The organism is Caldicellulosiruptor obsidiansis OB47 (assembly GCF_000145215.1).
GTDB lineage: Bacteria > Bacillota > Thermoanaerobacteria > Caldicellulosiruptorales > Caldicellulosiruptoraceae > Caldicellulosiruptor > Caldicellulosiruptor obsidiansis.
Map to the genome: position 1 here is coordinate 1865073 of NC_014392.1, position 115343 is coordinate 1980415.

Sequence of the window (115343 nt, forward strand, 5' to 3'; positions counted from 1 at the left end):
CATCATACATTGTGCTCATATTTCTCACCCTTTTACTTTTTGCAAAATTAAATTTCCCTCTGAAATGTTACACCAAATTATAAAATTTGTCTATTGAAAAATTACACACTTTTTTAATAATTGAGAAACAAAAAACCTAAATAAATGAGGTATTATAAAGAGTAGAAGAAAAAATTTACAAGGAGGTAAGTAAAAAATGAAAAGAAAATTGATAAGCTTAATTTTAGTTTTCATCTTTACTTTTCTCTTATTAGTACCGGTATATGCTGACCAAGATGCATCAACTACTTCATCTTCTCAAACTGTGACAAGCTCAACTTACGACACAACCCAGGCACAAACTTATCAAACAACACAAAATACAACCTACTCTCAGACCTACAACACTCAAAATTCGACAACCACAACCACAACATATTCTTCGACATATAGTACAAATTCAACCACCGAAGTGATTCCACCTATTTCAAATGACAGTGTTAATATTCAACAGCCGCAGAAGCTTACAAAAGAGCAGAAAAAGACTATTAACAACCTCTTTTTGCAAATAAATCAGCTAAAGGCAAAGTTTAACAAGATTAATGCTGAGGTAAATCATCTTAGGGCAAAGATAAATGCTTACATCCAAGCTGCAAAAAGATATGATAAGAATTTCTTCACTCAGGAAATGAACAAAATAATTAACGAGGTGAACAAGACTATATCCCAACTTCAAAAGGAACTTCACAAAAAGAACTACTCATCTTCAAAGGTGGCAGAGCTCAACAATCAACTAAACCAAAAACTCAACGAACTAAAAGTATATGAAGAAGTCTATAAAAACCAGCAGCAACAAGCAGTTGACCAAGCTGTATACCAAATAAAACAGTATATGGACCAGATACAACCAACAGTAAGTCAAAAGGTGTATCAGATAAATACTATCGAGAAGCAGATAAAAATCAAACTCTATGAATATCATCAAACAATTAAAACTGGCGATTATAACAAAATGGTAAGCATATTGAATGAAGTTGTAAGTTTGTATCAAGCAAAAGTCAATATTATCTCTGAAATAAAAAATCTGTACACGGATATTCTTTCTAAGATAGAAAATATTGTAAAAAACTCTCTCAACATGCACAAAAAGTATATTCAGCCAACACCAGAAAAGAAAATCACAATCCCTGGCAAAGGTAACTCTAAAATAGAAATAGAAAGAAAAAAGATTCCTCAGCAGCCTCACAAAGGAAAGAAGAAATAAAATTTTAAACTTATGCTCAAAACAAAAAGGTGTACATCCGAAAAAGAAGGATGTACACCTAATTTTTTTCTACAAGATACTTCCAGTATTTTTTAGGCATGTTTTGTTGCTGAAGTTTCAAATTTTTCCGTTCTTCAATTGCCACTGCTTTAAAATAATTCTTCCACAGCATCTGAAACATCTCATCTTGATGAGTCACTTTCAATTTTAGGTTGTCACAAGTTAAAAACTGAACTTTTTTTCTATCGTAAATAGCAACTTTGTTTCGCTTCACATCATGGATAGCCCAGTAAAATTCATTCAGTCTATTTTTAAAAAAATATGCAATTGGTTTTATAATGTCGTTTTTGGGTTCAAACTTGGCGTAAAGAAACCCTTTATCTGTCTCACAAAACCTCATAAGCCCCATGTACTTTCCTATTTCCCTGCTAACGTTTTTTGCCATCTTTTCAACTGCATTTACTAAATCATCACTGTAAAGATACTTTATCCTTTTGCCATGCTCGAATACAAAAAATAGATATCTCAAAATATAACCCTCTTTGTCCTTAGTATCTGATAAAAATGCATAGTAAATCTTTTTGAAAACACTGCTATCAGCTTTTTCAATTATGCCCTTCCTCATTGCCAAAAACGTTTTTAAATCATTTTGAACCTCTCTTATACTATCTACGAACATTGGTTGGTACTCATTTTTTGAAACAATTATAGCCCTATCTTTATCTATACCTTCAGAAATTATGTGAAATGCCACACACATAAAACCTTCGAATGTTCCGTCATACAAAAATATTTTGTCCACCTTTTAAATCTCCCCTGTTATCACAGATGTAAATACTTCCCTATCAAAAAAGGAAAGCTGCTGAGGTCTTTGTAAAGAATTTTTATCTGTGAGTTTTTGCTTTATTTTCTCAGGTTCTAAATCAATCAAAAACCTTTCAAATGTCTTGCCGTTGCATGTTATAAAATATTTTGCTCTTTTTAGAACAACACCCATCTTTTTTAAATCCTCAAACTCCAGAGAATGAAATACCCTGTTTTTTATTATCCTCCTTGCACTTTTTATACCGATTCCCGGCACTCTTATGAGTTCTTCATAGCTTGCTCTGTTCACCTCTACAGGAAACCTATCAAGATTTCTGAGCGCCCACATCACTTTCGGGTCAACTTCAAGGTCCAGGTTTTCATCCTTGCTTTTAAAAAGCTCATCAGCAGAAAAGTTATAAACCCTTATCAGCCAGTCTGCCTGATAGAGTCTGTGTTCACGCAAAAGCGGTGGACTCTCCACTTTCAATATTCTTGGGTCGTGATTTACAGGCGTGTATGCAGAATAGTATACCCTTTTGAGCTTAAACTTCTTGTAAAGGTGCTGGCTTAAGTTGATTATTTTATAATCACTGTCATCTGTTGCACCAATGATCATCTGAGTGCTCTGACCGGCCGATACAAAATTTTTCTCTTCTTCAGCTACTTTTGTTATAAACTCCATGGGCTTTAATATACTCTCTTTTGTTTTATTGGGACAGAGAAGCCTTAAGCTTTTTTCAGATGGAAGTTCAATATTGACGCTCATTCTGTCAGCCAAAAATCCGGTTTTTTTTATTAAATCAAGCGATGCATAGGGAATAGCTTTAACATGAATATATCCATTGAACTGGTATTTATATCTCAAAAGCCAGACTGTTCGAAAAAGCATCTCCATTGTCCAGTCAGGAGAATTTTTGATGGCAGAGCTCAAAAAAAGACCCTCTATATAGTTTCGCTTATAAAAGTTTATGGTCAGCTCAGCAATTTCCTGAGGCGTAAATGTTGCCCTTTTTATATCATTGCTTCTTCTGTTAATACAGTAAGCACAGTCAAAAATACATTCATTTGTAAATAGAACTTTCAAAAGGGAGATACAACGCCCATCATCTGTCCAGCTGTGGCAAATACCTGCAGAAAATGTTGAGCCAAATCCAAAATGCTTTTCCCTTTTGCTTCCACTTGACGCGCACGAAACATCATACTTTGCAGCAGCACCAAGCACCTCAAGTTTTTCAAGTATATCCATACAAATCACTTCTTTTTTTAAAGACTATTTGTAGTTAATTTATACCTATATAATAACCGAATATATATTCTATTTCAAGAGAAAATTAAGAGACCCCTTTCTACAGGTATGAAGAGAAAAGGGCCTCTTACTATTCTTTTGTGGATTCAACACCAGAATACTTTGGCGACATTCTGTACTGCCACCTCTATTGTAGTTATCAGGGGGTAGTATCTGCGGTTTTTTAACCTTTTAATCTTCTTAGTATCATAACCTCTTTGGATGCAAGAGTAGCTTTTCCGCCCAAAACCTTCTGTGTTATCAACTCATAATACTCATCTTTAAGCTCAATATTTACATCATAACCATTGAAATTCAAAAGAAACACATATTCATTCCCATTTTTTTCTCTTTTTGTTACTTCAACACCTTCTGGCACAGGTAATATTGGTTGTACACCAGCCTTTTCAGCGTAGAACTTAACAAGACCTTCTATAAACCTTTGCTCTGGTCTTGTTCCAATATAAATTGCCTTTCCATTTCCATAATCATTTTCAACAACTGCCGGCATTTTGCTGTAATAATCCTGTTCATAGTGAGCAAGCGCCCTTGCACCTTCAAGGTGAATAACGTCGCAGATAAAATCACATTCGTATTTTCCGTCAAGCATACCTATAGGTTTTTCAAGTATAATAGCATTTTTCATATCAGGGAAAAGCGCATCAATCTCCTCAACCCAGATACCACAGAGTTTCCTAAACCAACCCGGATAGCCGCCAAGAATTACTCTGTCATTTTCATCAACAAGTCCTGATAGATATGTTGTAATAAATATTCCGCCGTTTTTTACATAGTTTTCTATGTTCTTTGCACTTTCTTCGTCAAGAAGATACAAAAGTGGTGCAACAACAAGCTTGTACCTTGTTAAATCTTCTTTCGGGTCAACAACATCCACATTTGTTTTCAACTTATATAGAGCTCTGTAGTACGCATCTACATGTTCAAGGTAAGATATATCATTTCTAAATCCCATACTCTCTTCAAGCGCCCACCAGTTTTCCCAGTCAAATAAAAGTGCAACCTCGCTCTTAGTTGTTGACTCCAAAATCTCATCAAGAAGCAAAAGTTCGTCGCCAATCTTTTTAAGCTCCTTGCTCACCCTCGTCTCAAGATGCCCAACATGCGGAACCATTGCAGAGTGAAACTTTTCACACGAAGCAACCGACTGTCTCCACTGGAAATACAGCACAGAATCAGCTCCGTGTGCAATTGCATGATAGCTCAAAAGCCTTATCATACCAGGTCTTTTTGCGGAGTTGTACCACTGCCAGTTTGTCTGGCTTGGTGTTTGTTCCATTAATATAAAAGACTGGTCTCTTTTGAGCCCCCTCATAAGGTCATGTTTGAATGCAACAGAGCTTGGTGCATCTTTTATCGAAGGGTAATTGTCCCATGATACAATGTCCATATGTTTTGCCCATTTGTGATAGTCAAGAGGTTTGAACGGTCCCATCAAGTTTGTTGTAACAGGGACATCTGGCATGTATTTTTTGATAATCTCAACTTCCATTTTATAAAGATTTAGAAGGCTGTCTGACATAAACCTCTTGTAATCAAGCGAAAGTCCCTGGAATGAGCTTTTCTGTCTTCCAGGCAAATATTCATATTCCTCGTTCAGATACGATGGAACTTCTATCTCATCCCAATCATAAAATGTATGTCCCCAGAAAGCTGTGTTCCATCTCTTGTTAAGCTCATCCAATGTTTTATATCTATCTTTTAGCCACTGTCTAAAGGCTTTCGCACAGTTTTCACAGTAGCAGTAAGGACCATATTCGTTACTGATATGCCACATTATAACTGCAGGATGGTCTTTATACCTTTTTGCCATCTCTTCAACAATTCTTCTCACTGCATTTTTGAAGTTTGGACTGTTGGGACAGTAGTTCTGCCTTGCTCCATGTTTTCTTTTTCTCCCATGAATGTCAACAGGCAACACGTCAGGATACTTTTTAGAGAGCCATGCTGGCTGAGAAGCTGTAGGTGTTGCCAAGATGACATGTATCCCATTTGAATAGAGCTTATTGATTATTTTATCAAGCCATTCAAATGTAAATTCATCTTCATTTGGCTGAAGCTGTGCCCATGAAAATATTGGCATAGAAACTGCATTTACGTTATAGTATTTCATAAATTCAATGTCCTTTTCCCACACATCCTCTGTCCACTGGTCAGGATTGTAGTCTCCACCGTGCAAAAATTTTTTCAGCTTGATTTTGCCCATTATAAAAGCCTCCTTTTAAAATATAATGTCTGCTTACCCTTACTCAATCGGAAAACCAATAACGCTCAAAAGCGCCATATTGCCAAGTCTTGTGTCAAGACGTGACATTTGAACAACAATCTCTTTGTCACTCTCAACAACAAGAGAATATGGAACTTCTTTTGGAATAATTAGACCTCCTATCAACTCCGGCTTATTTAACCATGCATGAATTGTTCTTCGGGCTTTCACAATAAAATAGTCACTTTCAATTGGTTCTCTGTCTTCAAAAAACACAGTAAGCTTTACTTTTGCATCGCTATCCCCTGTGTTTACTATACACAAACACTCATGACCAGGAATTGACATTGAACCTTCTGATGGAATGTAACCATCTGGTATCACCCAAACTTTTTTCCCCAGATGTTTCAAATTAATTACCTCCTCGCATTTGAAGATTTTACAAATTTTTTGTTATGTACTCCAAAGCATCTTTTTGCATATTTAAATTAAATTCATGCCCATTTGGATAAAATTTGTATTCAAATTGGTTACCACAATCAAAATTTACAAAGTAACTTTTTATCCTCTCTACAGCAGACTGCATTGCATCTTTTGGAAAGAGACTATCATACTCACACTGCATAATAAAAAGTTTTCTTGGAGCAATCAAAGCTGCAACATCAGGCAGGTCAAGAACCCTTGTAAAACCTGGAATATGAACCATAAAAGTATGTCTTGCAGTTTTGCCAAGCATTTTTCTAAATTCAGACATAAAGGCAATAATGATGCTACATTTTATTTCATTTCTGAGGCTGCTCAAAAAAAGTGTCCTAAAGCCCCCTAAGGAAAATCCCATGCAACCAATTCTTTTCTTCTCTACATCCTCTCTTTGCAAGAGATAGTTAAGCCATGCCAAATCTTCATTTAACAAAATGCTTGGCCAGTTTGTTCCATAAAGATTGATATTCTTAAACATTATAGGTTCAAGTTGAGAGGATATTTTATTGAAAATTCTTATGTACTCATCTAAACCTTCTTGATAATTCAAAAGCTCATTTATTGAATTGTCATCTGTTAAAAGCTCAATTAACTCAGCAGAAAGCCTTCTTTTCCCAAAATAAAATGCATCGGGAGAAAATACAGCAAACCCGTTTTTTACAAACTCTAACGCCCACGGCAATGATGAGTAAAATTTTTTCTGGTATTCATTGACAAAAGTCTGGGTATTGTCTTGCCTGTATATTCTTTCTTTACCATAGTAGTAAAATCCACCATGGTCATGCAAAACAACCACCACAGGATAAGGTGGATTCAAATCCCTTGGTTTTAAAAGCACAGCTTCTGAGTGAATACCATTTAAATTTCCAGCTATAATCTCTTCTTTAAATTCACCATGGTCAATCTCAAATTTTTTATCTTCCCTGAATATTAGGCTTAAATTCAGGTAAAGAAGCGACACCAATTTATCTACAATTTTTCTTTGCTCTTCAAAAGTTTTCTGATTTGAAACTACTTCTCCCCACTTGGTGCTTTCAGAGAAACTGTTGTGTTTTCCAAAGTATTTCTCAAAAATTTCTGACATCATTATCCCTTCAGATATCATTTTTTTATGCCTTGTTAATTGCATTAACGTTGAACTTGTTCTTATTATACTACAACTTTTCTTTGGATTGAATGATTTTGGTGTTTTGCAAATTAAGATTAATATCAATATTTTAAGATATTTAAAAAGGTTGCAAATTCATTGATTTGATTTTATAATTTAAATTGGTGTTATAAAAGACATGCGCCCGTAGCTCAGAGGATAGAGCGTAGGACTTCGAATCCTGTGGTCGGGGGTTCGACTCCCCCCGGGCGTGCCAAGTAGGATTTATCAAGGATTGAAGATGGTAGTAAAAGTTGAAAATTGGGATTAAAAAGCAGTAAGTCCTGTGGAGAATGTATACCACTGTAAATGTCAATATCATTAAAATGAACAAAAAATCGAAAATAAAAATGTACAAAAAATAAACTTAGCTTTGCTGGTTTGAGTTGCTAAAATATGCTGTTTTTGACTGCAATCTGTATGAAGGTCCTTTTATAAAAATCACGTAAGAATGATGGAACAGCTTATCTAAAATTGCATTTGCTATTGTTGTTCCACCAAATATCTCTCCCCATTCTTAAAATACAACATTGGTTGTTATTATTGTGTTGCTTTTTTCATATCTGCTCAATATAAGTTGAAAAAATAAATTCGCTCCATCATTGTTCTTTGGGTAAACAACTTATCTCATCTATTATTAAAACTCTATATTTTGAAAAATGTTTAAGCCTGTATTCTAATCTGTTTTCTAACAGTGCCTTTTTTAGCTGGGCTATTAACTCTTAAAGACCAGTTAAAATAAAATTTTATTCACTGTAGAAATAATCATCAAACTGAGCTACTTAAAATAAATAAAAACGAAATTGTTGAAACTGCTAAAAACATGGCAAAAGAAGCAAGTACTAAATATGTATTGCTTCCTGTGATAATCCTAAGCGCCCAGACCTACAACTACAAAAGTAAAACTTGCTCGATTAAGAAAGGTAAAAAGACATTTTCGCCATATACGCTTTCTTCGTTAAAGAAAATAAGGCTTACCCGGATGAAAGTTTTTGATAATTCAATTACAAGATCAATAATTAGAAATAACACGCACCAGATAAATTTTTATAACTACGAAATTTGAAGAAAACGAAAGGTATTTGAGAAAATCAAAGGTATGTTGAGAGAGATGGAAATTCATGTAACATTTTTATTATCCTTAATCTCAAAGGATGTCCAACCGCTCTAAGTAATTTAGCGCTCAGTTCATCTTTATTCATGAAATATCACCTTTTTGTAGATTTTGTCAAAACTCATTTTTAGCTTTCATTTCTTGGTCTTGAATAAGATATTAAAGCTCCAATAAAACTTATCAAAGCAGCAATGTAATAAACTTTACTGCTGCTTGTTAAAAATCTAACGGCATAAATGCCCTTTTGTTGGTTCATAAATACACTAAATAAAGCTGTGGAAAAAGAAATACCAATAACCATCCCCAAGTTTTTTATAAGTTGAGTTATACCATTAGCAATACCAAGTTTTTGTTTTGGAACGCTTCCCATAATACAACTATTATTAGGAGATTGAAAAAGTCCCAATGACAACCCCATTAGTGAATGTGCAAATATTACTAAAACCAAAGGTGTAGTCATTTTCACATTTGCAAGAAGTATTAAAGCAATTCCATTTATAACTAAACCAGATGTTGCCAACAAGTAAGAGCCAATTTTATCTGATAATTTACCACTAAAAGGCGATATTATAGCCATTGCTATTGGAAAAGCCATCATATATAAACCGGCTTTTTGAACAGGTAAATCTATAACTCGTTGATAATAAAAAGGAAGAAGTACTGTAGGGGTATACATAGTGAAAAATGAAAGCAGTGAAGCAGTTACCGCTGTTGAAAAACTTTTAATTTTAAATAATCCTAAATCTACAACTGGATTATCACATTTTCTTTCTCTATAGATAAATAAAACAAGTGCTAAAGCAAACAATAACATGCTTATAGTAAAATTATAATCGTTCAGCTTAATTTTGTTAATAGAAGATATAGCATAAATAAAACTTACTATTACTATTACAAGTAAAAAAGAACCAATAAAATCAAATTGAGAAAACTTAAATTTGTGTTCTTTCTTATCTCTGGGAATAGTAAAATATGATAAAACAAATCCCAAAAATGATACTATAAAAGTTAGTATGAATGCGCTTCGCCAACCCCACAATGAAGTTATAGCACCACCTACTGGTGGACCGAAAACACTTCCAAGCGCCATTGTACTCGCTAATATTCCTATATTTTTACCTCTTTCACTTGCTGGCAGATTTTCGGTCACTATAGCCAATCCGTTCGCCATAACCATTGCACCGCCTATTCCTTGCAATACGCGCATAACAAGTAACATCTCAAAATTCACTGACAAACCACAAAATAGAGTAAATATTGAAATAACGAAATAACCTAAGTTATAAATTTTTCTTCTCCCTATTGAATCGGCTACTGAACCTAAAATAGGCAAAAGTGCCGACATTGTAAGAAGATAAATTGATGCCACCCACTGAATTATGTTAATATCCTTACTAAACTCTTTTGCAATTACAGGTAATACAACATTGACAATCCCGCTATCAAACATAGAAAAAAATGCTCCAACCATCACTGTAAACAAAATAAGATCATTTCTTCTTTTCTCATTTGGCATTAAACTCAAGCCTCCTCAATACAGTAATTAGCAAATGCTAAATTTATGCTTATGATTATATTCGATTATTCGAATATTGTCAAGTTTTTTTAAAATCATTTTTACAAAAAATTAGGTAATTATAATTCTTCGTTATGTCCTCTAAAAATATAATCTCATTGCATCAATTCTTCTATACCTTTTATATTGACAAGAAAATATCAATCTTGTATGATATATGAGTGTAGTTGAATATAATCATAGAATGAAGGGGGTAATTATGAACTTAGCCGAAATTTTAAAAATTCTTGGGGACGAGTGTAGATTGCGAATAATAAATCTGCTTTTGCAGCAAAGTCTTTGTGTTTGTGATATAGAAAAAATACTTGGCACAACACAATCCAATACTTCAAGACACCTAAACAAATTAAAAGTAGCTGGTATTTTATCAGCTTCAAAAAAATCACAATGGATATATTACAGTATAAACAAATTATTTTTACAAGAAAATGAAAAGTTAATTGAATTTTTAAGAGAAAAGTTTTCTCAGCAAGAGATTTTTAAAAATGATTTAATTCGGCTTAAAGAATTGAAAGAAAAATACAAAGAATGTGAACATACTTTTAAAAAAGTGCAAAGGAGTGATATTTAAAATGAAACCAAGAGTTGCTTTTGTTTGTGTTGGTAATTCATGTCGAAGCCAGATGGCAGAAGGTTTTGCAAAACACTACGGCAAAGATTTGATTGAAGTGTACAGTGCAGGAACAGATATTGCAAAGGAGGTAAATCCTCTTGCCATTGAAGTCATGAGAGAGGTTGGAATTGATATATCTTCACATTTTCCAAAGACAATATTTGATATTCCAAAAGAAGTTGATTTTTTAATCACTATGGGTTGTGGTGTTGAATGTCCATTTATCCCATGTAAGGTAAAAGAGGATTGGGGACTACCTGACCCTGTAGAAAAACCTATTGAAGAATTTAGAAAAGTAAGAGACGAGATAGAAAAAAAGGTCTTAGAGCTTATTATTGAAAGAATTAAAAAAGAATACTATAGGGAGGGAAAATAAAAATGCAACAGAAAAAAGGCTTGTCGTTTTTAGATAGATTTTTGACAGTCTGGATTTTGCTTGCTATGATTGTAGGTGTTTTGATAGGATATTTTTTCCCAAACTTTGCAAACGTGCTAAATAAGCTTAGCATTGGAACAACATCAATTCCAATTGCTATTGGATTAATTTTGATGATGTACCCCCCTCTTGCAAAAGTTAGATATGAAGAAATAGGAAAGACAAAAGCAGGCAAAAAACCTTTTGGAATTGCAATCTTATATAACTGGTTTATAGGACCTGTTGTCATGTTTTTGCTTGCCATATTGCTTTTGAGGGATTATCCACATTATATGATAGGAGTAATACTGGTAGGATTGGCTCGATGCATTGCGATGGTTCTTGTATGGAATGACCTTGCAGATGGTGACAGGGATTTTGTTGCAGGGCTTGTTGCTCTCAATGCAATCTGGCAAGTTCTCACCTATTCAGTATTAGCATATATATTTATAAAGTTACTTCCTCCACTTTTTGGAATTAGCACATCTTCAATAGCATTGAATATTTCTATGAAAGAAATAGCTATATCGGTATTTATTTACCTCGGCATTCCTTTTATAGCTGGAGTATTGACAAGAATCTTTCTGGTCAGTAAAAAAGGTAGAGAATGGTATGAAAAAAATTTTGTACCTAAGATAAGCCCAATAACTTTAATAGCATTACTCTTTACAGTCATTGTGATGTTTTCTCTAAAAGGAAAGTACATTGTTACTTTACCACTTCATGTATTGAGGATTGCAATACCACTTTCGTTGTATTTTGTTATAATGTTTTTAATAACATTTTTCACAGCATACAAAAGAAAATATGGTTATCCTGAAAGTGCAACTGTTGGTCTTACAGCTGCAAGTAACGATTTTGAACTTGCAATAGCAGTGGCTGTTGCAACTTTTGGTTTAGCTTCAGGCGAAGCATTTGCAACAGTTATTGGTCCATTGATTGAAGTTCCTGTCATGCTTCTTTTAGTAAATGTTGCTCTGTATTTAAAGAAGAAGCTTTATAGCTCTCAAGATGAAAAAAGTTACAAAGAAAATTCCTTCAAGCAGAATTAGATAAGAAAAGGGCTATCCTCGTCGAGACTATAAGTAATTTTGTGTAAAGTATAAGGACCTCCTTCTTGGTAAGAATCAGAATATAAACAAAAATATCCAAGAAGGAGGTTTTTTGTTATGGAAAATGTTTTAACAAAAGAGCAGCTCTTAGAGTTTATAAGAAAAAACAATATTCAGAGTGTGAGTGATATTTACGAAAGCTTAAAAGACTTGTTTAAGAGTGTACTTCAAAGCTTTTTAGAAGCAGAGATTGAAGAAACTCTGGGTTATGAAAAGTATGACGTTAAGAACAAACAAACTACTAACTCTCGAAACGGATATACTCAGAAGACTGTAAAAACAAAATTTGGAGAGATGGAAATTGATATACCAAGAGACAGAGAAGGTGAATTTGAACCCAAGATAATTCCCAAATATAAAAGAGATATCTCTGAAATTGAAGATAAAATAATAGCTTTATATTCCAGAGGAATGACAACACGAGACATTCATGAGCAAATAAAAGATATTTATGGTATTGAAGTATCTGCTGAGATGGTAAGCAAAATTACAGAAAAAATAATACCAGAGATAAGAGAATGGCAAAACAGACCGTTAGAAAAGATATATCCGTTTATCTTTATGGATGCAATTCATTACAAGATAAAAGATGAAGGCAGGATTGTAAACAAAGCTGCTTACGTTGTTTTAGGAATTAACATTGAGGGATATAAGGATGTTTTAGGGATATGGATTGGAGAAAGTGAAAGCTCTAAATTCTGGTTGGGTGTTTTGAATGACCTGAAAACAAGAGGAGTAGAAGAGGTATTACTGTTTTGTGTTGATGGCCTTACTGGTTTAAAAGAGGCAATAGAAGCAGTGTTCCCAAAAAGCGATATTCAAAGGTGTATTATTCATCAGTCAAGTCAATTCATTCAAATATGTTTCATACAAGCATATAAAAGAATTTTCAAAGGATTTTAAAAAAGTATATCAGGCAACTAATGAAGAAGAAGCACTGGAAAATTTTTATCAGGTAAAAGAAAAATGGGGGAAACAGTATCCTTATGCGTTCAGGAGTTGGGAAAGCAATTGGGAGCTACTGACTTCGTTTTTAAGTTTCCCCCAGAAATAAGGAAGATAATTTATACAACAAACATCATAGAAGGAGTTCACAGACAATTTAGAAAAGTGACAAAAGCAAAATCAGTATTTCCAAACGATACAGCGTTAGAGAAGATGCTTTATCTTGCAACAAAAAATGTTGTAAGAAAGTGGACACAGAGGTACAGAAATTGGGATATAATATTAAATCAGCTTTTGATAATGTATCCAGAACGTTTAAGTGGATATATAAATTAATAACAAACTTCAGTTCGCTTTTAGATTGCTTCCATGGAAGCAATCTAAAACAAATTAAATTAGAATCAGAAAAATCAGAGCAATATATCCCAGTATCAAATTTTGTCCAGCTTTTAAAAAATTTATGCATAAAATTTTTTAAAATGGTAATACTAAAAAATAGAAGGTAGACAGGATTATCCTGAATGATTTCTTACCAAGAGGGATGGTTCAATTTAAATACACAAAATTATTTACAGACCCTCCTCGTCTCTTTGTGGATAGCCGCTTGAAAATATTTTATTTATGCTCTTCAACAGCCTTTTTAATTGCCTCAATAGCTTGTTGCGTATCCATATTTCTGATTTCAACACCTATATGCTTTTCTTTCGGAAAGCCTACTGCTTCAAAAGCATCACGGTACATCTTCTTTTGCATTGTTGGATCACAACCTGCTACATAAAGCTGATCTATCTCTGCCCCTCTGAGAAGTTCTTTCAAATATTTGTCACCATCATCAGAGCAAAGTTGAGGATGCAATCCAACCCAATCAAATATTCCTTCTCTTCTTAAACTATTCAGTACTTCAAAAATATCCATTTTGTGAAATGAAGGACATGTCCCTTGGCAAACGCATAACAACAAACCTCTTTTCATTATTTTTCACCTCTCCTCTCCAAAATACTTTATTGCTTCATTAGGACAAATCTTCTGACATCCTCTGCAAAACTCAACACAGTTATCAGGATTTTTTACATTGGGATATCCATCCTGCCCTACCTCATACACATCGTGAGGACAAAAGTTTACACACTGATAACACTGCATACACTTTTCTTTATCTATTATAGGATACCAGTTTTTAGCCAACATTATCACCTCCCTTCGAAAACTTAAAATTATCTAAAACTTTAAAATATATTAATTATTTATTGATATATTCGAATAATCAAATGTTTTTGCTAAAAAAATTATTTAATTTTTATTCAAAACTTTTTCTTAACAACCTGAATTAAATCCAAACTCTCTCTATCTTTTAAATTGTAAAAAACTCTATTGCCTTCTCGTCTGTCTTCAACTATTTCCATATTTCTTAAAATAGTTAAGTGACGAGAAATATGAGATTGATCAAGGTTTAATATCTCCATCATTTCACATACACATCTTTCTTTTTCTGCTACTAACTCTATTATCCTTATTCGCGTTGGGTGAGAAAGTGCTTTGAAATACTCTGCCATTTTTTTATAACTCTTTTCTAACATACCAAAACCCCTTTCGTATAGATTATATTCGATTATTCGAATAATGTCAAGAGCTGTTTTTTAAAAGTGGATGTGCTACAATGTAACAAAATATAGCAAATGTTTAATGGAGGTGCAATATTTAAATGAACAGAAGCGAACTTGCTAAAGAAAAATTTTTAAATGGATTTACATGCTCTCAAGCAGTCTTTTCTACTTACAGCACCGATTTTGGCTTGGATGAAAAAAGTGCAGCAAAAATTGCTTGTCCATTTGGTGGAGGTCTAGGAAGCTTAGGTTATGTATGTGGAGCAGTTACAGGAGCTTTAATGCTGATTGGTTTAAAATATGGAAGTTCAGAACTTCAAGACAAAGAATCAAAAGCAAATGCTTACTCAAAGGTTAGAGAGTTTGTTAAAAAGTTTGAAGAAAAAAATAAAACTATAATATGTAAGGAACTGTTAAACTGTGATATCAGCACACCCGATGGAAGAAAATACGCCGAGGAAAATGGACTGTTTAAAAATGTTTGCCCAAAATTTGTAAAAGATGCTGCTGAGATAATTGAAGAAATGTTATTTTCGAAAGAATGATTATAGGGGCTATCCAAAAAGATACCTGGATAGCCCCTTCCTTGCATTATACAGTTTTTAGCTCATTTGGTTTTACTATAAATCGGCAAAATACAATCTTAAAATCTTGCTTTTAAATAACCTCAGTTATTTTCTATATTATTGAATTAATTCTTCAGACTTTTAGGTAAAATCCTGTGCGCTCAAAAAATTCCCCAGATATTTTTTTCAAAACATCTTCGTCTACACCTTCACTTAATTTTATTTTTACCTCTCTTGTAGTTGGATAAATACTGGGGTTTTTTTGAATTTCTATATTGTATTTTGATAAAATTTCATTCAATATATTAATCATTTCAACTTGATTTATGGTCTGAGAAACTCTTATATCCCATCCGGTCTTTTCCGAAAGTTGAACAAGCTTGTCTTTATATTTTTCACCTACAAAAGGTGTTACAAAGGAAAGTTCAATGTATTTTCCACCTTCCTTAATACTTTTTTTGTAAATCTTATCTTTTTCATTTTCAAAATAAAGGTCAATCAAAAGTAGAGCTTTATTTTGTTCCATCTTATTCTTTTGCAAAGTTATATTTTCTTCTTGTTTATTTTCCTCAACATCAAATATCAAATTAACCCCAGTTTCTTCCAAAAACTTTTCAGATAAATTTTTCATTTGTTCAAACTTTTCCTTTATTCTTATTACTATAGCATTTATCACAGGATTATATGAAAATTTTAACAATTTAACATTATAATCTTTAAGAAAATTCTTAACATACTCTGAAGCATACGTCAGGTTAATATTTGGATTTATATCAACTTTCCAGAGTGTCAATTTTTCAAATTCCTTAAATTGCTCTTCAAGCCTTTTTGCAACCTGTGGGAAATGAAAATAAAATGTAACTACCTTGTTTTCAATGTCCATACCGACCTTGTACAATCCATATTCATTAAACATTTCAAATGCTAATTCTCTCATCCTATTCTGCTCCATAGGTTTTGGCTTTAACCTTTCTTCCACCTCTTGGGCAGATAAAATCCTAAACAGGTATGGTTTTTTTGGATTTTGTTCAAAATAAACAGATTTTTTTAAAAGTTCAAATACTCTGTTTATCTCATCTTTTTCTATAAACTTCTTGCCATTCCAAATCAGAATAGCATGTTCAGCTGTTATATGATTGGATTCCTGCTTGTTTTCCACAAGGTACTGCCACAAAAGCTTCAGATTCTCTTCATTTAAAAGTTCTTGATTGTTCAGCGTTTTGACATTAAAAAATGATAATTGTTTTCTTGGTCTTTCAATTGATATTATATTAACTTCACCATTTTGTGGAACAACTATGTTTGCATCAAGCTCTTTTACTGCCATATCCGAAATTTGCGAAATTGCTTCTTCACTGCCATGTGCAAAAATGACAGTTCTTGGCCTTAGTGTTGATAAAAATCCAAGAATCTTATCTCTGTCACTGTGTGCCGAAAGCCCGTACTTTTCTACCCTGCACTTCACTTCATATTCCTTGCCATTTAGATCAATCTTTTTTTCACTTTCTGAAAGTTCAGCAAGCTCTAAAAGTTTTCTTCCAGGTGCTTCTTCATCCTGATACCCTGTTATTGCAATCAGAGCATTTGGACTTTGCACAATTTTTTCAGCATAAAACACAGAAGGTCCCCCTGTAAGCATACCGGAACTTGAGATTATTACACATGGGTCTGAAGAAGAAATTATCTCCTCTCTTTGTTTTTTGTCAGAGACCACATTTATATTATCAGCTAAGAATATCTCCTCACCTTTTAGTACCCTTTTATAGTACCGCGATGACAGATAAGTAGGATTGTTCCTGTAAACTTTTATAACCTCTCTTACCATTCCGTCTATGAATATATTAAAACTAACCTTTCTTTTTTTCATATAATTTCTCAAAATAAGAATAACCTCTTGTGCCCTTCCTATTGCAAATGCAGGAATTAAAACTTTACCTCCCTGTGATATAACTTCATAAATAGTATTAAATAGTCTTTCTTCTTCAAAACTTCTGTTTGTGTGAAGTCTGTCACCATAAGTTGATTCGCATATAACAATATCAGGTCTGATTTTGGGAACTGAAGCCTTGTCAACAGTAAGCTGCTTGTCTGCTGAAAAATCACCCGTGTAAAGAATGCTACCTTCCTGAGTCTGAATAAATATCATGGAAGCACCAAGGATATGACCCGCCGGGAAAAAGGTCACCCTGATTCCTTCAACAGGTTCAAATGTGTAGTTAAATCCGTAGGTAAGAGTTCTATCAAGCAAATCTTCTACATTCTTCTCAGCATATATAGGTATTTCATCTTCTGCAATCTCCATAATCCTCAAACTATCATATAAAAGCACCTTTATTAAATCTTTTGTAGGTTGGTTTGTATAAAAGAAAATATGAGGATATTCTCGTGCAATAAGAGGAAGGCTTCCTATATGGTCAAGGTGCGCATGTGAAATAAGGCAAACATCAACACCGCCAAGCTCGCGAAGAACCTGTAAGTTAGGAAGTTTATCCTCTTTCATTCTTATTCCAGAATCAATCAAGATATTCTTGCCACCAGCTTTAATTAAAACACAAGAAGCACCAACCTCTTTTGCACCACCCAAGAAAACTATCTCCATTTTTCAGCTCAACTCCATATTAAGTTTTTCCACCAAAGTTTAATTCGGCTATAACCATTCCAATTAAAATTAAACCACATCCAGCATAAGAAATCAAAGACAAAATTTCAGTTGTATTGTTAGGTCCAGATGGTATTATGGCAGAAAAAAATGCACCAAAAACTGGCTCGGCAGAAAAAATGAGTGCTGTATGAGTAGGGGTTGTATATTTCTGTACAAAAACTTGAGCAGTAAATGCTAATGCTGTCCCTAAAATCCCTGTTACTAAAATAGTAATAATGCTTGTTAGATTAAACTTAATATTTATGAGATTAATATCAAAAACAATTGAGGTCATAATATATAAAAATGCTGCACTCATTAGCTGAAAAATTGCAATATTTACTGTGTTTATATTATCTTTTGCCGTGAATATGTCAATAGAGATAATCTGAAACACAAAACAAAGGTCAGCAAGAAGAGTTAAAAAATCACCAAAATTAAAGTTTGAAAACCTCGCACCACTCAAAAGCCAAAGCCCAATAAAAGCCAAAACTACACCAACCATTACATTTATTTTGGGTACTTTTCTTTCAATCAGAGCTACAAATACAGGAACCAAGATGACAGTAAGACCAGTTATAAAAGCTGATTTTGAAGCATATGTATATTTTAACCCTATAACCTGAAGAAGCATCCCTGCAAATAGAAAAAATCCAATGATGCTGCCATAAAGAACTTCCCTTAATTTCAACCCTCTTAGATTTTTCCAGAATATTATTAAAACTATCAGCCAGGCAAGTATAAATCTGACAGCTAAAAATGCCACTGGGTTCATATCTAAAACTGTATTTTTCATAAGTACAAATGAACTTCCCCATACCATTGTAACAAAAAGCAAAATAACATCTGCTAAAATCTTTCGTTTTTCACTCAAGTTTTTTCTTCCTTTCTGTGTAAAAATCTTTTCTGGCAGCTAAAAAGGGCTGCCATTAAAACCTAAAAGACAGCCCTCTTATGCTTTCTCTCAAATATACATTTTTTAATCTTACCACAATCACAATATCTTTTGCAAAAACTGTCTTGTTCTCTCTTGCTTGGGATTTGTGAATATCTCTTCAGGTAATCCTTCTTCCACAATCTTTCCCTTGTCCATAAAAACAATTCTGTTTGCAACTTCTCTTGCAAATCCCATCTCATGAGTCACAACAAGCATTGTCATACCTTCCCTTGCCAGCTCTTTCATTACATTTAAAACTTCACCCACAAGTTCAGGGTCAAGTGCAGATGTTGGTTCATCAAACAGCATCACTTTGGGTTTCATAGCCAAAGCTCTGGCAATTGCAACTCTTTGCTGCTGTCCACCAGAAAGCTGAGAAGGATAAAAGCCTGCCTTGTCTCTGAGCCCCACTTTCTCAAGAAGTTTCATTCCAAGCTCCACTGCTTCTTCTTTTTTCATCTTATTTACAACAACAGGTCCAACTATAACATTCTCAAGCGCTGTCATGTGAGGAAAGAGATTGAATCTTTGAAATACCATACCTATCTGTGAACAAAATCTTGCTATCTCTTTTGAGCTGTGTTTTTTATGCTTTTCATTCAATACTTTATCTTCAATAACAAATCCATCAATTTCAATATACCCTGAATTGATTCTCTCTAAATGATTAAGACAGCGTAGGAAAGTGCTTTTGCCAGATCCAGACGGACCTATTATAACCACAACTTCTCCCCTGTCTACCTCTAAAGACACCCTGTCCAGTACAAGATTGTGTCCAAAATATTTGACAATGTCCTTTGTAATTATCATTTTTTTGTTTTTTTCTCCATTAATGCTGCTCATACTTTCCCAGCCTCTTTTCAAGCCAATTAAATATTGTAGTAAAAATCGTAGTAAGCGCTAAATATATTACAAGTGCGGCCAAATAAATCTCTGCATCTCTTCCAGTTTGAGATGCCTTTAATTGTGCTGCGCGCATAAGTTCAACCATGCCAATTGTAGAAACAAGTGAAGAATCTTTCAAAAGCGCAATAAACTCATTGCCAATTGGTGGTATCAACCTCTTGTAAGTCTGCGGTATAATTACATATCTCATTGTTTGAATATATGTCATACCAAGTGCTTTAGCAGCTTCATACTGCCCCCTGTCTATTGATAAAATTGCTGCTCTTATAATCTCTGCGGTATATGCTCCTGAGTTGATAATAAGAGCAATTGCCCCTGCTAAAAATGCTGGCAGTGTCAGAGCAGGAACAATTTTAGGAAGACCATAGTAGATAAAAAATATCTGCAAAAGCAGCGGTGTTCCTCTAAACAGCCATACATAAAAGCTGCCAATATAATTTAAAAGTTTTATTTTTGAAATTCTAAAAAGAGCAGCAACAAGCCCAAATATAAGTCCAATCGTAACTGCAATCGCAGTAAGTTCAATTGTAACAACGCTTGCTTTCAAAAGAACAGGAAAGTATTTTATTATGATACTGTCTGTCAACTTATGCCACCTCTATTTTAATCTGTAATGTCTTCTCCAAACCATTTTTCAGATATTTTTGCAATAGTCCCGTCCTTCTTTAACTGGTCTAAAATCTTCTGAATTTCATTGTAAAGTTCTTTGTCCTCTTTTCTTAAAGCTATTCCCACAGGTTCTTTTTCAAGCTCAGCAGGTGCTATGTCAAACTTTTCAGGGTTCTGCTTTTTATAGTAATAAGCAACAACACTGTCTATCACAACTGCTTTTATTCTTCCAATGTCAAGGTCGTTAAAAGCATCAGTTATCCTTTCATATCGTGTGACATCCTTTTCATAGTTTATAAACTTCATCTTTTGAACGGCACTGTCACCTGTCGTGTTTGCCTGAACACCTATCTTAATCCCTTTTAAATCTTCAAAACTTTTGATGGAGCTGTCACCCCTTTTCACAGCAATAACCTGACGAATGTAAAGATATGGTCCTGCTAAATTGAAAGCTTTCTTTCTCTCATCTGTTATACTAAAGCATGAAATAATAGCATCAAATTTTTTAGACTTTAAAGCACTCTGGATTCCGCTCCAGTCAACAGTAACAATCTTTAATTTTGCTCCCAGCTTTTTAGCTATTTCATTTGCTAAATCCACATCAAAACCAACAGTGTTATTATTATCATCTGCAAACTCCATCGGTGGAAACGTGTTATCCATTCCCACTGCAAATTCTTTTGTCTTTTTTATTTTCTCTAAGGTTGTCATGTTTTGGTTATTTGATGAACATCCGCTTAATAAAGGAATAAAAAATGCTACTAGTAAAACCAACACAACAAACTTTTTATACATATAAATAGCCCCTTTCACTGATTTAATCTATAAACACACCTCAATAATTATACACTCATTTTAAAATTTATCAATATCAATTTTAAGCAAAACTCGGTATTCCTATTTGAAAATTGTCTTGCTAAAAATATATGCTATCCACTCTCTTGTTGCAAAACTGTTCAATTTTAAATCTTTTATTTCTTCAGTACTTATAAGTTGATTGTCTACAAAAGCATTTATATACTGGTTTGCCCATGACTTATAATCATTTTTTGAGACAGACTTAAGCTTAAGATATCTTGCTAAAATTGCAATTGCCTGTTCATAAGTAATCCCATCGTTTGGCCTAAAAAGAAGCCTATTTTGTTTATCTTTTATACCTGTGATAATTCCCATCTTATAAAGGGTTTCTATCTCAGATTTTGCCCAGCAGTTTTGAATATCTGAAAAAGAATATTTTTTGTCATTCTTCTCTACTTTTATATTAAACATATTAACAAAAAACTTCACAAATTCTTGACGTGTAACAGTATTCTTTGGTTTGAAAGTACCGTCCTTATATCCATCAACTTTCCCAATACTTGCAAGAAATAAAATGTGATCTTTGTATGGTGAATTTTTAATGTCTTTAAACAGCAAAGAACCATCTGAGGGCATTAAAATTACTCTTACTGGTAAAAGAAACATGCTCTGAGGAATTAAAACCGAATTTGACTCAGATGAAAAAGTTTTCTTCTCAGAAAAATAAACAGTAACCTGTCTATCCGAGTCTCTTGTAAATCCTTTTACATAGTAGCTCTTGTTCGTCTTTGAATACAATATAACTCGCATATTATTCGTACCATTAAAGTAATATTCAATCTTGCAAAACACATCTGCTGCAAAAACCTTTACCTGCCAAAATAAAGCTACTACTAATATCAAGCAAATAAAAGTTCTTAGAAACCATTTCATCTTGTCTTGTCACCTTCTTGCTTCTTGCATTTTTTTACATACTTGAAACAACATGATAGAAAAATGCTAAAACATATTCTCTTGTTGCTGTCTCTTTAGGATTGAACGTAACATGGTCAAACAGCCAACCCATTTTGTACGCCTTTTTCAATGACAAAAGGTATTTGTCGTCGGCAGAAAGTTTTGTCCATGTAACATTATCTGCTGAAATTTCATTACCAGTGTAAATTTCATAAAACTTTACCATCATATCTACAGCAGCTTCTTTTGTGAGAATAGAATTGTCCTGGGTATTTTCAATTAGCCCTGCCTTGTATGCTTTTTTAACATAATCGTCAATTATCTCAAACCTGTAGAGTCTTTTCTTCTCTGCAAAATATACTAAAAAAGATGCTAGTTCCTGTTTTGACACAGCATTTTTTATTCCTATTGTATCACTTGTATCGTCGCTGGGAAAGTTTTTAAAAAGATTGTAAAGCTTTGTTGCATAACTACTTGAAATTATATCTTTATAAAAGCTTTTTCTTACAATTACAATTGCCTGAGGCGTTTGCAAATTAAACGTCACACTTTTATTATCACTTGAAAACTCAAAACTATCTGGTTCTTTCCAAGAAAGAGAGGTCAAATCAAAAACATATGGTATTGCGACTGACCATGGTTCTCTGTTTACAAGTGAAATTTTAATTGGCATTGGAAAATATGATATTCCAATCTGCTTTGTCGAGCTTGAAGCTGTGTATCTGATATCATAAATTTCTGAAATAGCATCACTTACATTATATTTGTCAGATGCTTTTATAAATGTAAGTTCAATATATACATTTGAGGGTGATACACCACTCATTGTCAGTTTATTTATGTCCTCATTATCTATGGCAGCAAAATTGAACTGCGAAGATGCACCGTCTAACATGACAATACAGTCTTTATTGAGCTTTACAAGTGCCTTTAAAACATCATACCTTATTTTTATCACAAACTGGTAAATAGATTGGTTTGTTCTTTTTGTAAAGTCAATCAAAACAGGTTTTGAATCCAAAGATTCGTTTACATACCTGTAAGTAATCTCTACTATCATTTTCCCAGCAGAAGGATCTTCTATGGTTATAACAGGCTGAGTTGTGTCTTGAATTGAATCAAATACGCCTGTATATTCACTTACATCCTTTTTTGTAACAAAAGATATAATTTCTGTTGACTGAGAAAGCTGCCCGTCAGAAGCTAAAGCAAACAGTCTTGCCCAATATCTTGTATTAGGTTTCAAGCCTGATACCTTGTATTCAGTAGCATCTGTATCTGTGGTATATTTCTTAGAATTATAAAACGAAATATTATCAGCTATCTCAACAACATATTTTCTACCTGTTTCAGCAATCTCCCAAACAAAAATGACATATTCCTTTCCATATTCTTTTATACCAAAAGCAATTGGTATTTTGGGAGGTGGTACCTTCTGTGTCCTGCCAAAAACAGGACTGCAAAATTCCGAATATATTTTTTGATTATCTTTAATGATATATGCCCTTACTCTGAAATAATAAAGAGTATCAGGTTTCAGGTTCTGAACTGTGAAATAACAAAGTCCGGTGGTATAATCAACTTCTTTTATGGATGGTTTAAAACTATCTGACACAATCTGCCACGCATTTGCGTTTTTTATATCTTCCGAAACTTGAACTTCAAAATATACATTCTCTATATAGCTCCATGAAAGCAAAGCAGAGTTATATGTTGTTGTAACAACACTCAAGTTTTCAACAATCGGAACTGAAGAAGGTAGCGGTATTTCATACTTTATTAAAGTTGTTGCTATCACTATATTTGATGGTAGTGAATAATAAACGTTATTATCAATTTTTCTGACTGCTCTTACAAAAAATACATACCTTGTGTTTGAGGAAAGATTACTTACTCTAAATAAAACCTTGCCTGATGAATCCAGCTGATAGTCAGAAAGTATTATCTTCTGAAAGCTTGCTGTATCAAGATTTTCTGGATTAGTTATATTCATTCCATATTGGTACACTGCAAAGTTTACCTCATAAAAGATGCTTCTGTCCACAGTTGGTGGCTGAACACCTGCAATAGTTATAGGCTGCCATGATAAAAGCACAGAATCGTAAGTTGTATAAACAACAGATAAAAGGGTTGGACTGGTAGGTGGTGTTATATCTCCTGATAGAGTATAAGATATTGTAAAAGCGGGAGTTGATTCCTTGTAAATATATGTTCCCTGTTCATAATCGAAAAACCTCTTTTTCACAACAATCTTCAAAACATAAACACTATTTTTTTCAAGTCCTGTAATGTCAAATCTATAGTATCCTGTCGGAAGATTATTCTCATCTTTTTCTTCATCAGAAGGTTTCATCTGGTAATTTGATATATAAAGCATGAAGTCTGCATTTGTATCAGAATATTTTTTGTAATAAAAATCATACACAACCTCTTTATCTGTTGGTATTTTGAATCGCAGAGAAATAGTATCCTGAGATTTTGGAAAAGCTGTTAAATTTTCTACTGCAGGCGGCGCAAAAGGCAGTGTGTATGGATGAACATAAAGGTCTTTTGATCTGATAGAAACTTTTCTTCCGAAACTATCAAAAACATCAACCTGTATTCTGAAAAACACATCGTCTGTTATGCTCACAACAGCAAAAAACTCGTTTGCCGAAACTGTACCAACCAAAGTGGGTATCTGGTCTTTGCTACCTTTGTAAATTTCATATTCATTTTCAGCAATTGATACCTTTGCCCACCTGAGCCACACAACATTGTCAGCAATTCTCTGAGCCTCTGCCTGAATGTATGTTGCCGCCTCACCAATTACATTTATATTAGGCGGTGTGTATGTCTGCGGGTCACGCCAGATTACCTCTTGCGGCAAATTTCTAGGCAAAACTTTTACATAGTAAAGACTGCTCGGTGAAAGTCCTGCGGCTGTGTATTTGAGTTTCCTGCCAGGCAGAATTTCAACCCTTCCACCCGGTTTTTGGCTTTGAAGAAGGGTTATCCTTTCACCATCAATCTGATACTTTGTTGGCGTTGTAAAGCTTATATCCTTTGACACATATATGTCATAATCTATTCTTTTGCCAGAATAGTAAACATCGTCCCACACTATATCAATGGCATCTTCAGCATTTGTATAACATCCAACAAAGATAGGTGTTAAAAACACAATAGTGTTTGAATATGAAGAGTAATAAACAACACTTCCTGTTTGCTCCTGCAAAACTCTTACACTTCTTATCTTAGCATAAAAAATAGTTCCGTTCGGAATCTTTTGTCCATTTGGCAAGCTTTGAACTTTGTAAGTATAATTCCCATTTGAAACTGTAAGGTTTGGGTCGTTTTTGTATATAGTATATCCATAGGGAAATCTGGTCGGGTCATCACCAAGATACAGCTCAAAATAGTCAAAGTCAGAGTAAGAATACTGCCACGAAAAATAAAGGGTTATAGTTCCGTCCTGATCTACTTCCATCCTTGGAAGATTATTTAAAAGGGTTATATTCAACTTTTCAGGTGCAGGAAGAACAATCGTAGGCTGTGCTATTATATTTTGGGGTACCAAAACAATCAAAAAAGATATTAAAAGGAAAATCGAAATTATTCTGATTGTAATAGATTTCATCTTTCTTCTCACCCATTTTTTAATATTTTAAAATCTTTTCAAGATTGACAATATAGTGAACAAATTCATCAACCTTTATTGCTTCATAAGGGTCCAAATCACTATCAACAACCCCGATTGACATCATACCAAGGATATACTTTTTATACCTTTCATCGGGTATAAAACTTGTTGACTTTGTAATAACAATATTGTCAATCGAAGATGATATTTTCTGTTCATATACTCTTGCTAAAATATATATAGCTTCTTGTCTTGTCAGATTACCGTTTTTGACTTTTTCAGCATCAATACCAAACACTTTTGTTATAAGCATGGCTGCATAATCCTGAGAAAGACCTTTACTAAAGTCACTGTATAGAGCATTTAAGTTAAATTTTTGAGAAATATAAACTATATCATCTTTGTACTTGCTAAGAGTGTAATTTGATATAGCCTGAGTTTTCAGCACACCAAATGTGCCAGGCTTTTCAACATTAAAGGTTGCACTGTTTGAAAGACTGTCAAGAGAAAAATTGGTTACAAAGCTGCTGTTCGAAAAGTCATATACAGCCCTTGTTTGGTTTGCCTGACCAGCCAAGCTTGCAAGCTTCAACGTAATGTTCACAGGTTTTGTAAAGCTTGACACAGCCATTTCATCATTTAGATAATACCTGGCAGTTACCTTCATTGTTATCACATCAGAGTCAATATCATAACCATATGAAGGTGGCAAAGCATAAGCTGAGGAAAGTTCTATTAATATCATCACCAATCCTTTGTCAATTCCATATCTTTTTGAAATATTCTCAACCTCAGAAACATTCAAAGCACCCGGTGGAAGCTTTAATATACTATTTTTGTATTTCAAAACAAAACTCTTCTGAAGCTTCTCAAGTGCATCTGCTACCCTGTAAGAAAACAAAACCTGACCTTTGGCAGAAGAATAAAGTGCTTTTGTAAAGTCTATAACAAACTCATTCGAATTTGTACGTTGGATTTCATCTTGAGCGTTTTGGTCATTGACGTAAATATAATACCTATCAGAGCTATTTTCAAGAACTATAGTAACCTGTTTCTGATTCTGGATTTCCCTTATTCTGTTTTGCTCTTCCTCTTTGAGCTTTTGCTGCTGATTTTCAAAATCGCTCTGGTTAAAAATGGTTCGTGCTAAAACCTCTGCAAAAATTGAAACCTTCCCAGTCGGGATATGAATGCTTCTTACTCTGATGTAGTACAAGGTATTTGAACTTAAATTCCCAATGTAATATTTATATACAGCAACTTTTGACGACACTACAGAAGCAGGTGAAATTGAACCTGAATATACCAAAGTATACACAGTGCTATTTTCTTGCCTTACAAAAATCTGATAGCCGTAATTTGGATTGCCGTTCCACTGGATTGTAAGTCCATGTCCGCTTGAATCTCTTGAAATTACCATTAAATTTTCAGGCTTTTCAATTGACGCAGTTGTAACTGCAATGCTTCCCCAAAGCGATTCTCTGTTATTTTCTATTGCTTTTATAGAAAAATAATACAGAGTATTAGGGGCAAGGTTCTTAAATGTCACAGGAGGTGTGACTCCAATATATATCCGTGCACCAACAGGAGCATTTGGAGAATATATATCATATACAACCTGCTGCACCACAAAAGTTGAATCAGATACCTGTCTGTAGATCTCAACTTTTTGTTTAAGTGTCTTTACAAAATAATCTCTTGTTTCTTCAACAGTGAGCTTATTGTCTTCAAGTGGCCTTAAAGTTTGCAAAATTATATATGACTGAACCGGCTTTGTATCCCATACAAGCTTTACAGATGTTTGTGTTAGTGCATCATCTTCAGGCGCAACCATAAAATTCTTGGGTATCTCTGGCTGTGAAATAACCGGTGGTATTTGTTGGGGTTTTGTCACAACAACATATGCCTTGCTAAATTCTGAAAGATAGTCTTTGTCAAGATAAACTCTTACTTTAAACCTGATATAATAAGGAGTATTGCTTTTGAGGTTTGATATATCAATGTAATTTGAAATACTCTCTGATGGAAGTTCAAAGCAAATTTTTACATTCTTTTCATCCCAAGATGACTCACAAACATATACCTGATAGTATACCTTTTCAGAAACTGTCAAGTTGCCAGAAAAGTAAACTGATTGTGATACATAATCTAATATCGCCTGATGTATCTTTGAAAGCAAATCCTCTTGATAAACATAGATTCTAAAACTTGTCTCAGAAGGTTGAATTTGCCTTACAAAATTGTCATCTACAGGCGGTATGTTCAAAACAGCAACAGGTTTTGTAGTACCAACAAATACAAGCGAAAAGTCAGATTTTTTCTGGTTTGCCGTGTTTATAATTCTAATCTTGAAATAATAAACAGTGTTTGGTTCAAGGTTTGATATCTTGTATTTATACCTTGAACCATCTAATGTCAAATCACCTGGTAAAAAGCCGTCTATGTTAGGATCATAAGTAGAACTACTATAAACAAGTTTGTATACTGTGGGATTTCCCTCTGAATCAAGAACATCTTTGTATTCTTTTGAAATCCAAATCTGATATACATAACTTGAGTCATTTAAAACAGGTTTATCAAATGACACCTCTATTTCTGTCTGCGAAATAGTTTGGGCTTGGCAGTTTTTAGGTGTTGGTGGGATATCACCAAGCTCTGTCACAGAAACCTTTATAAGCGCTGAAGGAATCTTGGTACCATCTGCAAAAACGGCTTCTACTCTTATGTAATAGTACTTTGTCGTCATAGAAAGGCCGGGAATGTATGCTTCGTTCTGGTTATATGAGGTTGTTGCAAAGATGTTTTGTGGTGGTAGATTATCTCTTGGAAGTTCATTCGCGCTTGTTGCGTAATAAGCCCTATACTTTATCTCATCCTGCTTATAGTTTCCAGGGTCAACACCACGCCATTGCACTCTCACCAAAGCTAAAGTCTTCCCATCTTTTTCAATCTCACCTATTTTTGCAGCACTGACCTGCATAAGCGTGGGACATGCAATGTTTGTAAGAGGCTTATAAATCACTTCTGTACTATCCATCTTCGGGTTCATAAGAATGTAATACATTGTACCTGGCACAAGCTCAAATGTGTCAATTCCATCATACTTGTCATACACTGTCACACTTACTGTTTGGTTGATTTCCTGCGCAAGCTGCTGAACACCGTCTTTATAAAGCTTTATAGGAACTGTGATATTGTTTTCCTTTTGATACTTGTAAATCTCATATGTACTACTATCAACATAATACTGATTAGCATCTGAGGCCGTTTGACTTTTTCCTACAAAAATATTATAACCCCTAAAACCAATATCTGTCTGAAAATCATCTGATACGTTGATCTTATTAAAAGTAATTAACAACTTTGGATGTTCACCGCCAGTGCCAAGTGGAATATCTTCATCTTTTGCAGGATCAGGTTCCGGCTGGGCATAAAGTTTAAACTCTGTTATAACATATATTGATTGCGAAGTCAATATTTGGTCATCTTCGCTCTTAGCATTGACAGTTATTTTGTACGCTGTTGCTCCTTTGAGCCCTGTTATATCGCAGTATGTATTCTGGGTTACCGTTTGAAAATCTATCTGGGAACTTGAAGATGCTGCATAGACTTCATAAGATACTGCATCTTCAATGGCATTCCATCTTATAGAAATAGAATTTTTTGTTATTCTGTAAACTCCATTACTATCTCTTTGCACAGCCACATTCAAAGAGGTTGAAAGGGTTTGTGAAAATGATTGAAGGTTAAAATTGGAAAATAAAAATGAAATCAAAATTACAATGGAAGCTATTCTTTTTAAGTTTTTAAACATTTAATCTCACCTCAAAATGCACTTAAAATTTGGGTTTTTCAAAGTAATAATCGGCAACAACCCGGCATTTTTAAAGCACTTTTTTTCACACGTACATATCGCTCCCACGAAACTCATCAGGCTCTTTGCTGCTTTCCCCAAAATGATATAGAAGCGCCTCTTTTATTCTCCTTGAAGCCTCTCCATCACCATATGGGTTCACAGCCCTTGCCATCTTAAAATACTCTTTTTCATCTGTTAAAAGGCTTGTAACAATCTTAACTATGTTTTCTTTTTGAGTTCCTGCAAGAACAACTGTTTTTGCTAAAACAGCTTCTGGTCTTTCTGTTGTATCGCGCAGAACAACTACGGGTTTTCCCAAAGACGGTGCTTCTTCCTGAAGCCCACCAGAGTCTGTTAAAACCAAATAGCTTCTTGCGATGAGGTTGTGCATATCATCAACATCAATTGGATTTATCAGTTTTATCCTTGGATGGTCTTTTAAAATCCTGTACGCAACATCCTTGACATTTGGATTTAGATGTACAGGGTATACAAAAACTACATCGTCAAACTCATTTGCAATCTTCAGGACAGCCTCAAAAATATTTTCGAGCGGTTTTCCAAAGTTTTCTCTCCTGTGAGCAGTGAGAAGAATTACTCTCTTTGAAAAATCCACATTGTTTAGATTATCTTCTTTGAAAATATAATTTTTCTTAATAGTAAATTTAAGTGCATCAATAACAGTGTTACCTGTTACAAAGATGGTTTCTTCCTTTACACCTTCTGCCATCAAATTCAACTTTGCCCTTTTTGTAGGTGCAAAATGAAGATCACAAAGAGCTGCTGTCAGTTTTCTATTCATCTCTTCAGGAAAAGGTGAATATTTGTTGTATGTTCTTAAGCCTGCCTCAACATGTCCAATCTTCGTTTTAAAATAAAAACTCGAGAGTGCTGCCGCAAATGTGGTTGTTGTATCGCCATGCACAAGCACAATATCCGGTCTTTCTTTCACCAAAACCTTTTCAAATCTCAAAAGCACATCAGCAGTTATAGAAAATAAGCTCTGGTTGTATTTCATTATGTCAAGGTCATAATCAGGTTTAATATAAAAAATCTCAAGTACCTGGTCAAGCATCTGTCTGTGCTGTGCTGTAACACATATTTTAACATCAAAGCGCAAGTCTTCTTGTAACTCCTTTACAAGCGGTGCCATTTTTATTGCCTCAGGTCTTGTCCCAAATACAATGAGTGTTTTTATCATTATATAAAGCTCATCCTCTCTTGTAATTTTAAATACCTTCTAAATCAAAATCAGGCGTATATCTGTCTGTTGCTGACTCTTTGTCTTGAATGTATCCATAATCAAGACCATTTTCAATAACAAAGTTTACAACCTTCTGATATTCTCTTACTGTAATCTTCCTTGAAATTTCTTTAAATTCCTTTGCTCTGTACATAGGATAATACTGGCTCATAAGACTCAGCATAACTTTTCCTTTTAAATTATCTCTTATCCAGCTCAAAATCTTTATAGAATCATTTGTGTGCATTGGAAGTACCAAATGGCGAATTATAACACCTTTTTTCATTATACCATTTTCTATAACAACATCACCAACAAGTTCAACCATCTTTAATATTGACTTTGAAGCAAATTCGAAATATCGTGGAGCATTAGAATATTTTTTTGCAATTTCATCGTCAAAATATTTAAGATCTGGTAAAAATATGTCCACATATCCTCTCAAAAGTTCTAAGGTTTCTGGTTTTTCATATGAAGATGTGTTGTACACAATGGGAATTCTAAGACCCTTTTCCCTTGCAATGTCAATTGCCTCAATTATATATGGAACATAAATGGTTGGTGTCACAAGGTTTATATTGTGAGCACCTTTTGACTGAAGGTTCAAAAAGATAGTAGCAAGTTTATTTACATCTATGAACACACCAAATCTCATCTGGCTTATTTCATAATTTTGGCAAAACACACAGCCCATATTGCACCCAGAAAAAAATACTGTACCAGAACCGTTTTTTCCAGAGATACATGGTTCTTCCCAGAAATGCAAAAAGGCTTTTGCAACCTTAACGCCCCCTGCAATTTTGCAAAAACCCATTTCTCCTTCTATTCTATTTACTCCACACTCGCGCGGACATATCCTGCAATTTCTCAAAACCTCCTGAGAAAACAAAAATTTAATTCCCCCCTCTTCAAATCTCAATATTCATCATTCTTGAAATATAGAGCTTTATATCAGCAGGATTAAAAACTCTTTCTATTTTATCTCCTTCGTAGACAAATTTTGACACAGCTTTTGCACCACAAGCATAGATATTGTGTTTTTCCTGCATTATCATCACATTGTAAAGCCCTTCAAATCCTCTTTTGCAATATCCAACATTTTCAAAGTTCCCTATCATATTTTTCTGTCTATACATGTAGTATGGAACGTAGCCACGTTCCTCTAAGATAGATTGTGTCCAATCAAGAAGTTCATTTACAGTTTCTTCATTCATAAATTTATATTCATCCCATCTAAACCTTAAAAGGCTTGCCCTTTTTATGGAAAGTGTGTGAATGGTAATTGAAGCAGGAGAAAGTTTTAAAACATCCTCAATTGTCTTTCTATAATCATTCTCATCTTCGCCAGGAAGCCCTAATATTACATCACTGTTTATATTTTTAAAACCATATTCGTAAGCTTGCGCAAATGCCCTTTTTATATCTTCAAATGTGTGGTTTCTACCTATTATTTTCAAAGTGTTGTCGTTCGAAGTTTGAGGGTTTATACAAAACCTGACATTCAAATCTTGGTTGATCTCTACTAGATACTGCAAAAGTTCTTCATCAATTGTATCAGGCCTTCCTGCCTCAAATGTAATCTCTCGAATATGGTCTTTTTCAAGATTCTCAAATAGACTTGTGAAAATCTTTTTTATATTCTCTATGCCTATTACTGCAGGACAACCACCACCAAAATAGACTGCAACAATTCTGTTTTTGTTTTCCTCTATCTTTTGATATGTCTTTTCAAGTTCACAAATGAGGCTATCTGTATACATTCCTATTAAACTTTTTACCTGCCTTGTCATCTCGTGGCAGGAAAAAGAACAGTAAAGACACCTGGTCGGGCATATTGGAATACCTATGTACAAACAAGCCGAAGAAGGCTCAAGTTTACTTAAAATATTCATTTCATTCTTTGCAACCTTTAAAAGAAGTTTTGATTTTTTATCAGAAATATAATATCCTTCTTGTAGGAACTTGTATATCTCTTCGTCTTTCAGACCCTGCTCCAACAAAGGGTATACAATCTTTGTGGGTCTTATTCCTGTTAAAATCCCCCATGGAAGCTCTCTTTTTGTTTCTTGTTTTAAAAGGTCATAAAGGTTTCTTCCAAATATCCTTTTTGACTCATGTTCATCATCTACAAGAATAAAATCTTTTTGAATAGTTTTATCCTGCACCTGCAGTTTTAAAAATACCTTCATCCCTTCAAAATGTGCCTCAAAATGAATGTCTCCACCATGACCAAACTTTACCTCCGCACCAGGATAAAATGCCCTTATTATATGCTGAAAATCATACAAAAACCTTTGGCTGTTAGAAAAATACGTTATTCTCAAATTGTGTTCTACCCCTTTTGCAAAAAATGATTTTTCGCACAATATTAGCACAATAAAAATAAAAAACTTATAGCATTATTTTGTGCTATAAGTCAGCAATGTATTTATTAAAAGTTTTTAAGCTCATCACCAATGGTAGTTGGCACACCATGCCCTGGATAAACTTTTGTTGTTTTTGGAAGTACCAAAAGCTTCTCCTTTATAGACTTAAAAATCTGACTTTCATCACCAAGTGGTAGGTCACACCTGCCAAAAGAATCCTTAAACAACGTGTCGCCCGAAAACAAGATGTTATCATACAAAAAACAGCTCGAACCAGGTGTATGCCCTGGTGTGTGCAATACTTTCAATGAAAAATCAGCAAATTCAAATACATCTCCATCTTCAAAGTAGCCATCACAGTTTATCTTTATTTTTGAACCAATTAGATACGACAGGTTGTATGCTGGATTTGATAAGATCTCCTTTTCGGCCCTGTGCGCATAAACTGGCAGTTTAAATCTCTGTCTTAGATAACAGCAGCCCAAAAAATGGTCAAAATGTCCGTGCGTCAAAAGTATGGCTCTTGGAATAAGATCATTTTCCACAATAATGCTCTCAATTTTTGTTGCATCATCTCCCGGGTCAATAATGACAACCTCTTTTTTTCCAAACACATAACAGTTTGTCACAACATCCCCAACTTCAATGCATTTAAAAAACATCAAATTCTTTACCCCCTCTACTTTCTTGAAAAAACAACTCAGAAAACCTTCTTACTATCAAGCAAAACTGTCACAGGTCCGTCATTTAAAATAGCTACCTCCATACGCGCCTGAAAAACTCCACATTCAACCTTTTGCACTTTCTGTTTAAGCTTTTCAACAAAGTAGTTATACAGCCTTTCTGCCTTTTCCTTTTCTGCTGCAAACATGAAGTTTGGTCTTCTTCCTTTTCTTGCATCTCCCATCACTGTAAAATTTGAGATAGCCAAAACTTCACCGCCTACGTTCATCAAAGAAAGGTTGAACTTTGAGTTCTCATCCTCAAATATTCTAAGGTTTACAACCTTTTCACAAAGATAATCAGCATCCTCTTCTGTATCATCCTGTGCAACCCCAACAAGCAAACAAAGACCTTTTTGGATTCTTCCAACCTCTTTGCCATCAACCAAAACATAAGCTTCTTTTACTCTTTGAACAACAGCTCTCAAATTCTTTAGCCTCCTTTTACACGCTGAACCTCAAATACACTGTCAATTTTTCTAAGTTTTCTTATAATCTTTTCAAGCTGTTCTGTTGAGCTTATTTCAACAGTAAGATTTATATTGGCAATTCTGTCTCGCGTAGTCCTACCCTGTATAGCCTTTACCGAAATCTTATTCTCACCAAGCAAGTTTGTTATGTCCATCAGTATTCCTGTCCTGTCATTTGCAAGAACGTTGATTGTAGCGTCAAACTTTGCATCTTTTGTCACATTCCATTCAGCCTCAACAATCCTCTCTGGCTCTTTTAAATACTGTTCAACATTTGGACAATCACGCCTGTGGATTGAAACACCTCTTCCCCGCGTGATGTATCCTATCACTTCATCACCAGGTACCGGGTTGCAACATTTTGCAAATCTCACAAGAACATTTTCAACACCTTTTACAAGTATTCCGTTATTTGAAGAAGCCTTCGCAGGCTTTGGTTTTTCAAGCTGAAGTTCTTTTTCACCGTCTTCTTTGATGTATTTCTTTATCTCCTCTTTTATCCTCAGAGCCACCTTAGTTGGTGTAATACCACCATACCCAAGTGCAGCAAACATGTCTTCAGGTGTTCTGTAGCCATATCTTTGCGAAACTGTCTGCAGCACATCCTCTTTTAGAGCAAATTGTAAGGGTAGATTTAGTTTTTTGAGCTCTTTTTCCAATATATCTTTGCCTTTTTGAATATTCTCTTCTTTTCTCTCTTTTTTAAACCATGCGTTTATCTTGCTCTTTGCTTGAGGACTCTTGACAATCTTAAGCCAGTCCTGGCTTGGACCATGGACGTTCGGCGATGTAATAATCTCGACAATATCACCATTTTTGAGCTCATAATCAATGGGGACAAGCTTGCCGTTTACCTTAGCACCTGCCATCTTATTACCTATCTCACTGTGAATTGCATATGCAAAATCTATCGGTGTCGAACCCTGTGGCAGGTTTATAACATCGCCTTTTGGAGTAAAAACAAAAACCTCGTCAGAAAAGAGGTTTATTTTTAATGACTCCATAAACTCTTTTGCGTCTTTCAGCTCTTTCTGCCACTCCAAAAGTTCTCTCAACCATGCAAACTTTTCATCCTCATCAGTTGACTTTATCCTTCCCTCTTTGTACTTCCAGTGTGCGGCAATACCATACTCGGCTGTCCTGTGCATATCAAATGTTCTTATCTGCACCTCAAATGGCTCACCTTCAGGTCCTATTACAGTTGTGTGAAGTGATTGGTACATGTTTGGTTTTGGCATTGCAATGTAGTCTTTAAACCTGCCTGGCATAGGCTTGAACAGAGTATGAATTATTCCCAAAACTCCATAACAATCTTTTACAGAATTTACAATAATTCTGATAGCAAAAAGGTCATAAATCTCTTCCAAAGTTTTCCCCTGTTCCTTCATCTTACGATAGATACTGTAAAAGTGCTTTGGTCGTCCATCTATCTGACCAACTTCAATGTTTGCCTCTTTTAGTTTCTCTGAAATAAGAGAAATAATCCTTTTGATATACTCTTCCCTTTCTACCCTCTTTTTTGCAATCTTTTCAACAAGGTCATAATATCCTTCAGGGTCAAGATAGCGCAGTGACAAGTCTTCAAGCTCCCATTTTATCTTTGAAATTCCAAGTCTATGGACAAGCGGAGCATATATGTCAATTGTTTCCTGAGCCTTTTGTCTTTGCTTCTCAGGTGGAAGATATTTTAAAGTTCTCATATTATGGAGCCTATCTGCAAGTTTAATTAAAATGACCCTTATATCTTTTGCCATTGCGATGAGCATTTTGCGATAGTTTTCTGCCTGTCTTTCAAGCTTGCTGGTAAATTCAAGCTTGCCAAGTTTTGTGACTCCATCTACAAGCTCAGCTATCTCTTTACCAAATTCCCTTTCTATATCCTCTAAAGACGCAGAAGTATCCTCTACAACATCATGCAGAAGACCTGCAACAATTGATGCAATATCAAGCTCTAAATCTGCCAAAATCAGCGCAACCTCAAGAGGATGCACTATGTATGGCTCACCAGAACTCCTTGCCTGTCCTTCGTGATACTTTTGGGCAAATTCAAATGCTTTTTTAATAAGATCTATATCTTCCTCTGACGCATACCTTTTTACTCTCTCTATCAGCTCATTTAACCTGTCAATCAAATCTAATTTCACCTCGATGGACCTTTTGCAGGTCCACTTGTTTTTATATCAAAGAAGACTCAAATTGAACAACAGATCTGACATCATATCCTTTTAAATTTTCTCTTCCGTTGAGGTATGTGAGTTCAACAAGGTATGCAATCCCTACAACCTCACCGCCAAGCTTTTCAACAAGTTTTATGTTTGAAAGTGTTGTACCCCCTGTTGCTAAAAGGTCGTCGATTATCACAATCTTTTGACCAGGTTTTATAGCATCAATATGCATCTCAAGCACATCTTTTCCATATTCAAGCTCATATTCAACTGAAACTGTCTTGTAAGGAAGCTTACCTTTTTTTCTGACAAGAACAAGCCCTTTGTTCAGTACGTATGCAACAGGTGCACCAAATATAAACCCTCTTGATTCTGGTCCAACAATAAGTTCAAAGTCAAGATCTTTGACTAAATCCACAAGAGAATCTATAGCATATTTGAATGCATCCTTGTCCTGCAAAACTGTTGTTATATCAATAAAATCTATACCCTCTTTTGGAAAGTTCAAAACATGTCTGAATTTCTCTTTTAAGTTCATTAAATCTTCCTCCTATTACTTAAAATTTTTAATTTATTACGTTATTAAGTATATCAAAAAAAACTATCATTTTTAAATACTCTAAATGCTAAAAAAAATAAAAGCTCTTTCAGCAAGCTTACAAAAAGCTTTGCTAAAAGAGCATTTCAACGCCTCATTAATACCTTGTTTTAACCCTATATGCTTCTGAAAATACGTTTAAACCATGCCTCTTTATAAAATTTTGTTTTCAAAATCTCATATATCTTGAGTCTTAACTTTACAGGCATACTATCCATGCTACCATAACTTGTTGCAATCAAATATTCTTTCTTTGAAAGTGAACTTTTGAGTTCTTCCCTTGCTTCAGCTGGAAGTTCCAGCTTTGCTTCATCCACTATACAAAGCGGCGGAAATATAACACACCACCAGTTTTTACCTTTACCATCACCTATTAAAACCTTAACACAGTCATATATACCTGATGGAAAAAGAAAATTGTTATAAACTCTGTTTGGAAATAAATCTCTTTGAATAGTTATTCTTACCTTGTAATTCTTTCCTTTTTCCAGTAAAGCCTGTTTGATATAATTTTCAATTTGATATCTTCTTTTATCGATATCTTTTAAGACTTGATATTTACCCTTAGAAAAATCTATATTATTTGATAAAAACTCTATAATCTTATCTCTAACAAATAGTTTTAACTCTTGGTCCTCCTTTGAATTACTATTTGCTATAACATGAAGTCTAACAACCGATGCAGATAAGTCTTTTTGCAGAGACTCTACCTTTTGGAAATTTAAAAACTCATAAATCAAAATAAAACTCAAAAATGATAAAACTGATGCTAAAATGTATGCTCTTGAAACTCGAATTTTCTGTATCATCCCTCTTTTTTCCTCTCAAACAAAAATTATTTCTATTTTTAGCATTCACTCAGAAAACAAAATTTATACATAAAAATCTTTAATAAATTGTTCCGCTTCGTCTTAGCCTTACATCTGGTATAACCTCTATATCTATTTTCTTAAACTCAACATCCCAGTTTTTTTTGAGCTTTTCCCAATCTTTTGCCCTCCTCTTTGAAATTAAATCCCCTATTCCCAAAACATCAGCATTATATTTATACTTTAACAGATAGATAAGATCTTCTGCTCTTGTTTTTAAAATTTTGTTTAGCTCATTTTGAATATACCTCCTCATAGGATCATCTAAAACTTTGTACCCACTTTTGAATACAAACTCAATAACTTCACCTTCTATCCTTAGATTGTAAACAATCTTTAGTCTTCCTTTTTCATTTTTAATTTTCTTTTTAGTTTGAATCTCTGTAGTAACAAATGGAATATACGTTGATTTGTACTTCAAATCGTCAATAAACGTGTGCTTTGCCTTGCCCATGAGAAGCTTATAGATTTGTAGCTGCTTTTCATTCATCCAGCCAACAAACCTGAAATTTTTAAATACAGCAGCACCAGCTACTTTTAACGTCTCAATTCCAGGTTCAACCCTCGATATAACCGCACAGTTCGAATTTATAAAGCTATTTACAACTTGACTTAAAGGTGTATCAATTACCCTTCCATAAATTGATGCATTTTTTGATATCTCAAAGAGATGAATACCAGTTACAGGCTGAACAAGTGGCATTGTGTTCAGAACATCTCTTGCTGTTGTTTCAGAAACAAGCAAAAATGTGTTTTGAGGAATATCACTCTCTCTACTTAGCCCATCTAAAACTTCTTTCATATACCCTGGCTCTTCTACTAAATCTCTTCCCAGCACAATAACTTTTAAATATCCATAATATAGTCTTTTATTTATTTCTCTTTCAAGGTAATTTCTTATACCTATTACATCATTGGCAGGTCTTACAAACAAAAATCTCATCTGCTCATCTGGTTTAGAATCTTTTCCAATGGTTCTGAGGTTTGGGAAAAGCACTGTTATCGCAAACTTATATTCATTTTTGCTGTTTGGAAGGGGGGGTTTTACCTTTCTTTTTGTTTGTGGATCAATTCCTTTCTGGTCTGTTTTAATATCGGGCTTTTTCTGTTCAGGAGAAAATTTCTGAGTTCTTCTGTCAAGATCAATATACTCACTGCTTTCATATTTGTTCAAATCGCTCGGGTCATACTTGTCAACACCAAGTGCAAGAACATAACCCCTGTCTTCTATTTCGACTCTATCCCAGCAACCTGACAAGAAAAAGGTAAGAAAAATCATCAAAATTGCTAAAGCTGCTTCTTTTTTTATCCTCACGTTTTTTTCACCTTCCTTTTGACAAAAAGGACAGTGTATGTGACAAGTGGCAAAAATAAAACAAGAAAGGTTGCAAAAAAGTAACTAAAATAGTCCATAAACTTCTGTGTTTCAGATATATTTTGAGGAATTAAAGAAAGAATATAAATAAATGGTAGTTGTAAAAATACAAAAAAGTTGTGTTCCTTGGTATTAAAAATTCTTGCCAAAATCAAACCTGTTGTCATTAAGAAAATAATCTCTGTTGTATATGTGGTTATCATCCATAGAGCAACTACTATGCTTTCTGGTCTTTCTATAACAATTTCCAAAACTGTAACATCTCTAAAAAGATTTAATGTTGGCCATATCATGGTCTGCATCTCTTTTGCTCCAAAATCAGCTGTTGCAAATATAATTATTATTTCATAGAGCAAAACTGTGACCAAAAAACCGAAAAAAGCACTTTTGATGAGCTTGTCTTTCCTTCTTATATAGGGCATGAAAAACAAAAATACCTCAAATCCCAAAAAACTAAATATTGTTGTTCCAATCCCCTTGAGAAGTTTTGAAAATGAAATATTTAAAACAGGAAGTAGATTTGAAAAATCCAGTCTTTGATAGACAAAAAAGCTTAATATAACAATTATTAGAACAATTCCCGGCATAAGCACTTCGCACATTCGTGCAATTACTTCTATCCCATACCTTGAGAGATAGGCACATGAAAGAAGAAATGTAATTATCAAAACTTCATTGGGTGTCAGTGTAAACAAAAATTCTTTTGCTGTTTCAGCTATAAGCCTTGTTTCAAAAGATGAAAAAATTATAAAATATATGACATACATAATCGAAAAAACAGTTCCAACTATTTTCCCAAATGCATTTGTTAGAAGTTCAATTACAGTTACGTCTGGGTCTAACATAGTAAGTTTAAAAATTAAAAGAAAAGCCAGAAATGATAGCATTCCGCCAAGTAACACAACGAACCATCCATTTTGTTCAACAGTTTTTGCAACAGATGAAGGCATAAACATTATCCCAATTCCTATCATTACAGATACAAACAATACAAAACACTGAAAACTGGAAATTTTATCGTTATCATTTATTATCATTTTTTATTTTCACCTGCCGATGCGGGTATTGAACTTCTTTCATGCAGCATTCTGATTTTCTGATGGGTTGAAGCAAATATAGGTCTTGCCCACAGATATCTTGTTGGAAGTCTTATAATAGAATCTTTGTAATCCATTATCTCAAATGAAACAAATGGAGACAAATACGGCACACCAAAGCTTTTAGTTTTTACAAGATTCCCAAGTATTATAAGACTGAGAAGGATAAATCCGTAAATTCCCAAAGCTGCGCAAACAATAATATATACAAATTTCAATAATCTTAATGAGATAGAAAAATTATATGCAGGTATGGCAAACGAAGCAATTGCCGTTGTTGCCACAAGTATAACCATAATAGGTGATATTATACCTGCTTGAACTGCAGCCTGTCCTATTATAAGTCCACCAACAATACCAATTGTCTGCCCAATTGGACCAGGAAGACGTAACCCCGCCTCTCTTAAAAGCTCAAGCATAAACTCTAAAAACAGTGCTTCAACAAATACTGGAATTGGCACACCTTCTCTTGTCGCTGCTATAAAAAGTCCAAGATCAGGTGGAATCATGCTTGGTGTAAATGACGATATAGAGATATAAAAACCTTGAAGGGTCATAGCAATGACAGCTGCTATCACCCTCAAAATTCTTATAACAGTTGCTATATGCCATCTTTCATAGTAATCTTCTGAGTGTTGAATAAATGTTGAAAATGTAGCAGGAACTATCAAAGCAAGGTTGGTATTATCACATAAAATAGCAACTCTGCCTTCATAAATTGCCGCAACCACTGTGTCAACCCTTTCAGTATGCTGTATTGTTGGAAACACACAAAATATATCGTCTTCGATAAACTGTTCTACCATACCAGACTCCATTATTGCATCAATATCTATTTTTGAAAGTCTTTGTTTTACTTCATTTAAAACATCTTTATCAACAATATCATCTATATAAACAATATATATATCTGTTTGAGAACGTCTTCCTAATTTTATATTCTTAACCTTAAGTCTTGTATCTCTTACTCTTCTTCTAATAAGTGCTGTCGAAAACCTTACAACTTCATTAAAACTGTCGCGCGGACCTCTTACAGCATTTTCTGAGATTGGCTGTTGAATACCTCTGTTTGGAAAACTTCTTGTAGAAACTCTTATTATCCTGTCAGCCCCGTCCACAAATAGAAGTGTCTCTCCACAGAGAAGGTCTAAAATAGCATCTTTAAAACTTGTAACCTCTTTTATATCAGATGTTGCAAGGAGAGTATTAAGAATTTTGTTATATGCATCTTTTGGAGAAATCTCTTCTTTAAACAGTTGTACTTCTACCATGAGATGTTTTATTACATCTCTGTCAATTATCTCTCTGTTCACAAGCCCGTCAACAAAGATGGTTGCACATCTTATATTACCTGCTAAAAAGTTTCTTATTACAATGTCGTCGTTGTCAACAAGCAATTCTGTTATATATTTTATGTTTTCATCAATAGACGAAAAGATTTTCTCTTGAGCTTCAACAAATGCTTTTGTTTCTCTCTGCTGAAAATTTTTTTTCCTTTCTTTTTTACGTTTTATTATTTCAATAAACCCCATTGTTCTCCACCTCATTGAGACTAATACTAGTTGTGTTTTATATAAAAAGTTTTACGATACACATTAAGATGCCAACACATACAAGAAAAATACCAGTTATCTTCGCAAGTCTCATTTCTCTTCGCAAATTTTTAGATTTCAGTTCTTTTATATCCAACAAAAATATCAAAATACCACTCAAAATAAACATCAGTATACTGTACTTTGTTATGATATCCGAAAGTTTTATCATCTGAAGCCAAATTCTCCTTTCTACCACTTAATATGCAATATAAATATTATTTTTATACTTGAATTTTTTAAAAACATATGCTAAAATCCATTCCATAAAGACATTTGTCTTTTATAGGTGAACAATAAATATGCTAAAGAAAGATGCCACATATTATATAGTTGAAGAAAGTGTATTGCCTGAAGTATTTTTGAAAGTTGTCAAAGCAAAAGAGCTGTTAGAAAAGGGTGAAGTGAAAGCTGTAAATGAAGCTGTAAAGATGGTGGGGATTTCAAGAAGTGCTTTTTACAAATATAAAGATTGTATATTCCCTTTTTTTGAAAGTTCTCGTGGCAAGATTATAACTCTTGCTCTTGTTTTAAAAGACATCCCTGGAATTTTGTCAAAGATATTAAACATTATTTCTGACACAAATGCAAACATTCTTACAATTAATCAAAACATTCCTCTTGGCGGAATTGCAACTGTGTCAATTTCTATCAGAACATCTGGGATGACAAAGTCTGTTAAAGATTTAATTCTCGAGATTGAAAAGGTTGATGGTGTTAAAAAGATTGAGATTTTGGGAAGAGAAGAGTATTAAAAAGGTTTTGAAAAAGGAGGGAAATAGAAGTGGCAAAGGTTGCAATAATGGGTTTTGGAGTTGTCGGTTCAGGTGTATGGGAAGTTTTGACAAAAAATGCATCATCAATTGCAAAAAGAGCAGGGGAAGAAATATCGGTAAAATACATTCTTGACATTCGCGATTTTCCTGACCATCCTGCAAAAGATTTGATGATAAAAGACTTTGATGTGATACTCAACGACCCCGAAGTTTCAATTGTTGTTGAGACAATAGGTGGGCTTGAACCTGCATACACTTATACAAAAAAACTTCTTTTAAATCGAAAACATGTCGTAACATCCAACAAGGAACTTGTTGCAAAACATGGTCCTGAACTTTTAAAGATTGCTAAAGAAAATAACATAAATTACCTCTTTGAAGCAAGTGTTGGTGGAGGAATTCCTATTATAAGACCTCTTCAAAACTGCCTTGCAGGAAATCAAATTACAGAGATCGCTGGAATTTTAAATGGTACAACAAATTATATTCTAACCCAGATGAAAAAATATTCTCTTTCGTTTGAAGACGCTCTAAAAGAAGCCCAGGAAAAAGGATACGCAGAAAGAAATCCAAGCAATGACATTGAAGGTCATGACGCATGCAGAAAAATTGCAATCCTCTCATCTATTGCATATTCTCATTATGTAAACTATGAAAATATTTATACAGAAGGTATATCCAAGATAACAAAAGAGGATATGGAGTATGCCGAAGAGCTTGGGTGCACAATAAAACTTATTGCAATGAGCAAAAAGTTGGACAATAAAAGAGTATTTGCAAGAGTCTCACCACTTATGATATCTTACAAAAGTCCTTTTGCAAATGTGGATGATGTATTCAATGCAATTTTAGTAAAAGGCGATGCAATTGGTGATGTAATGTTTTATGGTCAAGGTGCCGGGAAGCTTCCAACAGCAAGTGCTGTTGTTGGCGATATAATAGACATTGTTAAACATATTGATAAGTCTTATGTCTACACATGGGCAATATCTGGTGACATTGAAGTTGTTGACATTGAAAACACATCCTGCAGGTTTTTTGTAAGAGTCAAGTATAAAGACTACACAAAGGCAAAAGATGCTGTGTCTCTCATCTTTAATGACTGCATGATAGTAAACACACATAAACCAATAGGTACAAATGAATTTGCTTTTGTCACTCATGAGATGAAAGAAAGTGAGTTTAAAGAAAAAATCTCTCAGCTTGAAAAGATTCCTGTTGTGGAAAAGGTTTTGTCTATTATAAGATACGATGAAAATATATAAGTAAAAATGTCTGGAGGTAAGCTGAAAAAATGATTTCTGTGAAGGTTCCGGCATCATCGGCAAACCTCGGTGCCGGATTTGACTGTATGGGCGTTGCTTTAAAACTTTATAATATTATTGAAGTTGAAGAGATTGAAAAAGGACTTATAATTACTTCATCCCCGGATGACCCATCAATAGCAAAAGACGAAAATAATCTCGTGTTTAAAGCAATGAAAACTGTATTTGATGAGGTTGGCTGGTATCCAAGAGGGCTTAGGATAAACCTTATAAACGAAATCCCTCTGACGCGCGGGCTTGGTTCTTCTGCTGCATGTATCTCAGGTGGAATATATGCTGCAAATCTTCTGTGTGGCGGAAAACTATCTGAAGAAGAGATGATTTACTTAGCTGCAAAAATGGAAGGACATCCAGACAATTCAACACCCGCAATGATTGGTGGGCTTGTGTTTGCGGTGCTGGAAGACAAAAAAGTAAATTATATAAAATTTGTTGTACCGTCAAGACTCAAGTTTGCAGTGTTTATTCCTGATTTTCAGCTATCAACAGAATATGCAAGAAATATTTTGCCAAAATACATTGAGTTTAAAGATGCTGTGTTTAACATTGGCAGAGCGGCGCTTTTTGCAAGCGCAATTACAACAGGAAACTATGAGCTTTTGCCCGCAGCAACACAGGATAGGCTTCACCAGCCTTACAGAAAAAAACTTATCCCCGACTTTGATAAAATTGTTAATCTGGCTTTAGAAGCTGGAGCAAAAGGAGCATTTTTGTCTGGTGCAGGGCCTTCTATAATTGCTCTTGTTGATGAAAATTATGAAATTTTTGAACAGAATGTCAAAAACGTACTTGCAAGTATTGAACTTTCGGCTAATTGGGACTTTATGATTTTAGAAGCCGACAATAGCGGCGCAACAGTTTTTTCTGTTCAGAGCACAAGTTTAAAAAGATAAAGTCAATCATTTAAAAGTGTAATATAATATTATCAAAGTAGTTTTATAAAACTTTTAGCCTATTGATATTACTTACATGGGAGGGAAAAATCTTGGGAATAGTTGTGCAAAAGTATGGTGGAACATCTGTTGCAGACAAAGAAAGAATATTTCGAGCAGCAAGGCGGGCAATTAGCGAGTACGAGAAAGGAAACAAGGTTGTAGTTGTTGTTTCAGCTCAAGGTGACACAACAGACGAGCTTATTGAAAAGGCAAAAGAGATAAATGAAAATCCTTCAAAAAGAGAAATGGATATGCTCCTTTCCACAGGTGAGCAAATTTCAATTGCACTTATGGCAATGGCAATTGAAAAGCTGGGGTATCCTGTTATATCGCTCACTGGCTGGCAAGCAGGAATAAAAACAGACAGCCACTATTCAAATGCGAGAATTGTTGAAATTGATACAGAAAGGCTCCAAAGAGAACTTGATAAGAGAAACATAGTTGTTGTTGCAGGTTTTCAAGGAATAAACAAGTACGATGATATAACCACGCTGGGGCGTGGCGGTTCTGATACCACAGCTGTAGCTTTGGCTGCCGCATTGAAAGCTGATAAATGCGAAATATATACAGACGTGGACGGGGTTTATACAGCAGACCCAAGAATTGTCCCAAATGCTTCAAAGCTCAAAGAAATCTCTTATGATGAGATGTTGGAGCTTGCTACACTTGGGGCAAAGGTTTTGCATAACAGGTCTGTAGAACTTGCAAAAAAATATAATATTCCTCTTGTTGTAAGATCATCTTTTAATGATAATGAAGGAACAATTGTAAAGGAGGTAAATTCGGTGGAAAAGCTTTTAGTATCCGGCGTTGCGTGCGATAAGGATATTGCAAGGGTTGCAGTGATTGGAGTTGAAAATGTTCCAGGCAAGGCATTTCAGATATTTTCACTTTTGGCAAAAGAAAATATAAATGTTGACATAATTTTGCAGTCAATTGGAAGAGAAAAGACAAAGGATATATCCTTTACAGTATCAAAGAGCAACTTAAAACAGACACTTGATGTTTTGACAAAGAATTTGCACGTAATTGGTGCAAAGGATATAACATATGCTGATAATGTCGCAAAGGTATCTATTGTAGGTGCTGGAATGGTCAACAATCCAGGCGTTGCTGCAATGATGTTTGAAGCACTCTATGATGCAGGTATCAACATTGAAATGATTTCAACATCAGAAATCAAGATTTCAGTTTTAATTGATGAAAAGGATGCAGACAAAGCTGTCAGAGCTATACATGACAAGTTTAAACTTCACCTTCTGAACAGTAATGGGAAATAAAAATAAGCAAGAGGGGCTGAGCAAAGTTGTAAATTATCAGCCCCTCTTCTTTTTATTTTATTATCTTCTTGATTCTATTAATAAACTCCAAAAACACAATTCCCGGCTCTTCAAGATCAGAAAACCATCTTTTTACCCATTCAAAAGAAATATAACCGCTGTAGCCTTGCTGCAAAAGAAGATCTATGGCCTTTTCAATAGGCACATCACCCTCGCCTATCATCTTAAATACAAGCTTGCCATTTTCAATCTTTGAGTCTTTTATATGAACATGCTTTATATATCCTTTCAAATTGCTAAAAGTTTCTTCAATATTCTCCTTAAAAAACCTGAAAGGATGGTGAATATCCCACACAACACCAACATTCTCATATGGTACATCTTCAAGCAATTCAGCAAGCCTTTTTGACTCTGCCCACACGCCATTTGTTTCAATCAAAATGTCAACATCATACTCTTTTGCCATGTCGCACAGCTTGCAAAGCATCTCTTTTACAAATTCCTCATCGATATTTTCTCCAGGTGTTATCCACCTATCACCTAAAACCCTTATGTATTTGCAAGAAAGCTCTTTAGCAAGTTCAATATGCGCTTTTGCAGACTTTAATATGTTTTCTTGGTAAGATTTTTCAAATATATAACATGATGTTGCCAAACATGAAATCTCCAAATTCAGTTCTTTTAACCTCTTTTTTGTCAGTGGCAAGTTTTCAGGAGCAAAAGGTTCTGCTTTATATACTTCAAGTTCATCTCCAAGTCCTCTCAGTTCAATACCGTCATATCCAAAGTCTTTGGCAGCAGCTAAGATCTCATCCCAGGTAAAGTTAGGACATCCTACTGTTGAAAAGCCAATCTTCATTAAATTGTATTTCCTCCTTCGCAAAAATGCTGTTTTTAATATTTTACTACTTTGTTTTTGTTATGAAAAGCCATTTGTAAAATTCTATTGACATTTGATTTTGAAGAAATTTATAATTAAACTAAAGTTGTTTTTTTAGGAGTGAAAGATGTTGAAGGATATCTTTATAGACGATTTTCAATATGTTGTCGATGAACTTTTGATACGAAACAAAAGTATACTTGATAGCCTTACAAAGTTTTCTGAATCGGCAGCACGTGTCAACAGAAGCATAATAAAATCGGTCACAAACTGTGGATGCATAAGAATAAATGCTAAAAAACAGGAGATTCCTATAGATGTGAGCTTGAAAGAAGCAAAAAAGTACCTCAAAACACATGTTGAAGGACAGCTTTGTGAAAATTGTAGAGATCTGATTGAAAAAGAGATTGGAAGCACATTATTTTATTTAGCTTCAATCTGCAACACTTTAGATTTGAACCTGTATGATATCATAATCAAAGAAATTGAGAGAATGAAGACACTGGGAGAATTTAACTTAAGGTAAGATGCCAGTTTTTAAAACGGACAAAAATATACAAGCCGCCATATTTACAAACACCATATGGCGGCTTTAAAAGTAAAAAAGGAGTGGAAAAAGATGGCTGATGAGTTCAACGAAATACATACCCTTGCCCAAAACAAGCTCATAATCTTATTTTTCTTAAGTAAGATAAACATTCCCATTCCTATCCAGCAGCTTGACGAGTTTGTCCTCTCAACAAAGTACATGAACTTTTTTGAATACCAGCAGTATCTCAAAGAACTGGAAGCTCAAAAGCTAATTCATAAATATGATGATGAGATCAGAACGTATATTGAGATATCACAAACTGGTAGAGATGTCCTAAACATTCTTTTGGATTTGCTTCCAAAAGCTATAGTCGAGGAAGTAGAAGAATACATAAAAAAGAATTATAGAAAGATTAAACTCAATACAGAAATCTATTCTGATTATAAAATTCTCAGCCCGACCGAATACATAGTTATATGTTCTCTTCGTGAGGGAAACAGTGTCTTATTTGAAATAAAAGTAAATGTACCACATGTTGAGATTGCAAAAAGGATTTGTAAAAATTGGAATAAAAATGCTGAAACAGTATATAGATTACTTTTTGAAAACCTAGCACGAAATCATGAAGAGCCTGAAAAAGAATAGTAGAATATATAAAAAACAAAAAAGCAAGTCTTTTTAAAGACTTGCTTTTATTTTTAAAATTGGTGGGCCCTTAGGGATTCGAACCCCAGACCAACCGGTTATGAGCCGGCCGCTCTACCAGCTGAGCTAAAGGCCCTTAATAAAATTGGCTCCCCGGGTAGGATTCGAACCTACGACCCTCCGGTTAACAGCCGGATGCTCCACCGCTGAGCTACCGAGGAACCTCTCTTTCTTTTTGTCTTCGGCGTCTTCTGTTTCCCGCCGTCGACATTATTTATTATACTTATAAAAGATTTTTTGTCAATATCCTTTTTAAAAAATTTTTGTTGTAATATTTTGGAAAGCATTCCCTACAAAACTCTTATTTTTCTTTCTTTCTTCTTCAAAAACGGGTATAATTAAATAACAAACGTAACAAAGCATTTAAAAAAGATTTGTTATTTCAGCAAGGTGAGTCGTATGATAAGATGTGCAAAGTTTTCTGACCTTCCCCAGATAGCACAAATTTTCAGAGAAGCTTTTTCTGATAGCATTGAGTTCTACTTTGAGAATAGAATCAAAAACTCTGCCATAGAAGACATATTCAAAGTTGTGCTCATTGCAGAACCTCATGGTTTCTTGGTCTATGAAGATGAAGAAAATAAAAAGATTGCAGGGTATATATGTGTTGTCAGAGACATCAAAAAGGTATGGATAGCTGCAATCTTGACCCTTTCGTTTTTAAAGTGGACTATCAAATGGCTTTTGGGCCTGTACGGTTTTGGCATAAGAGCTATATGGAAAATACTTTCTAACAAGCTTGACTTTTTCAGATTTCAAACACGATATGCAAGCGAAGTCTCTGCACAAATTCTTTCTATTGGAACGCTAAAAAGCTACAGAGGAAAAAGTATTGGAACAAAACTTGTTGAAGCAGGACTTGAATTTTTAAAATCAAAAGGAGTAAAAGAAGTAAAATTAGAGGTGCGACCAGATAATCTACCTGCTATAAAACTATACAAAAAATTTGGATTCTATCAAATTGGAATGTCTCAAGACCCTCAAGGTAAATGGATTGTTATGAAAAAAAATTTCTAAAAATCAAAAAGGGCAGCCTTTTAAAACTGCAGGTCTGCCCTTTAAACAAAGGTTCTTACATCGAGACCATCTGGATATTGCTCTGAATTGTTTGAACATCCCTTTGTGCCTTTGTAATATCTTCTTGTTTTGCCATCTCAACAGGGTACCAGCCCTTTTGCGAGAGGAAATCAAAAATCTGTTTTTGATGGTCAAATACCCTGTTTAAAACTGACATAGCTTCTCTTCTGAGGGCATTGTTTGTGCTCTCTAAAACTAAGTTTGTCAAAGCTGTTGCCTGAAGCTTTAAAGAGTTCAAAAGTGAAAAAGCAATATCTCTGTCTGAAAGTGTCTTCATGGCTATCACCCCTTTTTTAGGTTATTGAATGCTTGGATTTTCAATAAATCTTGACAGGATGTTTATGTCACTTTTGTAGTGGTTTACACACTGCTGGCATAGGTTCTTTAAAGATACATCTGTAATCTGATCAGAAACTCCTGCAATAAAGTTGATAGAATTTTGCATCATCTTGATATTGTCTTCTAAAAACATGAGCTCTTTTGAGGTAATGTTAGCCACTTTCTTCAAACCTCCCTTTTTTGAAGTTTTAATCTTGGTGTTTCAAAAGCTACACAAATTATTTTTTTATTTTTAAACTGCTTTTATTCAAATAAATAAAAACCCATTTTTCTTAGCAAATATGGTGTAATCTTGTTGGTTACAGGAAGCTTATTTTTCTTCTGGTATAAATTTACTGCATATTCAAGTGCTGCTCCATACTTGCCATCGATGCTCCCTGAATAAAATCCGAGTTTTTTGAGCCTTCTTTGAACTGCCATAACATCCTCTCCAGTATCACCCGGGTAGATTGTTCTAAAACCATTTCTAAACTCTCCATATATGCCTTCTGAAATTACTACTGTAGTTCCAACAGAAATATATGAAAACAGTTCTTTCACATCCTTGTTGAGCATTCTAACACAGCCTTTGCTCACATGAGCCCCTATATAATTTTCATATATCGTTCCATGAATGCCATATTTGCCATATACAACATTTAGCCCCATCCACCTTCCTCCAAACCCTTCACCCCAGTAGTCTTTTGATATTATCTTAAATGTGCCAACTGGAGTAGGAGTTGAAGGCTTGCCTGGTGAAATTGGATATGACTTGTATAAAATCCCTTCTTTAAATACATATAGCCTACTGTCATCAATTGAGACATATATAAGATACGAATTCTTGTTGTGGTTTGATATACCCGAGATGGCTATTAAAGGTATTAAAATAACAAAAATTGAGAGTACAACCTTGAGTGGACTTTTTCTTTTCATTTTTACAATTTAAATCTTAGCACTTCAATAGATATAGTTTATGCAAAAGACAGAAATTTTATTAAAAAATTGAAGGCGGGGATTGAAAATCTGCTTTTCCCCACCTCTGAAATTCAAAATTAATTAACAAATACATTCAGATTGCTCTTCTTTATCCGAAAGTCTTACAATCCTGTTTTCATCATCCACAAACACAATCTTTGGCTTGTGATTATAATACTCTTCCATGGTGAGAAGACAGTATGCCATTATAATTATCTTATCGCCCACCTGCACAAGACGTGCTGCTGCTCCGTTTAGGCAAATAGTTCCGCTGCCTTTTTCACCCTTTATTACATAAGTTTCAAATCTCTCGCCGTTGTTTATATTCACAACTTGCACCTTTTCATTTTCATATATTCCGGCTGCTTTCATCAACTCCTCATCAATCGTGATGCTACCAACATAGTTTAGATTTGCCTCTGTAACGGTTGCTCTGTGAATCTTAGACTTTAAAACCTCAATGAACATCTTTGCTATTTCGCCTCCACCACAATGTTGTCTATAAGTCTTGCTTTTCCAACAAAAACAGCAAGAGCTATGAGAACCTTTCCTTCAACCTTTGAGATTACTTCAAAATTATCACTATTTACAAATTCAATGTAATCAATCTTTGTATATTTTTCTCTTAAAATCATCTCTTCCATTGCCTTTTTTATAACTGATACCTCTTTTTCTCCTTTTTCAATCATCTCTTTTGCCAAATTCAAAGCCCTGTACAAAACGGTTGCAGATTTTCTTTCCTCTTCAGAAAGATATACATTTCTCGAGCTCATTGCAAGCCCATCTTGCTCACGGACAATCGGACAGGGAACTATCTCAACGTCAAGATTTAGGTCTTTTACCATCTGCTTTATGACAGCAAGCTGCTGAGCATCCTTTTGCCCAAAGTAAGCTCTGTCCGGATTTACAATGTTAAACAGCTTTAATACGACTGTTGCAACACCATCAAAATGACCCGGCCTTGATTTGCCGCACATCATTTCTGTTATCTTCTTCACTGACACAACTGTTTTAAAATCTTCGGGATACATCTCTTCTACCGACGGATAAAATATATAGTCAACACCCTCTTTTCCGGCAAGGGTTTTGTCCCTCTCAAAGTCGCGCGGGTATCTCTCATAATCCTCATTGGGTCCAAATTGAATAGGATTTACAAATATGCTCATAATGGTAATATCGTTTTGCTGTTTAGAAAGCCTTACCAAGCTCAAATGTCCTTCATGCAGATACCCCATTGTTGGAACAAAACCAATTGATTTGCCTTCTTTTTTAAGTCTTTTTACAATATCTTTCATCTCCTGAATCCTCTCCACAACAACCATCAGTAACTGTGCTCCTTTCCTGGAAATTCTCCTTTTTTAACCTCTTCAATGTACCTTGTCACAGCATCTTTGATTATATTCCCTACTTCAGCATATCTTTTTACAAACTTTGGCTTGAAATCTTCATACATGCCAAGCATGTCATAACACACAAGCACCTGACCATCACAGTATGGTCCTGCACCTATCCCAATTACAGGTACTTTTACACTCTCTTGAACCTGTTTTGCAACATTAGCTGGCACTTTTTCAAGCACAATTGCAAATACCCCAGCTTTCTCAAGTTTTTTAGCATCTTCCACAAGTTTTTTTGCTTCAGCTTCCTCCTTTGCGCGAAGGTCATAGCCTCCAAAGATGTTGACAGACTGGGGTGTAAGCCCCAAATGTCCCATAACAGGTATCTGGGCTTTGATAACAGCCTCTATCTTATCATATACATCGTCGCAGCCTTCCATCTTGACCGCATAAGCACCTGCACGAATTAACCTTCCTGCGTTTTTCACAGCATCTTCTATTGTAGTGTGGTATGACAAAAACGGCATGTCAGCGACAACCATTGAATACTTTGCACCTCGGCTAACAGCTCTGACATGGTGCTCCATATCATCCATTGTGACCGGAATTGTAGAGTCATAGCCAAGGATCACCATACCAAGCGAATCGCCAACAAGCAGGATATCTACAGAGCAGCTGTCAAATATCTTTGCAAAGGTGTAGTCGTAAGCAGTAAGCATGGTTATTTTCTCGCCTTTTTGTTTTTTTTCAAACAGCGTCTTGGTTGTCACCTTGTTCATTTTTTTCACCACCTTACAGAATTTATAAATTGTTGAAGTTTTTCATAGACATCCTTATCGCTCTTCTCAAATATTAGATCTGCCGCAAGTTTTAAAAGTTCTAAAAAAGCAGTCTTCTTTTCATCCGGCAAAGCATTGTAGTGTTTTTGAAGTGTCAAAACATCGCCTCTTGCGGCAGGTCCTGTCAAACAGTTAAGCCTATCCTTTAAAAAATTTTCAAGTGATGCAGAAGAAAGAGGCTTTATTATGGAAAAAATAACCTCATCTTCAAGTCCGATTTTTTTATAAAGCAAATACGAAAAGTTCAAAAGAGCTACAAGGTAATTTGAAGCAACTGTTGCTGCAAGATGATAAACTACTTTGTCCTCTTTTTTGAGCTCTATATATTTATTCCCTATTTTCTGCAAAATTATCTTGGCAATCTTTTTACCTTCATCATCGCCTTCTAAAGAAAACACCGCCTTTTTTAAAATCTGGACATCTTCAGGCTGCCCTCTCAGAGTCTGAATAGGATGAAGAGAAAATTTTCCTCTGCATTCGGTTTTAATAGCATCAGACGTCAGCGCACCTGACAAGTGTCCGAGCACCTTTTGGGACAAATGTGGCGAATAAAGATTTTTAGAAACTTCTTCTATAAATGTATCAGAAATGGCTATAAAAAGCACATCAGAAGCCTCTACGAGTTTTTCAGGACTCTTAAATGCATGCGTTTTTGTCATGGAAGAAGCTTTTATGGCTTTTTCATATGTTCTGTTATAAAACCCTGTAATCTCAAGCCCATGCTCTTTAAAATAAAGCGCAAGAGAAATTCCGGCTTTAGATGCCCCATAAAAGCCTATTTTCACTTCAATATACCTCCATATAAAAACTAAAAAAGGCAGAACAGAGTCTGCCTTTTCTTTGCTTGAAAAAATTCTGTTTTCCAAGCTCATATGCAGTCCCTGTTCTTCAAAAATCAGGGCAGCGTTTTAATATTTTCAGTTTTAAATTTTTAAATATTAAGAATCTTAAAAGTATGGCTCGACAATCTTGTCGATGCCATCTTTTCATAATTAATTATACCACAACTTAGCAAAAAATATAGTGTTATTTTTTATATTTGAAAGGGTATTAATATGATTGAAAATCAAAATTTATAAATGAGAGGTGCAGTCCAAATGAAAAGTGAAAAAATCCTTGAAATGTTAAATGAACAGTTAAACAGAGAACTATTCTCGGCATACTTTTATACAGCAATGGAAGCATATTTTGCTTCACAAAATTTAGATGGTTTTGCTCACTTTTTTATGGTCCAAACAAAAGAAGAGCTTGACCATGCAAGATTGATATTTGACTATATAAACAAAATAGGTGGAAGAGTAATTTTAAAAGAGTTAAAACAGCCAAAAATAGATTATTCTTCGCCTACAGAAGTTTTTGAACTTGCACTTTCACATGAACAGTTTATAACCTCATCCATCCATGAGATTGCAAAGGCAGCTTTAGAGGAAAAAGACCTTACTACACACAATTTTTTGCAATGGTTTATAAATGAACAAGCTGAGGAAGAAGAAACAATGGACAAAATTTTAAGAAAGCTGAAATTCATAAAAGAAGACCCAAGCGGGCTTCTGTTTTTGGACAAAGAACTTTCAACAAGAGTGTACACACCGCCATCTATTCTGCAGGAAAATTAGGAGGCATCCAGTTTTTAGCCCTATTGATTTTAAAGTCCTTTTGCACTATACTATATTAGGCAATAAAAATTTTAGGTGAAGGTGACCAAAAAGATGTTTTATACATTTATTTGCAACAGCTGTCAAGAAGTTTTTGAAATAAAAGCGTCAATTTCAGAAATCTCAAATGGCCTTAAAGTCGTCTGTCCAAAATGTGCTTCAAGTGACGTCACAAGAGATTACTCAAAAATAAACATTGGAACATCTGCAGGAAGTGGTGCAAAAAGTAGCAGTTGTAGTACATGCTCAGGCTCAAAAGGTTGTTGTGGAAGCTAAAAATAATTTTGAGCTTTTTTTAAAAACAGCTGGTATAATAAAAAATGGCACGTGGTGAAGACATATCTACCACCTAATTTATTGCAGAACAAGGAATGAAAAGCCACTTTCTTTAATAAGTTTTAAAGAAGTGAAGTAGAAAATTGAAATATATGGGAGGAGACCAGAATTTTTGAATCTATGAATTTTTCAAATGGTGTCCTCCCATTCATTCCCTTGCCACTATGAGGTCTAAAAAAGTTCCACGTATCTTGCCATCTCTGAGCTCGTTGAATAAAGTCATCTTTGTTTTTACATCTCTCAGCATGAATCATTAAAAAATATTCGTCATCTGCTTCTTTGGTGAATTTTCAATTACTCCCATCAAGTGTTTTGCTTTTGGTGGGATAGGATTTAGTTCTACACCCAAAATAGAAAACATCTCATTCCACTCCTTTAGCTTTCTTTCACTTCCTCCGCAAAATTCTTCTCCATTGTCCAATCGGATTTTTATTGGGTTTCTTACATTATGTGTTCTTAACCATAAAGCAACCAAGGATATAAACATAAATCCAAAAGCAAATGAAAGCTCATAGGAAGTAGGCTGTAAATCTTGCTCTTGTTGCAATATCTATCATGTTCCACTCATAGCAAGGTAAATTGTATTTTTTCATATGTTCGTATACTTCTTTTGGGAGGCTGTCTTTGTCTAAAAGGTGTTTTGTATCAAGTTGAAACTCAGAAAAAGGAATGAGGGCTTCATAATCATACAAACTTATTTCACCCTTTTTTGTCTTTCTTGTTTTTCTTGGTATGGCGTTTTTTTTGAGAATAGACTTTATTGTATTTTCGCTTATTTTAATACCATATTTTCTGAGCAGGTAAAGAGATAAACGTCTGTATTCTAAAGCCAGTTCTTTTAGATTCTTTGATTATGAGATTTTCAAGTTCAGAAGAAAGTTTTCTGGGGCAAGTTTTAGGTTTTCTTGATTTGTCCTCAAGGGGACCATATATTGCTCTTCTTACAGTATGCCTTGATACACCTAATATTTTAGCAGTTTTTGATACGTTTTTGTTATTTGCTTCAAAGACTTTTCGGACTAATTCTCTTGCTTTTTCGGGAGATATTTTTCTTATTTCGTGATATGATATAATATTCATAGTAGGCTGCCCTCCCATCCTGGTAGTTTTTTGATTTTTCTTTTGAATGGAAGATTACACTTTTTAATTATATTCATGTCAGGAGGGAGGCAGCCTCAATTCTTTTTATGAGTTTCTCCTCACTATTTTCGCACATTTTTTCGCTGTGGTAAATATCTTTACACCTATTCGAGCGCAAATTTGAAAAATGTATTGACAAATTCAAAAGAGCTCTTTATAATATATAATGCAAAGTCAATGAGGTGCCGAGATGGTGGAATTGGCAGACACGCTACTTTGAGGGGGTAGTGGGCGTTATGCCCGTGCGAGTTCGAGTCTCGCTCTCGGCACCAATTAAAAAAGCAAATAAGGCCCTATAAAAAGGGCTTTATTTTTTATTCAACAATTGAAAAATGTATGGCATGCGCGCCCATAGCTCAATTGGATAGAGCATCAGACTACGGATCTGAGGGTTGGGGGTTCGAGTCCTCCTGGGCGCGCCATTTATTTTCAAGGGTTTTGAGGTTTGGAATAATATCGGGCAGGTTGTTATAACACCTCTTTGATTTGAGCAAAGTCTATTATAAGGTCTTCAAAAATACCAACCTTGACCTTGTCATTGAAGGTGTATAGTTCTGGTGGCAGGTAATCTTCGGTATCTTTGAGTCTGTATACTAAAATTGTTTGATTGTTAGGGTTAACAATCAAATATTCTTTGACTTTATACTGATTATACAGGTTCAGCTTTCTTACATAGTCGTGAGATGGATTATATTCAGATACAACCTCAATTATCATCTCAGGAGCTCCAACACAGCCTTTATCAGTGAGTTTTTTCTTATCGCATATGATTGATATATCAGGCTGGACAACGTTGATTGCCTGTTTTTCATCCTGTCCTTCCTCAACAAGAACAACATCAAATGGAGCTGTATATACTTTGCAGGGTTTGTTGTTTTGCTTAATATAATTCCCAATGATTAGTGTAAGTTCAAAAATAATTTCTTGGTGCACTCTTGAAGGTGCATGGCTCATATCATAGATGACACCATCAATTAGCTCTACCCTTGCGTCTTCTGGGAGCTCAAGGTAATCTGCATATGTGTAAAACTTAGGTATCCTTGCTTCCATTGGATTCACCTTCTTTGTTGTTTCGTTTGGATATTATAGACCTAAAATAATTTATCACAGAATCTTTACCATACTCTTCAAACAAATAATCAAATCTGGGGACTTCTCCAAAGCGAATTCTAGCATAAAATAATCTTGTTAAATCTGCAAATTTTAGCATAAGACTAGAAATAAGATCATTTAATTCACCTATACGCTCTTCTATTTTTTTTATTTCGTTATTATATTTCTCATAGATTGGAGTTAAATTTTCAAGATTGTCAGAGTGTTTTAAAATTTCTTCCATTACACTGTATATAAAATCATCATGATAAAATAAAATATGCCTAAGAGTATTATTTTGCAATAAATCTTCTACATTACTCCAATAGTTATATAGAAGTAAAAATATTTTCTTTATAATATTTTGCCATAGTTTAGTATCACTGGACTCCAATAATACATAATAAAAGACAGTGGCAGCACTATTCATTAATGGTTCTAATATTTCTTCGATAAATGTTCCAGTTTCCTTTTCTATTTTTTCATCCCTTCTAATTTCTTCAAGTTTTTTGTTCATTATAACTTCTTTCAAACTTTCACCAACAGTTCTTTCAAACTTACTTCTTTTGGATATTTGTTCTTCTACTGTTCTATATTCACTTCTGCCGATAAGATAGTCCACTGTCACATTAAAATAATCAGCAATTTTAAGTAATGTGTCAAAATTAGGCTCCCTGTGTCCATTCTCATAATTCGCTATAGTTTGCGTAGAAACTCCTAAAATTTCTGCCAAATCACTTCTTGAAATATTCTTTTCTTCTCTAAGTTCTTTAAGTCTAAATCTAAATAAATTCACTCAACCACCACCAAAAACTATTCGTTTAATTCTCATTATAAAACAAACTTAGAGAATTAACAATATTAAACTGAATGAATTTATCTATAAAGACTTAAAACTATATGTTGACAAATACATTTAGTTTGATATAATAATATTAAAAAAACAAAGCGAATAATTTAGGATGATATTAAAAAACATCAAAAAAAGGAGTGTTATGAATGGAACTATATAATGCAAACCCCCAGCGCGACAAAATAGAAAAACTCACAATCAGCATTAAAGAAGCTGCTCAAATGCTTGGCATTTCGTACAATGTTATGCTCACTTTGGTACACAGAAAAGACTTCCCCAAAATCTTGGCTGGGCAGCGACGAATCCTCATACCCAAAGAAGCTTTCATGCGTTGGGTCAATGAACAAGCTTGCCAAAATAAATAACAGGTACTTACCATGTAATCGCTGCTCTATTCGGTCATCGGTAGGGTGGCTTGATAATTGCTGTTTGTTGGTTGTTATACTGAGGAGTGATTTAAAATGAAAGAAATATCTAATAATATGTCAAATTCAAGCTTGTATTCCTTAGAAGCGGAAGAAGCAGAAAAAGCAGTTGTCGGTTCGATGATAATTAACCAAGATGTGATACAGGAAGTTGAAAAAGTTTTAAGCAAAGAAGACTTTTATAATGCCAATCTTAGTATAATTTTTGAAGCAATTATAAGCCTTTACAAAAGCAAAAGCCCTGTAGATATAATCACAGTTACAGAAGAACTGAAAAAGAGAAACCTTTTAGAAGTTGTTGGTGGGCAGGAGTATTTGACTAATATTATGTTTGATGTACCTACAACAGCTAATGTAATGTATTACGCAAAAGTTGTAAAACAAAAATCAATATTAAGGAGAGCAATAAAGAAAAGTGAACTACTTTTGAACACGTTACAAACTGGCGACATAAAGCAAGCTAAGCATCTTTTATTGGATTTGACAAATGAAACAAGTTTTATCGAAAACGAACAATATGAAAGTCTCAAGGTTCTGAGTATTTCTGAAGCTGCAGAAAATGATAGACGACAAGGAACAAATCTTTGGCTTGTACAAAATTTTATACCAGAAAAAGGTCTTGTGATTTTTTCAGGAAGACCTAAGCATGGTAAAACCACTGTGTTATATAAAATTATCTCTGATATCGTTTCAGACAGACCATGTTTTGGTCGAATTACAAAAAGTACAAAGGTCTTGTGGCTAACATTTGAGAACTCTTATTCCTCAGTTGAAGAAGGACTTTTGAACCACAATTGTTTAAACATCAATAACATCCTCACAATAGACTTATCAAACCAAAAAGAAATGTTGAACGTCGAAACATTAGTAAAAATAGCAAAGAAAAATGATTGTAATTTAATAATATTGGAACCAATGACAAGTTTGAGCGAATTAGCTAAACTTGGACAGGCAAATAAACTCTCTTATGAGGCTATATATGCTACTCTAATACCGATAATGCAGACCATGAAAAAAGAAGGTCTTTGCTTTATCGGGGTAAGACACAGTAGTAAAGGTAAAGGAACTTTGAACGATATCACCGATGTTATAGATGCACCGATGGGTTCCACAGCTTTTTCAGCAGCTGCTGACGCATTAATTGGTTTTGGATTGCCACCAAACGCTGAAAAAAGTACTCAGCGTCGCATTATGGCAATAGGACGCGATGTTCAGCTTGATTGTTTGTTGGAGTATGATATTGAAAAAGGTTGCTACACTGAGTTAGGCGAAATGATAATTGAAAAGCAATTATCAGACCTTGAAAACAAAGTCTATAAATATCTAAAGAACAATACAGCAGCTACTCCAAAGGAGATTGCTAAGAATACAGGCTTAAACCAAGGAAGTATTAGAAGTGCTTTACATCGATTAGTTGAAAAAGGATTAGTTATAAAAATTTCAAGTTATTATTCATTGCCCGCTAATAACAACCATGAAAATAATAATAATTCTGCAACAGTTGCAACACTTGCAACAGTTGCAACACTTGCAACACTTGCAACAGATGCAACAGTGGTCAAAAGAGATAAACTGTTGCAAGGTGTTGCAGATGCTTTGCAACACTCAGAAAATGAGATTTTACAAGGGTTTGAAGAGGATAAAACATATAGCGTTGCAAACGTTGCAGGTGTTGCAAAAACAGAAGACGATATGACATATGAAGAAATAAAACAAAAAATTAAAAAATAGAAATTAAAAAAAACAACCAAAAATTTTATTCTATATACAATAGAAAACTTGACTATAAAAGAAATTGACAGCTTCTTAGTGCATCAGCAAATTCCTTGCTTAGGATGTGGGCAATCAATAAATTATGTGTCAGCTATTGGTGGTTATTATTGTAGCAACTGTGGAGAAACAATCACGGTAGAAGTTAAGCAACCAGTGTCAGCTTTTAACTAATCAACTTAGAATGTGCCTGAGCCTATGTGCCTGTGCCGTAAGAAAATTTGTAGCTTACCCATTGGGGATTTAAAATAAAATTTCAAAACATGTCAGCAATTTAAATTCAGATAAAAAACAAAATTCTTATTGAAAGGAGATGTTTTCAATGTCCAAAAAGGTTGTTATTGAACTTGAAGAACTTGAATATTTTTTGGATTATTTGAACGACAAAGTTTTTGATGGTTACAAGAGAGAAACAACAAAAGCAATTAAAGAATTTCTTGAAGATCTTAAAAAACGCAACAGACTTTCAACAGACAAACGCAACTCATATTATTAAACGAAGGGAGAGGTTTTACAATGCCAAAGGTAACAGTGAACATACCAAAGCCAGTCTATGACAAGCTTTGCAAGCTTGCAGTTGAAGGCAGGTCTATTGATGAGATTATAATACATGCAAGTGGAGTTTTGATTGACACCATAAGAAGAGCAACAAAAAGAAAGCTGGAGACAGCACACTGGTTTACAATTGCCTCTGCTATTGATATGGATTACAGAAAGTTTTTGATTGCATTTTTGGACGAAGGCACAGAGCTATTCACATCAATTTACGAAAAACACAACAAAACTGGTAACATTCGAGAATGTGCTCAGACTTTGAGAGTTATTATCTTGCTTGAATACTTAAAAGAGTGTTTGCTCAATGAAGGAATTGAAAGCTTGGTAGAACTCAGATATACTCCATTGGATGAAGAACTCAAGTTTTGGCAGGACAAAGGCTTTACAATTCCACAGACCCTTTTTTTAAAATCTAAATCAGAAAGTGAGGCGATTTATTAATGACAACAATTGAAAAAACTCAAATGAACGATGTTTTTGAAAAAGTCTTTAGGCAGCTAACAGTTGAACTTGTAAACTACAGGTCTAAAGAGATTCTGAAAGACCAAGAGTATTTAAAGACCACAGGCGAAATTGATATCCTTAAGGCAAAGCTCAAAGAACTGATAAGCGAGGAAGCAAAGAAGATTTACGAAGAGATTGAAGAGCTCCAGAGTTATTTGTGTGCTATCTATGAACTGCACGGTTACAAACAAGGTTTTAAGGATGGCGCAAAGCTGACAGCAAAGCTTTTGTTTGAGTAGAAGCCTGCATTTGAACCGATGGGAAGAAAAACATGTGAATATGGTAAAGCACCCTAACAAACAGGGTGTTTTTTTTATTGCAAACTCATGGCAAGCTTATGACAAAATTCGACATAAAAGCTTTTTTAGTGGTATAATCAGAATAGAACATAAGTTTGAGGTGGTAAAATGTTTTGTTACGATTGGGATAGTTTGAAACGTGAATTTATACTTGGCAGTTATGGAACCCTTAAAGAGTTTGCAGAAGCTAAAAATATAAGCTATGGACTTTTAAGAAACAAAGCAAAAGGCTGGACTCAAGAGAAAAAAGAACTAAGCAAAACCAAAAACCAGCTTATAGTTGAAAAGACACTCCAAAAGCAGATAGAAAAAGCAAGTGACTATAACACTTTACACGTTGAGTTTTGGAACAGACTGCTTGAATTGGTGTGGGAAGCTTTACATGATGATAAGACTATCAAGACCAAGGAAGGCAAGATAAACATTTATGCACTTGAAAAGTTGGCTTTGGTGGTTGAAAAGGTGCAGAAAGGACAGAGACTTGCTCTTGGACTTGATGAGAAAAAAGATGGCCACAGCGAGGAACTTCTCCAGAGAATGAGAGAAATTGTCCAAGCACTCCATCAACCAGATGAAACTTCTGTTGTAAACTAAGTTTGCAGCCAAAGGAGTGTTAATAACAAATGGAACTTCTAATTGCCAATCAGCTTGACAATCTACATCGACAGCTTCTAATTGCCAACAACTTAAAGCTTGTGTATCACGTTGCAAACAAGTTTATGCCATGTCCTAAGGGTTACATGTATGAAGTTGATGATTTGATTTCTGAAGGTTACTTTGGATTAGTTGTGGCAGCTAATAATTACAAACCAGAACTGGGAACACCATTTTCAAGTTATGCTTGCAAAGTTATTGAAAGCAAGATAAAAAGAAGTCTGCCAAAGTACAAATTGTCTTCTGCTATCTCTTTGGACAGTCCAGTATCAAAAGAACCAGAAGAAGATTCATCTACACTTGGAGAGATAATCTCAGATGGTTATTCAGTTGAAAAGGAAGTTATCAGAAAAGACACTCTTGATAGGCTCCAAAGATTTTTTGATACCTTGACCGATGAGGAAAAAGAGAGGGTTTTATATTACATCTCCACAGGAAAAAATCCACCTGCCAGCGATATACTGTTTAGAAAGGCAAGAAGGAAGATAATAGCCAGAATGAGGCAAGAGCAGTTTGAGGCAGACCTTGACGACTTGACAGTATTCATATCCTGTCCAGCTGTGCATGTGGCAGCAGGCAAAGAATATTTTTCATCTCCAGTTGAAGCTGCAGTTTTGGCAAGAGAAGAGAAAAGAAAACAGCTTGAAGTTTTGTCTTGTATTCCTCAATTGGACAAGCTAAGACAATTAAAACAACAAGGTGAACAGGATAGAATGAAACTACTTGCTGCCAAGTGGGAAGTGGAAGAGTTCATAGAAAGAAATTGGGATAATCTCACAATCCACAATATTAGACTTCTCAAAGACTACTTTGTTTTTTGTCTTTCGCATTTGTCCATGGTGCAAAAGTATGGTAGCAACTACAGGGAACAAATAAAGAGAATAATAAAAAAGATGGTGTGATAAAAAATATTCTTGCTAAAAAAGCTAAAAAAGCTAAAAAAGTCGTGAAATTAGAGCTATCAAGGGGTTTAATATACCCCTTTTTTAGCAGGCAATGCTAAAAAAGTTACAAGAAAAGCCTAAAACCCTTGTGGCGACTTAATTACACGTTTGCTAAAAAAGTGCTAAAAAAGTCTTTATACCAATTGGGGGTATACAAACTTCAACTCATCCCCCCACCTTCAAGGTAGAGCTTGCCAGTGGGGACCGGCGGGGTGGCCCTTCGAAAACCTCGGAATGGGCTTCCACACGAGGGGGGTTAAAACAAACAAAAATCGACAAAAGTTTTTATTTTGCGCAAAAAAGAAGGAAAAACATTTTTAATTGTCTAAAAACAGGCAAAATTTAGGTTGTCAAACGTGACAAAAGTACAAATCAAGCGTGCAGTTCAAAAGTTGATGGAATAGAAGGGACGAGTTAAGTATTACTGAAGTCATCAGTAAATTTTCAAAAGGACATTTTGTGTCTTTTTGATTTTTTGGCAGAAATTAAAATAGAACCTCATATCACAGGACACAGGCGACGAAATTCGTTTTCTGTAGCCTTGAGAGGTATAGTCTAACTTGAAACCTCTAAAAGAACAGTTTGAATTGTTCTTTGTAAAAGACAAAAAATCAAAAGCTCAAAACGATCTTTTGAAAATCCTAAAAGCGTAGCTTTGAGTTATGTTGTTGCAAACTTGGATTTTAACAAGGGGTCGATAAGTTATCGAGGGCTAAAAAGTGTTTGAAGAACACAAAGAACAGAAGATATAAGGCTTTGACCGCAGTGGTCAAACTTTATTCTAAAGTAAAAAACTTCTCAAAAAGAGGAAATTAAAACTGCTAAGCAGCAGTCAAAATTTATTCTTGAGAAATCCAGAGATTTCGGAGTCCCTAAAAAGGCTCCAACAAACAAGGACAATAAAAAGACAGATAAGAGTAACAAGACAATGGGAAGAGATAGAAAATCTCTGGAGCTTTTATACTTGGAACCGACAGACAGGGACTTATATTGCTTTTAGATGACAATAACATGAACATGCTAAGAAATGCTAACCTTTGGAGAACGCTCTACAAGAAAATTTAAAGGGCATTCTAACTTAGAACATCCTAAAAGCAGGGTGTCGAAATTCACGACATCCTGAAAGCTATCCCGAGATTTCCGAGTCCCTAAAAAAGACGCATCTCTGATTTGGGAAGTCATCTCATAGGGATAGGGTATTGCAAATCTCTGCTGCTTTTCAATCAGGACCGACGCGCTGGAGTTTGCATATGTGACCGCAAGTTTTCAATGTTTTTTGGGGCTTGTCTGTTCTTTGCAGGCTTGAGTTTGAACTCCAGAATTTTGAGCCAAAAAGCTACTTAGTAAAACTTAAGGTTTTGAACTTGAGTAAACTTGAGGATTACAAAAAGTTGGCAGTTGCAAGTCCAGTATTAAACATTTTTGCTAATCATACCGTTGTTTATGAGGTATGCCCAAGAATCAAGGTGGTTAATTTATATGTCCAAATCATTTTGAAGCGTTTTAGAGGCTTTTTATGAGGCATTGAGACAAAAACTGTATAACACTGTGGACGTTTGCAGTATAAAGATTTTCGCAAAATATAGATAAGATTTTACTACAGCTACTACAGCTACACTACAGCTACCGAAATAAAAAAATGTGCTTTTTATTGAGCTGGAATAAATTTTCAAAGTTTTGCAAACAAGATATATCAAGCAATTTATGACCTGTTAAAGTTTGTAAAATAGCATTTCCTCAATCTACGGATCTGAGGGTTGGGGGTTCGAGTCCTCCTGGGCGCGCCATTTATTTTCAAGGGTTTTGAGGTTTGGAATAATATCGGGCAGGTTGTTATAACACCTCTTTGATTTGAGCAAAGTCTATTATAAGGTCTTCAAAAATACCAACCTTGACCTTGTCATTGAAGGTGTATAGTTCTGGTGGCAGGTAATCTTCGGTATCTTTGAGTCTGTATACTAAAATTGTTTGATTGTTAGGGTTAACAATCAAATATTCTTTGACTTTATACTGATTATACAGGTTCAGCTTTCTTACATAGTCGTGAGATGGATTATATTCAGATACAACCTCAATTATCATCTCAGGAGCTCCAACACAGCCTTTATCAGTGAGTTTTTTCTTATCGCATATGATTGATATATCAGGCTGGACAACGTTGATTGCCTGTTTTTCATCCTGTCCTTCCTCAACAAGAACAACATCAAATGGAGCTGTATATACTTTGCAGGGTTTGTTGTTTTGCTTAATATAATTCCCAATGATTAGTGTAAGTTCAAAAATAATTTCTTGGTGCACTCTTGAAGGTGCATGGCTTATATCATAGATGACACCATCAATTAGCTCTACTCTTGCGTTTTGTGGAAACCCAAGATAGTCTGCATAAGTGTAAACCTTAGATATTCTTTCTTCTATCTAAATCACCTTCTTTGTTGTATTCTTTCGAGTTTGCGTAATAAACTGTACTGGTAAAATAAATCTAATAAACTTACTAAATTTTTTAACAAATCAAATACAAGAGTCTCTAAAGAACCTACCAAATCATCTGAAACTTCAAGTCTTTGTCTAATTAATTCAATATATTTCCTAAATTTTTGAATCTCTAATGAGCTTTGTAAATCTAACAAGTTGACAAGGTATTCCAATAATAATGTTTCCTTTTTGTACATTATACTACTAAATAAATATAAGTGAAACTTTTTTGTCGATTTCTCAAATTTGAAGAGTTATGACAAAGTAAAGCTAATAACGAAACATTAATATCATTAAATTAAAATTTCAAATTCAAATATAGTACAACAATAAAGGGGCTCGTTATGAGACACATAACAAGCCCCTGATGGTTATTTTTGAAATTGTTGTAATCCTTACAAGCCTAAATATGCCAAATACTTTTTAGTGTTATTTATCATCTCATCAAAAAGCTGCTCAGCTTTGTTCTGCGGTAGTCTTTCAACTGCAGGGTCATTTAAGAATGCTCTTTTTGCAAGGTTCAAGTCCTTTTCTAAAGCAGCTTTAACTATAAGTTCTTGATTGCTGATATGCCTTGTCATTATGCTTGCCAAATCTGAAGGTAGCTTTCCTGCATAGACAGGTCTGACGTCATCATGGGTAAACACTGCATTTGTCTCAACTATAGCTCCTATTGGAAGATTTGGTATTTGACCCATATTTGGTAAATTCACGTTTGTCACCAACGTATCCAAACCTAAAATAGCTTTCATCTGCATAACTCCCTCTTCTCCAGAAGGATTCAATGGAACTTCTTTTTGGTCAGATGCGTATTCTTTGCTAAGTTTAATCAATTCTTCTCTGTGTTTAATTCGCCATTCGACAGGTGTCAAGTTGAATTTCCATTTATAAACTGTCTCTTTGTCTCTAAGATAAATGTATGGGACAAATTCAGCCAAGTGTCTATCACCTGCTGCAGCAATAAGTCCAAAGCGTTTAAATAAGTCAAACTTCACTCTATTTGCAGAAGCAAAATAATCTTTTTCCCACAATCCTTTTGTTTTTTCAAAACCTTCTTCATAATATTTGTGCACAAATTCCTTGTAAAGAGGGAATAAATCATGAGTTTTATATGATGCTTTATCAAACCACGTAAAATGATTTATACCAAGAACATTTACCTTGATTTCTCTTCTTGAGATTTCTCTTTCTTCTCCTAAAAATTCTTTTACAACTTCGGTCAAAAGCTTCTGGGTACCAAAAACTTCATGACAGCAGCCAAAAGCTTTTATTTTAGGAAATACTTCATATAGGGCTTTTAAGCATATAGCCATTGGATTTGTGTAATTGATAACCCAAGCATCTGGACAATTTCTCTTTATAGCTTCTGCAAATTCAACATACATAGGAACAGTCCTAAGTCCTCTGATAAGACCTCCTGGACCTGTTGTGTCACCTACAGACTGGTATATACCATATTTCTCAGGAGCATGGACATCCGAATACATCTCTTCAAATGTCCCAGGCAAAATCGAAATGATAATAAAATCTGCACCATATAAAGCTTCATCTAAGCTCTCTACAGCAACATATTTCCACTTCCCCACTATCTCAGGTTTGCTTGAAAGCTTATTGCCTATTACTTCATTTGTCTTAGCAGCTTCAAAATCAATATCATAAAGTCTAACAGTACCACTCAAGTCTTTTTCTAACGCTAAATCAGTCATCAACCTCCATGCCCAGCCGCGTGAACCCCCACCAATGTATGCTATATTGATTTGTTTCTGTTGTTCTGATGTGGTATTCAACATTACTCCCTCCTATAATAATTGTGAATTTCAAATAAATTATATCACAAATCTCACTCAAAACCAAACCATTATTATCTTTAACTTTCATTTATACCCAGCATATCTGGTTTTTTCTTTGACTTTTCAAAAGTGTATCCTAAAAAGATATTGACAATTCTACATCTCTTCCCTTATAATAAATTAGGTGTAGGGGCGTAGCTCAATTGGCAGAGTAGCGGTCTCCAAAACCGTCGGCTGGGGGTTCGAGTCCCTCCGCCCCTGCCATGTTTTGAGACAACTGAATTTGCAGCGTGGAAAAAGTAGCAGCAAAAATACAACCGATGGTCTCCCCTAATCAGCAAAAAGGTGAAAGAGGAGACTTTTTTTATGCCTAGAAAAGGAAAAATTAAGAATATAGATACACTATGGTTAAAAGACATGATTAACCTTTTCATTAGTTTTAAGCAAGCTGATGGGTTGTGTGAAATGAATTCAGCAAGTACATTGATTTTTCCAAATAAATAGATGAACACACACTAAAGTTAGCTGTGATTGAATTCTTCAAATCCAAAACAAACAAGCAACCTATAACTAACTTATAATTATTCCTATTCAAATTTTCTTACATTTCTGAATGGCAAAAAATAACTTCTTATTATAAAATCTAATTAAAACCCAAAGATTATAACAAGTTTTTAAGCTGTTGAAGACAATGAAATATCAATCATGCTTTTGAACTTCAATATGAAATGGGATATGAAGGCATCAGTACCACTAAAATATTTTGCAATTAATACAGCAGTATAGAAGATGACAATATATAGCAGAAAGCCTATTAAACAACTTTGTAAAAAGAATAATTAAGCTGAAAAGATTGATTAAACCTTATCAAAATATTGAAAAGATAATAGAGGCTGTCCAAAAGAGAAGCAGACAGCCTCTATTTATTTACTGCATAGTTAAATATTATTATTCAATAGTATCAAATATTTTTTGTTGTTAAGAAGTTGTTATTTCTAATATTTCCTTTTATTTTTTTAATCCTTATTTCTTGGCTCTATTATATGCATTTATCCTAATTGTTATCAAACGTTGCAACCCAATTTTGTTTAAAACATTTAAATATTGCTGCCAATCTTTGTTATTGCTTGGATCTAACTGACCTGTTACAAATTTCATGCAATACTCATCTACAACTGCCATAATATTTGATTCTAGCTCAGCCCTTTCTGCCATTTCTTCTTTTGTAAACATCATGGGTTCTTCTCTTATATAATAATATTTTGGTCTATTCATAAACGTTTTCGCAAGTTCTGCATATATAGGAGCATATGTCTCTACAGCTTGAGGATATGCTACCATAAAGCCGTTTGGCGCTGCAAATGGAAAACCATAATCTTGTAAACTATACTTTCCTGAGGGATTGGTTGGAGTTTGAATATGGTTTAGATATACATATTTATCCCCTTCTTTTTTATAAGTAACACCATATTCACCATAAGTGTGGAATATCTGTCCTTCTTCACTCAGTGCCCAATTTAAATATTGAAGAAGCCTTTCTAATTTTTCTTTGCTTATACTTGAATTAAATCCGTTGCCATCTGCAAAATGCAAAGGATTTCTTTTGAAAAAGTAAGCTTTTCCAGGATATGCTGTTGGTACATCCTTGGACCATACCCAGTTTGTATCTTTATCTGTATTTCTATATAGATTATTGTAAGTTCCTATATTTGCAGGATATGCCCACATAATTATTCCTTGCCCTTGGGTTCTAAACTTATCTAACTGATCACGAGTTGCTGTAGCATATTCTTTCCAAATGCAACCTGCTTTATAAAGTTTGTTTATCAAAATTAGAGCTTGGCGATAGTTGTTCTGATTAAATGCAAAAGGCACAAACTTTTTGGTAAGCGGGTCTACATAAGAAATCTGTCGTGGCGCAAGTTCAGGTAAACCATACATCAAAAATATTCCTGTAAATGCCCAAAGACTTAAGTTACCAGAGACAGCATTCGCGTGTAAATATACAACCTTTCCAGTTTTCTGGTGTAATAATATACATGTTTTGTAAAATTCATCAACTGTAGTTGGGAATTTCAAATTGTATTTATCGAATATTTCTTTCCTATATAAGAAAGCCATATCAACTGGTGCAATTCTTCTTCCATGAAATGAATATACCTTACCATCACTATAACGTACTATTTTGTAAAGGTAATCCCATTCTTCTTTTGTCCATATCTTTAAGTAGTTCGGCCATTTCTTTTTTATTTCCTCCGGTGTAAATCCAATTAAATATCCTGCAGCTATCCATTCGTTTAAATTATATTCTGGTCTAAGCGCACGTATCCAATCTGGTGCCATATTACTTGCAAAAAGTAAAGACATTTTAGTAACATAATCACTTTGAGGAATATAAATGGTTTTTAAATCTATTCCAAATTTTTCTCTCAACTTCTTTTTGTATAAATCTGCCACTGCAGGCGGTTGATTAGAGGTGGTATGAGTAGTGATTGTGATTAATTTTTTCGAAGTAGCTGCTTTCCCAAATGAGAATCCTAAGGTTAAAACAGAAACCATAAAAGTAATTGTCAGTAAAATCACAAACATTTTTTTGCATTTCATTTCTTGCATCCTCCCTCTTGTGCATATTTTTTTAATCTTTTAATGAACCAATCATAACACCTTTAACAAAATACTTTTGTACAAATGGATATATAGCTAACATTGGTACCATCGAGACAAAGAGTGTTGCATATTTCACCCCCTTTGCGTTGATTAAACCTAATTCTTGTCTTGCACTCAAATCACCTGCTTCAGCAGCCTGCTGAAGCGTCTGGGCAAGCATTATAATATCTCTCAAAACAAGCTGCAGAGGAAATTTTTTCTGGTCACTTAAGAATATCATGGCATTAAACCATGAATTCCAATGCCCAACAGCATAATAAAGTCCTACAGTTGCAAGAGCTGCTTTAGAAAGCGGTAAAACTATTCTTGTAAATATAACAAATTCATTTGCACCATCAAGATATGCTGATTCTTCTAATTCATGAGGTATGTTCTGGAAGAATGTTCGCATAATTATCAAGTTAGTAGTACTAATTGCACCTGGTAAAATCAAAGCCCACATAGTATCATATAGTCCTAAGTTTTTGACTAATATAAAAAGTGGAATCAAGCCCCCTGAAAAATACATAGTTATTATAACAAGCCAAGTATAGAAAGATTTTAATGGTAAATTCTTTCTTGACAGTGGATAAGCAAAAGAAGTTGTCAAAATAAGGTTAATCAATGTTCCTACAATGGTATAAATAACCGAATTCTTAAAAGCTCTGGGAACTGTCCCTGCCGTAAATATCATTTTGTATGAATCCAATGTAAAACCAATCGGAAAAATTGTAACTATACCTTTATTATTTGCATCCGCACTACTTAAAGATGAAGCAAAAACATTTAGCACAGGATATAAAGTAACTATTAATACAAATATCATAGTAGTGTGTACAATTATTGTTAGAATTTTTGTTGACAACGAATTATCTTTCACCATATAAATTTCGCCTCCACTAAAAGAGTGCTGTTTCTGTAACTTTTTTTGTAATCTTGTTTGCTATAATTAGTATTGTAAGATTAATTAAAGAGTTAAATAAACCTATTGCAGTTGTATAACTATATTCACCATATACAAGTCCTCTTCTATAAACATAAGTACTTATAACGTCTGATGTTTCATAATTAAGCGGACTTTGCATAAGTAAAACTTTTTCTGCACCCAGTGACATAATATGTCCAATTCTCAAAAGCAGCATTATAACAATAGTGGGCATTATTGATGGTATCGAAATATACCTCATCATCTGCACTCTTGTTGCACCATCTATTACAGCACCTTCATAAAGTTCAGGATTTACATTGCTAAGTGCTGCTATATAAATTATTGCTCCCCAACCCATATGTTGCCATATGTCACTTATTATATATAATGGTCGAAACCATTTAGGATCAGCCATAAAATATATGGTTGGTAACCCCATTTTTTGAAGTATCATATTTATAATACCATCTGTTGGAGATAAAAACATTACCATCATACCAATTATTGCTGGAAGAGAAATAAAGTGAGGTAAATAACTAACTGTTTGTACAAACCTTTTATAAAAACCATCTCGAAGCTCATTTAGAAAAAGAGCAAATAATATTGGCAGAGGAAATACAAATATTATCTGATAAATATTTAGAAGAACTGTATTTCTAATCAACCGCCAAAAGAACGGATTTTCAAAAAACCTTATAAAGTGTTTAAATCCTACCCACTCACTTCCCAATATACCTTTTCTAAAATTATAATCTTTAAACGCAATAATAACTCCATACATAGGAATATAATGAAATATTATGTAATAAAGAACGCCTGGTAATGCTAATAGATGAAGATATTTTGTCTTTTTTATGGATTTCCAAAATTCTTTAAAACGATTACGAAACCTTTCTTTTTGTGACAATGTAACTTCCACTTTTATCACCTCATAAAAGATTGTAATTTGTCATTTATAAGAGTTCTTTAAAGAGGACTGCTCTTTTTGGTGAAAGTTTCAAGAGCAGTCCCTCAAATAGTTATTTTCTATTTATATAACGATTATAAGCTTGTTGATATATCTTTATTGCCTCGTCTATTCTCATTCTTTTTAATCCCTTTCTCAGCTGTTCAACATCGTTGATTTTTCCTGTCATAAGCCTTACAAACATCTCGTCATAATATGTGTTTACAACATTCATAATATCTGCCAGCTTTTTTGCCTCATCCGAAGTAAACGAAAGAATAGGCAAAAGTTTTGTATTAGATGCATATCTCCAATTTTCGCTCGCTTCTTTTTGTTGTGGAAGTCCTAACCCTATTTGAAGAGCATTTTCTTTAGCCTGAATAAACGGACCACCAAATGAAGCACAAGCGTATTTTGCAAGTGCAGAAGGTCTATCAAGCTGTGGATTGTTCATAACTTCATCTGTATATACAGGACGTCCATCTTTTATAACATAACTTTTACCCAACACACCAAAATTGAGTGCCATGAATCCTTCTTTACTCCATCCCCAGTCGAGAACTTTTATGGCAAGAGGAATATTTTTGCAAGATGTTGTAATAGCAGCACCACTTTTAGCAAATTGAGGTTCACGGTGACCAAATTCTGGTTTTTGCCCCTTTTTAAGAACTGGATACTTAACTCCCATTAAATCCTTTTTTAAGTTTACAAAGAAAGCTAAGTCGCCACCTATTAATCCCAAAAAAGAACCTATTAAATCATTCTGAATATTTGCCCTGATTATATCTCTGTTCATAGTAAGTACATCTGGATCAATCAATCCTTCCTTCCACCATTTTTGAAGTGTCTTTATAAAATCTGAATACTGAGGCTTTAAAGGTCCATATTGAATCTTATTGTTTTCAACAAAGAAATCTGTCTTTATACCCCATGCCCCCACTAAAAAGCTGCAATAATCAAATGCTCTTCTTGGGCTTGTTGCTCCACCTAAGCTTATGGAAAATGGTCTTTCATCGTTTTTCCCATTTCCATTAAGGTCATTATTCTTGAAAGCTTTTAACATTTTATACCATTCATCAACAGTTTCGGGTGGATTTATTTTTAATTTGCTTAACCAATCTTTTCTTACAATTGGTCCATAGAAGGTACCTTGAATTTCAGGATCTTCTCTCAAATAAGGGAAACAATAAAGATCTCCAGTATCAGTTACTATCATTTTTTTCACATCAGGATGTTTTGATAAATATGACTTAAAATTTGGAGCATATTTGTCTACATATTCATTAAGCCTTATAATCACTTTGTCTTGTAAAGCTTTCATCGGACCACCCGGATAACTGTCTATCCAATTCCAGTAAATAATATCAGGGAGCTTTTTAGATGCAATCATCAAGTTCAGTTGGTCTTGAGCTGCAGTGCCTCCCATTGGAGGATGGATAAATTGAATATTTACATTTAACTTTTTCATAAGAAGTTGATATGCTGCAATCTTGCTAAAGTTATCATACGAAACAGCAACTTTAGAATCCATCTGTACAAAATAAGTAATAGTAGGTTTTGTAGCTGCAAAATTCATTTTAGGATTTATTGCTAATAAGCCAATCACAAAAACAAATACCACAAGAATACTACAAAATCTCCATACTTTTAATTTCTTTTTGCCGAACATTGAATTTAGCCTCCTTATTCTCCGTTAATTTTTTCTAGTTTCAAATCTATAGCAAGGTGCATATTTTATCAACTTTCAACTATTTAGAAAGAGCAACAATTTCTTAGGCTGGTACACATTCACTTTTTAAAATCAATGTACATTTTTATAGAAAAAACAAACCCCCTGCTATAACAGGGGGTAGCTTCTAAATAAATTTTTTTGTTCAAACTTCTCTTAGTCTTTCACAAAACTCACTTGGCAAGATTCCAATTACCTTTTTAAAAGCTCTTCTAAACGTATGAGCATTTGTGTATCCTACCATTTTAGCAACCTCATCAATGTTGTATTTTTCCTCTCTTAAAAGTTCACATGCCTTTTCAATTCGCAGTTTTTCAATATAATCACTAAACTTCATACCTGTCTGTTCTTTGAAAAAGAAAGAAAAATAAGAATTTGAAAGATCAAAATGCGACGCAACAAAAGAAATACTCATTTGAGAGTTATACAAATTAGAATTAATAAACTCCAATATTTTTTCTATTAATTTTTCATTATGACTCTTTTTATTTTTATCCATCATTTTGGAAGTATCAATAAATTTTTGAACAATCTGGTTAAATGCTGCTTCTAAATCCTGTCTTTCCCTAAAAACAAACAATTCTTTCAATTCAACATTAGAGAACACCGTATCATCGCATTTGTTAATTACTTTGATAAATGTTGCTAACAACTCATTTAGGAATATAATTTTTAGATTTTTACTCAAGGTACTTTCTTTAAAATTTTTCTCAAAAAGCATGTCGAATAAAGATCTTAAGTCATTAAATCGTCCTGCTAAGGTAAGTGAAATAATCTTTTCTTCTATTTCTAATGGATAATAAATTACATTTGACCTTTGCCATTCATCGGCATTAATTATACTGTTTCCAATATCTTCATATCTCAAAGAGATGTTTTCCAATACTTCTTTAGCATCCAAAAATGCAAACTGAACATCAAATAAATTTTGACATACTCTACCCAAAACTACCAAAGGAGTTATTGAAAATTTTTCATTTATTTCTCTCTGAACTGTCTCAAACAAATCTTCTGCACGTTTTTTTACTTCATAAACATCATCTATGTTAAATCCAACTAAAACAGCAATATCATTTTCAGATATTGGATGTAAATAAACTGTCCCCTCATAATTCTTTTTTAATATTTCCTCAACAGAAATTCTATACAAATCCAATTCATTAAGTATCCTCTTAGTAGCTTTTTGATATTCTCTTAATATCCTCATAATTGCAATTGCAAAGTTTTTTGAATCTATATTAAAATTCAAATATTTTATAAGTTTTTCAATTTTACTCTTATCATCGTATTGACCATACAAAAGCCTTTCAAAAAAGATTTCACGTAATACAAATTGCTGGGTTTCAAGTCTTCTTGAAAGCTCTATTTCACTCTGTATTAGATTTGAAATTTCCTTTTTAATGATATCAAATTCTTTTTCTTCATTATTTAAAACTGGTCTTATCAGCTTCAAAATCCCCAAAATTTCAGATATAGGTTTTTCATTTTTATATGCAAAAATAGTAGAAATTAATAATCCTAAAATCAAGGCAGTGAGCAACACAGCAGTTGCAACATTTCTTAAAAAATATACTTCCTTCATAACCATTTCAATAGGAAATTCTACTATGTACATCCAATTATTTATTTGAGATTTTACATATGTTCTTATTATCCTGCCTCTGCTTCCTCTTACAATAATAAATCCTTGAGTTCTATCAAAATCAGATAAATTTATATGTTGCGATAGTTTGGGACTTACTAAATAAGAAGAAATTATAGAACCATTTTCTGAAATAATGTAAGCATTTCCTTTTAAATTTTCTACTATTTTACTAAGTAAACTTCGAATTTTCTCCTCATTAATAAAGACTGCAATAACTCCATCAGGATTACGCTTTTTCCAAAATGGAAATGAATAAGTGTATGTTATCACTTCCTTATTCTCTCCATTAATCACAACCTTTTCTTTAGGTAAAAAATCTTTAAAATGAAATGTATTAAACAGATAATCATACCACTGTTTAAATGACATTTTACTATATCTAAAGTTATTTTTGTAGAATTCCTCCATTTCAAAATAAAGAACAGAATTATAATAAACAGTATCACTATGTCTCATAGCAACCAAAAGTGATATATCAAGTTCATCCTTTAAATTAGAAACAATTTTACAGAAGTTATTGTAATACTCCCAAAACCAGTAAACATCTGGTGAGCCTTCTTTGGGCGTATCCAATGTTGAAATCCACTGAAGTTTTGAATCATAAGCCATCTTTATTGCTATTTCATCTATTTTTTCCATTTTACTATCAATAAAGTTTTTCAATTGATTTAAGAGAAACAAGGTTGAATTCACCGAATTTTTTTGAACAACGGTGAAAGAAGTATTAAATACAATCAACGACAATAATAAAGGAATCAAAAGTATAGAGACATACGAAATCAAAAACCTTTTGAATACAAACGATTTCTTAAATTTCTCCAATAACATAAGTGAAACTAAGCCCCCTGTCAATTAACTCTTTCTTTACAAATAATATATTAAATCATGGCAATATATAAGTCAACCTCAATAAATATTATTTAAAGATTAACTTTATTTTTGTTTAATATGACTATTTTATTTCTCTCGAGGGTACAAATTAAAAAAATACTTTTTACTGTTATGTTTATTGGTAATTCTTGTAACAAAAAAGCCACAGAGGACATCATTCCCTGTGGCTTTAAATTTATTTATTAAAATTTTACTCCTCTAAAATTCTTTCTGCTTCCTCTCTGTATGCATCCATTACATAAGGAATACCAGAAACTTTAGCTGCATCCTCTGTCAGAGCAATTAAATCTTTTCTTGAAATTGTAGAGATTCTGAAGTTTCTTGAACCAGCCATCAGCTGTTGCAAACCTGTTTTGAACTTTTGCACAAATGTGTAAATACCAATTGCACCAAGAGGAATGTTCTTTATCTCATCACCATACTTTTCACGAAGCTCTTCATATGTTATAAAGATCTCTTCGGGTGTTGTACCATACTTCGATACTGTCTTCGGAAGATTGCCTTCTTTTAACCACTTCTCAATATTCTTGCCCACCATCCCTGGTATCATCAATGCTCTTCCCATACAAACAGCTTTTACATATGGTGCACCCATTGCAATTGCCTTGAACACTCCATCTTCTGTTGAAAAACCACCTGCAATTGCAAGGTCAGGAACTCTGAAACCTTTCTTTGTAAGTTTTTCAGCAAACTGATATGCCAGAGCTTCCAAGTAAAATGTTGGAATCCCCCACTCGTTCATCATTGGCCACGGGCTCATGCCTGTACCACCCGGTGCACCATCAATTGTTATTAAATCAAGTTTTGCCTCAGCACCAAATCTTAGTGCCATAGCAAGCTCTACAGCTGAGTATGCACCTGTTTTGAGTGTTATCCTCTTAAATCCAAGTTTTCTTAGTCTTTCTATTTCTTTTAGGAAGCTTTCTTTTTCTACAAATCCAAGCCTGGAATGTCTCTCAAATTCTCTTATTGCACCTCTTTTAAATGCTTCCTGAACATCTTTTTGGGTTGGGTCTGGCAGCACAACATATCCTCTCTTTTTGAGCTCTAAAGCTCTTTCTAAGCTTTTTACCTTTATCTCACCACCAATACATTTTGCACCCTGTCCCCATTTAAGTTCTATTGTATCAAGTCCATGCTTTTCAATAACATATTCTGCAACACCAAGGCGAGTATCTTCAACATTCATCTGGACTAAAATCTCGCCCCAACCTTCATGAAATCTTTTATAAGTATTTATTCTCCTATCCATCTCAGGAGAATTTTTTACCTTGCCATCTGATGTAAGTTCAAGCTCAGGATCAACTCCACAGACATTCTCACCACAAACAAGTGTAATACCAGAAATTGCTGCTCCTACAGCAAAATGTTCCCAGTTCTTGCGCGCAATTTCTGTTGAACCAAGTGCACCAGTAAAAACAGGAACTTTCATTTTTACTTTCTTTTCCCAACCATATTCTGTTGTTGTATCAACATTTGGGAATATAGCTGTATCTGGATTTGGTTCAACTCCTTCAGGAAGTCCTTTTGCTCCAACTGCATAACCCTGAATGTTAAGATGAGAATAATCAACAGGATAATTCTTATCAGCACCCGCAGTAACTTCTCCAAATGGTCCGGGATACAAAACCTCTCTTCCTCTAAAAGACGCCAAAAAGATTTCACAATTTCCTTGACACCCATCCACACATCTTGTACAAAGTCCTGACATAGGAACAACATCTTTTGAACGGTTAAACGTGCCTGTTGCTTCATTTGCATTTGGTCTTCTTAGATTCATCTTACAACCGTCCTCCCTTTCTACAAAATTTTTTTATTAAATTAAAAAACACAATAAGGCACTCTAAATTACAAATCAAAAGCGAATATCGTAAATACAGAAACTGCTATCTTTAAAAATGAGAGCAAAGCTCTCATCGCTGGAATTTTGTATTCTCTCACTATATATCTAACCTTTCCGGAAGGACCACATTCAATTTCATTCACATAATCAACCTTTATCGAAATATCTCCAAACTTGCTTTTAATATTTTTTATGAACTTCTCAACCTCACTCTCACTAAATCCTTTACCTTTTACAATCTTTAGTGTCATATTTTCCAAATCATGCTGAACAAGCTGATACTGCAGCACTCCTTCCATCTCTCTTGCTAATATATTGAAAAAGTGACTGTCATAAACCTCTCCATTCTTTGTGACAAATATCTCATCAATCCTACCATCTATTTCCTTAATAGTAGGAAATCCTACTCCGCAGTCACAGCCTTCATCATCAAGGGTCACCACATCACCAAGTCTATATCTTAGCCTTGGCATTACATAATTATGAAGATCTGTTACTAAAATTGACTTTTTATTTTCATTCTCTAATCCTTCGATATCCACAAACTCATAAAATCCCGTCAAGGTCATCAAATGCATCTTACCTTTTGGGCACTGATACGCTATTATTCCGCCATCCCTTGCACCATATTCGTTTATTACAGGGCATTTAAATACTTCTTGAATTAAATCCTTTTGGTATTCATATAAATTTTCAGCTGTGGTGACAACTCCCTTGAGTTTCAACTTCAAGTCTATACCATTTTCTTTTAAAAGATATGCAAGTTTATATGCGGCAGAAGGATATGCGTATATATACAAAGGTTTGAATCTCTTGATTCTTTTTGCAATTTTATTTATTGCCTTCTCGTTTATATCCCATGAAGAAATTATAAGCCTATTTTTCAGAATTCGCTCTTTAATCTTACCTTTCAAATCCTTGACATTAGCAATGTCACTTCTTGAAGCCCAAAGCATCAGACACCTATCACCAATGTTTATCCCCCACCAAGAAAGTCCCAAATACCTTGCTGCTTCATACCACTCAACAGTTTCTCTGTCCATGTAAAACTTTACAGGCTCACCAGTAGACCCGCCTGTTCTATTTAAAATGCATTTTGAAAGATCTGCTTTTTCTGATAAGTAAAAATCTCTGTTTTCTGAAAACTCTTTTTTTTCCAAGATGGGAAATTCTTTTAAAGCTCTTTCTGGATAAACTTCTATTTCTTTTTTGAGATAGTCGTACTTTTTATATGCTGGGACGTGTTCAATACAATATAACAACAGCTTTTTGAGCTCTTCCCTTTGAACATCCTCAATTTTTTCTTGAGAAGCTCTACTATTTTGTGACAAAATCCTTAGTTTCTTTCTTGTTGTGTTTCCTTTAAAAATTTCCATTAAAGAAAAAAATAAATTTCTTATAAGCAATCCAATAAAATCCATATTCAAAACTTCCATTCCAACTTTTTTAATTTACTATTCAAATTATATCACACACTTCAAAAAACAAACAATAGATTAAATGATTTTAATTAGATTTTTGTGAAAAATAAATAAAAATGTCTCTTACCCCTTTGTGAAAAATGGGTAAGAGACACCGAAAACAATTACATTTTCTCTGGAGCGTCAACCCCAAGCAGTCTTAGCATGTTATTTATGACAATTCTTACACACTCAACAAGAGAAAGCCTTGTAAACATCAGTTCTTCATTTTCATTTTTAACTCTGCACGCGTTATAAAAAGCATGGAACATAGATGCTAAGTCTAAAAGATACTTTGTCACTCTGCTAACGTCTAAATTCTTTGCTGCTATCTCAATTTCTTCAGGAAGTTCTAAAAGCTTTTTCAAAAGTTCAAGCTCTTCCTCTTGTTGCAAAAGTTCTACTTTTATTTTACTTTTATCTAATACAATCCCTTCTTCTGAAAGAGCTCTAATGATCCCACATGTTCTTGCGTGAGCATACTGAACATAAAATACAGGGTTGTCAAGTGTCTGCTGGGTCACAAGGTCTAAATCTATTTCAATATGGGTGTCTGCTGACTTTGTATTGAACATAAACCTTGCAGCATCTTTGCCTATCTCGTCAATCAGGTCAATTAATGTTATTGCCTTACCTGTTCTTTTTGACATTCTAACAACTTCTTTACCTCTTACTAATCTTACAAGCTGCATAAGAATGACAATAAGCCTTTCAGGGTCAATTCCAAGCGCCTTCATTGCAGCTTTCATTCTTGCAACATGTCCGTGATGGTCAGCGCCCCAGATGTCTATCACAATGTCAAAGCCTCTTTTTTCAAACTTGTTTCTGTGATAAGCAATATCAGCTGCAAAATAGGTTGGAATCCCATTTGCTCTTATCAAAACCTCATCTTTTAAGCTCTTATCTATCTTTGATGCTACAAACCACAGTGCTCCATCTTTTTCATACGTGTATCCTCTTGATTTTAAATCTTCAATTGTCTCAAAAACTTCTCCACTTTCATAAAGGCTACTTTCATGAAACCATACATCATATTCTATGCCATATTTTCTCAAGTGCTCTTTCATAAGCAAAATATTTCTCTTTAGGGCAAAGTCGACAAGCTTTTTTCTTCTCTCATCTGAGGATAAATTCTCCAAATCATCCCCGTGTTCATCTAAATATTCTTTTACCCTTTCGATTATATCCTCACCATGATAGCAATCTTCGGGAAGATCTATATTTTCACCCTTGAGCTGTCTATATCTAATCTCAAGGCTCTGTCCAAACTTTTCTATCTGGTTTCCTGCATCATTTACATAAAACTCTTTTGTGACATTGTATCCTGCCCATTTTAAAAGGTTTGCAAGACAATCACCCAGCGCACCTCCGCGGGCATTGCCCATGTGCATAGGACCTGTTGGATTTGCTGATACAAACTCAACCATCACTTTTTTGCCATTTCCAATATTTACTTTTCCATAGTTATTGCCCTCAGATAAGATAACCTCCACAGCTTTATAAAGCCATTCTTTTTTGAAAAAGAAATTTATAAATCCTGGACCTGCCACTTCAACCCTTTCAATAAAGGTTTCCGACAGGTCAATGCAGTTTAAAATGTGTTGAGCTATCTCACGCGGGTTTTTCCTTAGTTTCTTTGTAAGTTCCAGCGCAATATTTGTTGCAAAATCACCGTGAGATTTCTCTTTTGGTTTTTCAATCATTATATCTGGAATGCTGTCAAGCTCAAATATTCCCGTCTCAATACACCTTTTTATAGCATTTTGAATAACACTTTTTACCTGCTCTTTTGCGAGTTTTACCAAGTTCAATTTTTTACACCTGCCTCTTTGATTTTGAGTAAAAAGTCATTTTCAGACATCATATGCGAATCCAAATCTATGGCATACTCTACTAAAACCTCTCCACCACTATCATCCAAGTCAACTTTCATCTTCTTTGTATAAACTCCAATCATGATAACTCCCTGGTCGGTTATATATGTGGAGATATGTCTTTTGCCAGGCTCAAATATAAAGGTTGATGTAACATCACCCCAGCGGATTAAGGTTATAAGGTCGGGTTGAATCTTAAAAGTTGTTGTGGTACCTGCAAGCCCGGTCAGTTCACTTTCCTTATATGTCACAAAATAACTTTCTCCTTTTTTATAGAACTTGCCTTCTGTGAAAAATTCTATGCTATTTTCAAAGCTGCTTACGGGGTATTCCTGCGTACCTTTAACATAAATCAAGACGTCTTTTTTCATACCTTCACACCCCAAAAAATGCCTATTTATCAGTATTTCTCAATGTCTATTTTTTCTTCACACTTTATTTTTTCATTTAAAAATATTGAAGCTACAGACTCAAATTTTTTGAGATTGTCACTTGCATAAAAATAATATGTTGGTTCTTCGCTGGAATTGTTTAGCATATCATTCTCTTTTAATACTTCAAACACCTGCTTAGCTGTCTCAAGTGCAGGATTTATTAACATAACGTCCGGCAATACTTTTTTTATGACATCCTGTAAAAAAGGATAGTGTGTACATCCCAGAACAAGAGTATCTATTTCTTTTTCACTGAACTCTTCTAAGTACTCTTTCGCAACAAGATAAGTTACCTCTTTATCTGTCCACCCCTCCTCTACAAGCGGAACAAAAAGAGGACACGGCTTTGAAAAAACCTTTATGCTACTATCAAGCTCTAATATCTTTTTTTCAAAAGACCCGCTTGCTATTGTCCCTTCTGTGCCTACAACGCCAACTCTTTTATTTTTAGTGGCATTTACTGCTGCCTTAGCACCCGGTTCAATTACTGCAACAATAGGAATATCGAAACTTTTTTTCAAAGTTTCATATGCATAAGCAGAGGCAGTATTGCATGCCACAACTACAATCTTAACATTTTTCGATAACAAAAACCTTGTGTTTTGCATAGCAAACTTTGTAACAGTCTCTTTAGACTTAGAACCATATGGAATTCTTGCTGTGTCACCAAAATATACAATGTTCTCATTTGGCATAAGACTTACAATCTCTTTGAAGACAGTAAGTCCGCCCAAACCAGAATCAAATATACCGATCGGTCGCAAATCCATAGCTATTTCAGCCCTCTTTGCTGTATTTTATGCTTTTTTTCTGCTCATTCTTCTCAATGGCAAGAGAAATTAGTTTATCAATGAGCTGAGAATATGGAATACCACTGAACTCCATAAGTTTTGGATACATCGAAATACTTGTAAAACCAGGTATTGTGTTTACCTCGTTGAAATACACTTTGTTCGTATCTTTATCAACAAAAAAGTCCACTCTTGCCATTCCACAGCACTCAAAAATTTTGTAAATCCTTGCTGCCAAATCTTTTATCTCTTCAGTAACTTCTTTTGGAAGTCTTGCCGGGATGATGAGCTCTGATGAATCATCAATATATTTTGCTTCATACGAATAAAACTCTCTTGATGGAATTATTTCACCCGGCTCAGACACAAATACCTCATCATTTCCCAAAACTGCACATTCTATCTCCCGAGCGTTTATAGCCTGTTCAATCAAAACCTTTGTATCATACAAAAAAGCCTCATGTATCGCCAAAACAAGGTCTTCTCTATCTTTCGCTTTTGATATACCCACAGACGAGCCTGAGTTTGCAGGCTTTACAAAAACAGGATACGAAAACTCACTCTCTATTCTTCTTATGAAATAATCTTTTTTAGCTGAATATTCGTTTTTGTATACAACTAAAAAATGCCCCTGTGGTATTCCTTCTAAAAGCGCAAGCTTTTTAGCAAATGCTTTGTCCATACATATAGCCGACGAAAGAACACCGCAGCCCACATACGGTATGTTAGATAACTCTAAAAGTCCCTGAACTGTCCCGTCCTCACCATTCAGTCCATGCAAAACCGGAAAAACCACGTCAATGTCGATAAAGGTAGCCTCGTTATCTTTTATTTTTACAAGTGCCTTTTTGGTTCTATCAGGAGAGACAAAACATTCTATAGAAAACTGAGTCCATTTGCTATCCAAATCTTCAATTTTGCCTGTGTACAAGAGCCATTTTCCTTCTTTTGTTATACCTATTGGAATTATTTCGTATTTTTCCTTGTCCATATTTTGCATAATTGATTTTGCCGAAACTATGGATATTTCGTGCTCTGTTGAAACTCCTCCAAACAAAACAGCAACTTTTAACTTGGTCATTATCAGAATTACCTCCAAAAATATGCTTTTTGTATTTTTATATATTCATCAAGCATACAACTTTATTACATTTAAAGTCGCATTTTCTACAAACCAAGATAACCTTTCACATCAAGCAAAATTTCCTCTAATTTTTTCTCATCCGGACTTTCACCATAAATTCTTATAAGGTCTTCTGTCCCAGATGGTCTTACCAAAAACCACGAGCTATTTTCAAGGATAACCTTTAGACCATCTCTTGTCCTATACTCTGTACATTTCAACCCTGCCACTTCACTTTTACCAAAATTTTTTATTCTTTCCAATGCCTCTTCTTTTTTCTGATGAGTTGTTCTAACATCAATTCTTTTATTATAAAGCTTTCCATACTCAGATTCAATGCTCCTTAAAATTTCTTTTGGAGATTTTTGAAGCTTTGCAACTGCCTCTGCAACCAAAAGGTCAGCCAAAATCCCATCCTTTTCAGGCACATGCCCTTTTATGGAAAGCCCTCCAGATTCCTCTCCACCAATCAAGGCATCCTCTTTCATCAAACACTCTGCAATATATTTAAACCCAACAGGTGTTTCAATGCAACGCATATTGTGTTTCTCTGCAATTTTGTCGAGCATAGAAGTTGTTGCAACTGTCCTTGCAATTGTCGATGCTCTTCCGCGCGTTTTTATCAAATAGTCTGCAAGCATAAAGATTACTTCATTTGCCGAAATATATTCCCCGTCCGGATTTACAACTCCAAACCTGTCTGCATCCCCATCTGTTGCAAGGCCTAAGTCAAATTTTTCGCTCTTTATAACCTCTAAAAGGTCTTTCATATTCTCCAAATTAGGCTCTGGCAAATGTCCACCAAAAAGCGGGTCGCGCCAATTATTAATTACCTTTACTTCACATCCAAGCCTCTTGAGCGCTTCATCAACATACCCTATCCCACAGCCATACATAGGATTTACAAGAACTTTTAAAGTTTTCCCTTCAAATGCCTTTTTGTCTATCAAGTTCAAAACATCATTTATATACTCTTCCTTGTGGTCAAAGTATTCAATGAGCTTCTCATCAGGATTTAAACTGCCAAGTCCTTCTTTCTGTATTCTTTCCACGTTTTTCACTATCTTATCTGTAATCTGTGTGTTGGCAGGTCCGCCATAATGTGGAATAAACTTTATTCCATTGTAGTAATATGGATTATGACTTGCTGTTATCATTATTGCTCCGCTTACACCTTTTTTAACAACAGCATGTGCAACAGCCGGTGTTGGAATCGGCTGTTTTGAAAGAAGAACGTGTATTGCATTGCTACTTAGAACTTCGGCACATACCTTTGCAAAATTTTCTGAGTGAAATCTATAGTCATAGCCAATAATTATTGTCGGATTCTCATATACTTCTGATACATATTCAGCTATTGCCTGAGCAACAATTTTTACATTTTCAAAAGTAAAATCATCTGCTATAATTCCTCTCCAGCCATCTGTTCCAAATGTGATCTTTCTCATCTTTTTTACCCTCCTCCAAAAAAGATTGGACAAATATATTATAATATAGTTTGAATTTTTTACAACAAACAAAAAAATGACCGGGCATAAATATTATTTAGCCGGTCATCTTTCTTTGTTCATTTGTCGGCTGGAGTCAAGTACTTTTCAATCTTCTTTTTAACCCTTTGAAGAGCATTGTCGATTGACTTTACATCCTTGTGGATCATATCAGCAATCTCTTGATAACTCCTTCCTTCCAGGTAAAGGCTCAAAACCTTGAACTCAAAAGGAGAAAGACATTCAGTAATAACATTTATAGCGTTTTCAAGCTCCTCCTTTGTAATCATAACCTCTTCAGGGTCAGAAATGAATGTGTCTGCTAAAGTGTCAATAAGTGTCCTTTCGTCATTTTCTTCGTACACAGGCTTGTTAAGTGATATGTAAGTGTTAAGAGGAATATGTTTTTGCCTGCTGGCAGTTTTGATTGCAGTTATCATCTGCCGCGTAATGCACATCTCTGCAAACAATCTAAACGAAGGATATTTTGTCTCATCAAAATCACGCACAGCTTTAAACAAACCTATCATGCCTTCTTGATAAATATCCTCCTTGTCAGCTCCAATCAAAAAGTACATTCTACACTTTGCCTTTACAAAATTTTGATATCTACAAAGAAGTTCTTCAGTTGCTTCCTTTATTCCTTCTCTTGAATATCTTACCAATTCCTCATCTGGACATTCTTTAAAATTCAAAAGCCATTTTTGCAATGTCAAGGCAATATGCCTCCTTAAGTTTTTAAGCCTTGTTAAGAATTCAAAGAAAAACCTATCACAATAATTATATATTATTGCTAAAGCTTCTTTCAAGCTCATTCCAGATTTTTTTTGAACTTCTCCAGTTTGCGAATAATATCATCTTCTAAAGCATCTTCTAACTTGCTATTTTTATACATCTTTTCTTTTACTTTCTTCTCAATTTCTTTTCTGTAATGTTCAATCTCGTGTATAAGTTCTCTTGGAGGTATTCTCAAAGCACCATCTCCAAGGATTATGAGCTGTTCTAAATAGTCTGAGGTTACAACACCAATCTTTTCGTTTTTGCTGTTCTTGTAAACATATTGTTCTATGTAGTTGTCAGCTGTTTCGCCCTCTTTTGTGAATATTACTTCTACATTGCTGATGGTTTCCTTTCTCCGCATAGATCCCTTAACTAAGTGTGAATCAAACACAATAGTAATTTTATACCCTTTGTAGCCCGAAAAATCTGCTAAAATGTCAATTAACTTTTTTCGTGCACTGTCCAAATCCTCTTCAGCAATTTTCCTTAAGTTCTCCCATGCGTTTATAAAGTTGTATCCATCAACCATCAAGTGCACCTTTGATTTCTCCTTCTTTAAGTCTTTGTTTCAAAACCTCAAAAAATATGATACCGGCCGCAACAGATGCATTAAACGAATTGATATATCCTTTTTGTGGGATTTTTATCAAAAAGTCAGCGCCTTCTTTCACAAGCCTGGAGATACCTTTTCCTTCAGAACCTATCACAATACATGTTGGAATAGTAAAATCACACTCATAAACAGGTTTTGGACTACTTGCATCTGCAGCAAACACCCATATGCCCTTTTCTTTCAGTTCCTCAATAGTCCTTCTTAAGTTAACAACCCGTGCAATCTTCATATACTCAATAGCACCTGCAGAAGCCTTTTCAACAGCTGGTGTAACAGGACATGAATTTCTTGCTTCAATCACAATTCCATGCGCTCCACACAAGTGTGCAGACCTTATAATAGACCCAAAGTTCTGTGGGTCAGTTATGCCATCAAGCAAAACTAAAAAAGGAGCTTCTTCTCTCTGCCTTGCTTCAAACAAGATGTCATCTGTATCGCAATATTCAAACTCCTGTGCAATGGCAATGACACCTTGCGGGTTTTTGGTCTGCGCCATTTTATCTATCTTGTTCTTGTCAACAAATTTTACCACAACCCCACTTTGTCTGCAAAGCTCTATTATCTGTGCAGTCTCTTTATCTTTTGCTGAATTTGAGATATACACCTCTGTTATCTTAGCTCCGCTTTTGAGTGCTTCTTTCACAGGATTTTTGCCTTCAATAGTTCTCATATTCCTCCCTCTTTTTTCCAAGATATTTTTCTCTCACCTTTTGAATCTCTCCACAAGAGAACTTTCCTTCCGGGCAATAGCCAAGTCTTATGCATTTAGGTCCTGCAAATTTGAATATGTTTGGCGCAACGTTTTTGACAAGCTCTAAAATCTTGTCAGCAACAGCCCTTATCTCCCACTGAGCTCTGTTACAGCACCTCTCGCTAAAAAAATGTAAAAGCTCTCTTGCGTTCATTGTCATGATAATTTTAGTTTCACAGGCATTTGGAAGAACATATCTTGCGTCCTCTATCGCCATTTTCTCTGCTTTTTTTAAAGCCTCTTTCTCTGAAATTCCTTGCATTTTAAAACTTTCAATGTGCTTTTTTTGAAGCTTTTCAGACAAAATAGCATAACTTTTGGCAATCTGATTCATGGTGTCTATAAAAATATTTTTAAGCTCTTCATCTTCTTCTATGCTTGGTGGAATGACATAATCAAATCCATCCATTTTGACATACCGCTGAGATTGCTGCGAATACGAAGCAATCCTGTGACGGACAAGCTGGTGTGTAAAGCTTCTCGAAACTCCTTCTATCCCAAATGTAAAACTTACATGTTCTAAGGGTGACTGATGCCCCACCTCTACCAAAAAATTCAGAAAGTTTTTAACTGTCTCATCATTTAATCTTTCGAAGATATTCTCAATGGTTGCATTAGAATAACAAAGTTTTGCAGCAGTTGCAACAACCTTTTCAGGCTCCGGTGTGTGGGATAACAAAACAACCTTGAACTTCATAGTTAATTCCTCCATATACAATAATTGCATTTTGCTGGTATAAAAATAAATTAAGTTTTGTGATAAAATTATTGTATCATAAAAAGGGGGCAATTTTATACATGGGAAAGCTATTTATTCTACCTAAACAGCAAAACTTTGTTTTAATAGGCTATGATTTTATTAAAAATCATATGCCTTTTTCTGACGGGGAGTTTGTGAAGGTGTACATATACCTTAAATATCTTTTCCAGAACAAAATTGAAGCAGTTGAAATAGATAGGATTTCAAAGGAACTAAATCTTCTTGAAAGTGATGTTGTAAAAGCACTCGAATTCTGGGCACAGAGAAATCTTATAAGGCTTTCCAAAGATGTTGATGGCAATTTTTCAATTGAGTTTTTGGATGAGATGTTTTCATCTGAAAAGGTTGAAAATGTGCCAACACCCCCAGTTTACACAACAGAGGACTTATCCAGATTTTTTGAGACAGATGAAAAGTTTAGAAACCTTCTTGAATTTGCCCAAAAACAGTACTGCAGGACATTTAACAAAAGTGATATTGATGTTTTGCTTGAGATTTATGACTGGCTAAAACTGCCTATTGAGGTTATATACCTTTTGATAAACTATGTTACAATAAATAAGAACAATAAAAACTTGAAATTTCTAGAACAAATGGCAATTAAGTGGAAAGAGCTTAACATTGACAGCATTGAAAAGGCTGAGGAGTATATAAGGTCGCAGGAAGACACAAGTAGAATAAAAAGGCTTGTTCTTCAGTATCTTGGAATATACAACAGGGCTCCGACCAAGGTGGAAGATGAAATTATGAATGTATGGATAAACGACTGGAAAGTGCCAGAAGATGTAATTATGTATGCTTTGAGCCTTGTGAAAAATGTGAACAATCCCACAGTAAGCTATGTAAATGGTATAATAAAAAGGTGGTATGAGGCAGGCCTTAAGGATTTAGAATCAATTAAAAAGTTTGAACTTGAAAATGCTCAAAAGAAAGAAAAGAGCAAAAAACAATCCTCAAATAAAAAGAGCCTCCGTGAAGAAAGAGACCCATCTACATATACTGCGTTAGAAGAACTTTACAAAAAAGCCTTAAGAGGTAATGCAAATGATGACGAATAAGAAAGAAATATTAGAAACCATAGACAGAATATATAAACAAAGACGCCTTAATGCTGAGCTTTCAAAAGAAAGAAAAATAAATGAGCTTTATGCTAAATCAAAAGAGTTTGCAGATATATGTGACAAAATAAAATTAGCTGGCTTGAGGCTGTCAAAAGCGTCACTGATGCAAAATAAAGAGCAAATAGCTAAATATTCCAAAATTTTAGATACGCTTATCTCAAAAAGGACAAAACTTTTAATTGAGATGGGATATCCGAGCGACTATTTAGAACCAGACTATGTATGCAAGGCATGCCAAGACACAGGTTTTGTTGTCTCAGAAGACAGAGTTGAGGTTTGCAAATGTAGGGCTCAGCTTTTTATTGAACTTTTATACGAACAAAGCAGGTTAAAAGAAATCTTGAAAGAACATAATTTTAGTAACTTTAATCTTGATTTCTATTCAAAAGAAATTGATTTGAAAGAAGGGCTATCACCCTATAAAAATATGCTCAAGATAATTGAAGAAGTGAAGAAGTTTGTTGAAAATTTTGATATGCCAAATCAAAAAAATCTATTATTTTATGGACCAACTGGACTTGGTAAGACTTTTCTTGCTCACTGCATAGCAAAAGAGATAATTGACAAAGGTAAAACAGTAATATTTTTAGATAGTATTTCTTTTTTTGAGATATTAAAGGACAAATACTCCAAAATGGTTCGGCTTTATGATGAGGTCAGCGATGAAGAATACAAAAGCCTTGAAGAGGTTGATCTTTTGATTATTGATGACCTTGGGAATGAAGGGAAAAATACCGAATTTTGTCATGGAGTTTTTCAGAGTTTATTAGACAAAAGGTTTTTAAGCGGTAAAAAAATGGTTATAACAACAAACTACAGCCTTGATGGACTTGTTACTGTTTATTCCGGTTTTATAATGGGAAGACTTCAGGAATATTTTATGTTTCTGCACCTTTTTGGAGAAGACGTAAGAGTTATAAAAGCAAAACTTCAGCTTGAAAAGAGAACATAAAAATATTTTGACAAAGAAAAAGGTAACCAGCTTGAAATCTTGCCGGTTACCTTTTATTTTATGGCAAATAGTAATTCACCTTCACAAACAACTTCTCCATCAACCGTGGCTATTGCTTTTGCCTTGCCGATTGAACCTTTGAGAGAAATTAACTCTGTTTCAATCACAAGAACATCCCCAGGCTTCACAACTCTTTTGAATCTTACTTTATCAATACCTGCAAAAAATGGAGTTTTACCTCTAAATTCTTCTTTCAAAAGCATTGCAACAGCCCCAACCTGTGCCATTGCCTCAACAATTAATACACCTGGCATCACTGGATTTTGTGGAAAATGCCCCTGGAAAAATGGTTCATTGATTGTAACATTTTTAATTCCTTTTGCTTTCTTCCCTTCTTCTATCTCCACAATTTTATCAACAAGTAAAAAAGGGTATCTGTGAGGAATAATATTCATTATCTTTTCAATTTCTATCATATTTCTCTACTACTCCTTTCAGTATGTTACATATAACATCTTATCACCAAATATACAGTTGAAAGAATAATTGTCAGTATCATAGTAGGAAAAGCATATTTAAAAAATTCTCCAAATGAAAGTCTATATCCTTTTTCTTCTAAAAGACCAGACGTCACAACATTAGCTGAAGCACCAATAATTGTACCATTTCCACCAAGGCACGCTCCTAAGGATAAAGCCCACCACAGGGGTTGAACATCGAGATGTCCAAGCTTTTGCATCTCTAAAATTAATGGAATCATTGTAGCAGTAAATGGAATATTATCAACAAATGCCGAAAATATTGCTGACCCCCACAGGATAACAATAGTTGTTAATAACGGATTATTATGGGTAATATTCAACATTGCTTTTGCCAGAATATCTATAACCCCAGTTATCTCAAGACCACCTACTATTATAAAAAGTCCTATAAAGAAAAATATGGTTGTCCATTCAACTTCCTCAAGTACTTCCTTTACATCCACCCCACTTATTAACAAAAGAAAGCTGGCACCAAACAAAGCTATTGTTGAAGATTCAAGTTTTAATTTATCATGGAGAATAAAACCAACTATTGTAAGTCCTAACACAAACAAGCTTTTAACTAAAAGTTTTTTATCCTTTATATACTCACTTTCATCAATTTTGAGAAAAAACTCTTTAAGTTCCTCATCTACTTTTAACTGTTTTTTGAATATAAGAGCAAATATTAAAACTGTAATAATAAGAATAATGAAAATGGCTGGTGTGAGATTATTAACAAAGTCCATAAACGAAAGTCCTGCTTTACTGCCAATCATTATATTTGGTGGGTCACCAATAAGTGTTGCTGTTCCTCCAACATTTGAAGCAAATATGATTGAAATTGCAAAAGGCAAAGGAGAAATATTAAGATCTTCTGTAATGCTCAAAACAATAGGAATTATCAAAAGCACTGTTGTAACATTGTCCAAAAAAGCAGAAGCCACAGCTGTGACAACTGATAAGAGAATCATCATTACAATAAGATTCCCCTTGGAAAGCTTTACTTGTTTTACGGCAATGTATTCAAATATGCCAGTACGCTTTGTTATAAAGACAATGATCATCATTCCTATTAAAAGACCCAGAGTATTAAAATCTATTGCATGATGAATAGCATATTCATAAGAAACAATTTTAAATACCAGCAAAATTCCTGCACCAAAAAGCGCAATAATTGTCCTGTGAATTTTTTCAGTTACTATAAATGCATATACAAGCAAAAAAATTACTATAGCCAAAATCATTATTGATTTCTCCTTTCTTTTGTAAGTGTATCATAAACAATGTTCAAAATATAATATAATCTTTCGTTTTTTCCATTCATATATAGATATCCTATTAAACATTCAAAAGCAGTAGCAAATCTGTAATCAAGAACATCAGCATTTTTGGGAATTGTCTTGCTCTTAGCATTTCTTCCACGTTTAGCAACGCTCTTTTCTTCTTCGGTTAAAATGTCCCAAATAAGTTTTATTGCCTTTGCTTGATTTTCCGCTTTTACGTATCTTATTGATCGTAAATGATAAATATGTGGAGTCAAGTTAGGATTTTCCTCAACAATTTTCGTCCTTATAAACTGTTCATATACAGCATCCCCAATATAAGCATAAGTAAGCGGATTTAACATTTCTCTTTCTTCACCACTTCTAAATTAGTTTTATATTTAAAAACAAAAAGAGCCAAAGCCGTCCTTGGCTCAAAAAATATATTAAATTAATCAGCTGTTCCAAGTACCCTTATTGTATTTACATAAGGGTCGGCTGTACCTTGCAGCTGACAATCCTCTTCTTTCAAAAGTTTTATATAATCAACAAGGTCTTTTGTAATTCTCTCACCAGGCAAAATAAGTGGTATTCCAGGAGGATACGCCATTACCATTTCACCTGAAATCTCTCCTACTGCATTGTCAAGGTCAACAACCTTTTTGGAGCTATAAAAAGCATCTCTTGGCGATACAATTACCTGCGGTGAATGCAGTACTATAGTTGGCGTTTTCACATCTTTGACACCAAGCTTCTTTGCCATATTGCGAAGAGCTTCTATTAGTTTTTCCACACTCTCTTGTGTATCTCCCAAAGAGATTATAGCCAGTATATTGTAAAGGTCAGACATCTCAACCTGTATATTATACTCATCTCTTAAAATTCTTTCAGCTTCATACCCGGTTATACCAAGCCTTCTTACATTTATACCAAGCTTTGTCTCATCAAAATCATAAACACCTGGCGTCCCAATTAGTTCTTTCCCAAAAGCATAAAGTCCTTCTATTTTGTTTATCTCTTCTCTTGCCATTCTTGCAAGTTTTAAAGTCTCTTCTAACATCTCTTCGCCATACATTGCAAGTTGTTTTCTTGCAACATCTATAGAACACATCAGAATGTATGAAGAGCTTGTTGTCATGGTAAGGTTCAAAACCTGCTTTACAGTCTCAGGTTGAATCCTGTGACCACGCAAAAGAAGCACAGAACTTTGAGTAAGCGACCCACCTGTCTTGTGGGTAGAAACCGCGCTCATATCTGCTCCAACTTCCATCGCAGTGAGCGGAAAATCATTATGAAATCCCATATGTGCACCGTGTGCCTCATCTACCAAAACTGCCATACCAAACTTGTGTGCTGTTCTTGTTATAGATTTTAAATCGCTTGCAATTCCATAATACGTTGGATTTATAACAAACACTGCTTTAGCATGAGGATGTTTTAATATTGCCTTTTTAACATTCTCAATTGTAACACCCATCGTAATTCCAAGTTCTTCATTGACCTCAGGTTGAACATATACAGGGATTGCCCCGCTCAGGATTATTCCACCAAACGCACTTTTGTGTGCATTTCGAGGCAGTATTATCTCATCTCCAGGTTCGCATGCCGACATTATCATTGTCTGAACACCGGAGGTTGTACCGTTTACCAAAAAATATGCATATTGAGCACCAAACGCGCTTGCAAATAGTTTTTCAGCTTCATAGATGACACCAATTGGATTGTTTGCATTGTCTAAATCTTCCATACCGTTTAAGTCCATGAGCATGACGTTTTGCCCGACAAAATCGGTAAACTCTTTAAGACCTCTTCCATATTTGTGCCCTGGAACGTGGAACGGTATTATGTTCTTTTCAATATGTCTTTTTACCGCATCAAATAAGGGTGTTTTGCTCTGGTCCTCCTTTGTCACCTTATTCTGCCCTGCCTCCATTTCTTTCTTTGTATTTATAATTTTCTGATTGATAATTATACCACACTGCAATTTTTTTAAAAGTATTTTTTATTCAAAAGTTACGCGGATTACACCTTCAATCAGATATAAATCTGTTATAAGTTGATTAAGGGGAGCATCTGGTAATACCAGCGCTTTGTAAATAACTTTTTCATTTTCTTCATGCACGAATTTAATATCCTTTATTGTTACTGAATGAGCAGTCAAGATGGAATCAATCTTTTGAATAGAACTTCTTAAATTCTGACCTTCAACAGAAATAGTTCTCAAAATCCCTTTCGAAACAAATCTCACTTCAAATTTTTTGAGAAAAATTAAGGTCAGATACACTGCTGCTGTTGCTAAAAAGGCCCCTTTATAATACCCAATTCCAATTGCAAGACCAATACATGCCACAGCCCACAAAGTTGCAGCAGTGGTTAAACCTTTGACTGTAGCACCGTCTTTTATAATTGTTCCTGCACCAAGAAAACCAATACCCGAGATTACCTGAGCACCGAGCCTTGCAACGTCAATATTTGCATGCCCTTTATAATATATAGCGAAAATATATTCAGAGGTCATCATAACAAGTGTAGAGCCCACACAGACCAAAATGTGAGTTCTGAAACCTGCTGGCCTGTGAACATTTTCACGTTCAATACCAATAAGCCCACCTGCTAATATTGCAAATATGATTTTCAGTATATCCTGCAGCACTTAAAATTCCCTCTTTTAAAAAGTGTAATATTATATTTATATTTTATACTACACAATTCGCAAAAATTAAAGAGGCTGCTTACCTTCTTTAAGCTCTTTAAAAAGCAGCCTCTTTAGAATCAAAATTTATCATTTTGTCCACAATTCAATATTTTGTTTAATTCTCTTTGTGTAATACTCTTCAACTTTGCTATTACCAAGTCTCTCAAATCCAGCAAGAAAATCGTTCCATACCTTATCAAAATCCTTTTCTTTTGCCATGACAACCTTTGGAATTGTTGACAATGTATAATTCCAAATCTTATCATTAATAGTCTTGATATTCGGATCGTCAATCGCAATCATCCATAAATAACCCCATGTCTTTTCAGGATACTCATTAGTTTTTGGGAATAAATCTTTCCAAATTTCTGCTTTATATGCTGATAAAACTTTCTTTTCAACATCGCTATAATTCTTTCTTATATCTTCTTTTCTTGTATCAGGTGTAATTGGATTTCCTGTTGAATCAATATACGTATTAGGCAATCTTGGGAATGGATAAACGTATGCACCTATACCAGTCTTTTTAGAAAATGTTGGATCTGTCTTTCGCATCTGGTCAATCTTAGAAATAAATACTCGTTTCCCGTTTACGTATGTGTGATGAACACCTTCAATACCCCACTGTCTGAGGATATTAGCATCTTCTGTGCACATCCAATCTAAAAATTTTATTGCCCTTACTTTATCTTTACACTTAACAGTTATCGCAACACCCCAACCACCTGTGTAACCTACTTTTACATCAGGAGGACACTGTTTTATCTTTTCATTAACAGTAACAGGATAATAACCATATGTGTATTCATACTTACCAGCCTTCTTTAAAGCTGTAATTGGTTCACCTACCGCCCAGCCTGCATCTATCAAAGCAAGAACCCTTCCAGAAGCAATTTTCGCTTTGTATTGATCATCTTTTTGCACAAATGTTTCTCTATCAAGAATTCCAGCATTCCACAAGTGGTTTAGCCATCTGAAGTACTCTTTTTCAATTGGTCTTTTATAATGCCTAATTACCTTTAATGTCTTAGGATCAACATAAAACTCTCCATCATCTGGAGCACCTGTTGCCTGGAAAGCAGGATTTGTAACAGAAATAACTGTTCGCCAATCATCTGCTGAAAGTGTTAGCGGAATTGTTGGAAGTCCCTCTGTAGTAGGATGTTTTTTCCAGTACTTGACTATTGCATCCTCAAAGTCTTTTATTGTTCTTATTCTTGGATAATTTTGTTCAATTACTACTCTGTGCTGAACCATAAAGCCACCATTCACGTCGAGAGTAGCATCATTATCTGTTGTGATACCCAAGCAATAAATGTGCGGATCCTGTGGGCTCCATCTGAGTCTCTTGAGGTTTTTACCATATGCTTTTTTGATATTTGGCCCATATTTTTCAATTAAACTATCTAACTGAACAACACCACCGGCATTTTTTAGAAGTTGTAAATCACCTTTTGCATATACCAAATCCGGATAATCACCGCTTGCTGCCATAAGCTGAAGTTTTTGTTGACCTGCGCCTGCAGAAATTGCATATTCAATCTTTAATGTAACACCTGTAAGCTCTTTTATCTTTTGTGCAACTGGAGATTTAAAACCATCATCATTTGGATTTGTCTCAGCACTATACATGGTCAAAGTAATCGGATTTTTAGCCTCAGATGTTGGTTTTAGAGGCTTTATGAGCTTAGAACTTCCAGCATTACTTATAAAACAGTTACTTAGAATAAAACTAACAATAACAAGCATAGAAACAACTACAAAAAATTTTTTTGAAACTTTCATAGCCTTTCAATCCTCCCTCTTCCTATTTCTTTTATTTATTTTAAGCTGGAATAACCAGCTTAAAATCAAAATTATTACTAATTTTTAACTTTTTACTGCACCTATCGTCATGCCATGGATGAAATATCTCTGAACAAATGGGTACACAAGCAATATGGGTAGAGTAACAATAATTGTCATTGCCATTCTCAATGAATGTGGTGTGACTTTCATTGTCCTGTTGGGATCAAGATTACTATAATAGTCTACTTGAGAAGATGCAGTTGCATTGGACAAAATTTTCTGTAGTTCATACTGTAAGGTGGTAAGTTTAGGTTCACTTGAACAATACAGATATGTATCAAACCATGAGTTCCAGTGTCCAACTGCAATAAATAAACTTATTGTTGCAATAACAGGAGCACAAAGAGGTAATATTATTCTCCAAAATATCAAAAAGTCATTCGCTCCATCTATCATTGCTGATTCTTCTAAATCTGGCGGAATTCCTTCCATATATGACTTTATAACAATAACATTAAAAGGACTTATAAGACCAGGAAGAATATACACTAAAAAGTTATTCATAAGTCCAAGTCCTCTTACCAACATGTAGTCAGGGATCAAGCCTCCACCTACGTACATAGTAATAATAAACATTATAGCAACTGGTCTTCTTGCAATAAAATCCTTCCTGTTTATAACATAGGCAACCATAGCAGTTGACAAAACACCTATTGCAGTGCCAATAACTGTTCTTAGCACAGTTATCATAACAGCCCAAGGAATTTGAGGATAGTTTAATGTTTCTGTATAGTTTACTAAAGTAAATTTTCGTGGAAATATTGTAATTCCACCTTTAACTGTATCATAAGGATCATTTAGTGATACAGCTAAAACATGTAAAAAGGGATAGAGAGTGATAACAGCTAAAATTATCATTAATAGGTAATTAAATATTTCAAAAACCACATCCCCAGCTGTCTTCTTTTTCACTTCAAAATGCCTCCTTTGAGTCAAATTTTCTTCTTTTACATCATTCGATATCCAGTTGCCTTTTTAGAAAACCAATTAGCAAAAATAAGTAGAATCAAGCTCACCACTGACTTGAAAACACCTGCAGCTGTTCCAAACGAATATCTGCCTGTACCTATACCATATGTAAGTATATAAAGGTCAATTACATCAGCAACATCTCTTGTTGCAGCTGTTCTTAAAAGAAATTGCTTTTCAAACCCTATGTTTATTATGTTTCCTATACTTAAAATCAAAAGAACTATGACTGTTGGCATTATACCAGGCAAAGTTATGTTTATCATCTTTCTGAATCTTCCAGCACCATCAACTGTTGCAGCTTCATATAACTCAGGATTTATTGACGTGATAGCTGCCAAGTATATAATCGTGTTCCAACCAAGTTCTTTCCAAATATCAGAAAATGTAACTATCCACCAAAAATACCGGGGATCAGCCATGAACATCACCGGGTAGTTTGTGAGATGAAATTTTTGTAATATTTGATTTATAACACCGCTTGGCGAGAGAATTTCGCTCACTAAACTTGCTACAACAACCCATGAAACAAAATGTGGAAGATATGAAATTGTCTGAACAGTTCTCTTAAATACTATATTTTTTATTTCATTCAAAAGCAAAGCTAATATTATTGGCAATGGAAAGCCAAATATTAATCCCATAAAGCTCATAACTAAGGTATTTCTCATAGCCTTATAAAAATCAGGGTCCTGAAACATCTCAATAAACCACTTAAATCCAACCCATTCTTGACTCCAAATAGGTTTGCCAGGTTTATAATCCTGAAACGCCATAATCCAACCCCACAGAGGGATATATCTAAAAACTATAAGCCATATTATAAAAGGAAAAATCATAAGGATTAAATATCTTTGTCGCCACAACTTCTTTGTAAGTTTTGCACTGTTCATTTTTTGCCCTCCAAATTTTGATCAAAACTCACTGCTGTATCAATAATGAATTTTAAAAGGAAAAACAAAATAATGATACCCTATTTTTTTGACATCTTGTACCCTGTAGTTTAGACATTAATTTAAAGATAAAGGAAGAAAGCAAAAATGAAAAATAAAGCCTTTTTAAATGTTTTAGTCTTTTTTGTGATTATATCACTTGTAATTGGAATAAGGTGCGTGGAACAAAAAAATTATTTCTTCGAAACAAAATAGTAAAATCAAATTGCTTTCGCGTATGAAAACGCCGAAAACTCTACAAGCATACAACACAATGAGGATAAATCTGCCAAACCAAAAGTTGAAATATTATATAACAAAATACAAGCACTTGGTAGTGCAGTTGCTGATTACTATTATTCTATGAACAAAACTATTGAAAAAAATCTTACCCCAAACGATAACTTAGAAACAATAAAACTAAAAGAAAAGTTAAAAATTATAAAACCATTTGTAGAAGAATGGTCCAAGCTTTTAAACGAACTTAAAGAGAATCCACAAAATTGAAAAAGTATTTGGCAAAAATATAAACAATTGCATATAGAAACAGGTGCTTTAATTTCTTCTCTTGAATATATTTCTGAATTCAAGAAAAAAGTATTTTTCGGAACACCAGAAGGGAAAAAGTTAGCAGAACAAAATCACCTTGCCGAAGAAGATATCAATAATTTACAGGACGAATATTATAAACTTTTAGAACAAAAGAAAAAAGAACTTACTGAATAGCTTGATGATTTGAAAGAAAAAACAAAATTGTTGAGTAAATTCAAAAATATAAAACTAAAGAATGGTAAATTTTGTTTGGATTAAAAACTCAGAAAATATGTTAAAAAGGGCTGTCCTGAAAACACTGGATAGCTTCTTTTTTGCAATATAGATAAGAATTCCAAAATTTATTTAGATGAACTTTTTTGTAAATAAACATAAATATTTTATTTCTTTATTTGTTCTTTATATTCTTTTGGTGAAAGTCCTACATATTTTTTAAACTTTGAACAGAAATAATCAACGTCATCAAATCCAACTTTTTTACTTGTTTCGCATACCTTATATCCTTCCTTCAAAAAGGCTTTTGCTTTTTCTATTCGCACTTTATCTAAATATATTGTAAAGTTTTCTCCAAATATCTTTTTGAATAGTTTACTAAAATATGAACTGTTGTATCCAAATGCATTGGCAATTATTTCTAATTTTATATCTGCAAAATAGTTTTTTTCTATGAATTCAGCAATTTTTCTTTTAAAGCTCTTAGGATCTATTTTACTGATTTCATCTGCCAAAGATACAAAATAGAACTTTATTAAACTTTTTAATTCTGTTAATGTCTGTTGCATATAAAGGTTTTTTAAAATCTCCCGACAAAGATACTTTTCAACAACAGGCTTATATAAATTGTCTTGTAACAATTTATATAATGTTTCAATATAAAAGTTTAAAAAATTTATTTTTACATCTTCTTCAGACATATCGCTATACAAAAGGTTTTCAGTTTTCTTTTCAAGTATCTGATTAATACTGTCAAATCCATTTAGAACAATAGCCATTACCAATTTTTCAATATATTCTTTATCGTTAAATTTATTTTCCCTATTTTTTTCATATTCCTTACATTCTCCTATGTAAATAATTCCTTTATACCCCAGCAAAAATCTGTTTTCAAGAAGCCTATTTGCTTCCTCAAATGATTTTTTAATAAGATTATAGTCATTCACTTCACTCCCAATTGAGATTATTACTTGACTTCCCGCAATTCTCATTAAGTTTTCTTTTAAAATGTTAATACTTTTGCTATTGAATGGATACCAAAAATCTTTGAAAAGTATGCATATATGATTGTTAACAACAGTAGTATATCCACACTTATTTCTTTTTAAAAATCCATCCACTTCGCTCTTAAAACGAAAAATCCTATCTTCCATAAACTTTTGATTACCCTTGTTATAAAATGTTACTATTGCAACCTGGTATTTTTTCCACGGAAGTGAAAGTTTATAAAAACCATTAAAATAGTCTATTTCATTAGCTTCAAATGTCCCCAGCAAAAGTTTTTCTATTACTTTTTCCAAACCAAGTTCTTGAGTTGTATGCATCATTTTTTGAAGTTCAATTTCCTGGCTAATTTTTTGTTTTACCTTCTCTAACTTCTGCTGAAGTAAATACGGGTCAACAGGTTTTAGCAAATAACTTTCAACACCAAGTTCAATTGCTTCTTTTGCATATTCAAATTCAGAATACCCTGAAATAATTATAATTTTTGTATTCACTTTTTCCTCTTTTAACTTGTTTATTAGCGTAAGCCCATCTATTCCGGGTATTCTAATATCAATCAAAGCAACCTCAGGTTTAAATTTTTTTATTTTTTCCAATCCTTCTATTCCATCTTGAGCAGTAGCGACAACCTCAAACCCCAGAGATTCCCAATCAATAATTTTTTGAAGACCTTCTAAAATAATAGGCTCATCGTCAATTAAAATTGTCTTTAGCATAACCTCTTTCACCTCTTTGGAATTTGAATTTTCACATTTGTGCCTTTACTAAGTTCACTATCTATATAAATTCTTGCCTCATCCCCATAAAACAGTCTCAGTCTATGATAAACATTTTTTAGTCCTACATGACTTTTGTCTTTTCCATCTAAAGAACTTAAAAGCTCTTCAAGCTTTTCCTTTGACATTCCAACTCCATTGTCCGCTACAATTATCTTTATCACTTCATCTTCTTCAAATACTTTAACTTCAATACTTCCTTTACCTATCATAGGTTCTATGCCATGTCTGATAGAATTTTCTACAAGTGGCTGGATAATAAATGGAAGCACTTTTGAAGAAAAGAGATTTTCCTGAACTTCAATTTTGTAATTTATTTTATCTCCAAATCGAAACTTTTGAATTTCTAAAAACTCCTTAACAATTTCAATTTCTTTTTCCAAAGATATTAAATCTGTTGTCATCTCAAGGCTTTTTCTTAGTAGATCACTCAATAAATAAACAACATGAGCTATTTCATGTTGACCAGTACAAAATGCTTTCATCCTGATAGATTCAAGAGTATTGAATAAAAAATGAGGATTTATCTGATTACAAAGCATTTCAAGCTGGATTTCTCTTTGTTTTGCTATTATTTGTTGTTTTTGAATTTCTGCAAGATATACCTGGTCAATTAGATTTTTGATATTTTTCGCCATTGTTTTTATATTTTCTGTGAGCTGTCCTATTTCATCATTGCCTAAAATATTTATCTGTGCATCTAAATTGCCATGCGATATTTCATTTACTTTTTTATTTAATATTGCTATTCTATCTGTTATTAGCTTAGAGAATAAGAGCATAAGCAGAAGTGAAACCAGTAAATTAATAAGTATAAGTCCAAATGTAATAAAAGTTATTCTGTTAACACTTTCAAATATTTTTTTCTTCGAGAAAAATGAAATAATTTTAAGGAAGCTATTCCCACTTTCACTTGCACTAATTGTACCTAAAATTGCCATTGTTCTTTGGTTATAGATATTGAAATTTTTAAAAAAACAATCATCTTCTAAGGACAAGTCAAAATTTAGTCTTTTGCCAATAAGTTTTTCATCCTTTGCTACAACAACAACTTTATCATCGTTAACTACAAGAGTGTTTAAATGAAGTGATAATATTTCTTCAAGTTTTTCTTTCTTTATATAAATCACCATTACACCTATTTTTTCTCCATAAGAATTTTTTATTAGTCTGATCAAACTGAAATAATACTGTGGACGAAATGGATTCTCATCATAAACAAGGTCCCATAAAATTTTTCCATCACCTTTTATCGCTTTTTTAAACCATTTCTGAGCTTTAATGTGCTGGTCAACCTTTATAATTTCGCCTGTATCAAGCAATGTGGGATTAAATGCAAAAATTTTTATTGCATAAATATTTCTGTGGTAAATAGACATAAGATTGGAAAGTTCTGTATATGAATTATAATCATAATAAATCTCAGATATATCTTTATATTCTGTTGAAAGTATATTCAAGAGTTTTTTATCAAGATATAACTTATTAGAAATATCAACCGCATTCTGTACAATATCCATAAGTTTGATTTTTACATCCTCAACATTTTTTCTCGTGTCTTTGATAGCATTTTCTAAAGCAATTGCTCTGAGGTTTAAAAAAAGAATAATCCCCAAAATAGTTTGGGGAATTAAAGCAGAAATCACAAATGCCAATATGAACTTTTTCTTTATTTTCAAATTTACAAAAAAGAATCTCATTTTTATCTCACCTATTTGATTTCTTTAATTTTAATTATATATTTTGTCAATATTCAACAACGCCTCTTTACTTGCTACTTCTAAAATTACTTCACTACCATTATCTTTTTGATTTACAATTGCATTAAACTGAGACTTTAATCCAAGTCCATGGAAAAAAAGTCTCCACGGCTTTTGAGAATCTTTCAATACAGTTATTAAAATTTTACCATTGTTTCTTTTTACTTCTAATTCAAGTTCTGTTTCGCCACTTACATTATTTACAACCACACAAGCTACTTTTCCATCTTCCAATTCATAAACATTCAAAGTCACATTGTTCACATAATCATAATCAGGTCTTGCGTCACAACTTCCTATTGGAATTATCGAATTCGGTCTTGCCAAAAGTGGAAGGCTAAAATAGCCATGTTTTTCCTCTCTCCATCTGCCACCAACAACTTTCTCTCCAGTCAATATATTTGTCCATGTTCCCTCTGGAACATAATACTTAACTTTACCATTTGTTGAGAAAACTGGAGCAACTAAGAGGCTGTCTCCAAGCATATATTGTCTATCAAGGTATTCGCATGCTGGGTCATCTGGAAACTCTAATACCATAGGTCTTAAGACTGGAATTCCCTTTTCTACCGTTTCTTTAGCCTTTGCAAAGATATAAGGCATAAGTCTACATTTTAGCTTTGTAAAAAACCTCAAAACATCTACTGCTTCATCGTCATAAAGCCATGGAACTTTATAGGCAGAATTTCCATGAAGTCTGCTATGGGAAGACAAAAGCCCAAATGCAACCCATCTTTTATAAAGATCTGGAGTTGCCGTGCTCTCAAAACCTGCTATATCATGACTCCAAAAACCAAATCCGCAAAGTGAAAGTGAAAGACCTCCTCTTAGTGTCTCTGCCATGGACTCATATGAAGCCAAACAATCTCCGCCCCAGTGCACAGGGAATTTTTGACTTCCAGCTGTTGCAGACCTCGCAAAGACAACTGCCTCTCCTTTGCCAAGAACTTCTTCCAATATTTCATATACCTTCTTGTTGTAAAGATAAGTGTAGTAATTGTGCATCTTTTCAGGGTCAGAACCATTAAAGTATACAACATCTGTTGGAATTCTCTCGCCAAAATCTGTCTTAAAACAATCTACTCCCATTTTAATTAACTCTTTGAGCTTTTCTGAATACCACTTGCAAGCCTCCGGGTTTGTAAAATCAACAATAGCCATTCCAGGTTGCCAATCATCTGTCTGCCAAATATCCCCATTGGCTTTTTTTAAAAAATATCCTTTTTCTTTTCCCTCATCAAAAAGTTTCGAAAGTTGAGACACATAAGGATTTATCCAAACACAAATCTTAATTCCCTTTTCTTTTAAACCATTTAGCATCTTGAAAGGTTCTGGAAAGACCCTTTTATCCCATTCAAAATCAACCCAGTGCATATCCTTCATCCAGAAACAGTCAAAGTGAAATACATGAAGAGGAATATCTCTTTCAAGCATTCCATCTATAAAGCTTGTAACTGTCTTTTCATCATAATTCGTGATAAAAGAGGTTGTAAGCCACAGTCCGAAAGACCAAGCTGGTGGAAGTTTTGGTCGACCAGTAAGTTTTGTGTAATTTTCTAAAACATTTTTCATGTTACTACCACCGATTATAAAATACTCTAAATACTCACCTTTCACAGAAAATTGAACTCTCTCAACATTCTCAGAGGCAACCTCAAATGACACACGCCCCGGATCATTTACAAAAACTCCATAACCACGGTTTGTGATATAAAAAGGAATGTTCTTGTAAGCCTTCTCAGAAATGGTTCCACCATCTTCATTCCAAATATCAACTGTCTGCCCATTCTTAACAAAAGGGGTAAATCTCTCACCCAGCCCATAAACACACTCGCCAACACCCAAAGAAAGCTGTTCCCTCATGTAAGTAGTATTATCAGACATGATTGCATAACCAAGATACTTATAACCATTTTTTGTTAGATATTTGTCTTCATAGTAATATGTTACTCCCCATTCGCCTTTTTTATTAATGGTGGCTTTGAGCTTCCCACTTGTTATTACTATAGTATCCGAAGAATCTTCTATCAAAGGACAATATCCTTCTTCTTTATAAAATTCAAAATATGGCTTTTTATCCATTTGCCCTTTGTAGTGCCAAATTTGCACTCTTATAATATCCTCAAACGGCGAAGAAAATCGCATAGTGAAAACAGGCCCTTGTAAAGTTTGACCTCGATTTGTGATAAATTGAGCTGGCGCATACACAGTAACAGAATCTCTTGTCACTTCATAATCATATAAATGAGCTGGATGATATAATCTCACTCCTTCCTTGACACGCCAAAAACCTTCTGTGAATTTCATTTTAACAATCCCTCTCCTTTTAGAATAAAAAAATTATTGCTTTGTAAAGAGATGAAGAACAATCAAGTGTTATTATACAATGCTTTTTATATTACTTCTCATACTCTTTTGCAAAAAAGTATAAATACTTTGCTTTGAGCAATTGAAAGTTAAGTTTTAACTTTTTATATTTTCTTGTACTTGAATGGAGTTGTGCCCACATACTCTTTAAAAACCTTTATAAAATAACTTACACTGTTAAAACCTACTTCAAATGCAATTTCAGAAATACTCATGTCTGTATTTTTGATAAGCTCTATTGCTTTTTCAACCCTGAATTTGTTTATGTAATCAACCGGTGTGAGATGAGTAATTTCCTTGAAAAGACGACAAAAATAGAATTTGCTTAGGTTTGAAACTTTTGCTAACATGTCAATATCAAGTTCAGATGAATAGTTTAAATTTATATAATCAAGTGCAGATTTTATCCTCTCAATTTTTAAATCAAATTCTCTGTCAGTAGTATCTGTTATAATATAGCCTCTATTAAAAAGATGATAAAATATAGTATATAAATAGCCCTTTACCAAAAGTTCATAACCTTTTGGCTTTTCTTTCCACACTGTTATTATGCTCGAAATTAGTTCTCCAACACAATGGTCATCAAACTTATTTTGAACAAGCACTTTTCTTTCTAAAATAGATTGCAAATATTTGCTTTTGCATATATCTGGAGTTTCTGAAAAGAGCATATTAAAACTGAACACAATAGCATAAGGCTCGGGATCTTCTTCAGCTTTTCCACCGTGAATTGAACCACAGTTGACAAATAAAAACTGTTTTGGTCCCAAAAAATACTCTTTGCCATCAACTCTAAAACTCGCTGTTCCCTTTTCAAGATAAACTATCTCAAATTCTTCATGCCAGTGAGGAAGAAGAGTATTGTTCTCATGAACAAATATATTTTCATAAACATTTATAGGAAATATAGCACTGCCGTGCTGAACCTTTTCTTTTAGCCTCAGTCTTTCATCCATTGTGATTTCCTCACTTTATTGTATGTTTTCAATAAAAACAATACATTAGTATCAAATAAATTTTACCACAACCACAACAAAATAAAAAGCTGCCGCAATCTAAAACTTGCGGCAGCTTTTCATCCACTGATAATATTTTATTTTTTCATCTTCATAACTTCTTTTGCTTTGTTGACAATCTCCTCTGCTGTGAGCTTGTAATATTTGAGAACATCCTCAGGCTTTCCTGACCTTCCAAACTCATCATTTACACCAACCATTTTTACCGGTACAGGATAGTTTTGAGCCAAAACCTCAGAAACAGCACTTCCAAAACCGCCTAAGATATTGTGCTCTTCTGCTGTGACAATGCAGCCAGTTATCTTTGCCACATCTAAAATCAAATCAACATCAATTGGTTTTATGCATGGCATATCAACAAGATATACCGAAACACCTTCATCCTGAAGCATTTTTGCTGCCTTTATAGCTTCATGTACCATAAGTCCTGTTGCCAAAATACCAACATCTTTCCCTTTTTGAAGAACAATACCTTTGCCAAGAGTAAGCTTCAGCTCTCCTTTTTTGTAAATTTCCTCAACACCAAGCCTGCCCAAACGAATATAAACAGGTCCTTCATGCTCAATCGCAAGTCTTACACACTCATAAGTTGATGTCGCATCAGCAGGTGATAATACTACCATGCCAGGGATAACCCTCATCAATGCTATATCTTCAAGCATCTGATGGGATGCACCATCTTCGCCGATTGACACACCTGCATGTGAGGCTCCAATCTTTACATTTAAGTGTGGATAACCTATTGAATTTCTCACCTGGTCATAAGCTCTTCCAGCAGCAAAGACCGCAAATGTACTTGCAAAAGGAATTTTGCCACATGTTGCAAATCCTGCTGCTGTTGCCATGAGGTCCTGTTCTGCAATTCCTATATTGAAAAACCTTTCAGGAAACTTTTTCTTGAAAATTTCTGTCCTTGTTGATTTTGAAAGGTCAGCATCAAGCACAACAATATTTTTATATATTTCCCCAAACTCAGCCAATGCCTGACCATATGCCTCTCTTGTTGCTATTTTTGCCATCTTATCCTTGCACCTCCAAACTTTCTAACTGCTTTTGCAACTCTTCAAGGGCTTTTTGTGCCTGCTCTTTATTTGGTGCTGTTCCATGCCAGCCAGCTTCGTTTTCCATAAACGATACACCTTTTCCTTTAACTGTTTCAGCAATTATAATTGTGGGCTTTCCTTTTACTGTCTTTGCTTCATTTACAGCATTTTCAATCTGGTTAAAATCATGTCCATCTATTTTTATCACATGCCAGCCAAATGCCTTGAACTTCTCATCAACAGGTTCAGGTGACATAACCTCTGTGATTTTGCCATCTATCTGAAGCCCATTGTGGTCTAAAAATGCTGTAAGATTATCAAGTTTGTAATGTGCTGCTGTCATAGCTGCTTCCCAAATTTGACCTTCTTGAATCTCACCATCACCAAGTAAAACATAAACTCTATAACTTTTTCCATCTAACTTTCCAGCCAATGCCATACCGTTTGCAACAGACAAACCTTGCCCCAACGACCCTGTTGACATCTCAACTCCAGGCACCTTTTTCATATCAGGATGACCCTGTAAATTTGAATAAATCTGCCTGAAGCCTGTAAGCTCATCTTTGTTGATGAAATCCTTTTCAGCCAAAACGGCATACAAAAGAGGCGATGCATGTCCTTTGGAAAGAACAAATCTGTCTCTGTTTGGATCTTTTGGATTTTTGGGATCGATATTCATTTCAACAAAGTAAAGATACGTTAAAATTTCAACACCAGAGAGTGAACCGCCAGGATGACCAGAACCAGCTGACGCAGTTTGAATAATTATACTCTTTCTTATTTCGGTTGCTATTTTTTTTAGTTCAAGCTCTTTTGCCTTGTCCATTTTGTACCTTAAACCTCCTTTTATAAAAATACAATTGTAGGATTCCTGTTTACCCGTTAAATGATAGATTATTCTTTTTTCTTTATTATACCATTAAATTATTTTTTACTCAAACAGAAAAACCTTCACCTAAAACCTCACGAACATCTGTCAAAATCACAAAGGCTCTTTGGTCAATGCTCTTGACAAGGTTTTTGACACGGCTGACCTCATGCCTCTTTACCACACACAGCAAAACATTTTTTTCTGTTTTTGTCCACATACCAACACCGTGAAGAGCTGTGACTCCCCTGTCAAGCTCTTTTAAAATCTTTTCAGCAATTATGTCAGATTTATCTGAGATTATTATGAGTGCTTTTGCAAAGTTGACACCCTCCAGTATTGCATCAATAAGTTTTGAACATGCAAAGAGGGTCAAAACTGCCCAAAGTCCAAGTTCGTAATTTTTAAATACAACTGATGCAAGCACAATAACTGCAACATCAAGTCCTAAAAGGATTTGACCCACAGAGATAAATGAAATATATTTATGTATAATCTTTGCAAGCATTTCAGTTCCGCCAGTTGTTGCACCAAAAAGAAGAACAATAGCAAGTCCAATCCCCATCAGTGCTCCACCAAACACTGACGCTAAAAGCTTGTCATATGTAATGCAGTGAACAAATGTGGTGATGTCTGTGAGCACTGAAAGAATGATCGTACCATAAACACTTTTTACACCAAAATCCACACCAATTGTTCTAATACCAAGAATAAAAGCGGGAATGTTCAATGCAAGCATGGTCATACCCACAGGAAGCTTGTAGTGCGAAACATAATATACAACTGTTGCAATTCCAGAAAAACCCCCAGCTGCAATCTTATTTGGAACAAGAAAAAGATTCAAAGATAGTGCCACTAAAAGTGAACCAAAGGTTATTGCAGTATATTCGTATATTACCCTGAAAATTTTTTTTAGCATCTATCTTCCTCCAAATATCCTTGTTTTTAAGACAATAAGTACAAATTTAGGGAGTGCAAGCATTCTTTTGAATCTCCAAGGCTGAGTAATTAGTCTGTAAAACCATTCAAGCCCTAATCTTTGAAATATAACAGGTGCTCTTTTTACCTCACCTGACAAAACATCAAGGCTGCCACCAACACCCATAATGAGCTTACATTTGAGCTTCTTTTTATTTTTGTAAATCCATTCTTCCTGTCTCTTCATACCCATTGCAACAAATAAAACATCTGCTTTTGAGGAGTTTATAATCTCCACAACCATATCATTTTCATCTTCACTAAAATATCCATGATGAACCCCACAAATTTCTAATTTTTTGTATTGTCTCAAAAGATTTTCTTTGGCTTTTTCAGCAACTCCCGGTTTTGCGCCAAGTAAAAATACTTTTGTCTTCTTTTCCTCAAACTCTGGCATAAGAGACATCATTAGATCAAAACCTGTAACCCTTTCATACAGTTTTTCACCAAAATATTTTGATGCCCAAACCACACCAATACCATCAGGCACATTTAAATCCCCCAAATTTAAAATCTTTTTAAATTTCTCATCTCTTCTGGCCAACATTATCATCTCAACATTGGGTGTAAACACCACTTTAGGTGAAGATGAAGATAAAAATTCTATGCATTTTTTCTTTGCCTTGTCAAAATTGATACAATCAATCCTTACACCCAAAACATTGATGCTCTTTCTTTTCTTGATTGAGGCTAAAGCCTCTTTTAAAATCTCAAATGATTTTTCAGCCTTTTGAATCATATTGAGAGTTATCTGTTCGATTTTCTTTTGAATTTTTGTTTCGTTAAGCATATATTGAATATTTAATAGGACATTGTTAATATCAAAGCTGTCAACATATCCCACTGGTTTCAAACCATATATTTTAAGAAAACTATCAATTTTGGGATCATAAGATATCCCAACAAATTTCTTGTTCATTTTGGCTGCGAATATGAGACTGTGAAGTCGCATCCCAAGTATCAAATCAAAATAACCAAAAATACCTAAAAGTTCATGAGGTTGAAAATTTTCAGAAAGAACATATGGTTTATTACTCATTTTTGAAACAATTTCATTTATCTTTATTGTATCCCACTTGCCTTGAAAAGGAATAAAGACAACATTATAGCCTTCATTTTCTATAAGAATGTCTGCAATCTGGGCAATTTTGTCGGTCATATCCTTTTCTTTTTTCCACTTTCTTACTACTATTCCTATTGTCTTTTTATTAAAATCTATTTCATATGTTTGAAGCAGTTTTTTTACTTTCTTTTCGCAGCAAGGATTCAATAAAAATGCAGGATCTGCTGACAAGTCTATTTTGTTTTTAAGCTTCAATCTATGCAAAAGGTCAAAAGAATCATAATCTCTCACTGTAATATAATCTGCAAGCTTGATTATATGCTTGAAAATCAAGACATTATACCAGTTTTTAATTGGTCCTATCCCTTGAGAAAAAATAAAGACCTTCTTTCCAAATAGTTTTGCAACAAAAATCTGAAAGAGGTAATAATAAAGACTTCTGTTGCTTGTCTCATTTTGAAAAAGACTTCCTCCACCAGAAATAAAAATATCACATCTTTTTATTGCTTTAACAACTTTACAAATCTTTTTTCTGTTTATAGATTCTACATTGTAAATCTTACTTGTAAGGTGCGGTCTTGATGAAAGAACCACAATATTAAAATCTTCATTTTCTTGTCTCTCATATTCTCTCAGCCTATCTATTAAAACCCTTAGTATCGCCTCATCACCAGTATTTAATTGTCCATAGTATCCTGAAATAACAATGTTTTTCATTCTCTTTGATCACCCAATTTATTATTTTGAATAAACTCAAACCAAGTTGCAGAAAATAAACCTTGAAGGCTGCAAATTCAAATTAAAACGGAGGTATTGAAGATGCCAGACAGAATCACATGCAATGTTTCAGACTGCATGTACTGGGATAACAAAAGATGCACCGCCCCATCTATTGAAGTTTCTGTGGATGGCGGTGGCTCATCTGCCCAGGGAACAAAAGAAAAAACAAACTGCCACACATATCAGCTCAAAAGATAATACCTATCTTTTTACTTCACTTCCATAAGGACAGACCCTCATGCATATGCCACATACCTGACCCCGCCCAATGAACTTAAACTTTTCTTTCATATAACTACTACATGCATGGGGGTCTATCATCTCGTTTCTATCTATACCTAAATACCATGTCCTACCATAGATTGCTTGAGCTGGACAGCTCACAACACAAAGATTACAATCACCACATTTTGGCTCAATAACATTATTTTTTATCACGTTTTCTGGTTCATATGTTGTTAGAATTGTTCCAAGGCGCACACGTGGTCCAAATCTTTCGTGAACAAAAAGATTGTTCTTCCCAATAAACCCCATTCCAGAAAGCACAGCACCTATTTTATGTGACAGCACACCCGAAAACCCATTGTCCTTGCCATGAACACTCTGTGATGCAGCAATGCTATAAGCAAAATATCCTTTTGATTCCAAAAACAGCACACCTTTTAAGGTCAAAAGGTCAATAAGATTGTTTACAGCTTTGTAGTGGTGATAGTATGTAAATGTTGGTGAGTTAACAATCTCGTTAACAATGGCATCTGAAAGCTTTACAACCACTGTTATACATGTTTTGAACATCTTCAGATCATCTGGCAGGTATGAATTTATGGAAGAAAACCCCACATCACTTGCACCCTCTGAAATTAACATCTTTTTAAGCTCTTCTAAAAGCATTTTTCAATCATCTCTCTTTTGCTAAAATATAAAATTCAAGACTTCCTCTATATTTGACATTCCAAAGACTTCAATTGTGCCATCACTTTGGATTGTCTCCATATTTCTCTTTGGAATGATAGCCCTTTTAAACCCCAGCTTTTTTGCTTCGTTCAATCTTTTTTCTATATTCGACACAGCTCTAATTTCGCCTGTCAAACCCACTTCACCTATTAATACAGTATCTCCAATAGGAAGTCCTTTATAACTTGAAGCTATTGCGCACACAATGGCAAGGTCTGCCGCCGGCTCTGAAACCTTAAATCCACCAGCCACATTTACATATATATCCTGAACATTTAACGCAAAGCCCATTTTCTTTTCAAGCACAGCACAAAGCATCACACATCTATTATAATCAATTCCTGTCACTGTTCTTCTTGGTGTGCCAAAAGAGGTTGGAGTAGTAAGCGCTTGTATCTCTAAAAGAATAGACCTTGTTCCTTCTATTGCAGAATAAATAGCCACACCCTCAACATTGTAACTGCTTTCCAAAAAAATGCTTGAAGGATTTTTTACCTCGACAAGTCCACTATCCGTCATCTCAAAAATTCCAAGCTGATTTGTAGGACCAAACCTGTTTTTGTATGCTCTAATCACTCTGTATGTATTAAATCTTTCTCCTTCAAAATACAATACACAGTCAACCATGTGTTCTAAAACTCTCGGTCCTGCAATAAGCCCATCTTTTGTCACATGCCCCACAATTACAGCTGTGATGTTATAAGTCTTTGAGATTTTTAAAAGCTGCATTGTAACATCTCTAACTTGGGTTACACTTCCAGGCGCTGACTGATTTTCTGGTACATACATGGTTTGTATAGAATCAATTATAACAAACTCTGGCTTTAATCCCAAGATAATATTTTTTATTAAATCAAAATTGGTTTCACATACAACATCAAAGCTTCCTTCAATACCAAGCCTTTGTGCTCTAAGTTTTAGCTGGTTTGCTCCTTCCTCGCCTGATACATACAAAACCTTCATTCTTCCACTTAATATATTTGCAACCTGCAAAAGCAAAGTTGATTTTCCAATTCCCGGCTCACCGCCAAGCAAAATGAGCTCTCCCTTTACAAATCCACCGCCAAGAACACTGTCCAGCTCTTCTATGCCAGAGAAAAACCTTTCTTCTTTTGTACTGAGGTTAGAAAGTTTTAGAACAGCTAAGTTTTCTTTTGAAGCAGAAATAGTTTCTGTTTTGTTTTGGTCTACTCTTTCAAGCACAAAGGTATCCCAGCTTGAACAGTTTGGACACCTTCCAAGCCATTTTGAAGTTCTAAAACCACACTCCTGACAAACATAAATGTTTTTTATTTTCATTTTAGTTTCTCCTTAAAAATCTTTTCAAATCCACACGATATATTTTTATCATATTTTCACTCTTTTATAAAGAGTTATGATATAATCTAATCGATAAGGTATTTAAGTTGAGGAGGTTTGTTTTTCTAAAATGAAAGTTTTGCACCTTATAAGCGGTGGTGATACAGGAGGAGCAAAGACACATATAATAAATCTGTGTTCGAAGCTAAAAAATCTTGTTACCCTTAAAATTATATGCTTTATGTACGGACAATTCTATGAAGAAGTAAAAAATGCTGGAATTGACATAGATGTTATTGAGCAATCTTCTCGATTGGATCTGAGTGTAGTTGATAAAATTGCAAAAATTATTGAAAATGAAAATTATGATATTATTCACTGTCATGGTGCAAGAGCAAACTTTATCGGAATGTTTTTAAAACTAAAAATTAAAAACAAGCCATTTATCACAACAGTACATAGTGATTTTGATTTAGATTTCCAAGACTCTTTTTATAAAAGAGTGTTTTTTTCATTTCTAAATAAACTTGCTTTAAAAAGATTTGACTATTTTGTTTCTGTGGGCTCTGCACTGATTGACAAGATAAAGGGTCTTGGGATAAGAGAAGATAGAATTTTTCTTTTGTATAATGGTTTTGATTTTTCAAAAGAGATACATTATGTGCAAAAGGATGAGTTTTTATCAAAGTTTCTTGACAGAAAAGTATTTGATTCCAAAATAGTTATAGGAAACTTGAGCAGGTTATACAAGGTAAAAGGTCTTGATGTGTTTATAAAAGCTGCAAGTATAATAGCTAAAAAATATCCTGATGTTATTTTTTTAATCGGCGGAAGTGGTCCTCAAAAGGAATTTTTAAAGCAAATGATAAGTGTATATAATTTGAACGATAGAGTATTTCTACTTGGCACCATAAAAAATCCATATGACTTTTTCAATAGTATAGATATAAATGTCATCAGTTCATACTCCGAAACCTTCCCATATTCAATCTTAGAGGCAACAGCACTTGAAAAGTGCTGCATATCAAGCAAAGTGGGTTCCGTGCCAGACCTAATTGAAGATGGCAAAAACGGTTTTTTATTTGAGGTTGGAGATTATAAAGGCCTTGCTCAAAAGATAGAAATTCTTTTGCAAAATAAAGATCTCATCAAAGAGTTTGGACAGCTTCTTTCTAAAAAAGCAAAAGAAAGGTTCTCTGCAGAAAACATGGCAAGGATGCAATTTGAAATTTATAAAAGCATACTTTCGAAAAAATAAAAGGGCTACTTGCTTCAAAAGTCTTATTTTCAAACCTCTTAGCAAGGTAGCCCTTTTGATTTTAAAAAATTCAAGAATTTTATAGCTTTACATTTCTTTCCTTGCTACTAATCCTTATAACCTCACTTACCTCTGATACAAAAATCTTACCATCACCTGGATTTCCTGTTGAACAGCACTCCAGAATAATGTCGATCACCTTTTCAAACTTCTCATCACTCACAACAATCATTACCAGAACCTTAGGAAGAAGATCCACGGTATAGCTTCCGGCTCTCCACTGCAAGGTAATACCGCGCTGTATGCCTCTTCCTTTAACTCTCATAACTGTCATTCCGTATATACCCTCTTTTTCAAGGCACTCCTTGAGGTCGTTGAGTTTTTCTTCTCTTATGATAGCTTCTATTTTTTTCATCTCAAAACACCCCCAAAATTAAATTCCGCCATAAGCCTCTTCGCCATGCTGAGATATGTCAAGCCCAACTGTCTCTTCTTCATATGTCACAGCCAAACCAACTGTTCTGTCAAGCACTTTTGAAATTATTATGGTCACAATAAACGAAAATGCCCAAACAACTAACACCGAGATAAGCTGAACAAAAAACAGCTTGTAGTTTCCAAATAAGAGCCCATCGTTTCCTGCTGGATTTACAGCCTTGCTTGCAAATATTCCTGTTGCTATTGCCCCCCAAGTTCCACCCATGCCATGACAAGCCCAAACATCTAACGTCTCATCAAGTTCTAATCTTTCTCTGAGTCTAATACAGTAGAACGATATTATAGAAGCAACTGCACCAATCACAATTGCTGAAAGAGAGTTTACATAACCTGATGCAGGTGTTATTGCAACAAGCCCAACAACTGCACCTGTTGCAATTCCAATTGCGCTTGGTTTTTTGTAAAGCCAGCTTATAATCATCCAGGAAACTGCAGCAGAGGCTGCCGCAACATTTGTGACAACAAATGCGTTGACACCAATCTCGTT

The 115343-nt window shown here is 34.3% G+C and carries 105 protein-coding genes, 6 tRNA genes and 3 pseudogenes (2 of these 114 cut by a window edge); 32 read left to right on the top strand and 82 right to left on the bottom strand.

Translation table 11 applies throughout. The annotated features are described in order from the left end of the window. Nucleotides 1-19, bottom strand: the beginning of a protein-coding gene (locus COB47_RS08680; RefSeq protein ID WP_013291007.1) for an NAD(P)/FAD-dependent oxidoreductase. It extends 1370 nt beyond the left edge of the window; 19 of the gene's 1389 nt are visible here — the first part of the coding sequence; it begins with the start codon at nucleotides 17-19; its stop codon lies beyond the left edge, outside the window. 177 nt (nucleotides 20-196) lie between these two features. On the opposite strand from COB47_RS08680, the gene COB47_RS08685 reads away from it, so the two are divergent. Then, on the top strand, nucleotides 197-1243 hold the full coding sequence (locus COB47_RS08685; RefSeq protein WP_013291008.1) for a hypothetical protein: 1047 nt from the start codon (nucleotides 197-199) through the stop codon (nucleotides 1241-1243). Between the two features lie 58 nt (nucleotides 1244-1301). Here the strand turns inward: COB47_RS08685 and COB47_RS08690 are convergent, their stop codons facing one another. From COB47_RS08690 to COB47_RS08710, 5 genes are all read right to left on the bottom strand, one after another. Continuing rightward, nucleotides 1302-2045 (bottom strand): TIGR03915 family putative DNA repair protein, encoded by a 744-nt coding sequence (locus COB47_RS08690; protein WP_041742505.1) that lies wholly within the window; start codon nucleotides 2043-2045, stop codon nucleotides 1302-1304. Between the two features lie 3 nt (nucleotides 2046-2048). After that, nucleotides 2049-3296: a putative DNA modification/repair radical SAM protein gene (locus tag COB47_RS08695; RefSeq protein ID WP_013291010.1), complete on the bottom strand. Its 1248-nt coding sequence runs from the start codon at nucleotides 3294-3296 to the stop codon at nucleotides 2049-2051. 223 nt (nucleotides 3297-3519) lie between these two features. Next, nucleotides 3520-5559, bottom strand: coding sequence for a beta-galactosidase (locus tag COB47_RS08700; protein WP_013291011.1), 2040 nt, complete (start codon nucleotides 5557-5559; stop codon nucleotides 3520-3522). 39 nt (nucleotides 5560-5598) lie between these two features. Then, nucleotides 5599-5970, bottom strand: a complete 372-nt coding sequence (locus tag COB47_RS08705) for a sensory rhodopsin transducer (protein ID WP_013291012.1) — start codon at nucleotides 5968-5970, stop codon at nucleotides 5599-5601. A gap of 28 nt (nucleotides 5971-5998) precedes the next feature. Next, entirely contained in the window at nucleotides 5999-7123 is a 1125-nt protein-coding gene (locus COB47_RS08710) for an alpha/beta hydrolase family protein (protein ID WP_041742785.1), read from the bottom strand. A gap of 204 nt (nucleotides 7124-7327) precedes the next feature. Here COB47_RS08710 and COB47_RS08715 point away from each other — a divergent pair. Further along, nucleotides 7328-7403 (top strand) — tRNA-Arg (locus COB47_RS08715). A gap of 150 nt (nucleotides 7404-7553) precedes the next feature. Here COB47_RS08715 and COB47_RS12370 read toward each other — a convergent pair. Next, nucleotides 7554-7908, bottom strand: a pseudogene (locus tag COB47_RS12370) (ATP-binding protein); the annotation flags it as partial. Between the two features lie 519 nt (nucleotides 7909-8427). Continuing rightward, the gene (locus COB47_RS08720; RefSeq protein ID WP_013291014.1) at nucleotides 8428-9816 is read right to left on the bottom strand and encodes an MFS transporter; all 1389 of its coding nucleotides are present in this window, start codon (nucleotides 9814-9816) and stop codon (nucleotides 8428-8430) included. Between the two features lie 259 nt (nucleotides 9817-10075). Between COB47_RS08720 and COB47_RS08725 the strand changes: the two genes are divergently transcribed. From COB47_RS08725 to COB47_RS08740, 4 genes and pseudogenes are all read left to right on the top strand, one after another. Continuing rightward, nucleotides 10076-10447, top strand: coding sequence for an ArsR/SmtB family transcription factor (locus COB47_RS08725; RefSeq protein WP_013291015.1), 372 nt, complete (start codon nucleotides 10076-10078; stop codon nucleotides 10445-10447). A 1-nt stretch (nucleotide 10448) separates the two neighbouring features. After that, on the top strand, nucleotides 10449-10865 hold the full coding sequence (locus COB47_RS08730) for an arsenate reductase ArsC (protein ID WP_013291016.1): 417 nt from the start codon (nucleotides 10449-10451) through the stop codon (nucleotides 10863-10865). 2 nt (nucleotides 10866-10867) lie between these two features. After that, entirely contained in the window at nucleotides 10868-11956 is a 1089-nt protein-coding gene (gene arsB, locus COB47_RS08735; protein ID WP_013291017.1) for an ACR3 family arsenite efflux transporter, read from the top strand. A 117-nt stretch (nucleotides 11957-12073) separates the two neighbouring features. After that, nucleotides 12074-13297, top strand: a pseudogene (locus COB47_RS08740) (IS256-like element ISCob1 family transposase). 279 nt (nucleotides 13298-13576) lie between these two features. Here COB47_RS08740 and COB47_RS08745 read toward each other — a convergent pair. From COB47_RS08745 to COB47_RS08755, 3 genes are all read right to left on the bottom strand, one after another. Then, nucleotides 13577-13936 (bottom strand): hypothetical protein, encoded by a 360-nt coding sequence (locus COB47_RS08745; protein WP_041742507.1) that lies wholly within the window; start codon nucleotides 13934-13936, stop codon nucleotides 13577-13579. A gap of 3 nt (nucleotides 13937-13939) precedes the next feature. Continuing rightward, nucleotides 13940-14146 carry a 4Fe-4S dicluster domain-containing protein gene (locus COB47_RS08750; RefSeq protein WP_041742787.1) on the bottom strand — a complete coding sequence of 69 codons (207 nt, stop codon included), beginning with the start codon at nucleotides 14144-14146 and terminating at the stop codon, nucleotides 13940-13942. Nucleotides 14147-14262: 116 nt separating this feature from the next. Further along, entirely contained in the window at nucleotides 14263-14538 is a 276-nt protein-coding gene (locus COB47_RS08755) for an ArsR/SmtB family transcription factor (protein WP_013291020.1), read from the bottom strand. A 125-nt stretch (nucleotides 14539-14663) separates the two neighbouring features. On the opposite strand from COB47_RS08755, the gene COB47_RS08760 reads away from it, so the two are divergent. Beyond that, complete coding sequence (locus COB47_RS08760; RefSeq protein WP_013291021.1) at nucleotides 14664-15110, top strand: C-GCAxxG-C-C family protein; 447 nt, start codon at nucleotides 14664-14666, stop codon at nucleotides 15108-15110. Nucleotides 15111-15264: 154 nt separating this feature from the next. On the opposite strand, the gene COB47_RS08765 is transcribed toward COB47_RS08760, so the two are convergent. The 20 genes from COB47_RS08765 to COB47_RS08860 all read right to left on the bottom strand — a co-directional run bounded on the left by COB47_RS08765 (nucleotide 15265) and on the right by COB47_RS08860 (nucleotide 42123). Further along, nucleotides 15265-17730 carry an MBL fold metallo-hydrolase gene (locus tag COB47_RS08765; protein WP_013291022.1) on the bottom strand — a complete coding sequence of 822 codons (2466 nt, stop codon included), beginning with the start codon at nucleotides 17728-17730 and terminating at the stop codon, nucleotides 15265-15267. A gap of 19 nt (nucleotides 17731-17749) precedes the next feature. Next, a complete protein-coding gene (locus COB47_RS08770) occupies nucleotides 17750-18646 on the bottom strand; it encodes a DMT family transporter (RefSeq protein ID WP_013291023.1) in 897 nt (298 codons plus the stop codon). A gap of 120 nt (nucleotides 18647-18766) precedes the next feature. Then, nucleotides 18767-19552, bottom strand: a complete 786-nt coding sequence (locus COB47_RS08775; protein WP_013291024.1) for an amino acid ABC transporter ATP-binding protein — start codon at nucleotides 19550-19552, stop codon at nucleotides 18767-18769. Continuing rightward, nucleotides 19539-20201, bottom strand: a complete 663-nt coding sequence (locus COB47_RS08780; RefSeq protein WP_013291025.1) for an amino acid ABC transporter permease — start codon at nucleotides 20199-20201, stop codon at nucleotides 19539-19541. The genes COB47_RS08775 and COB47_RS08780 overlap by 14 nt, the downstream gene beginning before the upstream one ends. A gap of 17 nt (nucleotides 20202-20218) precedes the next feature. Then, complete coding sequence (locus tag COB47_RS08785) at nucleotides 20219-21019, bottom strand: ABC transporter substrate-binding protein (RefSeq protein ID WP_013291026.1); 801 nt, start codon at nucleotides 21017-21019, stop codon at nucleotides 20219-20221. Between the two features lie 102 nt (nucleotides 21020-21121). Continuing rightward, a complete protein-coding gene (locus COB47_RS08790) occupies nucleotides 21122-21955 on the bottom strand; it encodes an S-layer homology domain-containing protein (RefSeq protein ID WP_013291027.1) in 834 nt (277 codons plus the stop codon). Nucleotides 21956-21989: 34 nt separating this feature from the next. Then, complete coding sequence (locus tag COB47_RS08795; RefSeq protein WP_013291028.1) at nucleotides 21990-25595, bottom strand: fibronectin type III domain-containing protein; 3606 nt, start codon at nucleotides 25593-25595, stop codon at nucleotides 21990-21992. A 19-nt stretch (nucleotides 25596-25614) separates the two neighbouring features. Continuing rightward, nucleotides 25615-29412 carry a fibronectin type III domain-containing protein gene (locus tag COB47_RS08800; protein WP_013291029.1) on the bottom strand — a complete coding sequence of 1266 codons (3798 nt, stop codon included), beginning with the start codon at nucleotides 29410-29412 and terminating at the stop codon, nucleotides 25615-25617. An 85-nt stretch (nucleotides 29413-29497) separates the two neighbouring features. Then, complete coding sequence (gene wecB / locus COB47_RS08805) at nucleotides 29498-30655, bottom strand: non-hydrolyzing UDP-N-acetylglucosamine 2-epimerase (protein WP_013291030.1); 1158 nt, start codon at nucleotides 30653-30655, stop codon at nucleotides 29498-29500. A 28-nt stretch (nucleotides 30656-30683) separates the two neighbouring features. Next, on the bottom strand, nucleotides 30684-31586 hold the full coding sequence (locus COB47_RS08810) for a radical SAM protein (protein WP_013291031.1): 903 nt from the start codon (nucleotides 31584-31586) through the stop codon (nucleotides 30684-30686). A gap of 19 nt (nucleotides 31587-31605) precedes the next feature. Then, nucleotides 31606-33072, bottom strand: coding sequence for a coproporphyrinogen III oxidase (locus COB47_RS08815; protein ID WP_013291032.1), 1467 nt, complete (start codon nucleotides 33070-33072; stop codon nucleotides 31606-31608). A gap of 56 nt (nucleotides 33073-33128) precedes the next feature. Further along, complete coding sequence (locus tag COB47_RS08820) at nucleotides 33129-33725, bottom strand: MBL fold metallo-hydrolase (RefSeq protein ID WP_013291033.1); 597 nt, start codon at nucleotides 33723-33725, stop codon at nucleotides 33129-33131. 38 nt (nucleotides 33726-33763) lie between these two features. Beyond that, a complete protein-coding gene (gene dtd / locus COB47_RS08825) occupies nucleotides 33764-34213 on the bottom strand; it encodes a D-aminoacyl-tRNA deacylase (RefSeq protein ID WP_013291034.1) in 450 nt (149 codons plus the stop codon). Between the two features lie 5 nt (nucleotides 34214-34218). Next, nucleotides 34219-36399: a RelA/SpoT family protein gene (locus tag COB47_RS08830; protein ID WP_193343282.1), complete on the bottom strand. Its 2181-nt coding sequence runs from the start codon at nucleotides 36397-36399 to the stop codon at nucleotides 34219-34221. A 31-nt stretch (nucleotides 36400-36430) separates the two neighbouring features. Continuing rightward, nucleotides 36431-36958: an adenine phosphoribosyltransferase gene (locus COB47_RS08835; RefSeq protein WP_013291036.1), complete on the bottom strand. Its 528-nt coding sequence runs from the start codon at nucleotides 36956-36958 to the stop codon at nucleotides 36431-36433. Nucleotides 36959-37134: 176 nt separating this feature from the next. After that, complete coding sequence (locus COB47_RS08840; RefSeq protein WP_013291037.1) at nucleotides 37135-37827, bottom strand: stage II sporulation protein R; 693 nt, start codon at nucleotides 37825-37827, stop codon at nucleotides 37135-37137. 79 nt (nucleotides 37828-37906) lie between these two features. Beyond that, on the bottom strand, nucleotides 37907-39166 hold the full coding sequence (locus COB47_RS08845; RefSeq protein ID WP_408605201.1) for a Ger(x)C family spore germination protein: 1260 nt from the start codon (nucleotides 39164-39166) through the stop codon (nucleotides 37907-37909). A gap of 32 nt (nucleotides 39167-39198) precedes the next feature. Continuing rightward, nucleotides 39199-40299: a GerAB/ArcD/ProY family transporter gene (locus tag COB47_RS08850; RefSeq protein WP_013291039.1), complete on the bottom strand. Its 1101-nt coding sequence runs from the start codon at nucleotides 40297-40299 to the stop codon at nucleotides 39199-39201. Next, complete coding sequence (locus COB47_RS08855; RefSeq protein WP_013291040.1) at nucleotides 40296-41891, bottom strand: spore germination protein; 1596 nt, start codon at nucleotides 41889-41891, stop codon at nucleotides 40296-40298. The genes COB47_RS08850 and COB47_RS08855 overlap by 4 nt, the downstream gene beginning before the upstream one ends. 37 nt (nucleotides 41892-41928) lie before the next feature. Next, nucleotides 41929-42123, bottom strand: a complete 195-nt coding sequence (locus tag COB47_RS08860) for a CLC_0170 family protein (RefSeq protein ID WP_013291041.1) — start codon at nucleotides 42121-42123, stop codon at nucleotides 41929-41931. Nucleotides 42124-42253: 130 nt separating this feature from the next. On the opposite strand from COB47_RS08860, the gene COB47_RS08865 reads away from it, so the two are divergent. The 4 genes from COB47_RS08865 to COB47_RS08880 all read left to right on the top strand — a co-directional run bounded on the left by COB47_RS08865 (nucleotide 42254) and on the right by COB47_RS08880 (nucleotide 46267). After that, a complete protein-coding gene (locus tag COB47_RS08865) occupies nucleotides 42254-42706 on the top strand; it encodes an ACT domain-containing protein (protein ID WP_013291042.1) in 453 nt (150 codons plus the stop codon). 29 nt (nucleotides 42707-42735) lie between these two features. Next, complete coding sequence (locus COB47_RS08870; RefSeq protein ID WP_013291043.1) at nucleotides 42736-43992, top strand: homoserine dehydrogenase; 1257 nt, start codon at nucleotides 42736-42738, stop codon at nucleotides 43990-43992. Nucleotides 43993-44021: 29 nt separating this feature from the next. After that, the gene (gene thrB / locus COB47_RS08875) at nucleotides 44022-44945 is read left to right on the top strand and encodes a homoserine kinase (RefSeq protein ID WP_013291044.1); all 924 of its coding nucleotides are present in this window, start codon (nucleotides 44022-44024) and stop codon (nucleotides 44943-44945) included. Between the two features lie 92 nt (nucleotides 44946-45037). Further along, entirely contained in the window at nucleotides 45038-46267 is a 1230-nt protein-coding gene (locus COB47_RS08880; RefSeq protein ID WP_013291045.1) for an aspartate kinase, read from the top strand. 52 nt (nucleotides 46268-46319) lie between these two features. Here COB47_RS08880 and COB47_RS08885 read toward each other — a convergent pair whose 3' ends face one another. After that, entirely contained in the window at nucleotides 46320-47126 is an 807-nt protein-coding gene (locus COB47_RS08885) for a sugar phosphate isomerase/epimerase family protein (RefSeq protein WP_013291046.1), read from the bottom strand. 148 nt (nucleotides 47127-47274) lie between these two features. On the opposite strand from COB47_RS08885, the gene COB47_RS08890 reads away from it, so the two are divergent. Both COB47_RS08890 and COB47_RS08895 read left to right on the top strand, forming a co-directional pair. After that, entirely contained in the window at nucleotides 47275-47673 is a 399-nt protein-coding gene (locus COB47_RS08890) for a nucleoside triphosphate pyrophosphohydrolase family protein (protein ID WP_013291047.1), read from the top strand. A gap of 93 nt (nucleotides 47674-47766) precedes the next feature. Then, nucleotides 47767-48324: a DUF4364 family protein gene (locus tag COB47_RS08895; protein ID WP_013291048.1), complete on the top strand. Its 558-nt coding sequence runs from the start codon at nucleotides 47767-47769 to the stop codon at nucleotides 48322-48324. 60 nt (nucleotides 48325-48384) lie between these two features. Here COB47_RS08895 and COB47_RS08900 read toward each other — a convergent pair. Further along, a tRNA-Ile gene (locus COB47_RS08900) sits at nucleotides 48385-48460 on the bottom strand. 10 nt (nucleotides 48461-48470) lie between these two features. Further along, nucleotides 48471-48545: transfer RNA gene (locus tag COB47_RS08905), tRNA-Asn, on the bottom strand. Nucleotides 48546-48783: 238 nt separating this feature from the next. On the opposite strand from COB47_RS08905, the gene COB47_RS08910 reads away from it, so the two are divergent. Next, a complete protein-coding gene (locus COB47_RS08910; RefSeq protein ID WP_013291049.1) occupies nucleotides 48784-49401 on the top strand; it encodes a GNAT family N-acetyltransferase in 618 nt (205 codons plus the stop codon). Nucleotides 49402-49456: 55 nt separating this feature from the next. On the opposite strand, the gene COB47_RS08915 is transcribed toward COB47_RS08910, so the two are convergent. From COB47_RS08915 to COB47_RS08945, 7 genes are all read right to left on the bottom strand, one after another. Next, nucleotides 49457-49738, bottom strand: a complete 282-nt coding sequence (locus COB47_RS08915) for a spore coat protein (protein WP_013291050.1) — start codon at nucleotides 49736-49738, stop codon at nucleotides 49457-49459. A gap of 21 nt (nucleotides 49739-49759) precedes the next feature. Beyond that, nucleotides 49760-49960, bottom strand: coding sequence for a hypothetical protein (locus COB47_RS08920; RefSeq protein ID WP_013291051.1), 201 nt, complete (start codon nucleotides 49958-49960; stop codon nucleotides 49760-49762). A gap of 83 nt (nucleotides 49961-50043) precedes the next feature. Next, on the bottom strand, nucleotides 50044-50715 hold the full coding sequence (locus tag COB47_RS08925; RefSeq protein WP_013291052.1) for a L,D-transpeptidase family protein: 672 nt from the start codon (nucleotides 50713-50715) through the stop codon (nucleotides 50044-50046). Between the two features lie 123 nt (nucleotides 50716-50838). Beyond that, nucleotides 50839-51225, bottom strand: a complete 387-nt coding sequence (panD, locus tag COB47_RS08930) for an aspartate 1-decarboxylase (RefSeq protein WP_013291053.1) — start codon at nucleotides 51223-51225, stop codon at nucleotides 50839-50841. A 5-nt stretch (nucleotides 51226-51230) separates the two neighbouring features. Beyond that, nucleotides 51231-52079 (bottom strand): pantoate--beta-alanine ligase, encoded by an 849-nt coding sequence (panC, locus tag COB47_RS08935; protein WP_013291054.1) that lies wholly within the window; start codon nucleotides 52077-52079, stop codon nucleotides 51231-51233. Further along, a complete protein-coding gene (panB, locus tag COB47_RS08940; protein WP_013291055.1) occupies nucleotides 52079-52873 on the bottom strand; it encodes a 3-methyl-2-oxobutanoate hydroxymethyltransferase in 795 nt (264 codons plus the stop codon). Before panB ends, panC begins: the two co-directional genes overlap by 1 nt. 5 nt (nucleotides 52874-52878) lie before the next feature. Beyond that, the gene (locus COB47_RS08945) at nucleotides 52879-53718 is read right to left on the bottom strand and encodes a Rossmann-like and DUF2520 domain-containing protein (protein ID WP_013291056.1); all 840 of its coding nucleotides are present in this window, start codon (nucleotides 53716-53718) and stop codon (nucleotides 52879-52881) included. Between the two features lie 312 nt (nucleotides 53719-54030). Here COB47_RS08945 and COB47_RS08950 point away from each other — a divergent pair, with 312 nt between their 5' ends. Both COB47_RS08950 and COB47_RS08955 read left to right on the top strand, forming a co-directional pair. After that, nucleotides 54031-54549 (top strand): ferritin, encoded by a 519-nt coding sequence (locus tag COB47_RS08950; protein WP_013291057.1) that lies wholly within the window; start codon nucleotides 54031-54033, stop codon nucleotides 54547-54549. A gap of 93 nt (nucleotides 54550-54642) precedes the next feature. Continuing rightward, nucleotides 54643-54864 (top strand): FmdB family zinc ribbon protein, encoded by a 222-nt coding sequence (locus COB47_RS08955; protein ID WP_013291058.1) that lies wholly within the window; start codon nucleotides 54643-54645, stop codon nucleotides 54862-54864. Here the strand turns inward: COB47_RS08955 and COB47_RS08960 are convergent. Continuing rightward, nucleotides 54861-56004, bottom strand: a pseudogene (locus tag COB47_RS08960) (IS481 family transposase). The gene COB47_RS08955 and the pseudogene COB47_RS08960 overlap by 4 nt on opposite strands. A gap of 244 nt (nucleotides 56005-56248) precedes the next feature. Between COB47_RS08960 and COB47_RS08965 the strand changes: the two are divergent. Together COB47_RS08965 and COB47_RS08970 are read left to right on the top strand one after the other, a co-directional pair. After that, nucleotides 56249-56336 (top strand) — tRNA-Leu (locus COB47_RS08965). Between the two features lie 73 nt (nucleotides 56337-56409). Then, nucleotides 56410-56486: transfer RNA gene (locus COB47_RS08970), tRNA-Arg, on the top strand. Between the two features lie 46 nt (nucleotides 56487-56532). On the opposite strand, the gene COB47_RS08975 is transcribed toward COB47_RS08970, so the two are convergent. Beyond that, nucleotides 56533-57114 (bottom strand): Uma2 family endonuclease, encoded by a 582-nt coding sequence (locus COB47_RS08975; protein ID WP_013291059.1) that lies wholly within the window; start codon nucleotides 57112-57114, stop codon nucleotides 56533-56535. Then, the gene (locus COB47_RS08980; RefSeq protein WP_013291060.1) at nucleotides 57095-57952 is read right to left on the bottom strand and encodes a helix-turn-helix domain-containing protein; all 858 of its coding nucleotides are present in this window, start codon (nucleotides 57950-57952) and stop codon (nucleotides 57095-57097) included. The genes COB47_RS08975 and COB47_RS08980 overlap by 20 nt, the downstream gene beginning before the upstream one ends. 203 nt (nucleotides 57953-58155) lie before the next feature. Between COB47_RS08980 and COB47_RS08985 the strand changes: the two genes are divergently transcribed. The 7 genes from COB47_RS08985 (at nucleotide 58156) to COB47_RS09010 (ending at nucleotide 63118) form a co-directional block, all read left to right on the top strand. Beyond that, entirely contained in the window at nucleotides 58156-58374 is a 219-nt protein-coding gene (locus COB47_RS08985) for a helix-turn-helix domain-containing protein (protein ID WP_013291061.1), read from the top strand. Between the two features lie 96 nt (nucleotides 58375-58470). Then, nucleotides 58471-60165 carry a DnaB-like helicase N-terminal domain-containing protein gene (locus tag COB47_RS08990; protein ID WP_013291062.1) on the top strand — a complete coding sequence of 565 codons (1695 nt, stop codon included), beginning with the start codon at nucleotides 58471-58473 and terminating at the stop codon, nucleotides 60163-60165. Nucleotides 60166-60526: 361 nt separating this feature from the next. Further along, the gene (locus COB47_RS12330) at nucleotides 60527-60700 is read left to right on the top strand and encodes a hypothetical protein (protein WP_013291063.1); all 174 of its coding nucleotides are present in this window, start codon (nucleotides 60527-60529) and stop codon (nucleotides 60698-60700) included. A 20-nt stretch (nucleotides 60701-60720) separates the two neighbouring features. After that, nucleotides 60721-61200, top strand: a complete 480-nt coding sequence (locus COB47_RS08995; protein WP_013291064.1) for a hypothetical protein — start codon at nucleotides 60721-60723, stop codon at nucleotides 61198-61200. Beyond that, entirely contained in the window at nucleotides 61200-61502 is a 303-nt protein-coding gene (locus COB47_RS09000) for a DUF6809 family protein (RefSeq protein ID WP_013291065.1), read from the top strand. Before COB47_RS08995 ends, COB47_RS09000 begins: the two co-directional genes overlap by 1 nt. 168 nt (nucleotides 61503-61670) lie before the next feature. Continuing rightward, the gene (locus tag COB47_RS09005) at nucleotides 61671-62156 is read left to right on the top strand and encodes a hypothetical protein (protein ID WP_013291066.1); all 486 of its coding nucleotides are present in this window, start codon (nucleotides 61671-61673) and stop codon (nucleotides 62154-62156) included. Nucleotides 62157-62185: 29 nt separating this feature from the next. Beyond that, nucleotides 62186-63118 carry a sigma-70 family RNA polymerase sigma factor gene (locus tag COB47_RS09010; RefSeq protein WP_013291067.1) on the top strand — a complete coding sequence of 311 codons (933 nt, stop codon included), beginning with the start codon at nucleotides 62186-62188 and terminating at the stop codon, nucleotides 63116-63118. 1875 nt (nucleotides 63119-64993) lie between these two features. Here the strand turns inward: COB47_RS09010 and COB47_RS09020 are convergent. Both COB47_RS09020 and COB47_RS09030 read right to left on the bottom strand, forming a co-directional pair. Continuing rightward, nucleotides 64994-65575: a Uma2 family endonuclease gene (locus tag COB47_RS09020; RefSeq protein ID WP_013291068.1), complete on the bottom strand. Its 582-nt coding sequence runs from the start codon at nucleotides 65573-65575 to the stop codon at nucleotides 64994-64996. Between the two features lie 452 nt (nucleotides 65576-66027). Next, nucleotides 66028-67422, bottom strand: coding sequence for an alpha-glucosidase/alpha-galactosidase (locus COB47_RS09030; RefSeq protein ID WP_013291070.1), 1395 nt, complete (start codon nucleotides 67420-67422; stop codon nucleotides 66028-66030). A gap of 188 nt (nucleotides 67423-67610) precedes the next feature. On the opposite strand from COB47_RS09030, the gene COB47_RS09035 reads away from it, so the two are divergent. Continuing rightward, nucleotides 67611-67686: transfer RNA gene (locus COB47_RS09035), tRNA-Trp, on the top strand. 759 nt (nucleotides 67687-68445) lie between these two features. Here COB47_RS09035 and COB47_RS09040 read toward each other — a convergent pair. The 16 genes from COB47_RS09040 to thyX form a co-directional block, all read right to left on the bottom strand. Then, entirely contained in the window at nucleotides 68446-70026 is a 1581-nt protein-coding gene (locus tag COB47_RS09040) for an ABC transporter substrate-binding protein (protein ID WP_013291072.1), read from the bottom strand. Nucleotides 70027-70057: 31 nt separating this feature from the next. After that, on the bottom strand, nucleotides 70058-70951 hold the full coding sequence (locus COB47_RS09045; protein ID WP_013291073.1) for a carbohydrate ABC transporter permease: 894 nt from the start codon (nucleotides 70949-70951) through the stop codon (nucleotides 70058-70060). A gap of 16 nt (nucleotides 70952-70967) precedes the next feature. Beyond that, entirely contained in the window at nucleotides 70968-71915 is a 948-nt protein-coding gene (locus tag COB47_RS09050) for an ABC transporter permease (RefSeq protein ID WP_013291074.1), read from the bottom strand. 100 nt (nucleotides 71916-72015) lie between these two features. After that, entirely contained in the window at nucleotides 72016-73611 is a 1596-nt protein-coding gene (locus COB47_RS09055) for a type 2 periplasmic-binding domain-containing protein (RefSeq protein WP_013291075.1), read from the bottom strand. Nucleotides 73612-73816: 205 nt separating this feature from the next. Then, nucleotides 73817-76144, bottom strand: coding sequence for a helix-turn-helix domain-containing protein (locus tag COB47_RS09060; RefSeq protein ID WP_013291076.1), 2328 nt, complete (start codon nucleotides 76142-76144; stop codon nucleotides 73817-73819). 253 nt (nucleotides 76145-76397) lie between these two features. Further along, complete coding sequence (locus COB47_RS09065; RefSeq protein WP_013291077.1) at nucleotides 76398-77987, bottom strand: FMN-binding glutamate synthase family protein; 1590 nt, start codon at nucleotides 77985-77987, stop codon at nucleotides 76398-76400. A 68-nt stretch (nucleotides 77988-78055) separates the two neighbouring features. Next, entirely contained in the window at nucleotides 78056-79471 is a 1416-nt protein-coding gene (locus COB47_RS09070; RefSeq protein ID WP_013291078.1) for a phenylacetate--CoA ligase family protein, read from the bottom strand. 164 nt (nucleotides 79472-79635) lie between these two features. After that, entirely contained in the window at nucleotides 79636-81321 is a 1686-nt protein-coding gene (gene argS, locus COB47_RS09075) for an arginine--tRNA ligase (RefSeq protein ID WP_013291079.1), read from the bottom strand. Further along, complete coding sequence (locus tag COB47_RS09080; RefSeq protein WP_013402656.1) at nucleotides 81318-81755, bottom strand: DUF1934 domain-containing protein; 438 nt, start codon at nucleotides 81753-81755, stop codon at nucleotides 81318-81320. Before COB47_RS09080 ends, argS begins: the two co-directional genes overlap by 4 nt. A 29-nt stretch (nucleotides 81756-81784) precedes the next feature. Further along, nucleotides 81785-82588, bottom strand: a complete 804-nt coding sequence (gene murI / locus COB47_RS09085) for a glutamate racemase (RefSeq protein WP_013291081.1) — start codon at nucleotides 82586-82588, stop codon at nucleotides 81785-81787. Between the two features lie 7 nt (nucleotides 82589-82595). Beyond that, complete coding sequence (locus COB47_RS09090; protein WP_013291082.1) at nucleotides 82596-83690, bottom strand: D-alanine--D-alanine ligase family protein; 1095 nt, start codon at nucleotides 83688-83690, stop codon at nucleotides 82596-82598. 86 nt (nucleotides 83691-83776) lie between these two features. Continuing rightward, nucleotides 83777-85180 carry a phosphoglucomutase/phosphomannomutase family protein gene (locus tag COB47_RS09095; protein ID WP_013291083.1) on the bottom strand — a complete coding sequence of 468 codons (1404 nt, stop codon included), beginning with the start codon at nucleotides 85178-85180 and terminating at the stop codon, nucleotides 83777-83779. A gap of 119 nt (nucleotides 85181-85299) precedes the next feature. Then, the gene (locus COB47_RS09100; protein WP_041742793.1) at nucleotides 85300-85935 is read right to left on the bottom strand and encodes an RNA polymerase sporulation sigma factor SigH; all 636 of its coding nucleotides are present in this window, start codon (nucleotides 85933-85935) and stop codon (nucleotides 85300-85302) included. A 95-nt stretch (nucleotides 85936-86030) separates the two neighbouring features. Next, nucleotides 86031-86537: an NYN domain-containing protein gene (locus COB47_RS09105; RefSeq protein ID WP_013291085.1), complete on the bottom strand. Its 507-nt coding sequence runs from the start codon at nucleotides 86535-86537 to the stop codon at nucleotides 86031-86033. After that, on the bottom strand, nucleotides 86521-87282 hold the full coding sequence (gene rlmB / locus COB47_RS09110) for a 23S rRNA (guanosine(2251)-2'-O)-methyltransferase RlmB (RefSeq protein ID WP_013291086.1): 762 nt from the start codon (nucleotides 87280-87282) through the stop codon (nucleotides 86521-86523). The genes COB47_RS09105 and rlmB overlap by 17 nt, the downstream gene beginning before the upstream one ends. Beyond that, on the bottom strand, nucleotides 87269-88060 hold the full coding sequence (gene thyX / locus COB47_RS09115; RefSeq protein WP_013291087.1) for an FAD-dependent thymidylate synthase: 792 nt from the start codon (nucleotides 88058-88060) through the stop codon (nucleotides 87269-87271). The genes rlmB and thyX overlap by 14 nt, the downstream gene beginning before the upstream one ends. A 101-nt stretch (nucleotides 88061-88161) precedes the next feature. On the opposite strand from thyX, the gene COB47_RS09120 reads away from it, so the two are divergent. Beyond that, on the top strand, nucleotides 88162-89181 hold the full coding sequence (locus COB47_RS09120; protein WP_013291088.1) for a DnaD domain-containing protein: 1020 nt from the start codon (nucleotides 88162-88164) through the stop codon (nucleotides 89179-89181). Continuing rightward, complete coding sequence (locus tag COB47_RS09125) at nucleotides 89168-90196, top strand: ATP-binding protein (RefSeq protein WP_013291089.1); 1029 nt, start codon at nucleotides 89168-89170, stop codon at nucleotides 90194-90196. Before COB47_RS09120 ends, COB47_RS09125 begins: the two co-directional genes overlap by 14 nt. Before the next feature lie 53 nt (nucleotides 90197-90249). Here COB47_RS09125 and fabZ read toward each other — a convergent pair whose 3' ends face one another. The 8 genes from fabZ to COB47_RS09165 all read right to left on the bottom strand — a co-directional run bounded on the left by fabZ (nucleotide 90250) and on the right by COB47_RS09165 (nucleotide 98387). Continuing rightward, the gene (gene fabZ, locus COB47_RS09130; RefSeq protein WP_013291090.1) at nucleotides 90250-90672 is read right to left on the bottom strand and encodes a 3-hydroxyacyl-ACP dehydratase FabZ; all 423 of its coding nucleotides are present in this window, start codon (nucleotides 90670-90672) and stop codon (nucleotides 90250-90252) included. A gap of 26 nt (nucleotides 90673-90698) precedes the next feature. Beyond that, a complete protein-coding gene (locus COB47_RS09135) occupies nucleotides 90699-91964 on the bottom strand; it encodes an ArsB/NhaD family transporter (protein WP_013291091.1) in 1266 nt (421 codons plus the stop codon). Then, entirely contained in the window at nucleotides 91964-92347 is a 384-nt protein-coding gene (locus COB47_RS09140) for a Mini-ribonuclease 3 (protein ID WP_013291092.1), read from the bottom strand. Before COB47_RS09140 ends, COB47_RS09135 begins: the two co-directional genes overlap by 1 nt. An 86-nt stretch (nucleotides 92348-92433) precedes the next feature. Further along, nucleotides 92434-93915, bottom strand: a complete 1482-nt coding sequence (locus COB47_RS09145) for an aminotransferase class I/II-fold pyridoxal phosphate-dependent enzyme (RefSeq protein ID WP_041742795.1) — start codon at nucleotides 93913-93915, stop codon at nucleotides 92434-92436. 69 nt (nucleotides 93916-93984) lie between these two features. Further along, nucleotides 93985-94635, bottom strand: coding sequence for an MgtC/SapB family protein (locus tag COB47_RS09150; RefSeq protein WP_013291094.1), 651 nt, complete (start codon nucleotides 94633-94635; stop codon nucleotides 93985-93987). Nucleotides 94636-94764: 129 nt separating this feature from the next. Then, nucleotides 94765-96462 carry an ABC transporter substrate-binding protein gene (locus COB47_RS09155; RefSeq protein WP_013291095.1) on the bottom strand — a complete coding sequence of 566 codons (1698 nt, stop codon included), beginning with the start codon at nucleotides 96460-96462 and terminating at the stop codon, nucleotides 94765-94767. Nucleotides 96463-96546: 84 nt separating this feature from the next. After that, complete coding sequence (locus COB47_RS09160) at nucleotides 96547-97437, bottom strand: carbohydrate ABC transporter permease (protein WP_013291096.1); 891 nt, start codon at nucleotides 97435-97437, stop codon at nucleotides 96547-96549. Nucleotides 97438-97472: 35 nt separating this feature from the next. Next, on the bottom strand, nucleotides 97473-98387 hold the full coding sequence (locus COB47_RS09165) for an ABC transporter permease (protein WP_013291097.1): 915 nt from the start codon (nucleotides 98385-98387) through the stop codon (nucleotides 97473-97475). A gap of 402 nt (nucleotides 98388-98789) precedes the next feature. Between COB47_RS09165 and COB47_RS12215 the strand changes: the two genes are divergently transcribed. Together COB47_RS12215 and COB47_RS09170 are read left to right on the top strand one after the other, a co-directional pair. After that, nucleotides 98790-98933, top strand: a complete 144-nt coding sequence (locus COB47_RS12215) for a hypothetical protein (RefSeq protein ID WP_154646010.1) — start codon at nucleotides 98790-98792, stop codon at nucleotides 98931-98933. Between the two features lie 27 nt (nucleotides 98934-98960). Then, the gene (locus COB47_RS09170) at nucleotides 98961-99152 is read left to right on the top strand and encodes a hypothetical protein (RefSeq protein WP_041742516.1); all 192 of its coding nucleotides are present in this window, start codon (nucleotides 98961-98963) and stop codon (nucleotides 99150-99152) included. Between the two features lie 206 nt (nucleotides 99153-99358). Here the strand turns inward: COB47_RS09170 and COB47_RS09175 are convergent, their stop codons facing one another. From COB47_RS09175 to csaB, 8 genes are all read right to left on the bottom strand, one after another. Further along, complete coding sequence (locus COB47_RS09175) at nucleotides 99359-100912, bottom strand: response regulator transcription factor (RefSeq protein WP_013291099.1); 1554 nt, start codon at nucleotides 100910-100912, stop codon at nucleotides 99359-99361. Between the two features lie 8 nt (nucleotides 100913-100920). Then, entirely contained in the window at nucleotides 100921-102672 is a 1752-nt protein-coding gene (locus COB47_RS09180; protein ID WP_013291100.1) for a sensor histidine kinase, read from the bottom strand. A 30-nt stretch (nucleotides 102673-102702) separates the two neighbouring features. Continuing rightward, the gene (gene yicI, locus COB47_RS09185; RefSeq protein WP_013291101.1) at nucleotides 102703-105039 is read right to left on the bottom strand and encodes an alpha-xylosidase; all 2337 of its coding nucleotides are present in this window, start codon (nucleotides 105037-105039) and stop codon (nucleotides 102703-102705) included. 164 nt (nucleotides 105040-105203) lie between these two features. Then, nucleotides 105204-106055, bottom strand: a complete 852-nt coding sequence (locus tag COB47_RS09190; RefSeq protein WP_013291102.1) for an AraC family transcriptional regulator — start codon at nucleotides 106053-106055, stop codon at nucleotides 105204-105206. A 137-nt stretch (nucleotides 106056-106192) separates the two neighbouring features. Continuing rightward, nucleotides 106193-107134: a transketolase family protein gene (locus COB47_RS09195; protein WP_013291103.1), complete on the bottom strand. Its 942-nt coding sequence runs from the start codon at nucleotides 107132-107134 to the stop codon at nucleotides 106193-106195. Between the two features lies 1 nt (nucleotide 107135). Continuing rightward, a complete protein-coding gene (locus COB47_RS09200; RefSeq protein WP_013291104.1) occupies nucleotides 107136-107984 on the bottom strand; it encodes a transketolase in 849 nt (282 codons plus the stop codon). Nucleotides 107985-108093: 109 nt separating this feature from the next. Continuing rightward, nucleotides 108094-108945, bottom strand: coding sequence for a YitT family protein (locus COB47_RS09205; RefSeq protein WP_013291105.1), 852 nt, complete (start codon nucleotides 108943-108945; stop codon nucleotides 108094-108096). Beyond that, on the bottom strand, nucleotides 108946-110784 hold the full coding sequence (gene csaB / locus COB47_RS09210; RefSeq protein WP_013291106.1) for a polysaccharide pyruvyl transferase CsaB: 1839 nt from the start codon (nucleotides 110782-110784) through the stop codon (nucleotides 108946-108948). It lies immediately after the preceding gene. 102 nt (nucleotides 110785-110886) lie between these two features. Here csaB and COB47_RS12015 point away from each other — a divergent pair, with 102 nt between their 5' ends. Further along, nucleotides 110887-111045: a DUF1540 domain-containing protein gene (locus COB47_RS12015; RefSeq protein ID WP_013291107.1), complete on the top strand. Its 159-nt coding sequence runs from the start codon at nucleotides 110887-110889 to the stop codon at nucleotides 111043-111045. 3 nt (nucleotides 111046-111048) lie between these two features. On the opposite strand, the gene COB47_RS09215 is transcribed toward COB47_RS12015, so the two are convergent. Further along, nucleotides 111049-111738, bottom strand: a complete 690-nt coding sequence (locus COB47_RS09215; protein WP_013291108.1) for a 4Fe-4S double cluster binding domain-containing protein — start codon at nucleotides 111736-111738, stop codon at nucleotides 111049-111051. Nucleotides 111739-111759: 21 nt separating this feature from the next. Continuing rightward, nucleotides 111760-113100, bottom strand: a complete 1341-nt coding sequence (gene radA / locus COB47_RS09220; RefSeq protein ID WP_013291109.1) for a DNA repair protein RadA — start codon at nucleotides 113098-113100, stop codon at nucleotides 111760-111762. Nucleotides 113101-113230: 130 nt separating this feature from the next. Here radA and COB47_RS09225 point away from each other — a divergent pair, with 130 nt between their 5' ends. Further along, the gene (locus COB47_RS09225; RefSeq protein WP_013291110.1) at nucleotides 113231-114358 is read left to right on the top strand and encodes a glycosyltransferase; all 1128 of its coding nucleotides are present in this window, start codon (nucleotides 113231-113233) and stop codon (nucleotides 114356-114358) included. Nucleotides 114359-114437: 79 nt separating this feature from the next. On the opposite strand, the gene COB47_RS09230 is transcribed toward COB47_RS09225, so the two are convergent. Both COB47_RS09230 and COB47_RS09235 read right to left on the bottom strand, forming a co-directional pair. Continuing rightward, nucleotides 114438-114773 (bottom strand): P-II family nitrogen regulator, encoded by a 336-nt coding sequence (locus COB47_RS09230; RefSeq protein ID WP_013291111.1) that lies wholly within the window; start codon nucleotides 114771-114773, stop codon nucleotides 114438-114440. An 18-nt stretch (nucleotides 114774-114791) separates the two neighbouring features. Beyond that, nucleotides 114792-115343 carry the end of an ammonium transporter gene (locus COB47_RS09235; RefSeq protein WP_013291112.1) on the bottom strand. 669 nt of this gene lie beyond the right edge of the window, so only the last 552 of its 1221 coding nucleotides appear in the window; its start codon lies beyond the right edge, outside the window — the gene reads right to left on this strand; its stop codon occupies nucleotides 114792-114794.

Coding starts and splice junctions, on each gene's coding strand:
- COB47_RS08685 (WP_013291008.1), top strand. CDS start 197: ATGAAAAGAAAATTGATAAGCTTAATTTTAGTTTTCATCTTTACTTTT.
- COB47_RS08695 (WP_013291010.1), bottom strand. CDS start 3,296: ATGGATATACTTGAAAAACTTGAGGTGCTTGGTGCTGCTGCAAAGTAT.
- COB47_RS08700 (WP_013291011.1), bottom strand. CDS start 5,559: ATGGGCAAAATCAAGCTGAAAAAATTTTTGCACGGTGGAGACTACAAT.
- COB47_RS08710 (WP_041742785.1), bottom strand. CDS start 7,123: ATGTCAGAAATTTTTGAGAAATACTTTGGAAAACACAACAGTTTCTCT.
- COB47_RS08720 (WP_013291014.1), bottom strand. CDS start 9,816: ATGCCAAATGAGAAAAGAAGAAATGATCTTATTTTGTTTACAGTGATG.
- COB47_RS08725 (WP_013291015.1), top strand. CDS start 10,076: ATGAACTTAGCCGAAATTTTAAAAATTCTTGGGGACGAGTGTAGATTG.
- COB47_RS08730 (WP_013291016.1), top strand. CDS start 10,449: ATGAAACCAAGAGTTGCTTTTGTTTGTGTTGGTAATTCATGTCGAAGC.
- arsB (WP_013291017.1), top strand. CDS start 10,868: ATGCAACAGAAAAAAGGCTTGTCGTTTTTAGATAGATTTTTGACAGTC.
- COB47_RS08755 (WP_013291020.1), bottom strand. CDS start 14,538: ATGTTAGAAAAGAGTTATAAAAAAATGGCAGAGTATTTCAAAGCACTT.
- COB47_RS08760 (WP_013291021.1), top strand. CDS start 14,664: ATGAACAGAAGCGAACTTGCTAAAGAAAAATTTTTAAATGGATTTACA.
- COB47_RS08765 (WP_013291022.1), bottom strand. CDS start 17,730: ATGGAGATAGTTTTCTTGGGTGGTGCAAAAGAGGTTGGTGCTTCTTGT.
- COB47_RS08775 (WP_013291024.1), bottom strand. CDS start 19,552: ATGAGCAGCATTAATGGAGAAAAAAACAAAAAAATGATAATTACAAAG.
- COB47_RS08785 (WP_013291026.1), bottom strand. CDS start 21,019: ATGTATAAAAAGTTTGTTGTGTTGGTTTTACTAGTAGCATTTTTTATT.
- COB47_RS08790 (WP_013291027.1), bottom strand. CDS start 21,955: ATGAAATGGTTTCTAAGAACTTTTATTTGCTTGATATTAGTAGTAGCT.
- COB47_RS08795 (WP_013291028.1), bottom strand. CDS start 25,595: ATGAAATCTATTACAATCAGAATAATTTCGATTTTCCTTTTAATATCT.
- COB47_RS08800 (WP_013291029.1), bottom strand. CDS start 29,412: ATGTTTAAAAACTTAAAAAGAATAGCTTCCATTGTAATTTTGATTTCA.
- wecB (WP_013291030.1), bottom strand. CDS start 30,655: ATGATAAAAACACTCATTGTATTTGGGACAAGACCTGAGGCAATAAAA.
- COB47_RS08820 (WP_013291033.1), bottom strand. CDS start 33,725: ATGTTTTTTAAATGCATTGAAGTTGGGGATGTTGTGACAAACTGTTAT.
- COB47_RS08835 (WP_013291036.1), bottom strand. CDS start 36,958: ATGAACTTAAAAGAGAAATTCAGACATGTTTTGAACTTTCCAAAAGAG.
- COB47_RS08840 (WP_013291037.1), bottom strand. CDS start 37,827: ATGATACAGAAAATTCGAGTTTCAAGAGCATACATTTTAGCATCAGTT.
- COB47_RS08845 (WP_408605201.1), bottom strand. CDS start 39,166: ATGATTTTTCTTACCTTTTTCTTGTCAGGTTGCTGGGATAGAGTCGAA.
- COB47_RS08850 (WP_013291039.1), bottom strand. CDS start 40,299: ATGATAATAAATGATAACGATAAAATTTCCAGTTTTCAGTGTTTTGTA.
- COB47_RS08855 (WP_013291040.1), bottom strand. CDS start 41,891: ATGGGGTTTATTGAAATAATAAAACGTAAAAAAGAAAGGAAAAAAAAT.
- COB47_RS08860 (WP_013291041.1), bottom strand. CDS start 42,123: ATGATAAAACTTTCGGATATCATAACAAAGTACAGTATACTGATGTTT.
- COB47_RS08865 (WP_013291042.1), top strand. CDS start 42,254: ATGCTAAAGAAAGATGCCACATATTATATAGTTGAAGAAAGTGTATTG.
- thrB (WP_013291044.1), top strand. CDS start 44,022: ATGATTTCTGTGAAGGTTCCGGCATCATCGGCAAACCTCGGTGCCGGA.
- COB47_RS08885 (WP_013291046.1), bottom strand. CDS start 47,126: ATGAAGATTGGCTTTTCAACAGTAGGATGTCCTAACTTTACCTGGGAT.
- COB47_RS08890 (WP_013291047.1), top strand. CDS start 47,275: ATGTTGAAGGATATCTTTATAGACGATTTTCAATATGTTGTCGATGAA.
- COB47_RS08895 (WP_013291048.1), top strand. CDS start 47,767: ATGGCTGATGAGTTCAACGAAATACATACCCTTGCCCAAAACAAGCTC.
- COB47_RS08910 (WP_013291049.1), top strand. CDS start 48,784: ATGATAAGATGTGCAAAGTTTTCTGACCTTCCCCAGATAGCACAAATT.
- COB47_RS08915 (WP_013291050.1), bottom strand. CDS start 49,738: ATGAAGACACTTTCAGACAGAGATATTGCTTTTTCACTTTTGAACTCT.
- COB47_RS08925 (WP_013291052.1), bottom strand. CDS start 50,715: ATGAAAAGAAAAAGTCCACTCAAGGTTGTACTCTCAATTTTTGTTATT.
- panD (WP_013291053.1), bottom strand. CDS start 51,225: ATGTTCATTGAGGTTTTAAAGTCTAAGATTCACAGAGCAACCGTTACA.
- panC (WP_013291054.1), bottom strand. CDS start 52,079: ATGGTTGTTGTGGAGAGGATTCAGGAGATGAAAGATATTGTAAAAAGA.
- panB (WP_013291055.1), bottom strand. CDS start 52,873: ATGAACAAGGTGACAACCAAGACGCTGTTTGAAAAAAAACAAAAAGGC.
- COB47_RS08950 (WP_013291057.1), top strand. CDS start 54,031: ATGAAAAGTGAAAAAATCCTTGAAATGTTAAATGAACAGTTAAACAGA.
- COB47_RS08955 (WP_013291058.1), top strand. CDS start 54,643: ATGTTTTATACATTTATTTGCAACAGCTGTCAAGAAGTTTTTGAAATA.
- COB47_RS08975 (WP_013291059.1), bottom strand. CDS start 57,114: ATGGAAGCAAGGATACCTAAGTTTTACACATATGCAGATTACCTTGAG.
- COB47_RS08985 (WP_013291061.1), top strand. CDS start 58,156: ATGGAACTATATAATGCAAACCCCCAGCGCGACAAAATAGAAAAACTC.
- COB47_RS08990 (WP_013291062.1), top strand. CDS start 58,471: ATGAAAGAAATATCTAATAATATGTCAAATTCAAGCTTGTATTCCTTA.
- COB47_RS12330 (WP_013291063.1), top strand. CDS start 60,527: ATGTCCAAAAAGGTTGTTATTGAACTTGAAGAACTTGAATATTTTTTG.
- COB47_RS08995 (WP_013291064.1), top strand. CDS start 60,721: ATGCCAAAGGTAACAGTGAACATACCAAAGCCAGTCTATGACAAGCTT.
- COB47_RS09000 (WP_013291065.1), top strand. CDS start 61,200: ATGACAACAATTGAAAAAACTCAAATGAACGATGTTTTTGAAAAAGTC.
- COB47_RS09005 (WP_013291066.1), top strand. CDS start 61,671: ATGTTTTGTTACGATTGGGATAGTTTGAAACGTGAATTTATACTTGGC.
- COB47_RS09010 (WP_013291067.1), top strand. CDS start 62,186: ATGGAACTTCTAATTGCCAATCAGCTTGACAATCTACATCGACAGCTT.
- COB47_RS09030 (WP_013291070.1), bottom strand. CDS start 67,422: ATGTTGAATACCACATCAGAACAACAGAAACAAATCAATATAGCATAC.
- COB47_RS09040 (WP_013291072.1), bottom strand. CDS start 70,026: ATGAAATGCAAAAAAATGTTTGTGATTTTACTGACAATTACTTTTATG.
- COB47_RS09045 (WP_013291073.1), bottom strand. CDS start 70,951: ATGGTGAAAGATAATTCGTTGTCAACAAAAATTCTAACAATAATTGTA.
- COB47_RS09055 (WP_013291075.1), bottom strand. CDS start 73,611: ATGTTCGGCAAAAAGAAATTAAAAGTATGGAGATTTTGTAGTATTCTT.
- COB47_RS09060 (WP_013291076.1), bottom strand. CDS start 76,144: ATGTTATTGGAGAAATTTAAGAAATCGTTTGTATTCAAAAGGTTTTTG.
- COB47_RS09065 (WP_013291077.1), bottom strand. CDS start 77,987: ATGAATCTAAGAAGACCAAATGCAAATGAAGCAACAGGCACGTTTAAC.
- COB47_RS09070 (WP_013291078.1), bottom strand. CDS start 79,471: ATGGATTTTATTGGATTGCTTATAAGAAATTTATTTTTTTCTTTAATG.
- COB47_RS09080 (WP_013402656.1), bottom strand. CDS start 81,755: ATGAAAAAAGACGTCTTGATTTATGTTAAAGGTACGCAGGAATACCCC.
- murI (WP_013291081.1), bottom strand. CDS start 82,588: ATGGATTTGCGACCGATCGGTATATTTGATTCTGGTTTGGGCGGACTT.
- COB47_RS09090 (WP_013291082.1), bottom strand. CDS start 83,690: ATGACCAAGTTAAAAGTTGCTGTTTTGTTTGGAGGAGTTTCAACAGAG.
- COB47_RS09095 (WP_013291083.1), bottom strand. CDS start 85,180: ATGAGAAAGATCACATTTGGAACAGATGGCTGGAGAGGAATTATAGCA.
- rlmB (WP_013291086.1), bottom strand. CDS start 87,282: ATGAGAACTATTGAAGGCAAAAATCCTGTGAAAGAAGCACTCAAAAGC.
- thyX (WP_013291087.1), bottom strand. CDS start 88,060: ATGAAGTTCAAGGTTGTTTTGTTATCCCACACACCGGAGCCTGAAAAG.
- COB47_RS09120 (WP_013291088.1), top strand. CDS start 88,162: ATGGGAAAGCTATTTATTCTACCTAAACAGCAAAACTTTGTTTTAATA.
- COB47_RS09125 (WP_013291089.1), top strand. CDS start 89,168: ATGATGACGAATAAGAAAGAAATATTAGAAACCATAGACAGAATATAT.
- fabZ (WP_013291090.1), bottom strand. CDS start 90,672: ATGATAGAAATTGAAAAGATAATGAATATTATTCCTCACAGATACCCT.
- COB47_RS09135 (WP_013291091.1), bottom strand. CDS start 91,964: ATGATTTTGGCTATAGTAATTTTTTTGCTTGTATATGCATTTATAGTA.
- COB47_RS09140 (WP_013291092.1), bottom strand. CDS start 92,347: ATGTTAAATCCGCTTACTTATGCTTATATTGGGGATGCTGTATATGAA.
- COB47_RS09145 (WP_041742795.1), bottom strand. CDS start 93,915: ATGGAGGCAGGGCAGAATAAGGTGACAAAGGAGGACCAGAGCAAAACA.
- COB47_RS09155 (WP_013291095.1), bottom strand. CDS start 96,462: ATGAAAGTTTCAAAAAAATTTTTTGTAGTTGTTTCTATGCTTGTTATT.
- COB47_RS09165 (WP_013291097.1), bottom strand. CDS start 98,387: ATGAACAGTGCAAAACTTACAAAGAAGTTGTGGCGACAAAGATATTTA.
- COB47_RS12215 (WP_154646010.1), top strand. CDS start 98,790: ATGAACAAAACTATTGAAAAAAATCTTACCCCAAACGATAACTTAGAA.
- COB47_RS09175 (WP_013291099.1), bottom strand. CDS start 100,912: ATGCTAAAGACAATTTTAATTGACGATGAGCCTATTATTTTAGAAGGT.
- COB47_RS09180 (WP_013291100.1), bottom strand. CDS start 102,672: ATGAGATTCTTTTTTGTAAATTTGAAAATAAAGAAAAAGTTCATATTG.
- yicI (WP_013291101.1), bottom strand. CDS start 105,039: ATGAAATTCACAGAAGGTTTTTGGCGTGTCAAGGAAGGAGTGAGATTA.
- COB47_RS09190 (WP_013291102.1), bottom strand. CDS start 106,055: ATGGATGAAAGACTGAGGCTAAAAGAAAAGGTTCAGCACGGCAGTGCT.
- COB47_RS09195 (WP_013291103.1), bottom strand. CDS start 107,134: ATGGCAAAAATAGCAACAAGAGAGGCATATGGTCAGGCATTGGCTGAG.
- COB47_RS09200 (WP_013291104.1), bottom strand. CDS start 107,984: ATGGACAAGGCAAAAGAGCTTGAACTAAAAAAAATAGCAACCGAAATA.
- COB47_RS09205 (WP_013291105.1), bottom strand. CDS start 108,945: ATGCTAAAAAAAATTTTCAGGGTAATATACGAATATACTGCAATAACC.
- csaB (WP_013291106.1), bottom strand. CDS start 110,784: ATGAAAAACATTGTTATTTCAGGATACTATGGACAATTAAATACTGGT.
- COB47_RS12015 (WP_013291107.1), top strand. CDS start 110,887: ATGCCAGACAGAATCACATGCAATGTTTCAGACTGCATGTACTGGGAT.
- COB47_RS09215 (WP_013291108.1), bottom strand. CDS start 111,738: ATGCTTTTAGAAGAGCTTAAAAAGATGTTAATTTCAGAGGGTGCAAGT.
- radA (WP_013291109.1), bottom strand. CDS start 113,100: ATGAAAATAAAAAACATTTATGTTTGTCAGGAGTGTGGTTTTAGAACT.
- COB47_RS09225 (WP_013291110.1), top strand. CDS start 113,231: ATGAAAGTTTTGCACCTTATAAGCGGTGGTGATACAGGAGGAGCAAAG.
- COB47_RS09230 (WP_013291111.1), bottom strand. CDS start 114,773: ATGAAAAAAATAGAAGCTATCATAAGAGAAGAAAAACTCAACGACCTC.